Consider the following 111,862-nt stretch of genomic DNA (forward strand, 5'->3'; position numbering starts at 1 on the left):
CCGACCGTCGTCAGGGGGTCAGTTCGCCGGGGGCACCGGCGGGACGCCGCCGTCCTTCCTCTCCTCCGGCGCCGGCGGGACCGCGGGCGGCTGCTGCGACGCCGCCGGGTTGCCCTGCGGCTTCAGCGCGTCGCCCCCGGGCGGGGCCGGGGGGACCGGCGGGACGGAGCCGCCGTGGGTGCCGGCACCCGGCGCGGCCGGGTCGGTGTGCCCGAGGGCGCCCTCGACCTTGCCCTTCACCCCGTCGATCTGCTCGGTGTACTTGCCGCCGGTGGCCTGGTCGACCTTCTCCGCGGCCTTCTCTACCAGCGGGCCGGCCTTCTCCTTGGCCTTCTCCAGGTGCGGGCCGGCCTGCTCCTTCGCCTTCTCCAGGTGCGGCCTGGCCTTCTCGAGCGCGTTCTCGGCGGCCTCGCGCGCCTTGTCCAGGAACCCCATGACCGGTCCCCCTCCTGTCGTCGTCGCCCGGGTGGACCGGGTGGATGCGTGGCCCCATGGTGTCACCAGGACGCGCTGCCGTGGGGTGTCACGAGTCCGGCGCGGCACGGTGACGCGGAATCGATACCGCCCCGGCGCGCGGCGGCGCCGGCACGGCACCATGGACCCATGAGCGAGCCCGCGGACCGCACGCGCCGCCGGATCGAGGAGATCTTCGGCGACGACCCGACGACCACCGCCGACGAGCGGGGCGACTCCGGGTCGTCCGACGAGCGCGACGGCGCCGACGGCGACCGCTGGTTCACCGAGAACCGCCCGCCCCACCACGGCGGCTGACCGCGCCGTCAGCGCAGGGTCACCGTCACCTCACCGGCCAGCGTCGCCGCCGCGACGGCGGTCGCCTCGGCCTCGGGCAGCGCGACCAGCACGAGCGGCCCGCCGTCGGCCCGCCCGGCCCCGGGGGCCGGTGGCAGCACGGCGACGACCCCGGCCCGCCCGGCCAGCACCCGCGCCCCGTCCGGCCCGCCGGTCACGACGTCGACCCGTGCGCCGGGGGCCAGCAGCGCCGCCACCGCCGGGTCCGCGGGGCGCAGCGGCACCACCGAGGCGCCGGGCCCGCCGGTGGCCGCGGCCAGGGCCGGGCCGACCAGCCGCAGCTCGGTCAGGGGTTCGCCGGCCCCCACGGCGCCGGCGAGCAGCCGCCCGACGGGCGCCGCGGGATCGGCCGGGACACCGCCGGGCACCAGCGCCGCCGGCCAGTCGGCCACGACGACGTCGGCCGCCGCGAGCGCGGTGCCGGGGGCCAGGTCCCGGGCCGCGACGGGCACCGCGACCCGGTCGCCGGCGGGGGAGGGGAGCAGGGCGACGACGACCGCCGCGGCCGCCAGCGCGGTGGCCAGCACACGGCGCGCGAGCAGCGCCCGTGACCAGGAGGGCCCGTGCAGCAGCCGGTCCCACCGGCCGCGCGCCGCCCGCGTCTCGTCCGCCATCGCCCGCTCCTCCGCCGTCGCCGTCGGTCCGACGCTAGGGCGGGAGCGGGCCCGTGCCGGGTGTCCTCAGCGACCTGTGGACAACTGCGCGGGTTGTGGACGGATCAGGAGGCGGCGGCCTTCGACGCCGGACCCGACGACGAGGAGGACGAGGACGACGACGAGCCCGACGGTGCCGACGCGGTGCCGGCCGACGAGGACGAGGACGACGAGTCGGAGGACGAGCTCGACGAGGCGCCGTCGGACTTCGAGGAGTCCGAGGAGCCGCTGCTCACCGAGCCGGAACGGGAGTCGGTCCGGTAGAACCCGCTGCCCTTGAACACGATGCCGACCGAGGAGAACACCTTGCGCAGCTTCCCGCCGCAGTTCGGGCAGGTCGTGAGGGCGTCGTCGGAGAACGCCTGCACCGCCTCGAAGCGGTGGTCACACGCCGTGCATGCGTACTGGTAGGTCGGCACAACATCCTCCGGACGAACTGGGACGGTGCCCACCCGCGGGCTGGCACTCGGCGAGAACGAGTGCCAGCATACTCCGCCGTCCGCGGCCCTCCGACCCGTCCACACGGTCAGGGCGAGACGTGCACCACCCCGTCGCCGGGCAGGACGGCCGCGTGCACGGCCACGTCGTGCGCCCCGGCCGGGACGGCGTCGAGCAGCTCGCCGTCGTGGAGCGGGACGGCCAGCAGCGCGCCCGGCGCGGCCAGGGGCAGGGTGCGGTCGTAGTAGCCGCCGCCGCGGCCGAGGCGCCGCCCGTGCCGGTCCACGGCCAGCGCGGGCACCACGACGAGCGCGGCGCGACCCAGCGCCGCGGGCCCCAGCCGGGGGCCGGCGGGCTCGACGAGGCCGAGCGGACCGGCCGCGAGGTCGCCCGGACCGCGGTAGCGCGTCCAGTCCAGCGGCCCCGGCGCCCCCGGAACGACCGGGGCGAGCACCTCGTGCCCGGCGGCGAGCAGCGCGTCGGGCAGCGCCGGGGCGCCCCCGCCCGCCCCGCCGGGCTCGGTGCCGATCGGCAGGTAGCAGGCGACCGGCCCGTCCGCGCCCGCGGCGAGTCCGCGCAGGTGGACGGCCAGTGCTGCGGTGGCCGCGGCCCGTGCGGCGGGGGAGAGCGCCCGCCGCGCGGTGATCATCCTGCGCCGCAGGGCGCGTTTCGCCCCGTCGGTCCGTCCGCCCTGATCAGGCGACGATCCACCGGGTCCGTCCGCGCGAGCCGTCACGTCCCCAGGCTAGGGCTGTGGCTAGGCTCGCCGACCATGAGCGTGCAGACGTCCAACGGCACCGGGGCCTTCCGCACCGCCGTCGTCCCGGCGGCGGGTCTGGGCACCCGGTTCCTGCCGACCACGAAGGCCGTGCCGAAGGAGCTGCTCCCGGTCGTCGACACCCCCGGGATCGAGCTCGTCGCGGCCGAGGCCGCGGAGGCGGGCGCGCAGCGCCTGCTGATCGTGACCTCGCCGGGCAAGGAGTCCGTCGCGGCGTACTTCCGCCCCGACGACGAGCTGACCACGACCCTCGAGAGCCGTGGCAAGGGCGCGCTGGCGGAGAAGATCCGCCGCGCCCCCGGCCTGCTCGAGGTCGACTCGGTCTACCAGTACGAGCCGAAGGGGCTCGGCCACGCCGTCGCCCAGGCCGGTCCGGCGCTGGCCGACGACGAGCAGGCCGTCGCCGTCCTGCTGCCCGACGACCTGGTCCTCCCGACCGGCGTCCTGGCCCGGATGGCCGAGGTCCGCGAGCAGCACGGCGGCAGCGTGCTCTGCGCCTTCGACGTGCCCCGCGACCAGATCTCCGCCTACGGCGTCTTCGAGGTCTCCGACACCGGCGACGACGACGTCAAGCAGGTCCACGGCATGGTCGAGAAGCCCGCGCCGGACGAGGCCCCGTCCTCGTTCGCCGCCGCCGGGCGCTACCTGCTCGACCGGGCGGTCTTCGACGCGCTGGACCGCATCACCCCCGGCGCGGGCGGTGAGCTGCAGCTCACCGACGCCGTCGCGCTGCTGATCTCCGAGGGGCACCCGGTGCACGTGGTCGTGCACCGCGGCGGCCGCCACGACCTCGGCAACCCCGCCGGGTACGCGCGGGCCTACGTCGACTTCATGCTGCAGCACCCGGAGTACGGCGACGACCTGCGGACCTGGCTGAACGAGCGACTGAAGGACTGATCGTGCGCACGGTCACCGAGCACCTGTCCCGGATCCTGGACGTGGCGGTGCGCCCCGCCCCCGTGCGCGTCGCGATCACCGACGCCCAGGGGCTGCGCAGCGCCGAGGAGGTCGTCGCGGCCCGCCCGCTGCCGGTCTTCGACCAGGCGGCCATCGACGGCTACGCGGTGCGCAGCGTCGACGTCGCCGGGGCGTCCGCCGCGTCCCCGATCACCGTCCCGGTGGTCGGGGAGATCGCCGCGGGGTCGCGCCAGCCGCTGCGCCTGCAGCCCGGCCAGGCCGTCCGCGTCGCCGCGGGCGCGCCGCTGCCCACCCTCGCCGACGCCGTCGCGCCGCTGGGGTGGACCGACGGCGGCGCCGCGCGCCTGACCGTCCACCGCGGGGTGCCCTCGGCCGGGTTCGTGCGCCGGGTCGGGGAGGACGTCCAGTCCGGCGACGTCGCCGTCCGCGAGGGCGACGTCGTCGGGTCCGCGCAGGTCGCGATGCTCGCCGCCGCCGGGCGGGACAAGTTGCTCGTGCACCCGCGGCCGCGGGTCTCGGTCGTCTCCGTGGGCGACGAGCTGGTCGAGGTGAGCCGCTCGGCGTCCTCCGGGCAGGTCGCCGACGTCTGCTCGCACGCCGTGACCGCCGCCGCCCGCGAGGCCGGCGCGGAGACGAACCGCTCGCGCACCGTCGGCGGCAGCGCCGCGGAGATCCGCGGGGCCGTCGAGGACCTGCTCCCGGCCTCGGAGATCGTCGTGGTGTGCGGCGCCGGCGGCGGGACGACCGGGACCGAGGCCCGCAGCGCGCTGGCCGAGCTGGGCGGCATCGACGACACCCGCGTCGCGATGCACCCCGGCTCGGCGCAGGGCTACGGCCGGCTCGGCCCGGACGCGGTGCCGGTGTTCCTGTTCCCGTCGCACCCGGCGACGGCGCTGGTGCTGTTCGAGGTGTTCGTGCGCCCGCTGGTCCGGCTCGCGCTCGGGCAGGACCCGCTGCGGCGCACCTGGACCGCGCGGCTGACCTCCCCGGTCGTGTCGCCGGCGGGGCGGCGGTCCTACATCCCGGCCCGGCTGCTGCGCTCCGACGACGGCGGCGAGCTTCTCGCCCAGCCGCTCGGCGCGTCGGGCACCCACCTGCTCGCCGTGCTGGCGGAGGTCAACGCGCTCGCGGTCGTCCCGGAGGACGTCACGGAGCTGACCGTCGGCGAGGAGATCGAGCTCGTGCCCCGCGGGCGGAACTGAGCCGCGTGCCGCCGTCCGCCGTCCCCGAGCCGCCCGGCGGTCACCCCGGCTGGCCGGCCCTGCTCGGCCCGCTGCGGGTGCGCGGCCACGAGGTCGCGCTGCGTCCGGTGCGGCTGCGCGACGGGAGCGACTGGGCCCGCATCCGGCTGCGCGACGAGGCCCACCTGCGGCCCTGGGAGCCCACCACCCACGGCGGCTGGGCACGCCGCAACTCGGGCGTCGAGTGGCCGGGGCGCTGGTGGCTGCTGCGCGGCGCCGCGCGGCGCGGGCTGTCGCTGCCGTTCGCGATCACCGTCGACGGCGCGATGGCCGGGCACGTGATGGTGGGCAACGTCGTGCGCGAGCCGCTGCTGTCCGGCTACGTCGGCTACTGGCTCGACGCGACGCTCGGCGGGCGCGGGATCACGACCGCGGCCGTCGCGCTCGTCCTGGACCACTGCTTCGGGCCGGTCCGGCTGCACCGGGTCGAGGCGACCGTCCGGCCGGAGAACGCGGCCAGCATCGCCGTGCTGGCCCGGCTCGGACTGCGCCGGGAGGGCCTGCTGCTGCGCTACCTCGACGTCGACGGCGCCTGGCGCGACCACTACGCCTACGCGGTGACGGCCGAGGAGGTCCCGCCCGGCGGGTTCGCGGCCCGTCTCGTCCGGGAGGGACGCGCGTCCCGCGCCTGAGCCGGTCACCCACCGGAGTCACACGGGCACCCCCCGTCCCTGCTTTCGCACCGTCCGTCCGAGGGACCACGGCGCGTCGCGACCGGGGTCGCGGCGCCACCCCGATTACGGTGACCGGTGGCGGTACGGGTCGGGGCCGTTCCGCCGGGTGGACTGCGCCGGTCGGGGGAGGAGGCAGCCGTGCCCAGCTCTCTGATCTTCGTGGGTCTGGTCGTGCTCTGGCTGCTGATCCTCGTGCCCACCGTCGCCCGGCGCCAGCAGGAGGTGGCCCGGCTGAGCCCGGCGCTGCTGTCCGGACGGGTGCTGGAACGTCCCGCGCGGCACCGACACCCGGAGGTTCTTGTGACACAGCGATCCGGTCCGATGACGGTCGGCGAGGCGGTCGAGGCGCGGGACGACGTCCCGTCGCCGCGCGACCACGAGCTCGACGACGTCGCGGACCTCGACGAGGCCGACGTCGACGACACCGAGATCGACGACGACGGCCGGGTGCGCGAGCGCGACGACGACCGCCGGGACCGGGAGCGCGACCCCCGGTCCGGCGGTCGCGCGGGCCTCGACCACGACGACCTTGACGACCTCGATGCCGCCGACCACGACGATCTCGACGGCGACCTCGACGACGGCGACCACGGCGACCACGACGACCACGGCGACCTCGGTCACGACGACGCCGAGCCCGGCGACGAGGAGGGCTGGCGGCGCCCGCCGGCCCGCTACCGGCCCGGCCGGGGCGGCTTCGACCCGGAGGCCGCCGCCGCGGCCGCGCACGCCAAGTACGCCTTCCGCCAGCGCGTCGTCCTCGCGCTGCTGGTCCTGCTGCTCGCCGCCGGTGCCGCCGCGCTGCTCGTCTCGGTGGTCTTCTGGTGGGTCACCGGCGCGGTCGGCGCCGGGCTGGTCGGCTACCTCACCTACCTGCGCCGCCAGGTCCGCATCGAGGAGGGCATCCGGGCCCGCCGCGCGTCCCGCCTCGCGGGCACCCGGCGCGCCCCGGCCGCCGACGACCCCGAGCTCGACGACTGGGCCCGCCGCGGCCGCGACGCCTCCGGCGACACCGAGGAGCAGGCCGGGGCGGACACCCCGACCGTCGCCGCCGACGAGGACGACGACTGGACCGCCGACGACGGCGAGCCGACCCGGGTCCGCGGCACCGGGGAGCCACTGGGCGTCCTCCCGGCCCGCGGGCGCACCGTCGAGGGACCGGTCGGCACCGAGCACGAGTCGTCGCTCCCGCGGCTCGCCGCGGCCCCGCCCCCGCCCGTCCCGACCGGGACGTCGCTGGTCGACGTGGACGCCGAGGAGGAGCCCGACGAGTTCGAGGCGCACACCCCCCACCGGCGTGCGGTGGGTGAATAGGGGTCTGTTAGTGTTCTTCAGGTCGGCCCGGCCGGGCGGACCTGCAAGACCTGGGGCTGTAGCGCAGTTGGTAGCGCGTCTCGTTCGCATCGAGAAGGTCAGGGGTTCGATTCCCCTCAGCTCCACCACGATCTCCGGAACCCTGGTCTCCTCCGAGGCCGGGGTTCCGTCGTCTCCGGGCCGGATCCGGCCGCACACTATGATCGGGACACCCCGTCGTCAATCGTGACGATGTTCCCGCGACGGGCGCCGCGCCTCCTGGCCCGCGCCCGGCGGAGACGGGATGGTGAACCGGATGAGCGACACCCCCTCCGACGATCCGCAGGACGGGCCGGAACGGTTCTGCCGCGACTTCGCCGCCGTCCTCGACGCCCGCGGCGTGTCGGTGCGGGAGGCCGCCGAGCGGTCCAACTGGTCCAAGAGCGCGATCGGCAACGCCCGCACCGGGCCGCGGCTGCCCACCGCCGACCTGGTGACCGCGGTGCTCGCCGCGCTGGGCCTGCCCGACGACGAGGTCGGTGCCTGGGCGCGCCGGCACGCCACGCTGGTCGCGGCGGCCGCGACGGCCCCGCCGGTACCCGGCCCCGGCGTCCCCCTCGGCCCGCGCCCCACGACGGTGTCCGCCGACGTGGCGCCGCCGTCGGTACCGCCGACAGCGCCGACAGCGCCGACAGCGCCAGTGGCGGCGACCCCGTCGCGCACCGGACGGGCCGTGGTGACCGCCGTGCTGGTCACGGCCGTCGTCGCCGGCGCCGCGGGCTGGTTCGGCGGGCAGCTGACGTCGGCCTCCGCCGCGGCCGAGGCGCCCGGGGCGGTGGTGGTGACCGTGCAGAACAAGGTCGCGCTCGGTGCCGAGGACCTGGTCGAGGACGTCGGGCCCGCCTACCTGTCGTCGCGCGCGATCGCCTTCTGCGGGTCACGCGGCTGCAAGGAGTCCGGCACCGACGTCGTCAGCGGTGCGCTGCTGCCGGCGACCTGCACGGTGGCGGGGGAGCGCATGTGGAACTACGACCTCGACTCGCCCGCCCGGAGCAACCCGCACCGCGCCGAGTCCGCGCTCTGGTACCGCCTCAGCTGGCCCGACGGCCGTACCGGGTACCTCTCCGAGGTCTACCTGGAGCCGGCCTCGCGGGGTGGCCTGGGGCTGCCCGCCTGCGCCTGAGCGGCGCCCGCCCGGCGGTGCGCGCCGCCGGGCTCACGCGGTCCGGGTCAGCGTCCCCGCGACCCCCGTCGCCGCGGCCAGCACCAGCACCTCGACCGCCGCCCAGGCGAGCACCGGCACCCGCCCGGCGCGCAGCCGGGCCCGGGTCGCACCGCCGAGCGCGGCCGCGACGACGAGCAGCACCGCCTTGGCCAGCACGACCCCGCCGTAGGCCGTCGTCACCAGCTCCGCGGGCGACCCCGTCCGCGCGGTCGCGGCGAGCAGCCCCGAGACCGTCAGCGCGAGCACGGCGACGAGCGCGACCCGCGAGAACCGCGGCAGCGCCACCTCCCGCACCACCGGGTCGTGCGCGGTCACCAGCACCGCCCCCAGCCCGCCGACCCACACCACGGCGGCGGCGACGTGCACGACGACCGCCGGCACCGTCAGCGCCGGGGCCGTCCCGGCCGCGGCCACGTGCCCGGTCGCCGCCGGGGCCGCCGCGGCGACCACGGTCACGACCAGCGCGAGCACCGCCGGTCCGGCCCCGCTGCCGGGCCGCGCGGGCCGGGCCCCCGCCACCCCGGCCAGCACGACGACCGCCGCACCGGAGACCAGCAGCCCGGCGCCCGCGCGGGGCCCGGTCAGGAGGGCGAGCACGTCGGCCGTCCCGACCGCGCCGATGTCGCGGCCGGACACCACGGCCGCCCGCACCACGACCTCGACGAGCAGGACCGCGAACCACGCCGGCGCCACCGCCGCCAGCACGCGGTCCGCGCCGGGGACCCGGCCGGGCGCCAGCACCGCGGCCAGCGCGGACCCCGCCGCGAGCAGGGCGAGCCCGTCGGCCGCCGCCCGCACCAGGGTCTGCGCCAGGTCCGGTGCCACCCCGTCCGGGCCGATCCCGCCGCTGAGCCCGGCCGAGACGACGGCGGCACCGACGAGCACCGCGGCCCACCCCGCCGGGGCGGTGGCGGCCCCGCGGGTGGTGTGCCCGCCGTCGTGCGGGCGGGTGGAGGTCAGGCCCTCGACCGGCGCAGCGCGAACGCCACCCCGGCCCCGATCACGACGACGGCCACGACCACCCACGGCCACACCGGTGCTCCGCCGTCGCCCTCGGCGGCGGTCGGCTCGGTCGCGGGAGCGGTCGCCGCCGCGGCCGCGGAGGTGGCCGGGGCCGCGGACGGCGTCGCCGCCGCCGCGCCCGGCCCGGGCGCGGTCAGGGTGAACGGCACCGTCCCCGACACGGGGTGGCCGTCGTCGGACACCACCCGGTAGGTGATCGTGTAGCCGCCGGCGGCACCGAGCGGGCGCAGCGGCACGGTCAGGGTGCCCTCGTCGCCCGTGGCGGGCCCGGCCGCGTAGTCGGTGCCGCCCGGCCCGGTGACGGTCACCCGCGCGGTCGCGGCGGGCACCGCCTCGGAGAAGGTCAGGGTCACCGTGGTCGGCGCCGTCGCGACCCGGGCGTCCGCGGCGGGGCTGCTCGACTCGAGCTCGGTGTGCGCCCACGCCGGGGCGGACCCGGCGACGAGGGCGACCAGGACGGCGGGCAGTACGACCGCGATGCGGCGCAGGACGGTGCTCACGCACCAGGGGTCGTCCGGCGCCGCCCCCGGGTTCCGGGGATCACCCGATCGGAGTAGCGACCTCAACGCCAGGACGGCAGCCACAGTTCGGCCTGCCAGTGCGCCGCGGTGATCGGGTCGCCCACCAGGATCGGCCACAGCCACACGAAGTTGACCCCGATCAGCGCCACCCACCCGGCGACGACGAGCAGCCCGGCCCGCCGCCGTCGCGCGTCCATCCGGGAGTGGCCCAGCAGCTGTCCCATCACCAGAACGACGCCCAGCACCAGGAACGGCACCACCGGCATCATGTAGAAGAAGTACATCTGGCGGTCGAGGTTGAGGAACCACGGCAGGAACCCGGCGCCGTAGCCGACCAGCACCGCCGTCCAGCGCCAGTCCAGCCGGGTCACGGCCCGCCACAGGCCCCAGGCGAGCACCGGGATCGCCGGCCACCACAGCGCCGGGGTCCCGATCAGCATGACCGCCGAGACGCAGTCGGCCTGCCCGCAGCCGGTCGCGTCGTCGGCGTAGCGGTAGAGCATCGGGCGCAGCCCCATCGGCCACGTCCAGGGCTTCGACTCCCACGGGTGCGCACCGGCGGACTGCGTCGTCAGGTTCTCGTGGAAGGCCAGCACCCGGCCGTGGTAGTACCAGAGCGAGCGCAGCGCGTCGGGCACCCACGCGAACGCCCCGCCGGTGCCGATCTCGCGGCCGACCTGGTGGCGGTCGACGCCGGTCTCGCTGCCGAACCACGCCCACCAGGACCCGACGTAGGTCAGCACGGGCACCAGCGCCAGTGCCCACAGCGCCGGGGCCAGGTCGCGCACGGCGGCCCCCGCCCACGGCCGGGCGACGCCGGCCCGGCGGCGCACCGACACGTCCCACAGCACGCAGAGCACGCCGAACGCGGCGACGTAGTAGACGCCGTTCCACTTCACCGCGCAGGCCAGCCCGAGCGACAGGCCCGCGACCAGCCGCCACCACCGCACACCCCACCGCGGCCCGAACGGGGTGTCCCCGACCCCGCCCCGGGCGACCACCCGGGCCATCCTGGCGCGCACGTCGTCGCGGTCGGCGAGCAGCGCCGCGAACGCGGCCACCACGAACAGCGCGGAGAAGACGTCGAGCATCCCCATCCGGGACTGCACGTGGGAGAGGCCGTCGGCGCACAGCAGCAGCCCGCCCAGCGCGCCGAGCGCCGTCGAGCGGGTCAGCCGCCGCCCGGCCCGCACGACCAGCAGCACGGTCAGCACCCCGGCGAGCGCGGCGGACACCCGCCAGCCGACGCCGTCGTAGCCGAAGGTCATCTCGCCGAGCGCGATGAGCTGCTTGGCCAGCGGCGGGTGGACGATCTTCTCGTAGCCGGGGTTGTTCTCGATCCCGCCGTTGCGCACCATCTCCCACGCCTGCGGGACGTAGTGCTTCTCGTCGAAGACCGGGGTACCGCGGTCGGTCGGCTCGCCGAGGTCGTAGAAGCGCAGCAGGGCCGCGACGAGCACCACGCCCGCCGTGGCCAGCCAGCCGCGCAGCCGGTCGGTCGGCGGCGGGGCGCCCAGCCGCGCGGCGGGACCGGGGTCGGCCCGGCGCAGCGGGGGCGGGGTGCCGCGCGGCGTCAGACCCGGTTCCGGGGCGGCTCCGGCGACCCGGCTCCCGGTGTCGGCGGTCGTGGTGGCCATCGCCCCCGATCGTAGGCTGGCGGGCGTGACTCCCGCCCCCGACTCCACGCCCGGCACGGCCGGTGGTCGCCTCGTGCTGGCCGCGACGCCGCTGGGCGACCCGCGCGACGCCTCACCGCGGCTGCGGGAGCTCATCGCCACCGCCGACGTCATCGCCGCCGAGGACACCCGCCGGTTCCGCACGCTGGCCGCGGCGCTGCCGGTCACCTGGACCGGCCGGGTCGTCAGCCACTACGACGCCGTCGAGGCCGAGCGGCTGCCCGGCCTGCTGGCCGCGGTGCGCGACGGCGCGACCGTGCTCGTCGTCTCCGACGCCGGGATGCCCGCGGTGTCCGACCCCGGCTACCGCCTCGTCGCCGCGGCCGCGGCGGAGGACCTGCCCGTGACGTGCGCGCCCGGCCCGTCCGCGGTGACCACGGCGCTGGTGCTGTCCGGGCTGCCGTGCGAGCGGTTCTGTTTCGACGGCTTCCCGCCGCGGCGCCCCGGCGAGCGCAGGCGCTGGCTGGAGACCCTGCGCGACGAGCGGCGCGCGGTGGTGTTCTTCGAGTCGCCGCGCCGGACCGCCGACACCCTCGCCGACGCCGTCGCCGTGCTGGGGGGCGGGCGCCGTGCCGCGGTGTGCCGGGAGCTGACCAAGACCCACGAGCAGGTCGTCCGCGGCACCCTGGCCGAGCTGCACGACTGGGCCACCGGCGGCGACGTGCTGGGCGAGGTCACCGTCGTGCTGGCCGGCGCCGAGCCGCGCGAGGCCCCGCCGGTGGAGTCGCTGGTCGACGCGGTCCGCGAGCGCACCGACGACGGCGAGCGGCTCAAGGACGCCGTCGCCGCCGTCGCCGAGGGGGCCGGGGTGCCCAAGCGCGAGCTGTACAACGCGGCGCTGGCGGCCCGGGACCGGGCGTGATCAGGCCGTCGCGGGGGAGCGGGTCGGGATCGCCCGCATGACCGGCTCGACGTAGCGCGCGGCCACCGGCCCCAGCACGGCCATGATCAGCACGTAGGTCGTGGCCAGCGCGGACAGCTCGGCGGGGACCGCCGCGTAGCCGACGGCCAGCCCGGCGATGACGATCGAGAACTCGCCGCGGGCGACGAGCGCGGCCCCGGCGCGGGCCCGGCCCATCCGCCCGATCCGGGCCTGCCGGGCCGCCCACCAGCCCGTCGCGTACTTCGTCGCCGCCGTCGACACGGCGAGCACGAGCGCCCAGCCGAGCACCGGCGGGATGGCCCTCGGGTCGGTCGAGAGCCCGAACACCACGAAGAACACCGCGGCGAACAGGTCGCGCAGCGGCTCCAGCAGCCTGGTGGCGTTCTCCGCGGTCGAGCCGGAGATCGCGATGCCGAGCAGGAACGCCCCGACCGCCGCGGAGACCTGCATGGCCTGGGCGAAACCGGCGACGAGCAGCGCGGCGCCGAGCACCTTGAGCAGGAACACCTCGCGGTCGTCGGAGTCCACGACGGCGGAGACGTAGCGGCCGTAGCGCAGCGCGACCACCAGCACGACCGAGATCACGGCGAGCGACACCGCGACCGCGCTCACCCCGCCCCACAGCGTCACGCCGAGCAGCAGCGCGGTGAGGATCGGCAGGTAGAGCGCCATCACGAGGTCCTCGAACACCAGCACCGAGAGCACGACCGGGGTCTCCCGGTTGCCGAGCCGGCCGAGGTCGGACAGCACCTTCGCGACGATGCCGGAGGAGGAGATGTAGGTGACCCCGCCGAGCACCATCGCGCCGACCGCGCCCCAGCCCAGGACCAGCGCGACCGCGACGCCCGGCGCGGCGTTGAGCACGATGTCGACGAGCCCGGCGGTCCAGGACCGCCGCAGCCCGGTGACCAGCTCGACCGCGGAGTACTCCAGCCCCAGCAGCAGGAGCAGCAGCACGACGCCGACCTCGCCGGCCAGCGAGGTGAAGTCGCCGATGTCGCCGAGCGGGATGATGCCGCCCGCGCCGAACGCGAGCCCGCCGAGCAGGTAGAGCGGGATCGGGGACAGCCCGATCCGCTGCGCGAGGCGCCCCAGCAGGCCGAGGCCGAAGAAGACGGCGCCGAGCTCGAGCAGCTCCAGTGCGGTGTGGTCCACGGCTACCGGCGCGCGCTCAGCCGCGGGCGAGGATGCCGGCGGCCTGTTCCAGCTTGTCGGTGGTGCCGACGGCGATCACGATGTCGCCCGCGGCGAGCACGTGGTCCGGCGTCGGCGACGGGATCACCTGGCCCGCCCGCATGATCGCCACGACCGACACCTGGGTGCGGGTGCGCAGCGCGGTGTCGCCGAGCGGGCGGCCGTCGAAGGGGCTGTTGTGCTTGATCGGGAACTTGCGGGTGGTGATGCCCGGCAGGTCGGCGTGCTCGTCGATGAGCCGGCTGACCAGCTGCGGGGCGCCGAGCAGGTTCGCGAGGGCGCCCGCCTCCTCGGTGGTCAGCGGCAGCTCGGCGACGCAGGCGTCCGGGTCGTCGGCCCGGGACAGGATCAGGTCGATCTTGCCGTCGCGGTGCGCGATGACCCCGACCCGGCGGCCGCTGCGGAGCTCGATCTCCTTGCGCACCCCGATCCCGGGCAGCGGGGTCACCTCGACGTTCACCCCCGCAACGGTACGCCCGTGGCGCGCGTCCCGGTTCACCCGCGGGAGCGCGGGGTAGCCGGGGATCATGCCTTCGGACCTGCCCCCGCACGTGATCGTGCTGTTCGGCGCCACCGGCGACCTGGCGAGGCGCAAGCTCTTCCCGGGCCTGCTCCACCTGCGCGAGGAGGGGCTGCTCCCCGAGGACTTCCGGGTGATCGGGTCCGGGCGGCACTCGCCCGGCACCGACGACGAGTTCCGCGACCGCATCCGCGACGCCCTGCCCGACGACACCGGCTGGGACGAGTTCGCCCCGCGGCTGAGCTTCGTCGTCTCCGACGCCGACGACGGCACCGGCCTCGCCGACGCCGTCCGCGCCGCGGAGAAGGAGCTCGGCGGCGACGACACCGGGGTGCGCCGGCTCGTCTACCTCTCCGTCCCGCCTGCCGCCATGACCCCGATGGTCGCGATGCTGGGGCAGACCGGCATCGCCGAGCGTTCCCGGCTGGTGCTGGAGAAGCCGTTCGGCACCGACCTGGAGTCGGCCCGCGAGCTCAACGCGGGCCTGAAGGAGGTCTACGACGAGCGCGACATCTTCCGCATCGACCACTTCCTCGGCAAGGAGTCGGTGCAGAACATCCTCGCGCTGCGGTTCGCCAACGGGCTGTTCGAGCCGGTCTGGAACCGGCAGAACATCCGCTATGTGCAGATCGACGTCCCCGAGGAGATCGGGATCGAGGGCCGCGCGTCGTTCATGGAGTCCACCGGCACGTTCCGGGACATGATCTCCACCCACCTGTTCCAGATCCTCGGGTTCGTCGCGCTGGAGCCGCCCTACGAGCTCGCGCCCGACCCGCTGCACGCGGAGAAGGCGAAGGTCTTCCACTCGATCCGCCCGCTCGACCCGTCGCGGGTGGTGTTCGGCCAGTACGCCTCCTACCGCGACGAGGACGGCGTCGCCGACGACTCGACCGCCGAGACGTTCGTCGCGCTGGAGACCTACGTCGACAACTGGCGCTGGTTCGGCGTCCCGTTCCTCCTGCGCACCGGCAAGCGGATGGGCGCGACCCGGCGCACCGTCACCATCGGCTTCGACGAGCCGGCGCTGACCATGTTCCCGGGCGGCTCGTTCACCGGCGCGGCCTCGGGCGACGCCCCGACCGAGCTGGTCGTCGAGCTGGCCGACCAGGTCACCGCCGAGCTCGACGTGCGGGCGAAGGTCCCCGGACCGGAGCTGAAGGTCGGCCGCGGGCGGATGCGCCTGGACCTCGACGGCATCGGCGACCCCGACGACGCGCTGGAGGCCTACGAGCGGCTGCTCCTGGACGTCATGAAGGGCGACCGCACGCTGTTCACCTCCACCGAGGAGGTCGAGCGGCTCTGGGAGCTGTGCGACCCGGTGCTCGCCGACCCGCCGCGGACCCAGGTCTACGACGACGGCTCCTGGGGCCCGCAGGACGCGCTGGACCTGCCCGGCCCGCGCGGCTGGCGGGTGCCCGAGTGAGCGCCGGCCGCGAGGGCCGCTACCTGCCGATCGCCGAGCACGGCATCGTCGGGGACCTGCGCTCGGCGGCCCTGGTCGGCACCGACGGCACCGTCGACTGGTTCTGCCCCGGCCGCTTCGACGCGCCCAGCGTGTTCGCCTCCCTGCTCGACGCCGACGGCGGCGGGCACTGGCGGCTCGCACCCTGCGCGCAGGACACCGAGCTCGCCAGCCGCCAGCAGTTCTACTACCCCGACTCGAACATCCTGATCACCCGTTTCCTGACCTCCGACGGCATCGTCGAGGTGCAGGACTTCATGGCCCTGCTGCGCCCGCACGACCCGGACCACCGCCAGCGCCTGGTCCGCCGGGTCACCGGGGTGCGCGGCGCGGTGCCGATGACCGTCGAGGTCGTGCCCCGGCCCGGCTACGCCCGCGAGACCCCGCAGGTCGAGGGCACGGATGCCGGCGTGCGGTTCACCGGCAGCGGCGTCGTGCTGGACCTGACGTCGTCGGTCGACCTGGCGGTCACCGACCACGCCGCGGGCGCGCGGTTCCGCACCGAGGAGGGCCGCACCGAGGTCTTCGTGCTGGAGGTCGACGCCGGGGCGGAGCCCGGCGGGGACTGCGACGACGCCGCCGAGGGCCTGTTCGCCGGGACCGTCGCGTTCTGGAAGGAGTGGCTGGCCCACTCGTCGTACACGGGGCGGTGGCGCGAGCGGGTGCACCGCTCCGCGCTGACCCTGAAGCTGCTGACCCACGAGCCGACCGGCGCGGTGATCGCCTCGCCGACGATGGGCCTGCCCGAGCAGCTCGGCGGCGAGCGCAACTGGGACTACCGCTACGTGTGGATGCGCGACGCCGCGTTCACCCTCTACGCGCTGCTGCGGCTCGGTTTCACCGAGGAGGCCGCCGCCTTCATCGGGTGGCTCTCGGGCCGGTTCGGCGCGGCCGGCGACGGGGACCAGGGCCCGCTGCGCGTCATGTACACCATCGACGGCGACGAGACCCCCGACGAGGTCGAGCTCGGCCACCTGGAGGGCTACCGCGGCTCGCGCCCGGTGCTGGCCGGCAACGGCGCGGCCGGGCAGCTGCAGCTCGACATCTACGGCGAGATCATCGACTCGGTCTACCTCTACGACAAGTACGGCGAGGGCGTCGGCCACGAGGACTGGACCAACCTCTGCACGATCCTGGACTGGCTGCGCGAGCACTGGGACACCCCCGACGAGGGGATCTGGGAGACCCGCGCCGGCCGCCAGGACCACGTGTTCTCCCGGCTCATGTGCTGGGTCGCGGTCGAGCGGATGATCCGGATGGCGCGCCGGCGCGGCCTGCCCGGCGACGTCGGCGCGTGGACCACCACCCGCGACGAGATCTACCACCAGATCATGGACCGCGGCTGGGACCCCGGCGTGGGGCCGCGCGGGTCGTTCGTGCAGCGCTACGGCGCGACCACGCTCGACGCGTCGGTGCTGCTCATGCCCATGGTCAAGTTCTGCGCGCCGACCGAGCCGCGCTTCCTGGCCACCCTCGACGCCGTCAACGACGACCTCGTCGTCGACACCCTGGTGTTCCGCTACGACGTCGAGGACTCCCCGGACGGCCTCGACGGCGAGGAGGGCACGTTCTCCATGTGCTCGTTCTGGAACGTGGAGGCGATGACCCGCGCCGGGCGGCTGGAGCAGGCCCGGATCGCGCTGGAGAAGATGTTCTCCTACGGCAACCACCTCGGCCTCTACGCCGAGGAGATCGGACTGACCGGGGAGCAGCTGGGCAACTTCCCGCAGGCGTTCACGCACCTGTCGCTGATCAGCTCGGCGATCAACCTGGACCGTGCGCTGGGGTGAGGGTCAGCGGCGCGTGAACAGGCAGGACTCGTAGAGCCGGATCCCGTGCTCGAGCGCCTGCTCGCGGGTCACCGGGCTCTCCGGGTCCATCCACGCGAGCACGATCTCGCCCATGCCGCCGAGGCAGAAGTGCCCGGCGACGCGCAGGTCGTCGGGCTCGATCCGGGTGTCCACGTTGCCGCTGACCATGAGCTCGGCGAAGCCCCGGTTGGCGCTGCGCCGGCGGGCCACCAGCGCGGGGCAGCCGATCGCGTCGACCAGCGCGACGACGCGGCGGTGGTCGGCGGCCACGTCGTCGAACCAGGCCGTCAGCGCCGCCCGGATCCGGGCGGCCGGGTTGGCGGGGGCGGCGTGCACCGCGTCCATCGTCGCCGCGGCGCGCTCGTCGACGATGTGGTCGAACACCGCGCACCCCAGTTCCACCCCGGTGGGGAACTCCTCGGTGCAGGAGGCGGGGAGCCCGGCCCGCTCGGCGGCCGCGGCCGGGTCGATGGCGGTCCAGCCACCGGTCACCCACTGCTGCAGCGCAGCGTCGAGCAGCGCCTCGCGCTGCTGCTCACCCCGGTCCATGTGCGCCACTATGGCACCGGGACGACGGCCGTCCCCCGAATCCCCATGCTTTCCACAGCATTGGTGATGTGCCGCCGCCGAACCCGTTCGCGGCGGTGAATACGCTGGAGCGCATGAGCAAAGCCGTGCTGACCGCCGTGGCGTGGCCCTACGCCAACGGCCCCCGGCACATCGGCCACGTGTCCGGCTTCGGTGTGCCCTCCGACGTCTTCGCCCGCTACCGGCGGATGGCGGGGGACCGGGTGCTGATGGTGTCCGGCACCGACGAGCACGGCACCCCGATCCAGGTGCAGGCCGACGCCGAGGGGCTGACCCCGCGCCAGCTGGCCGACAAGTACAACGGCGTGATCACCGACGACCTGCAGGGTCTCGGGCTGAGCTACGACCTGTTCACGCGGACGACGACGTCGAACCACTACCGCGTCGTGCAGGACATGTTCACCGCGCTGTACAAGAACGGCTACGTCGTCCCGAAGACGCAGCTGGGCGCGATCAGCCCGTCCACCGGGCGCACCCTGCCCGACCGCTACATCGAGGGCACCTGCCCGATCTGCGGCTACGACGGCGCCCGCGGCGACCAGTGCGACAACTGCGGCAACCAGCTCGACCCGGCCGACCTGCGCAACCCACGCTCGCGGATCAACGGGGAGACGCCGAAGTTCGTCGAGACCGAGCACTTCTTCCTCGACCTGCCCGCCTTCTCCGAGGCGCTCGGGTCCTGGCTGTCGACCCGCACCGACTGGCGCCCCAACGTGCTCAAGTTCTCCGCCAACCTGGTGGAGAACCTCAAGCCGCGCGCCATCACCCGGGACCTGGAGTGGGGCGTGCCCGTCCCGCTCGACGTCTGGTCGGACAACCCGCTCAAGAAGATCTACGTCTGGTTCGACGCGGTCATCGGCTACCTGTCCGCGTCGGTCGAGTGGGCCCGGCGCGGCCCCGACCCCGACGCGTGGAAGCAGTGGTGGACCGACCCGGCCGCCGAGGCCTTCTACTTCATGGGCAAGGACAACATCACCTTCCACTCTGTGATGTGGCCGGCGATCCTGCTCGGGCAGAACGGCGCGGGCGACCGCGGCGGCGAGCCCGGCCCGTACGGGACGCTCGACCTGCCCAGCGAGGTCGTCTCCTCGGAGTACCTGACGATGAGCGGGTCGAAGTTCTCGACCAGCCGCGGCACCGTCATCTACGTCGGGGACTTCCTGCGCGAGTTCGGGCCGGACGCGCTGCGCTACCACATCGCCGTCGCCGGGCCGGAGAACCAGGACGTCGACTTCACCTGGGACGAGTTCGTCCGCCGGGTCAACTTCGAGCTGGCGAACGAGTGGGGCAACCTGGTCAACCGGTCCGTGTCGATGGCCCACAAGAACGTGGGCGCGATCCCGGCGCCGACCGCGCCGCAGCAGGCCGACGCCGAGCTGCTCGCGTACTCCCGCGCCGGGTTCGACACCGTCGGCGGGCTGCTCGGCCGCAACCGGTTCAAGCAGGCCGCCGGTGAGGCGATGCGGGTGGTGACCGCGGCGAACCGGTACCTGTCGGACCAGGAGCCCTGGAAGCGCAAGGACGACCCGGAGCGCCGCGACACGATCCTGCACACCGCCCTGCAGGTCGTGCAGGACGCGAACACCCTGCTCACCCCGTTCCTGCCGCACGCCGCGCAGAAGGTGCACGAGGCGCTCGGCGGCGACGGCGTGTGGGCCGCGCAGCCGGAGAAGCGGACCGTCGACGACCTCGGCGACGGCCCCGCCTACCCGGTCCTGACCGGCGACTACGCCGCCGAGCGGGCGCACTGGGGCTCCACCCCGATCGAGGTCGGGCGCCCGCTGGCCAAGCCGTCGCCGATCTTCACCAAGCTCGCGCCGGAGCTGGGGGAGACGGGCCCGGAGTGGGCCCCGGTCCAGCGGTGAGCGGGCACGGCCGCCGGCCGCGCCCCGAGCCGCCCGAGCCGCTGGCGGCGCCGACGATCGACAGCCACACCCACCTCGACGCGTGCGGCTGCGAGACCGACGCCGACGTCGCCGCCGCGATGGACCGGGCGGCGGCGGTCGGCGTCGTCGGGGCGGTGACGATCGCCGACGACCTGGCGGCGGCGCGGTTCGCCGTCCGCGCGGCGCACGCCGACGGGCGGGTGTGGGCGGCCGTCGCGCTGCACCCCACCCGCACCGCCGCGGTGACCGGCGACGACCTGGCGGAGATCGAGCGCCTCGCCGCCGACGAGCGCGTCGTGGCGGTCGGGGAGACCGGGCTGGACTACCACTGGGACCACAGCCCGCCCGCCGCGCAGCAGGACGCGTTCCGCTGGCACATCGGGCTCGCCAAGCGGCTCGGCAAGCCGCTGATGATCCACGACCGGGACGCCCACGACGACGTGCTGCGGATCCTGCGCGAGGAGGGCGCCCCGGACACGGTGGTGTTCCACTGCTTCTCCGGCGACGCCGCGATGGCCCGCGAGTGCGCCGACGCCGGCTACGTCCTGTCCTTCGCCGGCCCGGTGACGTTCAAGGCCAACGACGAGCTGCGCGCGGCCGCGGCGCTGGTCCCCGCCGAGCAGTACCTCGTGGAGACCGACGCGCCGTTCCTGACCCCGCACCCGCACCGCGGCCGGGCCAACGAGCCGTACGTCCTGCCGTGGACCGTGCGCGGGATCGCCGCGACCCGCGGGGAGCCCGAGGCACGGGTCGCCGAGACGGCACGGCGCAACGCCGAACGGATCTTCCGGCTGCGCACAACCGATTGACGCCGCCCGTCGAGCCGGTCGGAGGGGTTGCCGTCGCTCACCGTGGATCACCGGCCGCTCGCCGCTGCAAGCGCGTCGGAGACGCACGGTCGGGTCACGGTCCGCTAACGTCCCTCGCCGTACCCGCCGGGACGGGGTCGCTCCCCCGACCCGCGGGACGACGACCGGTCCGCTCCCCGCGACGGTTCCGCTCCCCGGCACCGCGCCGGTCGTCGTCTCCGCAGGTCATGGCCTTGTCCCGGTCAGCCGAGCCCCCGGGAAGTCATGTCTGCGCGCCACGCCGCTCCGTTCTCCGACGACGAGCTCACGCGTCCGCTCCCCGTGTCGGCGCCCGCCGGTCTGACCGGCGCCGAGGCCGGGTACGTCAGCCAGGAGGGGCGCCACCGCGGCGCCGCCCGCTCCCGTGCCGGGGTCCGCACCGTCGCCGCGGCCGCGCTGTTCTCGGTCCCGACCGGCGGCCTGGCCGCCGCGGTGCTCACCACCGCCGGTGAGCAGCCGACCCAGGAGCTGCAGGCGGGCCTCGCGGCCAGCGCCTCGGACCTCTCCACCGCCTCGATGAACCTCGACCGGACCGGCTCGGCGGCGGCGTTCGCCCCGGTCACGGCGCCCACCAGCGGCGCGGACATCGTGAACGCCCAGCTCGTCGAGTCGCAGAAGCTCCCGGTCCCGGAGCAGGAGGTGCAGGACCCGTCGATGGACGAGGGCACCCGCACCGTCGTCGACCCGGGCCGCGAGGGCGCGCGCAGCGTCATCTGGCGGGTCACCTACGACCAGGGCCGCGAGGTCGCCCGCGAGCGCATCGGCGCCGGGCAGGACACCCCGGCCACCCCGCGCATCGTCAAGGTCGGGACGAAGAAGAAGGCCGCCGAGATCGTGCAGGAGGCGAAGGCCTCCGCACCCGCGGTGTCCAACGGCGCCACCTGGGACAAGCTCGCGAAGTGCGAGTCCGGCGGCAACTGGGCCATCAACACCGGCAACGGCTACCAGGGCGGCCTGCAGTTCAACAAGCAGACCTGGCAGGCCTACGGCGGCGGCCAGTACGCCCCGACCGCCGACCAGGCCTCGCGCGAGGAGCAGATCGCGGTCGCGGAGAAGGTGAAGGACGACCGCGGCGGCTACAGCGCCTGGCCGTCCTGCTCGTCCAAGCTCGGCCTGAGCTGATCCCGCCCGCCGTCCCGGCGCGGCGTCCGGCGAGAATGGGCACGTGAGCGACCACGTGACCGACGGCGACCGGAGCACCGGCGGCGCCCGCCTGCTGGGGCCCGCCGACGTCCGGGTGCTGGCCGACCGGCTCGGTCTGCGGCCCACCAAGAAGCTCGGCCAGAACTTCGTCCACGACGCCAACACCGTGCGGCGGATCGTGCGGACCGCCGGCGTCGACGGCGACGACGTCGTCCTCGAGGTCGGCCCCGGTCTCGGTTCGCTCACCCTGGCGCTGCTGCCGGTCGCGGCCCGGGTGCACGTCGTCGAGATCGATCCGGTGCTGGCCGGGCTGCTCCCCGACACCGTCGCCGAGCGCGCCCCCGAGCTGGCCGGTCGCCTCACCGTGACCGGGGCCGACGCCATGCGGGTCGGCGCGGACCGGCTCGCGGCCGACGCCGGGCCCGGTGCGGCGCCGCCCACCGCGATCGTCGCGAACCTGCCCTACAACGTCGCGGTGCCGGTGATCCTGCACCTGCTCGCGGAGCTGCCGTCGCTGCGGACCGGGCTGGTCATGGTGCAGGCCGAGGTCGCCGACCGGCTCGCCGCGCGACCGGGGTCGCGGGAGTACGGGGCCCCCAGCGCCAAGCTCGCCTGGTACGCCGACGCCCGCCGCGCCGGCCCGGTGCCGCGCGCGGTGTTCTGGCCGGTCCCCGGCGTCGACTCCGGGCTGCTCGGCTTCACCCGGCACGACCCGCCGCCCGGCGCCGACCGGGCCGCGACCTTCGCCGTCGTCGACGCGGCGTTCGCCCAGCGCCGCAAGGTGCTGCGCGGCGCCCTGTCCGGCTGGGCCGGTTCGCCCGCGGCCGCCGAGCAGGCCCTGCGCGCCGCCGGTGTCGACCCCACCGCCCGCGCCGAGACGCTGACGGTCGCCGACTTCGCCCGGATCGCCCGGAACCGCTGAGCACCGCCGCCGCCCGCGTGCCGGAACCGTCGGACCGGGAGCGCATGATGGCGTGGTGACACGGTCGAGCGAGCGGGTCCTCTCCGAGGACGGCACGAGTCCCTGGCCCGCGCTGTGGGCGCTGGTCATCGGCTTCTTCATGATCCTGGTCGACGCCACGATCGTCACCGTCGCGACCCCGGCGCTGCTGGCCGCGTTCGGCGCGGACGTCAACTCCGTGGTGTGGGTGACCAGCGCCTACCTGCTCGCGTACGCGGTCCCGCTGCTCATCACCGGGCGGCTGGGGGACCGGTTCGGGCCCAAGCGGGTCTACCTGTGCGGGCTGGCCGTGTTCACGCTCGCGTCGCTGTGGTGCGGGCTGACCACGACGGTCGGCGGCCTGATCGTCGCGCGGATCGCGCAGGGGCTCGGCGCGGCGATGATGACGCCGCAGACGATGGCCGTCATCACCCGCACCTTCCCCGCGGCCCAGCGCGGGCGGGCGATGAGCCTGTGGGGCGCGGTCGCCGGTGTCGCGACGCTGGCCGGGCCGATCCTGGGCGGGCTGCTCGTCGGCGGGCTCGGCTGGGAGTGGATCTTCTTCGTCAACGTGCCGTTCGGCGTGGTCGCGTTCGTGGCGGCCTGGCGGCTGGTGCCGTCGCTGCCGACGTCGCGGCGCCGCGTCGACCTGGTCGGCGTCGTGCTGTCCGCGGCCGGGATGTTCCTGCTGGTCTTCGGCATCCAGGAGGGCCAGAAGTACGACTGGAGCCCCGCCGTCCAGGCGATGATCGGCAGCGGCGTCCTCGTGCTCGTGGGGTTCGTGTGGTGGCAGCGGGTCACCACGAGCGAGCCGCTGGTCGCGCTGCGGCTGTTCCGCGACCGCAACTTCTCCCTGGCCAACATCGCGATCTGCACCGTCGGCTTCGCGATCACCGCGCAGGGCTTCCCGCTGATGATCTACGCGCAGAGCGTGCGCGGCTTCACCCCCACCCAGGCGGCGCTGCTGCTGGCCCCGCTGGCGGTCTTCTCGGGGGCGCTGGCGCCCTGGACAGGTCGGCTCACCGACCGGGTGCACCCGCGGCTGATCGGCGGCTTCGGCATGTCGACGTTCGTGATCGCGCTGGTCTGGCTCGCGGCGGAGATGGGCCCGGACACCCCGGTGTGGCGGCTGCTGCTGCCGCTGACCCTGCTCGGCGTCTCGAACTCGTGCGTGTGGGCGCCGATCTCGACGAGCGCGACCCGCAACCTGCCGATGGACCAGGCCGGGTCCGGGTCGGGCGTCTACAACACGACCCGCCAGGTCGGCGCCGTGCTCGGCAGCGCGGGCATCGCGGTGCTCATGGAGTCGCGGATCGCGGCGCTCGTCCCGGGCGCGACGGCGACCGGCGGCTCCCCGGAGACCGCCGCGGCCGGCGGTGCGCTGCCCGACGCGCTGCGCGAGCCCTTCGCGACGGCGATGGCCCAGTCGATGCTGCTGCCCGCGGCGGTGCTCGTGGCGGGCGTCGTGGCCGTCGCCTGCTTCGCGACACCCCGGCACCTCACCGAGCGCCGCGCCGCCGCACTCGCGCGCTGAGGCCACCGCGGTGAACCCGGCCACCCGCAGCGCCGGGCGGCGACGAACCGTCACACGCTGCCCGTAGGGTTGAGCGGTGCTGTCCGCCGTGCCGCGACCGGTCACCGTCCGGGTGCCCGCGAAGATCAACCTGCACCTCGCCGTGGGCGGGGTGCGGCCGGACGGCTTCCACGACCTCGTCACCGTCTTCCACGCCGTCAGCCTGTTCGACGAGGTGTCGGTCGAGCCGGCCGACGCCCCCGCGCTGGAGGTCCACGGCGACGGCGTCGCCGAGGTCCCGCTGGACGCGACCAACCTGGCCTGGCGGGCCGTCGAGCTGCTCGCGCAGAAGGCGGGCCGCGCCCCGGACGTGCGCGTCGTGCTGCGCAAGGGCATCCCGGTCGCCGGCGGCATGGCCGGCGGGTCCGCCGACGCGGCGGGCGCGCTGGTCGCGCTGTCGTCGCTGTGGCGGATGGAGCTGGGCCGCGACGAGCTGTCCGACCTCGCCGCCGAGCTGGGCTCCGACGTCACCTTCGGCCTGTACGGCGGCACCGCGCTCGGCACCGGCCGGGGCGAGCGGATCGTCCCGGTGCTGGCCCGGCACCGGCTGCACTGGGTGATCGCGCTGGCCCGCGGCGGCCTGTCCACCCCGGCCGTGTTCGGCGAGCTGGACCGGCTGCGCGGCGACGGCGAGGTCGCCGGCCGCCCGGTCGAACCCGTCCTGGAGGCGCTCGCCTCGGGCGACCCGCGGCGGCTCGCGCTCGCCCTGGGCAACGACCTGCAGGCGGCCGCGGTGTCGATGGCGCCGGACCTGCGCCGCACGCTGCGGGCCGGGGTGAACTCCGGTGCGCTGGCCGGGCTGGTGTCCGGGTCCGGCCCGACCTGCGCGTTCCTGTGCGCCGACGCCGACTCCGCCGTCGAGGTCGCGACCGAGCTCGCCGGCATGGGGGTGTGCCGCACCGTGCGGGTCGCGCACGGCCCGGTGGCCGGGGCCCGCGTCGTCGAGGACGGCGAGCCCCCGCCCGAGCGGGGCGGACCGTCCTCGTCGGGCTCCTGGCCCCCCGTCCGTGCCTGACCCCCGCTCCCTGATGGTGGAGAAGTAGTGCCCGAGAACCTGCTCAACCTGGAGAACGTCACCGCGCACGTGCCCGGTGACGCCTCCCGCGTGCTGCTCGACGCCGTGTCGCTCGGCGTCGAGCGCGGCGACCGGATCGGCGTCGTGGGCCTCAACGGCGGCGGCAAGTCGACCCTGCTCGACGTCATCACCGGGGAGCGCCCCGTGGAGGGCGGCCGGGTCTCCCGGCTCGGCGGCCTGCGGATGGCGCACCTGGTGCAGCACGACCGCTTCCCGGCCGGCTCGACGGTGCGCGACATCGTCCTCGCCGGCTACGACGCCGACCACGAGTGGGCCGCCGACCCGCGCGTCCGCGACGTCCTCGACGGGCTGGGCATCGACGACATCGAGCGCCCCACCGACGGCCTGTCCGGCGGGGAGAAGCGCCGGGTCGCGCTGGCCGCGGCGCTGATCGGCGAGCTGGACCTCGTCGTCCTGGACGAGCCGACCAACCACCTCGACGTCGAGGGCATCGGCTGGCTCGCCACGCACCTGACCGCGCGGCGGATCGCGCTCGTCGTCGTCACGCACGACCGCTGGTTCCTCGACACCGTCTGCACCCGCACCTGGGAGGTCGCGAACGGGCGCGTCGAGTCCTACACCGGCGGCTACGCCGACTGGGTCTACGCCCGCGCCGAGCGCGGCCGCCAGGCCGACGCCGCCGAGCAGCGCCGCCGCAACCTCGCCCGCAAGGAGCTGGCCTGGCTGCGCCGCGGCCCGCCCGCGCGCACGTCGAAGCCGCGGTACCGGATCGAGGCCGCCGAGGCGCTGATCGCCGACGTCCCCGCCCCGCGCAACACCGTCGAGCTGATGGCGTTCGCGACCAACCGGCTCGGGCGCACCGTGCTGGAGCTGGAGGACGCGACCGTCACCGTCGCCGGGCGCACCCTGCTCGACGACGTGACCTGGCGGCTGGGCCCGGGCGACCGGATCGGCATCGTCGGGATCAACGGCTCCGGCAAGACGACGCTGCTGCGCGCCCTGTCCGGGGAGCGCGAGCTCGACTCCGGGCGACGGGTGCAGGGCAGCACCGTGCGGATGGCGCAGCTGTCGCAGGAGCTCGTCGACCTGCCCGCCGAGATGCGCGTGCTGGAGGCGACCGAGGCCGTCGCCAAGTACGTGCGGTTCGGCAAGCAGGAGATGACGGCCTCGCAGGTCCTGGAGCGGCTCGGCTTCCCCGCGGCGCGCCAGTGGACCCCGGTCGGACGCCTGTCCGGCGGCGAGCGCCGCCGCCTGCAGCTGACCCGGCTGCTGATGGACGAGCCGAACGTCCTGCTGCTCGACGAGCCGACCAACGACCTCGACGTCGACACCCTCGCCGGGCTGGAGGACCTGCTCGACGGCTGGCCGGGCACCCTCGTCGTCGTCAGCCACGACCGGTACCTGACCGAGCGGGTCTGCGACCGGGTCGTCGCGCTGTTCGGCGACGGGCGGCTCACCGACCTGCCCGGCGGCATCGGCGAGTACCTCACCCGGCGGGCCGCGGCCGGCTCGTCGTCCGCCGGCGCCCCCGCGCCCGCGCGGACCGCCGGTGGCGGCGCGGGCACGACGGGCGCCGCCCCGAAGGTGGACGCCGCCGCGCAGCGCGCCGCCCGCAAGGACGCCCAGCGCCTGGAGCGCCGGATGGAGCAGCTCACCTCGCGCGAGGAGAAGCTGCACGCGCAGCTGGCGGAGGCCGCGACCGACCCCGGACGGCTGATGGAGCTCGACCGGGAGCTGAAGGCCGTCGTCGCCGAACGCGAGGGCGTCGAGCTGGAGTGGCTCGAGGCCGCCGAACGCGCCGAGGGATGACCCGTCTCCTACTCCGGTAGGAGGCGGCCCGCGAAAGAGATCGGTAGTTCGACCGATCCGCACGGGCCGGGTGCGCGGATACCGTCGTCACCGCGTCGGGCCGGGCTGGGGAGCGCCGGCCGGACGCGGGGGGAGAACGGACCGGTTCCGTCGCCGCCGTCGGGGGGTGGCGACGGACCCGGGCCGTGTCCGGGGCGCCGCACCGGCGCCGGCCCGGTCCCCGTGTCAGCGCCGCGCCAGGGCCGTGTCAGCGCCCGGGCGCACGCTCGGTGCCATGAACACTCCCGCGATCGAGGTCGACGGCCTGGTCCGCACCTTCGGTGACGTCCGCGCCGTGGACGGGATCTCCTTCTCCGCCCACCGCGGCCAGGTCCTCGGCCTGCTCGGCCCCAACGGTTCCGGCAAGACCACGACCGTCCGCGTGCTCGCCACCCTGCTCCCGCCGTCCGGCGGCCGCGCCGCCGTGCTCGGCCACGACGTCGTCGCGGACGCGGCCGCCGTCCGCTCCCGGATCGGGCTCACCGGCCAGTACGCCGCCGTCGACGAGGCCCTGACCGGCCGCGACAACCTCTACCTGATCGGCAGGCTGCTCGACCTGCCCCGCGCCGCCGCCCGGGCCCGCGCCACCGAGCTGATCGACCGGTTCGGGCTCACCGAGGCCGCGGGCCGGCGCGCCGGCACCTACTCCGGCGGCATGCGCCGCCGCCTCGACCTGGCCGCGAGCCTCGTCGGGCGCCCCGAGGTGCTGTTCCTCGACGAGCCCACGACCGGCCTGGACCCGCTGCACCGCAACGAGGTGTGGGACTCGGTGCGCCGCCTCGCCGAGGACGGCGTCGCGGTGCTGCTCACCACCCAGTACCTGGAGGAGGCCGACCAGCTCGCGCACGACCTCGTCGTCCTGGACCGGGGCCGGGTCATCGCGTCCGGCACCGCGGCGCAGCTGAAGTCGCGCACCGGCGGGCGACGCCTGCACGTGCGGCCCGAGCTGCCGCGCGAGGCCGCGCTCGTCGCCGCCGTCGTCGCGCAGGAGACCGGCGCCGACCCCGTCGTCGAGCCCTCCGGCGAGGTGACCGCCCCGGCGCACGACCACGGCGCGCTGCGCCGCACCGAGGACCGGCTCGTCGCCGAGGGCGTCGCCGTCGCCGAGATCGGCCTGCGGCTGCCCAGTCTCGACGACGTCTTCCTCTCCCTGACCGGCCACGCGGCCGCGACCCCCTCCGGAGGCCCCCGATGACCACCACGCTCGACACCCCGCCCACGCCGCCCGCCGTGGCCCCGTCCGCCCCGGCGCGGCTGCTGCCCTCCACCGTGCGCCACGGCCTGTCCCTGGCCCGGCGCGGCGTCGTCACGACGATCCACTCCCCGGAGGCGCTGCTCGACGTCACGCTGCAGCCGGTGATCTTCCTGCTGCTGTTCGTCTACGTCTTCGGCGGCGCGATCGCCGGCAACAGCGCCGACTACCTGCACTACGCGCTGCCCGGGGTGCTCCTGCAGACCGTCGTGTTCGCCTCCGCCGGCACCGGCGTCGGACTGGCCGAGGACCTGAAGACCGGCATCTTCGACCGCTTCCGCAGCCTGCCGATCTCCCGGGCGGCCCCGCTGGTCGGCGCGATCGGCGCCGACCTCGTGCGCTACGTGTCCTCCGGCGTGATCATGCTGGTGTTCGGGTTCGCGCTGGGCTACCGCACCCCGGCCGGCCCGCTCGGCGTGCTCGCCGCGTTCGCACTGGTCGTCGCGTTCGCCTTCGGCCTGTGCTGGGTGTTCACCGCGCTGGCCATGGTCGTGCGCCGACCGCGCTCGGTGCAGGGGCTGTCCGCGCTGGTCATGCTGCCGCTGACGTTCGCCAGCTCGGTGTTCGTCCCGACCGGGACCATGCCCGGCTGGCTGCAGGGCTTCGCCGCGGTGAACCCGGTGTCGCGGACCGCGGACGCGGTCCGTGCCCTGCTCGACGGCGCACCGGCCGGCGGCGCCGTGACGGTGTCGCTGCTGACCTCCGCGGCCCTGGTCGTGATCTTCGCGCCGCTGGCCGTCGCGCTCTACCGCCGCCGCACCTGAGCGTTCAGGGCGCCGGCGGGACGTCCCGCCCGGTGGCCCGGCCCCGGTCGAACGCCGCGCCCGCCGCGGCCGGACCGAGCCGGGCCACCACGGCGTCGCGGGTGGCGACGACGTCCGGGTCGCCCAGGTTCAGCGTCCCGCGGCGGGCCTCGGCCGTCCCGAGCAGCTCGGCCGCGCGCCCGGGGTCACCGGTGGTCAGCGCCCACCGGGCGGCGAGCTCGGCGACCTGCCCGAGCACCGGCCCGTCGTCGGAGGCGGTCGCGGCGGACGCGGCCACCACCAGGCGTTCCCGGGCCTCGTCGTGGCGGCCGAGCGCGAGCAGCGCCGCGGCGCCCAGGCAGTGCACGACGGCCTCGCGCTGCCGGCGTCCCGGCCCCGGCCCGGTGAGCGCGGCGGTGTCGCCGACGAGCGCCAGCGCGACCTCGGGCCGTCCGAGACGCAGCTCGACGTCGGCCTCGGCCCACAGCGACCACAGTCGGGTCTCGGGCTCGGCGGGCTGCTCCTCGACGGCCCGGCGCAGGTGCTCGCGGGCCGCGGGCCCGTCGCCGTCGCGGGCGGCGAGCCCGGCCAGGCGCATCCGGTACTGCGGGACGTCGTCGGCGTTGCCGAGCGAGGCCGACAGCTCCACCGCCTCGATGTAGGTGCGGCGGGCGGCGTCGCGGTCCCCGGCGAGCTCCTCGAGCTCGCCGAGCGCGAACGTGGTCATGCCGAGCCCGAACCGGTCGCCGACCCGGGCGAACAACGCGTGCGCCTGCCGCAGCCGGTCGCGCTGCACGGCGAGGTCACCGGCGTTCTCGGCGTGCGCGGCGATCATCTGGGCGGCGAACGCGCGCGGCCACGGCGGGCCGTCGCCGTCGGCGACGGCCTCCAGCGGGCCGCGGTCGCCCGCGTCGTAGACACGGGCGGCCGGGCCGATCAGGTCGACGACCGGGTGCCGCGGCGACGGCAGCGCCGGCCGCATGCGCTCGACGGCGGCGATCTCCCGGCGGGCCCCCTCGGCGTCGTCGGCGAACCCGGCCAGCACCAGCGACCGCAGCGCCCGGGTGAACGCGACCCCGGGGCCCGGGGCCGCCGCGGGCGGGACCGTCGAGACCCGGTCCGACCAGTGCCGCAGCGAGCCGTGGTCCCCGCGGATCAGCCAGCTCCAGCCGAGCGCCGCGTGGAGCCGGTACGCCCGGTCGGCCTCGCCGTGGGCGACCGCCCGTTCCAGGGCCCGCACGGCCTCCCCCTCCACGGCCCGGATCACGGCCAGCTGGTCGAGCTGCTCGGCGGTCCGCAGCCTCGGCTCGCCCGGTTCCAGCAGCGCGAGGACGTGCTCCGCGTGCGCGGCGACGACGCCGTCGCGCTCGCCCGAGCCGGCCAGGCGGGCCGCCGCGTACTCGCGGACGGTCTCCAGCATCCGGTAGCGGGTGGCGCCGCCGTCCGGGTCGGGGACGGCGACGACCAGCGACTTCTCCACCAGCGCGGGCAGCAGGTCGAACGCCTCGTCGCCGCACACGGCCTCCGCGGTGCCCGCCGTCACCGGCCCGGCGAACACACCGAACCGGGTCGCGAGCGCCCGCTCGGCGGGGGAGAGCAGGTCCCAGCTCCAGTCGACGACCGCCCGCAGCGTCTGGTGGCGGGGCAGCGCGGTGCGGGCGCCGGTGACCAGCAGCCGGAACCGGTCGGCCAGCCGGTCGGCGAGCTCGGCCGGGGTCATGCTGCGGACCCGGGCCGCGGCCAGCTCGATGGGCAGCGGCTGGCCGTCGAGACGGCGGCAGATGTCGTCGACCACGTCCTCGTCCCCGGCGAGGACGAACCCGGGCGCGACGGCGGCGGCCCGCTCGGCGAACAGCTGCGCGGCCTGGCGCGGCTCCAGCGACCCGAGCGGGTGCAGGACCTCGCCGGGCACACCGAGCGGCTCCCGGCTCGTCGCGAGGACCCGCAGCCCGGGCTGGGTGCCGAGCAGGTCGTGGACGAGACCGGCGACCTCGTCGACCAGGTGCTCGCAGTTGTCGAGCACGAGCAGCAGGTCCCGCCCGGCGAGCACGGCGCCGAGCCGGACGCGCGCGTCCGGGCCACCGCGCTCGCCGACGGCCAGCTCCGGCCCGCCGACGGCGTGCAGCACCGCGGGCGCCACCTGGTCGCCGCCGGTGAGCGCGGCCAGCTCGGCGACGGCCACGGCCGCCGGGGCACCGGTCCCGGGGCCGGTGTCACGCAGGACCTCCTGCGACAGCCGGGTCTTGCCCGCGCCGCCCGGCCCGACCACCGTGACCAGCCGCGCCGACCCCAGCAGCGACCGGACCCTGGCCAGGTCGGTCCCGCGCCCGACGAAGGAGGTCAGCGGCACCGTGCGCGGTGCGGGCGGGTGGCCGTTGCGGGCGGGCGCGGGCGGCCGGGGCGCCGCGGGCGGGTCGTCGCGCAGCAGCGCGGTGCGGACCCGCAGCAGCTCCGGGCCGGGGTCGACGCCGAGCTCCTCGGCCAGCGCGGCCCGGGTCCGGTCGAGCACGGCGAGTGCGTCGGCGCGCCGCCCGCCCGCGTGCAGCCCGCGGGCCAGCGCGACGGCGGTCGTCTCGCGCAGCGGCTGTGCGGCGAGCACCTCGGTGAGCACGTCCAGGCCGGCCGGGGGGCCGCCGCCGGCCAGCCCCCGGTCCGCGCGCTCCTCGGCGGCGCCCGCCCGCGCCTCGGCGAGCCGGTCCGCGGCGGGCCCGGCGAACGCGATCCCGTCGAGGCCGTCCAGGGCGGGCCCGTGCCACAGCGCCAGCGCCTCGTCGAGCAGGGCGCCGGCGCGGGTGTCGTCGGGGTCGGCGGCGGCCGCGCGGCGCAGGGCGGCGAACCGCAGCGCGTCGACCTCACCGGGGTCGACGGCCAGCAGGTAGCCGCCCGCCGCGGACCGCACCCGCTCCGCGCCGACGGCCCGGCGCAGCCGGGTGGCCAGGGACTGCAGGGCGTTCGCCGTCGCCGGCGGCTCCTCGCCCCACAGCGCGTCGATGAGCGTCGCGGTGCCGACCGGGTGCCCGGCGTCGAACGCGAGCCGGGCGAGCAGGCCCCGCACCCGCGGACCCGCGGGCAGCAGCTCGCGCCCGTCGGCGTCGGTGACGGAGACGGGGCCGAGCAGCCGGATCGAGAGCCGGGGCGACATCGCCGTTCATTGTGCCCCGGAACGTTGTCGGGGGTCCGTGGCACGGTGGCCGGGTGGAGCTGGATCGGGAGTTCACCGTGGACGGTCACCGCGTGCGCTGGGCGGAGCGGGGGTCCGGGCCGCCGGTCGTGTTCTGCCACGGCACGCCGTGGTCGTCGTGGTTGTGGGCGCGGATCGCCGCGGTCGTGGCCGCGACGCACCGGGTGCTGCTGTGGGACATGCCGGGCTACGGCGTCTCCGGGCGCAGCGAGGAGGTCTCGCTCGGCGTGCAGGGGCGGGTGCTGGCCGGGCTGCTCGACCGCTGGGACCTGCCCGAGCCGCCGCACGTCGTCGCGCACGACTACGGCGGCGCCGTCGCCCTGCGCGCGCACCTGCTGCACGGCGCGGCGTACCGGTCGCTGGTGCTGGCCGACGTCGTGGCGCTCGCGCCGTGGGGCTCGCCGTTCTTCCGGCTGGTGCGGGAGAACGCGGCGGTGTTCGGCGCGCTGCCCGGGCCGCTGCACGAGGCGCTGGTGCGGGAGTACGTGCGCGGTGCCGCGCACCGTCCGCTCCGGCCGGAGGACGAGGACGCGCTGGTCGGGCCGTGGCTGGGGGCCGACGGCGCGGCCGCGTTCTACCGGCAGATCGCCCAGGCCGACCAGCGTTTCACCGACGAGGTCGAGCCCCGCTACGGCGAGCTGGACCTGCCCGTGCGGGTCGTCTGGGGGACCGAGGACACCTGGATCCCGGTGGACCGCGCGCACCGGCTCGCGGCGGCGATCCCGGGGGCCGAGCTGCACCTGGTGCCCGGGGCCGGGCACCTGATCCAGCTCGACGCCCCGGAGGCGCTCACCGCGCTGGTGCTGGGTGCGGTCAGCTCGACCGCGCCACCACCTGCGCCAGCTCGTCCAGCTTCGTGAGGGTCTCGGACTCGGGCAGCGTCGGGAGCATGAACGTGACCCGCTCGACGCCGACCTCGGCGTAGCCGGCGACGACGTCGGGGTCCGGCCTGCCGCCGAACACCGTCGTCGGCACGTCCGGCTTGCCGCGCCCGGCGAGGTCGTCGCGCACGCGGCGGATCTCGTCGAAGGAGGTGTGGCTGCGCGGGAGCCAGCCGTCGCCGACCTCGGCGAGCCGGTTCAGCGCGGCCTCGCTCTCGCCGCCCAGGTAGATCGGCGGGACGCGGACGGGCTTCGGCCAGGCGAACGAGCGCTCGATGTCCACGTGCTCGCCGTGGAACTCGGCCTCGTCCTGGGTCCACAGTGCCTTCAGGGCGTGCAGCTGCTCGGTCATCAGCGGGCCGCGCCGGGACGGGTCGACGCCGTGGTTGCGCATCTCCTCGCGGTTCCACCCGGCGCCGACGCCGAACAGCAGCCGACCGCCGGACAGCAGGTCCAGGCTCGCGGTCTGCTTGGCGGTGTGGATGACGTCGCGCTGCGGCAGCAGCACGATGCCGGTGCCCAGCAGCAGCCCCGTCGTCGTCTCCGCCATCGCGGCGAGCGCGACGAACGGGTCGAGCGTGCGGTAGTAGACGCGCGGGAGGTCCCCGCCGCCCGGGTACGGGGACTCCCTGCTGGTGGGGATGTGGGAGTGCTCGGCCAGGAACACCGAGTCGAACCCGCGCTCCTCCAGCGCCCGGCCCAGCGGCCCGGGGCGGATGCCCTCGTCGGTCACGAACGTCGCGATGCCGAACTTCATGATCGGTGGATACCCGCCCGGCCCCGGGCCCACGCGCGGGTCAGGCGCGGCCCGACAGGCGCGCCAGCAGCAGCGCCTCGGCGAGCACGCCGCGCCCGAACATGCCCAGGTGCAGGCTCTCGTCGATGCCGTGCCAGCGGCTGGCCGGGTCACCGACGCCGGTGACCAGCACCGCGGCCCCCGGGAACGTGCGGGCGAACTCGGCGATGAACGGGATGGATCCTCCGATGCCGGTCTCGACGGCGTCGTTGCCGTAGGCGGCGGAGAACGCGGCGCGGGCGTGGTCGTAGACCTCCCCGGTGGAGGACAGGCTGAACGGCTCGGCGACCCCGCCGCCCGGGGTGACGTCCACGTGCGCCCCCCACGGGACGTGGCGCTCCAGGTGCTCGGCCAGCGCGCGCTGCGCCTCCCTGGCGTCCTGGCCGGGGGCCAGGCGCATGCTGACCATGGCCCGGGCGCGGGGCAGGAGCACGTTGGACGCCTCGGCCACCTTCGGCGCGTCGATGCCCAGCACGGCGACGGCGGGCCGGTGGTTGACCCGGTCGGGGATCGAGCCGGTGCCGAGCAGCTCGACCCCGTCGAGCAGGCCGGCGTCGGAGCGGTAGGTCGCCTCGTCCGGGTCGGGTGCGTCGGAACTGCCCTGGACCAGGCCGGGGACGGCGACCTCGCCCTTGTCGTCGTGCAGCGAGGCCAGGGTCCGGCAGAGCGCGGTGAGCGCGTCGCCGATCGGCCCGCCGTAGACCCCGGAGTGCACCGGGCGCTCCAGCACGGACACCTCGACGACGACGTCGACCAGCCCGCGCAGGCTCGTGGTCAGCGCCGGGACGTCGACGGCGGGGTTGGCCGCGTCGGCGATCACGATGACGTCGGCGGCGAGGGCGTCGCGGTGCTCGGCGAGCAGTGCGGTCAGGGTGGGGGAGCCGGACTCCTCCTCGCCCTCGATGAACAGCACGACCCCGACCGGCGGGCGGCCCTCGTAGGCGCGCAGCACCGCCAGGTGGGTCATGACGCCGGCCTTGTCGTCGGCGGCGCCGCGGCCGTAGAGCCGGCCGTCGCGCTCGGTGGGCTCGAACGGCGGGCTGGTCCACTCGTCGTCCCCGCCGGTGGGCTGCACGTCGTGGTGGGCGTAGAGCATCACCGTCGGCATGCCCTCCGGCGCGGGCCAGTGCGCGACGACGGCCGGTGCCCCGCCCTCGGCGGACAGGACCTGCACCGAGGCGGCGCCCGCGTCCCGGGCCAGGGCCGCGACGGCGTCCGCGCTGCGCCGGGTGTCCTCCGCGTGCGCCGGGTCGGCCCAGATGCTGGGGATGCGGACCAGCGCCTCGAGATCCGTGCGCGCGCCCGGCAGGACCGCGTCGACGGCGGCGGACAGGGTGGCGGGATCGGTCTGCGGGTCGGCCATGGGGCCGGATGCTACGCCCGCGGCGTGTCGGGCCCCGCCGGTCGGCGATCGTCCCGCCGCGTCCGGGCGATTCGTCGCTACATTCGGGCCCATGTCCCGATTCCTGGCGATGATGCTGGAGTCCGCGACCGGACCCGACGGGCACGCCCGCGGGATGACGACCGGGGAGCCGCACGAGCCGGTGCGACGGTCCTGGGCGGAGGTCCACACCGTGGCCCGCGGCGTCGCCGACGCCCTGCGCCGCCCCGCCGGTGACGGCGGCCCGGCCCTGCCCTTCGGCGGTGCGGTCGGTGTCCTGGCCGGGGAGCCCGCGGCGATCGCCCCGGCCGCGCAGGCGGTCTGGCTGTGCGGGGGAAGCGTGACGATGCTGCACCAGCCGACCCCCCGCACCGACCTCGCGGTGTGGGCCGCGGACACCGTCACCACGCTGCAGATGATCGGCGCGGAGATGGTGCTGCTCGGCCCGCCCTTCGACGCACTGGCCCCGGTCCTGACCGAGCGGGGCATCGCGTTCCGGATGCTCGCCGACCTGACCGGCGACCCGGCCGCGTTCGTCGCGGACGCCGGCGTCGCCGACGAGGGCGACACCGCGCTGCTGCAGCTCACGAGCGGGTCGACGGCCGCGCCGAAGGCCGTCCGGATCACCCACGCCAACCTGCACGCGAACATCACCGCGATGGTCGTCGCGTCCGAGCTGGACGTCGAGCGCGACCGGATGGTCTCGTGGCTGCCGCTGTTCCACGACATGGGGATGGTCGGCTTCCTGACCGTCCCGATGACGGTCGGGCTGGACCTGGTCACCGTCACCCCGGCCGACTTCCTGGGGCGCCCGCGGCTGTGGGCCGAGCTGATCTCGCGCCACGGCGGCACCGTCACGGCGGCGCCGAACTTCGCCTACGCCGTGCTGGCCCGCCAGCTCGCCCGGGTCGACGACGGCGCCCTGGACCTGTCCACCCTGCGCATCGCGCTCAACGGCGCCGAGCCCGTCGACCCGGCGGCCGTCGCGGCGTTCACGCGGGCCGGCGCCCGCTTCGGGCTGCGGCCGGAGTCGGTGCTGTGCGCCTACGGCATGGCCGAGACCGCGCTCGGAGTGTCCTTCGCGCCGGTGGACACCGGGATCACGGTGGACCGGGTCGACGCCGAGTCCCTCGAGGCGCACCGGCGTGCCGCGCCCGCGGGCGACGCCCCGCACCGGGAGTTCCCCGAGCTGGGCCCGCCGCTGCCCGGGATCGAGGTGCGCGTCGTCGACGGCTCCGGCCGCGTGCTCGGGCCGCGCGACGTGGGGGTGCTGCAGCTGCGCGGCGAGGCGGTCACGCCCGGCTACCTCACCGTCGACGGTCCGGTGTCCACACAGGACCGCGACGGCTGGTTCGACACCGGCGACGAGGGCTACCTGACCGAGGGCGGGGCGGTCGTCGTCTGCGGCCGCACCAAGGACGTGATCATCATGGGCGGCCGCAACATCTACCCGACCGACATCGAGCGGGCCGCCGGCGCCGCCGACGGCGTCCGGGCGGGCAACGTCGTCGCCGTCCGGATGGCCGCCGGTGACGGGCGGCACCGCGAGTCCTTCGCCGTCGCGGTGGAGGCGAGGGCCGCCGACGGCGACGACGCCGTGCGCGCGATCCGCGACGACGTCATCCGCCGGGTGGTCTCCGCCGTCGGGGTGCGCCCCGCCGAGGTGGCCGTGCTGGCTCCGGGCAGCCTCCCGAAGACGCCGTCCGGCAAGCTCCGCCGCGCCGCGACCGCCGACCTGCTGACGACCCGCCGCTGACCCCCGGCGGGCCGGGGGAGCCGGACGCACGGGAGCCCCGGTCCCATCGCGGGGACCGGGGCTCCGGTGGCGGACGGGGCTCAGCCCGACAGCGGGTGGAACCGGTTCTGCGCCGGTTCCAGCCCCTCGGCGAGCAGCGCCTCGGCGGCGTCCGCCGCCAGGTCCAGGCCGAGGTCGAGCTCCTTGTTCTCCACCGAGGAGAACCGCTTGAGCACGTAGTCCGCCGGGTCCTGCCTGCCGGGCGGGCGCCCGATGCCGAACCGCACGCGCAGGTAGTCCTTCGTGCCCAGCGCCTTGCTGATCGAGCGCAGGCCGTTGTGCCCGCCCTCGCCGCCGCCGCGCTTGAGCCGGACCACGCCGAAGTCGAGGTCGAGCTCGTCGTGGACGACGATCACCTCGGTCGGCGGGATCGAGAAGTACTGCACGAGGCCCGCGACCGGACCGCCCGAGAGGTTCATGTATGTCCGGGGGACGGCCACGGTCACCGGGCGGCCGGCGAGCCGGCCCTGCGCGATGTCGGAGTTCGACCTCTTGTGCGCCGAGAACCGGCCGGCGCCGGCCCGCGCCGCCAGCAGGGCGGCGACGCGGGTGCCGACGTTGTGCCGGGTGCCCTCGTACTCCGGGCCCGGGTTCCCGAGCCCGACGACGAGGGCCGGCCCCGGCACGGGGCTCACTTGTCGGAGGACTCGGAGTCGCCCTCGGAGTCCGCGGAACCCTCGGCGGACTCGCCCTCGGCCTCGGCGGCCTGCTCCTCGTCCGAGGGCTCCTCGACCACACCGGCGCCCTCGGCGTCGACCTCGGCCTCGAGGTCCTCCTCGGTCGGGGCCGGGACGACCTGCACGACGAGGTACTCCTCGTCGGTGCGCAGCTCGACGCCGCCCGGCAGGACCAGGTCCTTGGCGAAGTACTGGGTGCCGATCTCGGCGTCCTCGACGGAGATCTCGATGTTCTCCGGGATGTTGAGGACGTCGGCCTCGACGGTGACGGTGTTGAGGTCCTGGGTGACCAGCGAGCCGGGGACGGCCTCGCCGGTGACGACGACGTCGAGCTCGACCTCGACCTTCTCGCCCCGCTTGATGACGAGCAGGTCGACGTGCTCGATGTAGGGGCGCAGCGGGTGCACGACCACGGTCTTGGTCAGCGCGAGCTGCGGCGCCGAGCCGTCGACGTCGAGCTCCAGGACGGCGTTGCGGCCCTGCTCGCGGACGACCGCGGCGAACTGCAGCGACGGCAGCGAGAGGTGGACGGGGTCGGTCCCGTGGCCGTAGAGGACGGCGGGGATCTTGCCGGCGCGGCGGGTGCGGCGGGCGGCGCCCTTGCCGAACTCGGTCCGGTTCTCGGCGGGGATGCGGGTCTGGGCCACGGGAACTGCTCCTCGAACTGTCTGCGGTGGAAGGCGCGCGCGGCGAGGAGCCGACCGGGATCGGCCCACGTCGATCACGGCGGGTCAGCGTGCACCCGCCCTCGCCGCGGAGATGACGAGCAGTCTACGCCAGCCGTCGCCCTACACCCTGCGGGCCCCCACCGCAACGACGAACGGCGCCCCACCGGGTGGTGGGACGCCGTCGGCGGAGCGGGTGGGCTCAGGCGTTGCCGTCGAACAGGCTGGTCACCGAGCCGTCCTCGAAGACCTGCTTGATCGCCTCGGCGAGCAGCGGGGCGATCGGCAGCACCGTCATGCCGTCGAAGCGCTTCTCGGCCGGGATCGGCAGCGAGTCGGTGAAGATGACCTCGTCGGCGCCGCAGTTCGCGAGACGCTCGGTGGCCGGGCCGGACAGCACCCCGTGGGTGGCGGCGACGATCACCTTCGCCGCGCCCTCCTTCAGCAGCACCTCGACGGCCTTCGCGACCGTGCCACCGGTGTCGATCATGTCGTCGATGACCACGCAGCAGCGGCCCTCGATGTCACCGACCACCCGGTTCGCGACGGCCTCGTTCGGCTTGAGCGGGTCGCGGGTCTTGTGGATGAACGCCAGCGGGGTGCCGCCGAGGGTCTCGGCCCAGCGCTCGGCCAGGCGCACCCGGCCGGAGTCGGGGGAGACGACGGCGAAGTTCTCGGTGGGCCGGGTGCTCTTGATGTGCTGGGCGAGCACCGGCAGCGCGAACAGGTGGTCCACCGGGCCGTCGAAGAAGCCCTGGATCTGCGAGGTGTGCAGGTCCACGGTCAGGATCCGGTCGGCGCCCGCGGTCTTGAACATGTCCGCGACCAGGCGGGCCGAGATGGGCTCGCGGCCGCGGTGCTTCTTGTCCTGGCGGGCGTAGCCCCAGAACGGCATGACCGCGGTGATCCGCTTGGCCGAGCCGCGCTTGAGCGCGTCGACCATGATCAGCTGCTCCATGATCGCGTCGTTGATCGGGGCGGAGTGCGCCTGGATCACGAACGCGTCCGACCCGCGGACCGACTCCTCGAAACGGCAGAAGATCTCGCCGTTCGCGAAGGAGTAGGCCGACTGCGGGGTGACCGTGACGTCGAGCTCCTTCGCCACGTGCTCGGCGAGCTCCGGGTGCGCCCTCCCCGAGAAGAGCATCATGTTCTTCGTGGGAGTGCCTGCGATCGCGCTCACCGTGCGGTGCCTCCTCGGCTGAGGTCTCTGCTGTCGTTGCTCTCGTTGCTGGTGCCGCCGCCGGCCTCCGCGGGCGGGACGGCGCCCGCACGCTCGGCCGCCTCGGCGGCGGGGGTGCCGGGCCGCTTGCGCGGCACCCACCCCTCGATGGTGCGCTGCGCACCGCCGGACACCGCGAGCGCCCCCGGCGGGACGTCGTCGCGGAGCACCGTCCCGGCACCGGTGTAGGCGCCGTCGCCGACCGTGACCGGGGCGATGAACATGGTGTCCGAGCCGGTCTTCACGTACGACCCGACGACGGTCCGCTGCTTGCGGACGCCGTCGTAGTTCACGAAGACCGACGACGCGCCGATGTTGCTCATCTCGCCGATCGACGCGTCACCGACGTAGGTCAGGTGCGGCACCTTGGTGCCCGCCCCGATGTCGGAGTTCTTGACCTCGACGAAGGTTCCGATCTTGCCCCGCTCGCCGAGCACGGCGCCGGGACGCAGGTAGGCGAAGGGCCCGACCGAGGCGCCCGGGCCGATCCGCGAGTCCGAGCCGTGCGTGCGCACGACGCTCGCGCCGGCGCCGACCGTCACGCCGGTCAGCGTGGTGTCCGGGCCGATCTCGGCGCCGTCGCCGATCTCGCACGCACCGTGCAGCTGGGTGCCCGGGTGCAGCACGACGTCGGTGCCCAGGCGCACCTGCACGTCCACCCAGGTCGTACCCGGGTCGACGACGGTGACGCCGGCGAGCATCCGCTCCCGCAGCACGCGGCGGTTCAGCTCGGCGCGCAGCTCAGCCAGCTGCACGCGGTCGTTGACGCCGCGGACGAGCCACTCGTCGTCGCAGCGGACGGCGTGCACGGGGCTGCCCGCCGCGACGGCCGCGGCGACGAGGTCGGTGAGGTAGAGCTCCTGCTGCGCGTTGTGCGCGGCCAGACCGCGGATGCCCGCGCGCAGGAAGGCCGCGTCGAAGGCGTAGACGCCGGAGTTGACCTCGCCGATCGCGCGCTGCGCGTCGGTGGCGTCGGCGTGCTCGACGATCGCGGCGACCGCGCCGCCGTCGCGCACGATCCGGCCGTAGCCGGCCGGGTCGGCCGGCTCGCAGGTCAGCAGCGTGACGGCCGCGCCGTGCGCCTCGTGCTCGGCGACCAGCGCGGACAGCGTGGCCGTGTCGAGCAGGGGTACGTCGCCGTAGGTCACCAGGACGGTGCCCTCGAGGTCGGCGGGCAGCGGCCCGAGGCCGCAGCGGACCGCGTCGCCGGTGCCCAGACGCTGCTCCTGCACGGCGGTGACGGCGTCGCGGCCGAGCTCCGCGGCGATCTCGCCGACGGCGCCGGACACCCGCTCCCGCTCGTGCCCGACGACGACCACCAGGTGCTCCGGGGACGTCCCGGCGAGCGCGTGCAGCGCGTGGCCCAGCATGCTGCGGCCGCCGAGCGGGTGCAGGACCTTGGGTGTCGCCGACCGCATCCGCGAGCCCGCGCCAGCCGCGAGCACGATGCCGGCCGCGACGGCGGTCGCGCCGGGTGCCGCTCCGTCACCGGTGTCGTCCCGGTGGGGATCGGGCATGTTCGGTTCCTCCTGCCGGACTCTCCGCCCGTGACGGGCGTGTGGGCGCGCCGGGCGCGCCGTGCCGGTACGGCATCGTACGGGGCTCGCCGCACGACCCGGCGGGCCCGTCGTCCCGCTCCGTGGCGGCTCGGGAGCGAAGATCAATCCTTCGGGTGGTAACCGGTCGTGCCGCGCTCTCGTTTCCCCGCCAGGAGCGACGGACGACGACGAGGTCGGCCGTCGGCAGCAGCGATGAGCGGGAGTGCGATGACGCGCGAGGTCGAGGGACGCCGCCGGCGGCCCCGGATGATGATGGTCCTGGCCACGGTGGTGGCCCTGGTGCTGGCCGGGCTGACCGCCGGGATGATCGGGACCGCGTCGGCGGAGCCCGCGACGTCCGACAGCGGTCCGGGGCGCGCGGAGGGCACGCCGTGCTCGGCGGCCGCGCGCGCCTGCGTCGACCTCGCGAACTCCACGGCGTGGCTGATCCGCGACGGCAGGATCGAGGCCGGGCCGGTCCCGGCGTCGTTCGGCAAGAAGGGGCAGCGCACCCCGGCCGGGGTCTTCCAGGTCCAGTGGAAGAACAAGGACCACCGCAGCGCGGAGTTCGACAACGCGCCGATGCCGTTCGCGGTCTTCTTCGCCCCCGGGGGCATCGCCTTCCACGAGGGCAACACCGAGACCGAGTCCGCGGGCTGCGTCCGGCTGTCCCGGGCCAACGCCGAGCGCTGGTTCAACTCGCTGCAGGTCGGCGACCGGGTCGAGGTCACCAACATCCCGCAGTGACCCTGCGCGGCGTTTCGCGGCCAGGGGTGGCGGGAACCGTCGGGGCGGAGAACACTTCCGACTGATCGGTTGTGCAAAACCGGTTCCGACGACACGGAGGTCACGATGCCCACGCGCAGCGCCCGCACCGCCTGGAACGGCACCCTGGAGCAGGGCTCCGGCCAGGTCGAGCTGTCCAGCTCGAAGGCCGGCACCTACGAGGTCAGCTTCCCGAAGCGCGCCGCCGACGAGGCCGGCGGCACCACCAGCCCGGAGGAGCTCATCGCGGCGGCGCACTCCGCCTGCTTCGCGATGCAGCTCTCGGCGAACGTCGCCGAGGCCGGCGGCACCCCGGAGTCGCTCGAGGTGTCGGCCGACGTCTCGCTCGGCCCGGACAAGGACAACGGTGGCTTCAGGCTCACCGGGATCGCACTGAAGGTCCGCGGCGAGGTCACCGGCCTCGACGCCGACGGCTTCGCGAAGGCCGCCGAGGCCGCCAAGGCCGGCTGCCCGGTGTCGAAGGCGCTGACCGGCGTCGAGATCACCCTGGACGCCGCGCTCGAGAGCTGACCGCGGCGCCACCGCACGCAGCACCGCAGCGCTGCCGCGGCACCACCGCACGCCGCCCCGCCCGGTCCGCCGGAGCGGGGCGGTGGCGTGTCAGCCGTCGATGCCGTCGAGCACCGGCCGGGCCGGTACGAAGAACGTGCCGCCCGTGCGCGGGTGGAGAAGTCGAGGATCCGGTCGTGCAACGGCGGCGGGTCGCCCACGTACATGCGTTCCAGCATCGCCTCGATCACCCGCAGGCGTCGGCTGTAGCCGATGAAGTAGGTGCCGTACTCGCCGCGGCCGGGCGCGGCGAAGGGCATGTTGTCGCGCAGGATGTCGTGCTCGGTGCCGTCGTCGTCGGTGATCGTGCAGAGCGTCTTGTGGGACTTCTGTCCCTCCTCGGCGTCGGGGAGCTCGACGTTGTCGAACTTGGTGCGGCCGACGATGCGCTCCTGGTCCTCGACGCTCAGCGCCCGCCAGGCCGCCATGTCGTGCAGGTACTTCTGCACGACGACGTAGCTGCCGCCGGCGTGGGCGGGGTCCTCGTCGCCGACGAGCGTCGCGGCCGGGAGGTCCGCGCCGTCGGGGTTGGCGGTGCCGTCGAGGAACTCCAGCAGGTCGCGGCCGTGGAAGTAGCGGAAGCCCGCGGTCTCGTCGACGGTGGCGACGGCGTCGCCGAACGCCTCCAGCAGGAGCTTCTCGAACTCCACGATCAGGTCGGTGGAGTCCGCGCGCAGGTGGTAGAGCAGGTCGCCGTCGGTGGCGACGGCGGTGTGCGTCGCGCCCGCGATCTCGCGGAACGGGGCCAGCTCGCGGGGCTTCGCGCCGCCCACCAGCCGCTCCCAGACCCGGTCGGCGATGCCGACGTTGCAGCTGAAGGGCGTGCCGTCGGAACGGATGCGCACGTTCTCGACCAGGTCGGACGTGGCGGCCAGGACCGAGCGGGCGGTGGCCGTCGCGGCGTCGCCGCCCCCGACGCGCAGCACGAGGAACGCGGCGGCGGCGGTCAGCGGGGCCGTGACGTCCTGGGGCTCGGGCGCGGGACCGTGGTGGGAAGCCGTGGCGGAGGACACGGTCGTGCACGGTATCGGCGACGGGGCCGCGGGGCACCGCTCCGCCGCCAGGATTCGAACCTGGACCATCGGAACCAAAATCCGAGGTGCTGCCGTTACACCACGGCGGATCGTGGGGCACGGTCATCGTGGCACGCCGCGTGCGGCGTCCCCGCAGCGCACCCGGCCCGCGGGTTGCCTCGCGATGACGCAGGTCACGGACAAACACCCACGAAAAGGTGACGCGCACCCCGGGCGCGGCGCGCGCGCGTCGAGTTGACACACTCCCGTGCGTGCTGAACACGGATGCTTCCGGGGCGACGTCGTCCGTCGTCGCCGGAACCGCTCTGACGTGCCGTCTCTGTGGGACCACGGACCTGCGGAGCTTCTGCGACCTCGGTGCCACGCCGCCGTGCGAGCTGTTCCTCACCGAGCAGACGGCGCAGCAGCCCGAGCAGACCTTCCCCCTGCACGTCCGCGTCTGCAACTCGTGCCTGCTGGCCCAGCTCCCGCCGGAGATCAGCCCGGAGGAGACCTTCGAGGAGTACGCCTACTTCTCCTCCTTCAGCTCCTCGTGGGTGGAGCACGCGCGCCGCTTCGTCGACTCCGCGCAGCAGCGGGCCGGGCTGGACGAGGGGTCGTTCGTCGTCGAGGTCGCCTCGAACGACGGCTACCTGCTCCAGCACGTCGTCGGCAAGGGCATCCGCTGCCTGGGCGTCGAGCCGAGCGTGAACGTCGGCGAGGCCGCCCGGGAGAAGGGTGTCCCGACGCTGACGGCCTTCCTCACCCCGGAGACCGGTGCCCGCGTGCGGGCCGAGCACGGCCCGGCCGACCTGGTCTGCGGCAACAACGTGTTCGCCCACATCCCCGACGTCGTCGGCTTCGCCCGCGGCCTGCGCGCCATGGTCGCCGACGACGGCTGGGTCTCGATCGAGGTCCAGCACCTGCTCACGCTCGTCGAGCGCAAGCAGTTCGACACGATCTACCACGAGCACTTCCAGTACTACACGCTGCTCACCGGCCAGCGGGCCCTCGCCGCGGGCGGTCTGTCCCTGGTCGACGTCGAGCTGCTCGACACCCACGGCGGCTCGATCCGCATGTGGGCGCGCCCGGCCGAGGTCGCGGGGGCGCCGTCGGAGAAGGTCCGCGAGGTCCTCGCCGCCGAGGCGGCCGCCGGCCTGCACACCCCGGAGGGGCACGACGGGTTCGCCGAGGCCGTCTCCACCATCCGCGACGACCTCGTGTCCTTCCTCATCGACGCCCGCCGGCAGGGCAAGCGCGTCGTCGGCTACGGCGCGCCGGGCAAGGGCAACACGCTGCTCAACTACTGCGGCATCCGGCCCGACCTGCTCGAGTACACGGTGGACCGCAACCCGTACAAGCACGGCCGGCTGACGCCGGGCACCCGGATCCCGATCTTCGCACCGGAGCGGATCGCGCAGGACCGCCCCGACCACGTGCTGATCCTCCCCTGGAACCTGCGCACCGAGCTGACCGAGCAGCTGTCCTACGTCCGCGAGTGGGGCGGCACGCTGGTCTTCCCGATCCCGTCGCTCGAGGTGGTCTGACGTGAAGGTCGTCCTGTTCTGCGGTGGTTACGGCATGCGGATGCGCGACGGCGCCTCCGACCTGCCCAAGCCGATGCACCCGGTGGGCCCGCGCCCGCTGATCTGGCACGTGATGCGCTACTACGCCCACTTCGGCCACAAGGACTTCGTCCTGTGCCTGGGCTACGGCGCGCACCACATCAAGAACTACTTCCTGAACTACGACGAGACCGAGTCCAACGACTTCGTGCTGCACCAGGGCGAGGTCGAGCTCATGGGCAGCGACATCTCGGACTGGAACATCACCTTCGTCCACACCGGCCTGGACTCCCCGATCGGGGAGCGGCTGCGCCGGGTCCGGTCGCTGGTGCAGGACGAGGAGATGTTCCACGCGAACTACGCCGACGTCCTGACCGACGCCCCGCTGGACGCGATGGTGGAGCAGTTCGCCGGGACCGACGCCGTCGGGCAGCTGATGGCGGTGCCGCCGCAGTCGGCGTTCCACTGCGTCGACGTCGACGAGAACGGCAAGCTCGACTCGATCACCACGCTGCAGGAGATGCCGATCTGGGAGAACGGCGGCTATCTCATGTTCCGGCCGGAGATCTTCGACTTCCTCGAGAAGGACTGCGACCTCATCGCCGACGCCGCCGCCCCGCTCGCCCGCAAGGGCCGCATGTCGGCCTACCGGCACCGCGGGTTCTGGCAGCCGGCCGACACGGTCAAGGAGCGCAACGCGCTGGAGGCGGCGTACCAGAGCGGGGCCCGGCCCTGGATGCTGTGGGAGTCCCACGGCACCGACCGCGACCCGCTGCAGGCCGCCATCGCCGAGATGCAGCGCGCCAGCCACCAGCGCGACTGATCGACCGGATCCGGGGGGAGTGAGGGGACCGTGCTGAACCTGTTGCCGGAGCGGCTCGACCGCGTCCTGCTGCTCGGCGCGCACTGCGACGACATCCCGATCGGGGCGGGCGGGACGCTGCTGGAGCTGTGCCGGGCCCATCCGGGCCTGGACGTCACCGCGCTGGTCCTGACCGGTGCGGGCTCGCTGCGCGAGGAGGAGGAGCGGGCCGCGCTGGCCGCGTTCACCCCCGGGGCGAACCTCGACGTGATCGTCATGGACCTGCCCGACGGCCGCGTCCCGCTGCACTGGGAGCGGGCCAAGACGGCGCTGGAGGACCTGCGGACCCGGGGCGAGCCGGACCTGGTGATCGGGCCGTCGCCGCACGACGCCCACCAGGACCACCGCACCCTGTCGCAGATGATCCCGACCGCGTACCGGGACCACCTGACGCTGGGCTACGAGATCCTCAAGTGGGAGGGCGACCTGGCCCAGCCCACGGTCTACCTGCCGCTGTCCGAGCCGGTGCTCACCGAGAAGATCGCCAAGCTCAACGAGCACTACGGCAGCCAGCGCGACCGCACCTGGTTCGACGACGAGACCTTCCGCGGCCTGGCCCGGGTGCGCGGCGTGCAGTGCCACGCCCGCTACGCCGAGGCCTTCCACGTCCAGAAGATGACGCTGTCCGCCGCGCCGATGGTCGGCTCCGAGCCGTCCGGCTTCTGACCCGCACGCACACCGCACACACCCACACGAGAGGGACACCATGCGCGTACTGCTCACCGGCCACCAGGGCTACCTCGGCACGGTGATGGCGCCGCTGCTCGCCGCCGCCGGGCACCAGGTCTCCGGCCTGGACTCCGGCCTGTTCGCGGAGTGCGTGCTGGGCTCGCTGGACACCCCCGACGTCGACGGCGTGTCGACCGACCTGCGGGACGTGACGGTCGAGCAGCTGGGCGGGTTCGACGCCGTCGTGCACATGGCGGCGCTGTCGAACGACCCGCTGGGCTCGCTCGCCCCGGAGATCACCTACGACATCAACCACCACGCCTCCACCCGGCTGGCGCGGCTGTCGAAGGAGGCCGGTGTCGGCCGCTTCGTCTACGCCTCCACCTGCTCGGTCTACGGCGCCCAGTCCGGCGACGACCTCGTCGACGAGGACGCCCCGCTCAAGCCGGTCACCCCGTACGCGATCTCCAAGGTCCGCGTCGAGGACGACCTGGCCGAGCTGGCCGACGCCGACTTCGTGCCGGTCTCGATGCGCAACGCGACCGCGTTCGGCTTCTCGCCGCGGCTGCGCGCCGACATCGTGCTCAACAACCTGGTCGGCCGCGCGATCCTGACGGGCGAGGTCACCGTGCTCTCCGACGGCACCCCGTGGCGTCCGCTCGCGCACGCCGAGGACATCGCCGGCGCGGTCGTCGCCGCGCTGGACGCGCCGGCGGACGTCGTGCGGGCCCGCGCGTACAACGTCGGCACCGAGAAGAACAACCGGACCGTCGCCGAGATCGCGCAGGCCGTGATCGACGCCGTCCCGGGCTCGACGCTGAACATCACCGGCGAGGCCGGCAACGACCCGCGCAGCTACCGGGTCGACTTCTCCCGGGCCCGCAAGGAGCTCGGGTTCGAGGCCGGCTGGACGATCCCGGCCGGCGCCGGGCAGCTCGCGACCGAGTACCGGAACCGCGGCCTGACCCAGGACGCGTTCGACAACTCCTTCACCCGTCTCGCCGTCCTCAACCGCCGTCAGGCGGCGGGGGAGCTCGACGGGTCGATGCACGTCATCGGCTAGGACCCTCGGCCGACGGCCCGTCCCGCGCTACGGTCGCGGGGCGGGCCGTCGTCGTTCTCGGGGGGTACCCATGTGCCGCAACATCCGGACGCTGCACAACTTCGAGCCGCCGGCGACCACCGACGAGGTGGACGCCGCGGCGCTGCAGTACGTCCGCAAGATCTCCGGCGCGGCGCGGCCGTCGCAGGCCAACGCCGAGGCGTTCGAGCGGGCGGTCGCCGCCGTCGCCGCGGCGACCCGGGAGCTGCTCGACGGGCTCACCACCACCGCCCCGCCGAAGGACCGCGAGGTGGAGGCGGCGAAGGCCCGGGCGCGCGCGGAGCTGCGCTACGCCCGCTGACCCCGCGGGCCGCCTCGCCCGCCGAAAGTCGCGACATCGCACCGCGCGGTACCGGATCGCGACGCCCGGTGCGTGCGGGTCAGGCGGCGGGGGCGGCCAGGGCGTCGATCTCCACCAGCATCTCGGCGTGCGGCAGGCCCACGAAGACGGTGGTGCGGGCCGGGAGCGCCGACCCCTCGGGCACGTGGCGGGCGACGAACTCGCCGTAGGCCTCGTTCATCGCGGTGAAGTGCGACCGCTCGGTCAGGTAGACGCGGAACATCAGCACGTCGGCGACCGACGCGCCGCCGGCCTCCAGGATCGCGCGGACGTTCTCCAGGGTCCGCAGCGTCTGGGCGTGCACGTCGCCCGGGGCGATGTAGGACGCGGTCGCCGGGTCCATCGGGCCCTGCCCGGAGACCTGCAGCAGGCCGCCCCGGCGCACGCCCTGGCTGAAGGTGTGCGCGGGGGCGGGCGCGTCGGGGGTGGCCACGGTGCCGTCGGCGGCGGTGCTCATGCGGGGGGTTCCTCTCGGGACGGGCGCCAGCCGAGATCGCGGGAGATCGTCCCGGTCACGGCCAGCAGGGACGGGACCAGCTCGATGAGCTGGTCGTAACCGGCGACGATGGTCGGTACCGAGACCGACACCGTCGCCACGGCGGAGCCGGACGGGCCGCGGACCGGGGCCCCGATGCAGTTGATCGAGGCCTCGTTCTCCTCGCGGTCCTGCGCCCAGCCCTGCTCGCGCACCCGCGCGAGCTCGGCCAGGTAGGCGGCCCGGTCGGTGATCGTCCGGGGGGTGCGCGCGACGAACCCGACGTCGTCGAGCACCCGGTCGCGCTCGGCGGCGGGCAGGTCGGCGAGCAGGACCTTGCCGGCGGCCGTGGAGTGCACCGGCCCGCGCAGCCCGACCCGCGACGCCATGCGGACGTGGTCGAGCGACTCCAGCTTGTCGATGTAGACGATCTCGGCGCCGTCGCGTTCGGACAGGTGCACGGTGTGGCCGTGCGCGCGGTTGAACGCGTGCAGGTGCGGCGCGGCGACCGTGCGGACCTCGCGCTGGTCCAGCCCGCGCGAGGACAGCTCGAACAGCCGCGAGCCCAGCCGGTAGCGGTGCTGGTCGTCGCGGTGGACGAAGTGCTCCTCGGCCAGCGTGCGCAGCAGCCGCAGCACCGTCGTCTTGTGCACGTCGAGCCGGGTCGCCAGCTCGTCGAGGGAGGCCGGGCCCTCCCCGAGCACGACCAGGATGCGCAGCGCCTTGCCCAGGCTGGTGCTCACGCCACGCGCTCCGCACTGACGCGCAGGGCCGACCAGGCGTCGTCGTCGAGGTCGAGCAGGTGCCCGGGCAGCGGGGCCGCGGAGTCACCGGGCACGACGAGCACCGCCGCCGCGCCGAGGTGCCCGCGGCGCAGGCACCGGCCGACGTCCTCACCGCGGACCAGACCGGTGAGCAGGCCGGCGGCGAACGCGTCGCCCGCGCCGACCGGCTCCACGACGTCCACGGAGAGCGCCGCGCGCGCGGTCACCGAGCCGTCGCGGTGCACGGCCAGCGCGCGGGCCGCGCCGTCCTTGACGACGACGAGCTCCGGCCCGGGCAGCTGCGCGCGCAGGGCGGCGGGGTCGTCGGTGCCGAACACCCGGCGCGCCTCGTCCGCGCCGACGAGCACCACGTCGGCCCGCGCGGCCAGCGCCGCCACCGCGGCCGGGTCGCCGTCGGGCCACATCTGCTCGCGCCAGTTGACGTCGAAGGCGACGCGGTAGCCGCGCGGGCGGTCGAGCAGCGCGGCGAGCACGGCCGCGCACGACGGCGAGACCGCCGCGGTGATCCCGCCGACGTGCACCCAGGACGCGGTCGCGAGCCGGTCGCGGACGGCCGGTGCGGCCAGCAGCTCCGGGCCGGTCGCCGAGGCCGCGGACCCGGCGCGGCGGTAGGTCATCACGGTGCCGCCGGGTGCGGGGGACTTGGCGTAGCGGCCGGTGGGCCGGACCGGGTCGGCCTCGATGCCCGCGGTGTCGACGCCCGCGCCGGCGAGGGTGCGGCGGACCAGGTCGCCGTGCGGGTCGTCGCCGAGGCGCCCGACCCAGGCGACCCCGGTGCCGGCCGCGGCCAGGTCGAGCGCGACGTTCACCTCGGCGCCGGCGGCGCTCGCGGGGGCCGCCGGGTCGTCGACGTCGGCGACGCGCGCCATCAGGGCCAGGGCCTCGCCGAAGCACACCACGGCGCTCCGACCTGCGGTTTCCACTGCTCGCTGCTCCTCGCCGTCGTTGACCTGCGGGCGGCGTCGATGCTAGAACAGGCCAACCAGAATACGCAACCAGCGATGCAAAATACGCAACGCTGCTGGTGAGGGGGACGAGGATGCTCCGTTGGGATCGGCTCGGGGACGAGCGCCCGGGCCCGTACGCGAAGTCGCTGCCGCCGCTGCCGGGCTCGGTCGCCGACTGGCTCGCCACGGGCCCGCGCCTGTCGGACCTCGCGACCCCGGTGCTGACGCTCGACCGGTCCGCGCTGGCGGCGAACGCCGGGCGGATGGCCGGCTGGTGCGCCGAGCGCGGCGTCGACCTCGCCCCGCACGGCAAGACGACGATGGCCCCGGCCCTGTGGGACCTGCAGCTGCGCCACGGCGCGTGGGGGATCACCGTCGCCACGCCGTGGCAGGCGCGCGTCGCGATCGACGCGGGCGTGCGCCGGGTGCTGCTGGCCAACGCCCTGGTCGACCCGCACGGGCTGCGCGCGGTCGTCGCGGCCCGCGACGCCGACCCCGGCCTGGACGTCCTGAGCTGGGCGGACTCGACCGACACCGTCGCCGCGATGGAGGCCGGTGCCGGGAACCCGGACCGGCCGCTGGCCGTCGCCGTCGAGCTGGGGGCGCCCGGCGGGCGGACCGGGGCCCGCTCACCCGCCGAGGCCGAACGGGTCGCGGCGGCGGTCGCGGCCAGCCCGGTGCTCGCGCTGGCCGGCGTCGGCGGCTACGAGGGGGCGCTCGCCCACGACCCGTCGCCGGAGTCGCTGGCCACCGTCCGCGGCTACCTCGACGACCTCGCCGCCCTGCACCGCCGCCTGCTGCCCGCCTACGAGACCGGCGAGGTCGTCGTCACCGCCGGCGGCAGCGCCTACTTCGACCAGGTCGTCGACGCCCTGGCCGGGCTCGCCGACGACCGCACCCGGGTGGTGCTGCGCTCGGGGGCCTACCTCGTGCACGACGACGGCTTCTACCGCGGCATCTCCCCGCTCGCCCGCGACGGCGCGGACCGCCCGTTCCGCTCGGCGATGCACGCCTGGGCCCGCGTGGTGTCCACCCCCGAGCCCGGGCTCGCGCTGCTCGACGCGGGCAAGCGCGACGTCCCGTTCGACGAGGGGCTGCCCGAGCCGCAGCGCCTCGCCGACGACCTCGGGGCGCTGTCGCGGCCGCTGACGGGTGAGGTCACCGCCGTCAACGACCAGCACGCGTTCCTGCGCACGGGGGAGCCGGTGCGGGTCGGGCAGGTGGTGCGCCTCGGCCTGTCGCACCCGTGCACCGCGTTCGACAAGTGGACCTGGATCCCGGCCCTCGACGGCGTCGAGGACTCCGACCCGCGGGTCGCCGAGCTGGTCAGGACGTTCTTCTGATGCGCACCCTGCTGCGCGGCGGCACCGTCGTCGACGGCACCGGCGGGCCCCGCCGCCCGGCCGACGTGCTCGTCGACGGCGACCGGATCGCCGCCGTCGGCCCGGACGCGGGCGGGGGCGCCGACCGCGTCGTCGACGTGACCGGGCTGGTCGTCGCGCCCGGGTTCGTCGACATGCACGCCCACTCCGACCTGCGGCTGCTCACCGAGCCCGCGCACCTCGCGAAGGTCTCGCAGGGCGTGACGACCGAGGTGCTCGGGCAGGACGGCCTGTCCTACGCCCCGGTCGACGACGACGTCCTCGCCGTGCTCCGCCGCAAGATCGCCGGCTGGAACGGCGACCCCGGCGCGGAGTTCTTCACCTGGCGCACCGTCGCCCAGTACCTGGACCGGCTCGACGCGGGCATCGCCGGCAACGCCGCCTACCTCGTCCCGCACGGCACCGTGCGCGCGCTGGTCTGCGGCTGGGACGACCGGGCCGCCGACGCCGACGAGGTCGCGGCCATGCAGGCGCTGGTCCGGGCCGGGATGGAGCAGGGCGCCGTCGGGCTCTCGGCCGGGCTGACCTACACCCCCGGCATGTACGCCGACGGCGCCGAGCTCGCGGCGCTGTGCCGCACGGTGGGCGAGCTGGGCGGCTTCTTCGCCCCGCACCACCGCAGCTACGGCGCCGGCGCGATGGAGGCCTACGCCGAGATGCTGGAGGTCACCGGGCGCGCGGGCTGCGCGCTGCACCTGGCGCACGCGACGCTCAACTTCGGCCCGAACAGGGGCCGGGCGGGGGAGCTGGTCGCGCTGCTCGACGACGCGATCGCCCGCGGCGCCGACGTCACCCTCGACACCTACCCGTACCTGCCCGGCGCGACGACGCTCTCGGCGATCCTGCCGAGCTGGTCGCAGTCCGGCGGGCACGAGGCGACCCTGGAGCGGCTGCGCGACCCCGCCGCGCTGGCCCGGATCCGTGCCGACCTGGAGGTCCACGGCTCGGACGGCTGCCACGGCGTCGTCGCCGAGTGGGAGACGATCGAGATCAGCGGCGTCGGGAACCCGGAGCTGGCGGGGCTGGTCGGGCGCACGATCGCCGACGTCGCGGGGGACGGCGACCCGTTCGACACCTGCGTGGACGTCCTGCTGCGCGACGACCTCGGCACCGGGATCCTGCAGCACGTCGGGCACGAGGAGAACGTCCGCACGATCATGCGCCACCCGCGCCACACCGGCGGCAGCGACGGCCTGCTCGTCGGGGCCAAGCCGCACCCGCGGGCCTGGGGCACCTTCCCGCGCTACCTCGGCCACTACTGCCGCGACCTCGGGCTGTTCTCCCTGGAGGAGTGCGTCCACCACCTCACCGGCCGCGCCGCGGACCGGCTCCGCCTCGCCGACCGCGGCCGCGTCCGGCCCGGGCTCGCCGCCGACCTCGTCGTCCTCGACCCGGACGCGGTCGCCGACACCGCCACCTTCGCCGAACCCGCCCAGCAGGCGGCCGGCATCCCGTACGTCCTGGTCAACGGGGCCTTCGCGATCGACGGCGGGGAGCGCACCGACGCGCTCGCCGGCCGCGCGCTGCGCCGCCGTGACGACGGCCGGACCACGGGGCCCGTCACCACCGGAGGACACCGATGACCTTCCTGACCTGGCTGCAGAACGACACGGCCGGCCTGCTCACCCTGGCCGCCGTCAGCGTCGTGCTGCTGCTCGTGCTCATCATGCGGCTGCGCCTGGAGCCGTTCATCGCGCTGATCGTCACCGGCGTGCTGGTCGCGCTGGTCGCGGGCGTGTCGGTGACCGACCTCGTCGGCACCCCGATCAAGGCATCGCAGTCGCTGTTCGAGACCGGGTTCGCCGGGATCCTCGGCCACATCGCGCCGATCATCGGGCTCGGCACCGTGCTCGGCGCGATCATGGAACGCTCCGGCGGCGCGGACGCGCTCACCGAGCGCCTGCTGCGCCTGTTCGGCCCGAAGGGCGCACCGCTGGCGATGGGCGTCACCGGCCTCGTGCTCGGCATCCCGGTGTTCTTCGACATCGGCATCTTCGTGCTCGCGCCGCTGGTCTACGTGGCCGCCCGGCGCGGCGGCCGCTCGCTGGTCCTCTACGCGATGCCGATGCTCGCCGGGCTGTCGATGACCCACGCGTTCCTGCCGCCGCACCCCGGCCCGGTCACCGCGGGCGGGCTGCTCGGCGTCGGAATGGGCTGGGTGATCGCGATGGGCCTGCTCTGCGGCATCCCGGCGTGGCTGGTCAGCGGCGTCTGGTGGGGGTCGTTCATCGGGCGGCGGATCCACGTCGACGTCCCGGAGGACCTGCCCGGCGGGCACGGCCCGGGCTCCGGCGGCACCGGCGCCGCCCCGGCCACCGACACCGACACCGACACCGACACCGACACCGGTGGCGGCACGGGCACCGTCACCCGCACCGCGGTCGCCGCGCCCCCGTCGGTCGCGCTCATCTCCTCGATCATCGCGGTGCCGCTGGTGCTGATCCTCGCCGCGACCGTCGCCTCGGTGGCGCTGCCCGAGGGCACCGTCCTGCGCGACGTGCTCGTGCTCCTCGGCACCCCGGCGATCGCGCTGACGCTGTCGGTGCTGCTCGCGCTGTACCTGCTCGGCATCCGCCGCGGCACCTCGATGGCCGAGCTCGGCCGCATCTCCGGCGAGTCGCTGCGCCCGGTCGGCATGATCCTGCTGGTCGTCGGGGCGGGCGCGTTCTTCGGCAAGGTCCTGCAGACCACCGGGGTCGGCGACGCGCTGGCCGGCTCGATGACGGCGATCGGCCTGCCGGTGATCGCCTCGGCGTACCTGATCAGTGCGGCGCTGCGGATCGCGCAGGGCTCGGCGACCGTCGCGATCGTGACGACCGCGGGCATCATCGGCCCGACCGTCGCCGCCGGCGGCTACAGCCAGGCGCAGCTCGCGCTGATCGTCGTCGCGGTCTCGGCCGGGTCGATCATCGCCAGCCACGTCAACGACGGCGGCTTCTGGATCGTCGCGAGGTACTTCAACATGTCGGTCACGCAGACGCTGATGACGTGGACGGTGCTGGAGACGATCCTGTCCGTCGTCGGGTTCGCCGCGGCCGCGCTGGTCTGGGCGTTCGTCTAGCCCGGCCGGCGCAGCGGGTCGGCGTCGAGCGTGACCGGCGCACCGTGCGGGGTCGCGACGGCGGCCCGCAGCCAGGCGTCGGTCCGCTCGGCCACCGAGCCGTGGTCGGCGAGACCGAGCCCGTCGAGGAGCCCCTCGCAGGCCGCCAGCCAGGCGTCCCAGTAGTCGCGCCCGTCCTCCAGCTCGGCGCCGAGGGCCTCGGCGAACTCCTGGCGGTCCAGCGTGCCGGTGTCCTGCAGGGCCACGACCAGCGCGAACACCTGTGCCTGCCACGGCTCGTCGAACACCGGGCCGTCAGGCGGGCTCAAGGTAGGACTCCCAGGCGTCGACGGAGACGGTCGTCGTGGGGTCGGCGTCCGGGCCCCAGAGCTCGGCGCCGGTGAACACGACGGTGTAGAGCTGCTCGGGGCACTCGCCGTGGCCGTGCGCGCGGGCGTCGGGCAGCACGTGCGCGCCCCGGCGGGTCTCGACGGTGCCGCAGCGGCCGCGGACGTAGCGGGGCAGGCGGGTGTGCCCGCGCGGGTGCATCACCCGGGCCCGGACGCGGTCGCCGGGGGCGAAGCGCGGCGCCACCGGACCGGGACGGTCGGTGGGGGCGCCGGTGGCGAGCACCCGTGCGGTCGTGGCGGCGTCCAGCGGGCCCGGCGCCTCCGGCGCGGGGCGCAGCGACCGGCCGGCGGCCAGCTCGTCGTCGCCGACGAGACCGTGCGCGACCAGCAGCTTCTCCGTCGCGGCGAGCCAGATCTCGTAGTAGGTGAGGGTCAGGTAGACCGGCGGCGGCAGCGACTCGCGGGCGTGCCGGGACTCGTCGATCGACCAGCCGCCGGGACGCGCCGCGGCCAGGGTCAGGGCCAGCACCAGCGGCTCCCAGTCCGCGTGGAACCGGACGGTCTCGTCCTCCGGCTCGACCGGCCCGAACCCCATCGCGCCGCCGAGGTCGTGCGCCCCGTTCACGCGCTCACCAGCCGGGTGCCGACCATCGCGTCCCGCGAGACGATCGCGGCGAGGTCGTCGGCGGACCAGCCGTCGGTGCCGGCCGGGCGCTGCGGCACGACCAGGTAGCGCAGCTCGGAGGTCGAGTCGTGGACCCGGATCGCGACGTCGTCGCCCAGCTCGGTGCCGAAGTCGGCGAGCACACCGCGCGGGTCGAGCACCGCGCGCGAGCGGTAGGCCGGCGACTTGTACCAGACCGGCGGCAGCCCGAGGACCGGCCACGGGTAGCAGGAGCACAGCGTGCAGACCACGAGGTGGTGCTCGGTCGCGGAGTTGAACACCGCCGCGAGGTGCTCGCCGCCGCGCCCGCCGTAGCCGAGCTCCGCGACGGCGGCGGTCGCGTCGTCGGCGAGCCGGGCCGCGTACGCCGGGTCGGTCCAGGCCCGGGCGACGACGTGCGCGCCGTTCCGCGGGCCGACCCGGTGCTGGTAGGTCTCGACGATCTCGTCGAGCGCGGCCGGGTCGACGAGGCCCTTCTCGACCAGGATCGACTCCAGGGCCCGCACGCGGGCGTCCACCGGGCGCAGCTCACCGCTCATCGGGCCGACGGTAGCCAGGGCGGGGCCGGGCGTCGAGGGCACGGCGGCCCGGCACCGCGCGGGTACCGGGCCGTCGTGACCGGTGTGCGGCTCAGGCGTCCGCGAGCGCGCTCTCGAACTCCTCGGCCTTCAGCGGCGCCAGGTCGGAGACCCGCAGGAAGTCGCCCAGCGTCGTGCCGGTGGCGCCGGAGTCGACGTTGCGCGGCCCGCGACCGGCCCGGACGTCGTCCAGGTTGATCGTGCGCAGGTCGTAGGAGAACCGGGTGACGTCGGAGGTGTTCGGGGCCGACGCGTGCAGGTGGTTCGAGGAGAACATGAAGACGTCCCCGGACTGCCCGGCGATCCGGATCTCGCCGCGGGACTCGAAGTCCTCCAGCGGGAGCGGGTGCGGACGGGTGTCGGTGGTCTTCTCGCCGGCGGCCGCGGTGCGGTGCTTGGCGACCCACTCGTCGTAGTCGTACTGGTTGGAGCCGTTCTTCACCGGACGGTCGAAGTAGTCGGTGTACATGCTCATGACGTTGTCGCCGACGACGTCGAACACCGGGGTCCAGTAGTTCACGAGCTGCTGCGGGTGGCCGTACCACATGTCGCGGTGCGCCTTGTAGTTGTAGGACACACCGGCGGTCAGGAACTGGTCGGCCGGGATGACGCGCAGCCGCGGGATGTCGAAGTAGGTGCGCTCGGGGTCGACGCCGAAGTCGACGGCGAACTGCTGGCACAGGGCCTTGGTCTTCTCGCCGTTGGTGAACTCGCTCTTCAGCGGCTCGACGCGGCGGATGAACTCGTCGACGTCCATCTCGTACTGGGCGCGCTCGGGGTCGAGGCCACCGAAGGCCTGCCCGATCAGGTCCTTGGCGTGGTCGGCGAGGGCGTTCGCGCCGCCGATCCCGCTGTAGAGGTGGAAGTCGCCCCGGAACAGCGACTGGCGGCGCTCGTCGTCGCCGATCCGGCGGTTCAGGTAGACCGTGATCACCGCTTGCTCCTCCGTGCTGGCTCCGGGGGGACCCCGGCTGACGCCGCCGGACGCTATCGCACCCGATCGGGTGGTCGACTACGAAGAAACCTAGTAGTGGGCGCTGTGCGACACGGTGTCCGCGGCGTCCGTTCCCGGACGTCCTTGACGGCTGTGCTTAGCTGAGCCTCACCTATCCTGGAGGGGCGATGACGCTGATCGACGAACGGCCCGCGGTCCGCGTCGTGGGCCTGCACCGGTTGTCCGACACCTTCGTCCGCGCCGAGATCGAGGGTGCCGCGCTCGCCGCGCTGGGCCTGCCCGGCGCGCCCGACGAGGCGTGCGTCTTCCACTTCCCGCTGCCCGGCGGCGGCCGCGACGACCACGGCCGCTGGTACACCCTGCGCGAGGTCAGCCCGTGCCGCACCCGGGCCTGCATCGACGTGGTCTGCCACCCGGGCGGGGTGGGCGCGGGCTGGGCGCGGCGGGCCTGCGTCGGCGACGAGATCGGCGTCTCGCGCACCCACAGCTGGTTCCGGCGCCCCGCCGGCGCACGCTGGCAGATCCTGGTCGGCGACGCCGCGGTCGTCCCCGCGCTGGCCCGGATCGTGGCCGAGACGCCCGACGACGTCGACACCGAGGTCGTGCTCGAGCTCGACCGGGTGCCCGGCGACTTCCCGGCCGGGGCCCGGGTCCGGCACGTGCCCGCCGACGAGTCCGCGAGCAGGCTGCCCGCGATCGTCGCCGGGCTGACGCTGCCCGAGGGCCCCGGCTACGTCTACGTCGGCGGTGAGGCGTCCGCGACCCGGGCCGCCCGCCGGCACCTGCGCCACGAGCGCGGCCTGCCCGCCGGGAGCTACGGCGTGCTCGGCTACTGGCGCCGCGACGCCGACACCTTCCGCCGCACCTGGGAGGCCAACCAGGAGCGCTTCGAGCGGGCCTACGCCGACGCCGTCGCCGCCGGGGCGGGCGACGAGGAGCGGACCCTGGACCTGTACGAGGCGACGCTGGAGCGCGACGGGCTGCTCTGAGACCGCCGGTGCCGGACGGGTGCCGCGCCGCCCCGGGGCCGGGCGTATCGTCGGTGACCGGCACCCCGACCGGGTCGGGAGTCCCTACCGCGGCCCGGGCAGGGGTCTGTCCTGCGCGCGGTGCGGCCCCGTCGCCGCGCGCGCCGCCAGCCCACCTCGATCGAGGAGCCAGCGCCGTCGTGGCCATCCTGTCCGGTCTGCTCACCTCCGCCCTGTCCGACCCCGGCCTGCGCGCCGCCGTCGACGCCGCCCGGGCCGCCGACACCCGCACCGGGGAGACCCCGGCCGTGCAGGTCGAGGGCCCCGCCGCGCTGCGCCCGCTGCTCGTCTCGGGCCTGGCCGGAGCGGGCACCGTGCTCGCGGTGACCGCCACCGACCGGGAGGCCGAGGACCTCGCCGCCGCGGTGTCGGACCTGCTCGGCCACGGGGAGGCCCCGGGCGCGGCCGCCGACACCGTGCACGACTGCGCGGGCGCCCCGGTCGTCGTGCTCCCCAGCTGGGAGACGCTGCCGCACGAGAAGCTGTCGCCGCGCCCGGACACCGTCGCGCGCCGGCTCACGATCCTGCACCGCCTCGCCGCCCCGGGGACCGCGCCGCGGGTGGTGGTCACCGCCGCCCGCAGCCTCATCCAGCCGGTCGCCCCCGGACTCGGCGCGCTGGAGCCGGTCGTGCTCGCGCCCGGCGAGGAGCACGACTTCGAGCAGCTGCTGGAGCGGCTGGTGGAGCTGGCCTACACCCGCGCCGAGATGGTCACCACCCGCGGCGAGTTCGCGGTGCGCGGCGGGATCCTCGACGTCTTCCCGCCCACCGCCGAGCACCCCGTGCGCGTGGAGTTCTGGGGCGACGAGGTGTCCGAGCTGCGCTCGTTCTCCGTCGCCGACCAGCGCTCGGTCGGCGACGTCGAGCGCGTCGCCGTCCCGCCGTGCCGGGAGCTGCTGCTCACCGGGCCGGTCCGCCGCCGCGCCGCCGAGCTGGCCGACGAGCAGCCCGAGACCGCGGGGCTCAACCGCAACCCGCTGCGCGAGCTGCTGGAGAAGCTGTCCGAGGGCATCCCGGGCGAGGGGATGGAGTCGCTCATCCCGGCCCTGGTGGGTGCGGAGATGCAGCTGCTCACCGACCTGCTGCCCGAGGGGACCCGGGTGCTGCTCGCCGACCCCGAGCGGATCCGCACCCGCTGCGCGGACCTGGTCCGCACCGGGCTGGAGTTCCTGGAGGCGTCCTGGCTGGCGTCCGGCTCCGGCGGCGAGGCCCCGATCGACGTCTCCGGCTCGGCCTACCGCGACCTGCGCACCACGCTGGAGCACGCGACGGCGACCGGCCGCCCGGTCGTCTCGCTGACGCCGCTGCTGTCGGGCTCCGCGGACGTGCTCGTCCCGGGGGTGCACGAGATCGAGCCGTACCGCGGCGACACCGACCGGGCGCTCACCGACCTGCGCGCGCACGTCGCCACCGGCGGGGCCGCGGTGCTCGTGCTCGCCGGGCAGGGCACCGCGGACCGCTCGATCGAGCAGCTGCGCGAGGCCGAGGTGCCCGCCACGGCGGTGCCGGTGCTGGCCGAGCCCCCGGAGAAGGGCGTCGTCACCGTCACCTGCGGGCGGGTCCTCAACGGGTTCACCGCCCCGTCGGTCGACGGCGCGCCGCTCGTCGTCGTCTCCGAGGCCGACCTCACCGGCAGCCGGGCCGGGCTCGACACCGCCCCGCGCAAGACCACCCCGCGCCGGCGCAACGCCGTCGACCTCGCCGTGCTGCAGCCCGGCGACTTCGTCGTCCACAACCAGCACGGCATCGGTCGCTTCGTGGAGATGAAGGAGCGCACCGTCTCCGGCGCCACCCGCGAGTACCTGGTGCTGGAGTACGCCAGCTCCAAGCGCGGCCAGCCCGCGGACCGGCTGTTCGTGCCCACCGACGCCCTCGACGAGATCAGCCGCTACGTCGGCGGCGAGCAGCCCGCGGTCAACAAGCTCGGCGGCGGGGACTGGGCGAAGACCAAGAGCCGGGCCCGCAAGGCCGTCAAGGACATCGCCGCCGGGCTGGTGCAGCTCTACGCGGCGCGCCAGGCCTCGCCGGGCCACGCGTTCGGCGCGGACACCCCCTGGCAGCGCGAGCTGGAGGACGCCTTCCCCTACACCGAGACCCCCGACCAGCTCTCCGCGATCGACGAGGTCAAGCGGGACATGGAGCGCCCGGTCCCGATGGACCGCGTGATCTCCGGCGACGTCGGCTTCGGCAAGACCGAGATCGCGGTGCGCGCCGCGTTCAAGGCGGTGCAGGACGGCAAGCAGGTCGCGGTGCTCGTGCCGACCACGCTGCTGGCGACCCAGCACCTCACCACGTTCTCCGAGCGGATGCGCCAGTTCCCGGTGACGGTGCGCGGGCTGTCGCGGTTCACCGACCCGGCCGAGGCGCGGGAGACGATCGAGAAGCTGGCGCAGGGGCAGGTCGACGTCGTCGTCGGCACGCACCGGCTGCTGCAGACGGGCGTGCGGTACAAGGACCTCGGGCTCGTGGTCGTCGACGAGGAGCAGCGCTTCGGCGTCGAGCACAAGGAGCACATCACCGCGCTGCGCGCCGCCGTCGACGTGCTCACCCTGTCCGCGACGCCGATCCCGCGGACCCTGGAGATGAGCCTCGCCGGGATCCGCGAGATGTCGGCCATCACCACCCCGCCCGAGGAGCGCCACCCGACCCTGACCTACGTCGGCGCCTACGACGACAAGCAGGTCGCCGCCGCCGTGCGCCGCGAGCTGCTGCGCGACGGCCAGGTGTTCTACGTGCACAACCGGGTCAGCTCGATCGACCGGGCGGCGAAGACCATCCAGGACCTCGTCCCCGAGGCGCGGGTCGCCGTCGCGCACGGCCAGATGAACGAGGACCTGCTCGAGCGCACGGTCAGCGCGTTCTGGCACCGCGAGTTCGACGTGCTGGTCTGCACCACGATCGTCGAGAACGGCCTGGACATCTCCAACGCCAACACCCTGATCGTCGAGCGGTCGGACACGCTCGGGCTCTCCCAGCTGCACCAGCTGCGCGGGCGGGTCGGGCGTGGCCGCGAGCGCGGCTACGCCTACTTCCTCTACCCGCCCGAGCACCCGCTCACCGAGACCGCGCACGACCGGCTCGCGACCATCGCCCAGCACTCCGAGCTGGGCTCCGGCGCCGCCGTCGCGATGAAGGACCTGGAGATCCGCGGCGCGGGCAACATCCTGGGCGCCGAGCAGTCCGGGCACATCGCCGGCGTCGGCTTCGACCTCTACATCCGGCTGGTCGGGGAGGCCGTCGCGGCGTTCCGCAGGCAGGCGGGCGGGGAGATCGGCGCCGAGCCGGAGGAGCTGCCCGAGGTGCGGGTCGACCTGCCCGTCGACGCGCACGTCCCGCACGACTACGTCGACGGCGAGCGGCTGCGCCTGGAGGTCTACCGCAAGATCGCCGAGGCGCCCGACGACGCCGCGCTCACCGCGATCGTCGAGGAGCTCACCGACCGCTACGGCGAGCCCCCGACCCCGGTGCGCAACCTGCTGGAGGTGGCCCGGTTCCGCCAGCTGTGCCGCCGCCTGGGCATCCGCGAGGTCGCCTCGGCGGGCACCCAGCTGCGGATCGGGCCGATGGTGCTGCCCGACTCCGCCCAGCTGCGGCTGCGCCGGCTCTACCCGAAGGCGCAGTACAAGGCGGCCGCCCAGGTCGTCACCGTGCCCAAGCCGATGCAGGGCAACCGGATCGGCGGGGCCGCGCTGCGCGACGTCGAGCTGCTCGGCTGGTGCGCGGAGCTGCTGCTGCAGATCGTCCCGTCCTCGACCCCGGTGCACAGCTCCGGTCCGTCCTGATCCGTCCGGGGTGTCGGTGCCGGCGGCTACGGTCGGCGGGTGACGTTCCTGCGCCATCCCCACCTGCACGGTGACACCCTCGTCCTGGTCGCGGAGGACGACCTGTGGACCGCCCCGGTGGAGGGCGGCCGCGCCCACCGGCTGACCGCGGACACGGTGCCGGTCACCGCGCCCCGGGTGTCCCCGGACGGCGCGTCGGTCGCCTTCGCGTCGCTGCGCGACGGGGCGCCCGAGGTGTACCGGGTGGACGCCGAGGGTGGCCCGGTCACCCGGCTGACCTGGTGGGGCGGCCTGCTGACCCGGGCCGGGGGCTGGACGCCCGGCGGCGAGGTGGTGGCGCTGTCCGCGCACGGCGACGCGACGTCGCGGCTGTGGGCGTACGCGGTGCCCGCGACCGGCGGCGCACCGCGGCTGCTGCCGCACGGCACGCTCACCGCGCTCGCCCACCAGCCGGGCGGGCCTGCCGTGCTCACCCAGGTCGAGGGCGGGCGCGACGCCGCGCACTGGAAGCGCTACCGCGGCGGGCGGGCCGGGCGGCTGTGGCTCGACGCCGGCGGCACCGGCGAGTTCACCCGGGTGCTGGCCGGGCTCGCCGGGCAGCTCGAGTGCCCGATGATCGTCGACGACGGCTCCGGCCCGCGGCTGGCGTTCGTCTCCGACCACGAGGGCTGGGGCAACGTCTACTCCGTCCCGCTGGACGCGCCGGACACCGGCCTGCGCCGCCACACCGACCACGGCGCGGGGGACCCGGGCGTGCCCGACTTCTGGGCGCGGCACGCGAGCACCGACGGCCGCCGCGTCGTCTACGAGGCCGCCGGGGAGATCTTCCTGCTCGACGACCTGTCCGCGGCGTCGCGCCCGCACCGCCTCGACGTGCGCCTCGGCGGGCCCCGCGGCGCCCGCGAGCCGTTCCGCGCGTCCGTGCCCGCCGACCTCGGACCGGTCCGGCCCGACCGCACCGGGCGGGCCAGCGTGGTGTCGGTCCGCGGCACGGTGCACCGGCTGACCCACCGCGACGGCCCGGCCCGCGCGCTGCTCGCCGAGCCCGGCGTCCGCGCCCGGCTCGCGCACCCGCTCGGCACCCGGCGCGCCGTGTGGGTCGACGACGCCGTGGGGGAGGACGCCGTGGTCGTCGCCCCGCTGGACCCGCACGCCCCGGACGCGGCCGCGGCCACCCGGCACGCCGCGGGCGGGATCGGGCGGGTCCTGGAGCTGGCCCCGGCCCCGGACGGCTCGGCGGTCGCGCTGACCACCCACGACGGGCGGCTGCTGGTGCTGCACACCGGCCCCGACCCCGCCCCGGCCGGCGGCGGGGCCGCCTGGACCGGCGCGGCCGCGGACGGCGTGGTCGACGGCCCGGCCCCGGACCGGCCGGCCGGGGAGCTGCGCGAGCTGCACCGCAACCCCGGCTGGGAGCCGTGCGACGTGTCCTGGTCCCCGGACTCGGCCTGGCTGGCCTGGTGCGACCCGACGGCCGAGGGGCTGTCGCGGGTGATGCTGACCCGCGTCGCCGACGGCGCGCACACCGAGGTCACCCCGGCCCGCTTCCACGACAGCGACCCGGTGTTCACCGCCGACGGGCGGCACCTGGCGTTCCTGTCCCGGCGGGTGTTCGACCCGGCCTACGACCACCACTCCTTCGACCTGTCCTTCGGCACCGGGTGGAAGCCGTTCCTGGTGCCGCTGGCGGCGCGCACGCCGTCGCCGTTCGGGGCGGGGCCGGACGGCAGGCCGGTCGACCCGGCCGACGAGGGTCCCGGCGACCCGCCCGCGGCGCCGCCCGTCCCGCCGGTCCCGCCGGGTCCCGGCGAGGGCGCGGGCGACCCCGGCGCCGCACACACCGCCGCGGCCGCGGCGACCCCGCAGGCGGCCACCGGGGCGGCCACGGGTGTGGGCGCGGGGGCGGACACCGGCGGGCGCGGCGCGGCCCGCGACGACGACACCCCGCCGCAGGTCGTCGTCGACGTCGACGGGCTGGCCGGGCGGGTCGTCGGCGTCCCGGTCGAGGCGGCCCGCTACGCCCGGCTCGCCGCGGTGCAGGGCGGCCTGGTGTGGCTGCGCAGCCCGGGCGGGACCGGGGTGCTGGGCGACAGCCTGCCCGACGACGACGCCGAGCCCGAGCGTGCGGTGCTGGAGCGGTTCGACCTGGCCCGCCGCACCACGACGGTGATCGCCGACCCCGCGTCGTCGTTCGCGGTGAGCGGCGACGGCAGGCGCCTCGTCGTCCGCGACCGGGGGACGGTGCGGCTGCTGCGCGCGGACCGGGGCAGCTCCTCGACCCCCGAGGACGACGCGGGCGGCGACGAGTTCACGATCGACACCCGGCGCCTCGTCGTCACCGTCGACCCGGCCGCGGAGTGGCGGCAGATGTTCGACGAGACCGCCCGCCTGATGCGCGACCACTTCTGGGTCGCCGACATGGCCGGCGTCGACTGGGCCGGTGAGACCGCCCGCTACCGGCCGCTGGTCGACCGCGTCGGCAGCCACGACGACCTGCTCGACGTGCTGTGGGAGCTGCACGGCGAGCTCGGCACCTCGCACGCCTACGTGAAGGGCGTCCGCCCGGCCGGCGACCACGGCGGGCGCCCGGGCCTGCTCGGGGCCGACCTGGAGCCCGACGGCGACGGCCCCGGCCTGCGGGTGCGCCGCGTGCTGCCGCCGGAGACCTCCGCGCCCGCCGCGCGCAGCCCGCTGTCCGGGCCCGGCGTCGACGTCCGCGCCGGGGACGTCCTGCTGGAGGTGGGCGGGCGCCCGCTCGACCCGCACTGGGGTGCCGCCCCGCTGCTCACCGCGACGGCCGGGACCACGGTCGAGCTGACCGTCCGCTCCGGGCCCGGCCGGCCCGACGCGGGCACCGTCCGCCGGGTCGCGGTCCGCCCGCTGCGCAGCGAGGACGAGCTGCGCTACCAGGACCGGGTGGCCCGCCTGCGGGCCGAGGTCGACGAGCGCTCCGGCGGGCGGCTCGGCTACCTGCACGTGCCGGACATGATGGGCTACGGCTGGGCCCAGCTGCACCGCGACCTCGCCCGCGAGACCGCGAAGGACGGCCTGGTGCTCGACGTGCGCGGCAACCGCGGCGGGCACACCTCGCAGCTGGTCGTGGAGAAGCTCGCGCGGCGGGTGATCGGCTGGGACCTGCCCCGTCACGGCGCGGCCGCCACCTACCCCGAGCAGGCCCCGCGCGGCCCGGTCGTCACCCTCGCCGACGAGCGCTCCGGGTCCGACGGCGACATCGTCACCGGCGCGATCAAGCGGCTCGGCGTCGGGCCGGTCGTCGGGACCCGCACCTGGGGCGGGGTGATCGGCATCGACAGCCGCTACCGGCTCGTCGACGGCACCCTGGTCACCCAGCCCCGCTACGCGACGTGGTTCGACGACCTCGGCTGGACGATGGAGAACCACGGCGTCGACCCCGACGTGGAGGTCGTGGTGACCCCGCAGGACCGGGCCGCGGGCCGCGACCCGCAGCTGGACCGGGCGATCGGGATCGCCCTGGAGCGGCTCGCCGAACACCCGCCGGCGCGGCCGCCGGACCTCGCGACCCGGCCGTCGACGGCCCGGTCCGCGCTGCCACCGCGACCGGGCGGGGGAGATGGGCACCACACCTCGTGAGAGGGTGACCGCCGTGCGCACTCGCAGGATCACCGCCGCCCTGCTGATCGTCGGGGCCGTCGCCGCCGCGGGAGCCGGCTGCGGCACCGGGCCGAGCCGGGTCGACGCGGCCGCGATCGTCGGGCAGGAGTCGATCCCGCTGGCCACGGTGCAGCCCGCCATCACCTCGGTGCTCGCCCGGCCCGGGCTCGTCGACGGGCTGAAGTCCCAGGGCGGCTCCGAGGCCGACATCGGGCGCGCCGTGGTGTCCCAGCTGGTGATCCGCGACCTGCTCGACCTCGCCGGCCCCGAGCTCGGGGTGACGGTGACCGACCAGCAGGTCGAGCAGGCGATCGCCCAGCAGGGCGGGGCGGAGGCGGTCGAGGCGTCGTCGCTGTCGGTCGGGGGGCCGCAGGCCGCGACCCGCGACGAGCTCGCCCTGGCCGCGATCGCCCGCAGCGAGCTGCCCCGGCTGTCGGTGACCGCCGACGTCGCGGTCGCGCAGGACCGCGCGCAGGCCGCCACGCTCGCCCGCGAGGTCGCCGCCGGCGGGCAGCGCGCCGAGACCGCGCTGGCCGGCGCGGGGACCACCCAGCGCGGGCTCGCGATCCGGCCGGCGGAGACCCCGCAGGCCGCGCTCACCCCGCTGATCGGCATCCCGGCCGGCTGGGTCGCGGCGTTCCCGCTCGGCAGCGGGCAGGGCTGGGTCGTGGTCCGCGTGACGCAGCGGACCGTCGCCGACGCGGCCCCGGCCGGGCCCGCGTCCGAGGCGATCGCCCGGCTCGACCGCCAGTCGCTGACCGAGGCCGGGATCCGGCTGCTCACCCCGACCGCGCTGCGGACCGGGGTGGAGCTGAACCCCCGCTACGGGGTGTGGGACCCGATCCAGATGCTCGCGGTGCCGGGCGCCGAGCAGGCCTCCGTCGTGTCCCCGGTCGCCGCGGGCACCCCGACCCCGCCCGCGGGCTGATGGCGGCGACGGTCGTCGTCTGCCCGCGCCGCGGGGCCGCCCTGCCCGCCGCGGCGCTGCCCGCGCTGCGGTCGGCGTCCGCGGTGCTCGCCGTCGCCGGGCTGGAGGCCGCCGACGCGGCGGGCGCCGGCCCGTGGGACGGCACCGACCCGGCCGCGCTGCCCGAGGGCACCGTGCTGCTCGTGCCGGCCGGGCACCCGGCCGCCGCGCTGCCCGGCGCCGTCGGGCCGCCCACCGGGCACGGCGTGCTCGACGCCGTCGCGGTGATGGACCGGCTGCGCTCCCCGGGCGGCTGCCCGTGGGACGCCGAGCAGACCCACACCTCGCTGCTGCGCTACCTCGTCGAGGAGTGCTACGAGCTCTACCAGTCCATCGAGGACGGCGACCGCACCGAGCTGCGCGAGGAGCTCGGTGACGTGCTGCTGCAGGTGCTGTTCCACGCCCGCGTCGCCGTCGAGCACCCCGGGGCGCCGTTCGGGATCGACGAGGTCGCGACCGGCCTGGTCGACAAGCTCGTGGGGCGCCACCCGCACGTCTTCGCCGCGGGCGAGGCCGTCGCGACGGCGGCCGACCAGGACCGCCGCTGGGACGAGCTCAAGCGCGCGGAGAAGCAGCGCGAGTCCAGCGTGGACGGCGTCGCCACCTCGCAGCCGGCCGTCGCGCTCGCGGCGAAGCTGACCTCCCGCACCGCGAAGGCCGGTCTGCCCGCCGACCTGCTGCCCGGCGACGAGGGGACCGGCGCGGCGCTGTTCCGGCTGGCCGCGGCCGCGCAGCTCGGCGGCGCCGACCCCGAGGCGGAGCTGCGCACGACCGCCCGCGCGTTCGAGGCCCGGGTGCGGGCCGCGGAGAAGGCCGCGGCCGCCGACGGCCACGACCCGCACGCGTTGTCCGCCGAGGACTGGCGGCGCTACTGGGACATGCCCTGACCCCCTCCCCGAACGGGTGATACCCGCCGGTAACGTGTGAGCGTGCGCACCTCGAGGCTCCTCGCGGCCGTCGGCGGCATCCTCGCCCTGATCGTGCTCGTCGCGCTGACCACCGGTCCCGGGTACGGCCCGTCGCTGCCCCGGACGCCGGTGGACCGCGCCGCGGCCCCGCCCGCGGCGGCCGCGCTGCCCGCGGGCACCGACGTCGTCGCCTGGGCGCGCGAGCGGGCCGCCGAGGCCGACATCCCGGCCCGCACGCTGCAGGCCTACGCCTCGGCCGAGCTGCGCCAGCGCGAGCGCACGCCGCGCTGCGGGCTGAGCTGGACCACGCTCGCCGGGGTCGGGCGGATCGAGTCGCGGCACGCGACGTTCCGCGGGGCCGAGCCCGGGCCCGGCGGCCGCGCCGACCCGCCGATCATCGGGATCGCGCTGGACGGCACGAACGGCACCCGCCGGGTCGCCGACACCGACGGCGGCCGCCTCGACGGCGACCCGGTGCTCGACCGGGCGGTCGGCCCCATGCAGTTCCTGCCCGCGACCTGGGCCCGCTACGGCGCCGACGGCGACGGCGACGGCGTCGCGGACCCGCAGCAGGTCGACGACGCGGCACTGGCCGCCGCCGGCTACCTGTGCGCGAGCGGGCGCGACGTCGCCGACGCCGACGACTGGTGGCGCGGGGTGCTGGCCTACAACGCCTCCGGCGACTACGCCCGCGACGTGTGGTCCGCCGCCGCGGACTACGCGCAGCGCACCGCGGCCCCGGCCGCCCCCTGAGCGACCCCGTCGGCGCCCGGGGGACGGGGGTCAGGCGAGCAGCGCGCGGCCCCAGTGGTCGTCGCCGTCGGCCAGCCCGGGCGGGACGGCGAACAGCGCCGACCCGTTGTGCTCCAGGTACTCGCTGAGCGCGTCGGAGCGGGCGAGCCGGCGCTGCATCGGCACGTACTGGCGCTGCGGGTCCCGCACGAAGGCCACGAAGAACAGGCCCGCGTCGAGGTGCCCGCGGCCGTCGGAGCCGTCGACGAAGTTGTAGCCGCGCCGCAGGATCCGCACCCCGCCGTTCTCCTGCTCGGAGGCGAGCCGGATGTGGCTGTCGTCGGGGATCAGCGGGCCCGACGGCCCGGTCGCGGCGAGGTCGGCGACGTCGAACTCCGCGGTCCCCGACAGCGGTGCGCCCTCGCCCTTGTCGCGGCCGATGATCTGCTGCTGCTCGTCGAGGTTGGAGCGGTCCCAGGTCTCGATGTGCATCCGGATCCGGCGCGCGACCAGGTAGGAGCCGCCGCGCAGCCACTCCGGGCCCTCGTCGCCGACCCAGACGTGGCGCTCCAGCAGGTCCGGTTCCTCGGCCTTGAGGTTGTTGGTGCCGTCCTTGAACCCGAACAGGTTGCGCGGGGTGGCCTGCCCGGTCGAGGTCGACGACGTCCGCCCGAAACCCAGCTGCGACCAGCGCACCTCGGTGACGCCGAAGCCGTCGCGGACCAGGTTGCGCACCGCGTGCACGGCGACCTGCGGGTCGTCGGCGCACGCCTGGATGCACAGGTCCCCGCCGGAGCGCGCCGGGTCCAGCCGGTCGCCCTGGAAGCGCGGCAGCGGCGCGAGACCGGCCGGGCGGCGGTCGGCGAGGCCGAGCTTGTCGAAGAACCCGGGCCCGACCCCGAACGTCAGCGTCAGCGACGACGGCGGCAGCCCGAGGGCCTCGCCGGTGTCGGCCGGGGCGACGTAGCGGTTGGCCGGGAGCGCGCCGCCCTCGGCGGTCTCCCGCCCGGCCGTCATGCGCTCGGCGGCCGCGGTCCACCGGGCCAGCAGGTCCCGCACGGCCGCGCGGTCGGTGCTGGTCAGGTCGAGGGCGACGAAGTGCAGCCGGTCCTGCGCGGGCGTCACGATCCCGCCCTGGTGGGTGCCGCGGAACGGGACGACGCCGTCGGCCGTGGCACCGGCGGTGCCGGACAGTCCGTACCCGGCGACGGCGCCGGCCCCGGCGAGCGCCACCCCGGCGCCCGCGGTGCCGAACAGCCGTCGCCGCGACAGGTGCAGCGGGCTCATGCGGTGACGGCGCCCGCGACCCGGCTGACCGGCTCGGACAGGGCGTCGACGGCGGCGGTCATCTTCTTGGTGTCGGCCGGGGTCAGCTCGGTGTAGAGCCGGTAGCCGTCGCCGTCGCGGTAGCTCTGCAGGAGCTTCTCGACGGCCTCGAAGCGCTCGTCGAGCAGCGGCCCGAGGGTCGGGTCCTTCTCGTCGACGGTCGGCCGGAGCGCGGCCACCGCGGCGCGGGAGCCCTCGACGTTCGCGGCGAAGTCCCACAGGTCGGTGTGGGAGTAGCGGTCCTCCTCGCCGGTGATCTTGCCGGTGGCGACCTCGTCGAGCAGCTCCTTCGCGCCGTTCGCGAGCTGGACCGGGGTGAGCTCCACGGTCTTCGTCCGGTTCGCCAGGTCGGTGATGTCGGCCATCAGGCGGTCGGCGACGGCCGCGGAGTCGGACTGCAGACCGGTGGTCCACAGGTCCTTCTCCAGCCGGTGGTAGCCGGTGAACCCGACGCCGGGGTCGCGCTCGTCGTCCTCCCGGCCGTCGATCCGGGGATCGATGTCGCCGAAGGACTCCGCGACGGGCTCGATGCGCTCCCAGTAGGTGCGCGAGACGGGGTAGAGCTCCTTAGCCTTCGCGACGTCCTCGGCCTTGACCGCGTCGACGAACTGGCGGGTCGTCGGTACGAGCGCGTCGACCTGCGAGGCGACGTAGCGGGTGTAGCCGGCGGTGGCCGCGGCGAGCTGGGCGTCGGTGTCGGTGGCCTTCTGCGCGGACCCGGTGACGGTGAACGGGGCGCGGATGCCATCGCCGGACATGCCCGGCTTGCACGCGGTGGTGTAGGCGCCCCCGTCGGGGACCTCGACGATCAGGTCGCGGGACAGCCCGGGGCCGACGTTCTCGACCTCGCCCATGATCCGGTCGCCCGCGGCGTAGAGGTAGAACTCGGTGACCTTGGTGCCGGCGTTGGTGATCCGGAAGGTCAGGTTGCCGGCCGGGGCCTCGGTCGCGGAGACCTCGCAGGCGGTGTCCGTGGCGTTCACGGTGATCGGGCCGGCGTCGCCCGCGCCCCCGCCCGCCGGTGCGGTGGAGGTGCAGCCGGCGAGCAGGCCGGCGGCGACGGTCAGGGACGCGAGGCCGGCGGCCGTGCGCGTGACGGGGGACATCGTTCTCCTAGGTGCGGCGGCGCGGGTGCGCCGGGTCATGACGTGGCGCCGGCGCCGGCGGGGGTGCGGCGGCGGGCCGGGCGCAGGAACAGGGTGAGGACCACGGCGACGTAGGCGACCCACACGGCCGCCTCGAGCACCGTCGTGACCGGGGAGAAGTTGAAGATCCCCTTGAGCAGGGTGCCGTACCAGGAGTCGGCGGGGACGGCCCCGCTGACGTCGAAGGCGACGGTGGTCAGGCCGGGCAGGATCCCGGCCTCCTGCAGGTCGTGGACGCCGTAGGCGAGGATCCCGGCGGCGACGAAGATCAGCAGGAAGCCGGTGACGGTGAAGAACCGCCCCAGGTCGATCTTCAGCGCGCCGCGGTAGATCGCGTACGCGAGCGCGACGGCGATCGCGATCCCGACGAGGAACCCGACCAGCGGCCCGGCGGTCTCGCCCGCGGCCTGGGCGGCGGCGAAGAAGAACACCGCGGTCTCCAGGCCTTCGCGCCCGACGGCGAGCGCGGCCATGACGACGACGGCCCACGGCCCCATCGCCACGGCGCGGTCCAGCGCGCCCTCCAGCTCGCGCGACAGCGTGCGGCCGTGCGAGCGCATCCAGAAGATCATCCACGTGACGAAGCCGACCGCGATGATCGACAGCGACCCGCCGAGTGCCTCCTGGGCCTCGAAGGTCAGGGCCTGCTGGGTCAGCGTCAGCCCGAGCGTGACCCCGATGCTGACGGCGACGGCGAGCGCGACGCCCGCCCACACCCGCGGAAGCTCCGAGCGTCGTCCGGTGCGGACCAGGAAGGCCACCAGGATGGCCACGACCAGTGCGGCCTCGAGTCCTTCGCGCAGCCCGATGAGCGCGTTCCCCAGCATGCGTCCTCCCACGGCGGCCAGCGCCAGGTGAGGGTGCGCTGCCGGGCGGGAAGGCTAACCTCACCCGGACGGAGGGGGGAAGTGTCGCGCCGGGAACATCCCCGGATGTCCGTTGTGGCAGGTCAGGGACGGTCGGGTGACAGCGCGATCCGCGCCCGTACCTCGCCGAGCGCCTCCTGGTACTCCGGGCGCGGGTCCATCGCCGAGGCCATCTTCAGCTGCGTCTCGGCCTCGCCGAGGCGGCCCTGCCGCTGCAGGGTCTTGCCCAGCGCGAAGCGCGCGTAGTGGTCGGCGGGATCGATCTCGATGACCCGGCCGAACGCGGACTCCGCCTTGCGCAGCTGCGCGGAATCGAGGTAGGCGCGGCCGGCGAGCAGGTGCACCGAGGCGTCGCCGGGGTCGTCCGGGTCGCCGGCGTCGAGCACCGGCCGCAGCGCGTCGAGCGCCTCCAGCGGGCGGTGCCGGGAGAGCAGCCGGTCGGCGCGGCGGAACGCGGCGACCGGGTCCGGGAGGTTCGCGCGAGGACTGCTCATGGTCACACTCACGTTAGGTGTGATCCAGGCGGGAAGCGAGGTCTTGACAGCGGCCGCCGGGCGGGCAGGGTGACGCAAGCGTCGTCCGCGGAGGGCCTCGGGATGACTACGCTGGCCCACCGGACGACACCCTCGATCAGAACAGGAGTCACGGTGGCGGTCATCGAGCAGGTCGGGGCACGCGAGATCCTCGATTCCCGGGGCAACCCCACGGTGGAGGTCGAGGTCGCGCTGGACGACGGCACGCTGGCGCGTGCCGCGGTCCCATCGGGCGCCTCGACCGGCGAGCACGAGGCCGTCGAGCTGCGTGACGGCGACAAGAGCCGCTACGGCGGCAAGGGCGTCGAGAAGGCCGTCGCGGCCGTCCTCGACGAGATCGGCCCGGAGCTCGTCGGTGTCGAGGCGGTGGACCAGCGCCTGGTCGACCAGCGCCTCGTCGACCTCGACGGGACCCCGGACAAGTCGAAGTTCGGCGCGAACGCGCTGCTCGGCGTGTCCCTGGCCGTCGCGAAGGCCGGGGCGGAGTCCTCGGGCCTGGAGCTGTTCCGCTACGTCGGCGGCTCCAACGCGCACGTCCTGCCGGTGCCGATGATGAACATCCTCAACGGTGGTGCGCACGCCGACACCTCCGTCGACGTGCAGGAGTTCATGGTCGCGCCGATCGGTGCGGAGACCTTCCGCGAGGCGCTGCGCTGGGGCGCGGAGGTCTACCACGCGCTGAAGTCGGAGCTGAAGGACAAGGGTCTGTCGACCGGGCTGGGCGACGAGGGCGGCTTCGCCCCCGACGTCAAGGGCGGCACCCGCGGGGCGCTGGACCTCATCGCGGCCGCCGTGCAGCGGGCCGGCTACACGCTGGGCACCGACGTCGTGCTGGCGCTCGACGTCGCGGCCACCGAGTTCCACGAGGCCGGCAAGTACTCCTTCGAGGGCAAGAAGATCACCGCGGACAAGCTGTCCGAGGTGTGGGCCGAGCTCGTCTCCGCCTACCCGCTGGTGTCCATCGAGGACCCGCTGGACGAGAACGACTGGGACGGCTGGGTCGCCCTGACCGAGTCCATCGGCGACAAGGTGCAGCTGGTCGGCGACGACCTGTTCGTCACCAACCCCGAGCGTCTCGAGGACGGCATCGCCCGCGGAGCCGCGAACGCGCTGCTGGTCAAGGTCAACCAGATCGGCACGCTGTCGGAGACACTCGACGCGGTGACGATGGCGCACAACGCGGGCTACCGCTGCATGATGAGCCACCGTTCCGGGGAGACCGAGGACGTCACCATCGCGGACCTGGCCGTCGCGACCGGCTGCGGCCAGATCAAGACCGGCGCCCCGGCCCGGTCCGAGCGGGTGGCGAAGTACAACCAGCTGCTGCGGATCGAGGAGCTGCTCGGCGACGCGGCCCGCTACAACGGCGAGCTGGCGTTCCCGCGCTACCAGGTGCCCGGCCAGAGCTGACGCTCCACGGCCGTTCGCCCGAACGGGGCGGGTGCCGCGCCGAACCGTCTGCGGACGGTCCGGCGCGGCACCCCCGCTCGCGCCCGATCGGGCGGCATGCTGGACGGGTCGCCACGCAGCGGCACCGCGGCAGCGCACGAGACATCGGACGGGAGGGCGCATGGCGGAACGTCGGGGACGGGGGCGTGACACCCGCGCCCGCACGTCCGGCGGCCGTGCCCGGGCCGCGGCCAAGCCGCGCACGCCGACCGCCCGCTCCGCACGGGCCCCCGCGTCGTCGTCGGGGGGCGGGGCCGCGCGCTCGCGCCCGTCCGGGCCGCAGGCCGCCCGGCCGCGGCTGACCCGGGCCCGGTCGCGGGCCGGCGAGGTCGTCGCCCGCACCACCGGCCTGCTGGGGCTGTCCTCGACCAAGCGCGCCGCGATCCTCGCGATCGTGGTGTGCGCGCTCGCGCTGACCGTGGCCGTCCCACTGCACAACTTCGTGGCCCAGCGCCAGGAGCTGGCCGCCGTCTCGGAGGACCAGCAGACGCTGGAGGCCGACGTCGCACGGCTCTCGGCCGACCGCGCCCGGCTCTCCGACCCGGCCGAGGTGGAGGCGCAGGCCCGCACCCGGCTCGGGATGGTGCAGCCGGGGGAGACGCCCTACGTCGTCCAGTTCCCCGCGCCGCCGGCACCCGTGGTCGAGGACGGCCAGGCCGAGCCCGGCGTCCCGTGGTTCCACACCCTGTGGAACGACGTCACGGGCGAACCGCGACGATGAGGGTGTGAGCACGCCGCACCGCCCGCCCGGCCTGGAGGCCGGGCCCGTCGCGCAGACCGACCTCGACGCCGTCGCCGCCCAGCTCGGCCGCGCCCCGCGCGGTGTCCTGGCCGTCGCGCACCGCTGCCCCTGCGGGCACCCGTCGGTCGTGCAGACCGCGCCGAGACTTCCCGACGGCACCCCGTTCCCGACGCTCTACTACCTGACCTGCGCCCGGCTGGCGTCCCGGATCGGGACGCTGGAGGCCGAGGGCCGGATGAAGGAGATGGAGGACCGGCTCGCGACCGACGACGAGCTGGCCGCGTCCTACCGGCGCGCGCACGAGGCCTACCTCGCCGAGCGCGACGCGATCGCGCCGCTGCCGACGCACCCGGACGTCACCGCGGGCGGGATGCCGGACCGCGTGAAGTGCCTGCACGTGCACGTCGCGCACGCGCTCGCCGCCGGCTCCGGGGTGAACCCGTTCGGCGACGAGGCGCTGGCCGAGATCGGCGACTGGTGGGGGACCGGCCCCTGCTGCTGAGCCGCCGTCACCCCTGCGGGGTGGCCCGCTCCAGCAGCACCCCGGCGGAGTCCTTGCCCGGCCGGGTGCCCGCGGTGCGCAGCGGCCCGTCGGTCTCCAGCCGGGTCGCGAGGAACACGTCCGCGACGGCGGCCGGGGCGTACCGCACGACCAGCGAGCCCTGCAGCGCGAGCGCGGCCAGCTCCGCGAGGCGGCGGGCGCGGCGCTCCTCGGGTGCGGTGAGCTCGGCGCGCAGCGCGGTGACGGCGGCGTCGAGCCGCGGGTCGGCGCCGGCGGCGAGGTCGACCTCGGCCAGCAGCGCGTCGACGGCGTGCGGCTCGCGGGCGATGGCCCGCAGCGCGTCGAGCGCGGTGACGTTGCCCGAGCCCTCCCAGATCGAGTTCAGCGGGGCCTCGCGGTAGAGCCGCGGCAGGTCGGACTCCTCGACGTAGCCGTTGCCGCCCAGGCACTCCAGCGCCTCGGCGACGACGGTCGAGGTCCGCTTGCACACCAGGTACTTCGACACCGGCAGGGCCAGGCGCAGCAGCGCCGTCTCGCCCCGGTCGACGGCACCGGCCAGGCGCAGCGCGAGGATCGTGGCCGCCTCGGTCTCCGCGGCGAGCTCGGCCAGTACCTCGCGCATCAGCGGCGCGTCGGCCAGCCGGGTGCCGAAGGCCGAGCGGTGCGCGACGTGGTGGGCGGCCTCGGTCACCGCGGCCCGCGCGGTCGCGGCCGAGCCGAGCACGCAGTCCAGCCGGGTCATCGACACCATCTCGATGATCGTGCGGACGCCGCGCCCCTCCTCGCCGACGCGCCGGCCGACGGCGCCCGCGTACTCGATCTCCGACGAGGCGTTGGACCGGTTGCCGAGCTTGTCCTTGAGCCGCTGCAGCCGGATCGCGTTGCGCGTGCCGTCGGGCAGCACCCGGGGCAGGACCAGGCAGGTCAGCCCGCCCGGGGCCTGGGCGAGGGTGAGGAACAGGTCGTTCATCGGGGCGCTGGTGAACCACTTGTGCCCGGTGAGCCGGTAGCTGCCGTCGGGCTGCGGGGTGGCGACGGTGGTGCCCGCGCGGACGTCGGATCCGCCCTGCTTCTCGGTCATCGACATGCCCGCGAGGAGCCCGGGCTTGCCGGCCGGGACGCCCAGCCCGGGCGCGTAGGTGCGGGCGGTGAGGCCGGGCTCGTACGCCGCGGCCAGCTCGGGGGCGTGCCGCAGCGCGGGCACGGACGCGTAGGTCATCGAGATCGGGCACAGGTGACCCTGCTCGACCTGCGAGGTCAGGTAGAAGCCCGCGGCGCGGGTGACGTGCGCCCCGGTCCCGGGTGCCGCCGCCCACGGCGCGGCCGCGAGCCCGTGCTCGACGCTGGTGCGCATCAGCGCGTGCCAGGACGGGTGGAACGCGACCTCGTCGACGCGGTGCCCGGTGCGGTCGTGGGTGCGCAGCTCCGGCTCGCAGGCGTTCGCGGCCCGGGCGTGCTCGCGGTGCTCCGCGGTCCCGACGGCGGCGGCGACGGCCTCCAGCGCCCGCCGGTCCCCGCCCTCCCGCACCACCGCCTCGACGACGGCCGGGTCCGCCCCCAGCAGGTCGCCGTCGGCGCGGGGCGGGACCTGGTTGGTCACCTGGTGCGTCCCGAGGTCGGACACCGGTGCGGGCGGGTGCGTCGTCGTCACTACCCGAGGGTAACTTGGCGCGGCGCCCGCGATCCACGGTTCCGCGTACGGTGATCTCCGACGCCCGTCCCCCTGGAGGTGCCGATGTCGCGGGTCGCCGCCATCGACTGTGGAACCAACTCGATCCGGCTGCTCGTCGCCGACGTCACCGAGTCCTTCGACGGACACAAGGACCTGCGCGACCTGCACCGCGAGATGCGCATCGTGCGCCTCGGCAAGGGGGTCGACGCGACCGGCCGGCTCGACCCGGAGGCGCTGGAGCGCACCCGGGTGGCGCTGGCCGACTACGCCGTCGCCGCGCGCCGCAAGGGCGCCGAGCGGGTCCGGATGGTCGCGACGTCGGCGACCCGTGACGCGTCGAACCGCGAGGACTTCTTCGCGATGGTCCGCGACACCCTCGGTGTCGACGCGGAGGTCATCACCGGCGACGAGGAGGCCCAGCTGTCGTTCGTCGGCGCGGTCGGCGACCTCGATCCCGACGACGGCCCGTTCGTGGTCACCGATGTCGGCGGCGGGTCCACCGAGGTCGTGGTGGGGGAGCTGCGCGACGGCGTCGCGGAGGTGACCGCGGCGAAGTCGGTCGACATGGGCTCGGTGCGGCTCACCGAGCGGTGCCTGCACTCCGACCCGCCCACCCCGGCCGAGATCGACGCCGCGCGGGCTGTGGCCGCCGAGGTGCTGGCCGAGGCGTTCGCCTCGGTGCCGCTGCAGAGCGCGCGGACCTGGGTCGGCGTCGCCGGCACGATCACGACGCTGTCCGGGATCGCCCAGGAGCTGCCCGCCTACGACCGCGACATGGTGCACAACTCGACGCTGACCCGCGACGAGCTGCACCGCGTCGCGGACCTGCTGATCCACTCCTCGCGCGCGGAGCGGGAGAAGCACGGGTCGCTGCACCCGGGCCGGGTCGACGTCATCGGCGCCGGCTCGCTGGTCGTGCAGGCGCTCGCCGACGAGCTGCACGCCCGCGCCGGCATCGAGAAGGTGGTCGTGTCCGAGCACGACATCCTGGACGGCATCGCGCGCTCGATCGCATGAACCTGGCGGCCCTGGACCAGCGCGTCAGCGAGTGCCGCGCCTGCCCGCGGCTGGTCGAGTGGCGCGAGCGGGTCGCCGTGGAGAAGCGCGCCGCGTTCCGCGACCAGACCTACTGGGGACGACCGGTGCCCGGCTTCGGCCCCGCCGACGCGGCGATGCTGATCGTCGGGCTGGCCCCGGCCGCGCACGGCGCGAACCGCACCGGGCGGATGTTCACCGGCGACCGCAGCGGCGACGTGCTCTACGCCGCGCTGCACGCCGTCGGCCTCGCGTCGCAGCCGACGGCGTCGCACGTCGGCGACGGCCTCGAGCTGTACGGGGTCCGCATCACCGCGCCGGTCCACTGCGCGCCGCCCGCGAACAAGCCGACCCCCGCCGAGCGCGACACCTGCCGCGGCTGGCTGGAGCAGGAGCTCGACCTGCTCGCGCCGACGGTGCGGTCGGTCATGGTGCTGGGCGGGTTCGGGTGGCAGGCGCTGCTGCCGGTGCTCGCCGGGGCGGGCTGGACGGTGCCGCGCCCGGCCCCGAGGTTCGGCCACGGCGCGACGGTGACGCTGGCACCGGCCCGCGCCGGACGGGAGCCGCTGGCGCTGTTCGGCTGCTACCACGTGAGCCAGCAGAACACCTTCACCGGACGTCTCACGCCGGCGATGGTCGAGCAGGTCCTGGCCGACACCGCGCGCGCCGCCGGATTGTCGCCGAATCGACGATAAACGTCGTTCCCGCAGTTCGGAGGGGGTGTCGTGGGGCCCCTTTGCTCTGCTCACCGGGGCGCAGCACCGCACCCCGGTCCCGTCGCCGACCGGACCGGCGCGGGGCCGTCAGCCCGTGGCGAAGCGGTGCAGCCGCAGTGCGTCCTGCATCGCGGGGACGTGCCCGGCCGCGGACAGCAGCGGTCGCAGCCACACCCGCGGCTCGCGCAGCGAGACCTCGTCGTAGACCGAGACGTCGTCGCGCTCGGTCAGCTCCGGGTGCCGGTGCGCGAACCCGGCCGGGTCCCAGGCCCAGCGGAACTCGGTGCCGACGGCGCGGAAGGTCGGCGTCCACCGGGAGACGCGCACGGTCCACGGGGCGGCGGCGTCGAACGCGAGCGTCGCGTCGGGCGTGCCGGACACGACCCGGTCCACGATGCCGTGCACGGTCTCGCCGGGCAGGTACATGAACAGCCCCTCGGCGACGACGAGCGTCGGCCGGTCGGCGTCGAGTGCGGGCCACCCGTCGTCGGCGGTCAGGTCCAGGGGCACCTGCTCGACGGAGTCCGGGAGGTCGTCGCCGTAGACCCGTCGCCGGACGTCGACGACGCCGGGCTGGTCGACGTCGAGCCAGCGGCACGTCGGCGGCACCCCGACCCGCAGCGGCCGGCTGTCCAGGCCGCAGCCGAGGTGCAGGACCTGCCCGTCCGGCGTCGCGGACAGGAACTCGCGGGTCCACCGGTCGAGGATCGCGGCCCGGCAGGCGATCGCGGAGACGTCGCCGGTGAACTGCCAGAGCCCGTGGACGTCGTGGGTGATGCGGTCCCACAGCGGCTCGGCCCAGGGGTCGCCGAGGATCGGACGGCGGGAGCGGGCGTCGACGCGTCGCATGTAGAGCGTCATCAGCAGGGTCGCCGCGGCGCCGCGGAGGTCGACCTTCTCGGTGTTCGGCACGGCACTCCTCACGCGTGGATAGGGTGGCCTGGCGCCCCCGTAGCCCAACGGCAGAGGCAGGCCCCTTAAAAGGGTCCCAGTGTCGGTTCGAGTCCGACCGGGGGCACCCGTTCCGACCGCGACCCTGGTGACGCCCACCGCGGGACACTCGGCTCCGACCGGCCCGGCACCGCTCCGGAGAGCGTGGGCCCTCGGCGTCGCGTCGAGATCCCGAAGACGAGCCGGTCGACCGCGTCGGGGGACGGACCGCCGGACGATCGACCACGACGACCTCGTGACCCGGGCCGCGGCCGACGTACGCCACCGATGAGTCGGCCCGACCTGCCGGCAGCCCGACCGACGAGGAGCCCGTCATGAGCGCACCCGACACCACCCACGCCCGCGACCACACGGTCACCGGCACGCTGGAGAGCAGCAGCGATGCACCGGGCGGCCGGGTGTACGTGCGCACCGACTGGTCGGCGGAGTACGTCGGCACGCGGGCCTCGTCCGGATCCGGGGCACCATCGACGGCCACGCGTTCCGGAGCTCGTTCATGGCGCTCGGCGACGGGACGCACACGCTGCCCGTGACCGCAGAGTTGCGGAAGGCGATCGGCAGAGAGGCAGGCGATACCGTCACCGTCCACCTCGTCGAGCGGGTGGCCCGCAGCCCGCTCGCCCGGCCGCAGCCCTAGGGTCGGGCGATGGGCAGGTCACCGGTGCAGCGCGTCGTCCGGTCGCTCGCCCGCGCCCCGATCCCCGTCTTCACCGCCGGCTACGGCGTCGTGTTCGGCCACCGCGTCCTCATGGTCGAGCACGTCGGCCGGCGCACCGGACGTCCCCGCCACGTCGTGCTGGAGGTCGTCCGCCGCCTCCCCGACGGACGCGTGCTCGTCCCCGCCGGCCTGGGGCGGACCGCCGACTGGTTCCGCAACGTCGAGAAGAACCCCCGGGTGCGGTTGTGGCTGTCGCGGCAGCGGGGGGTGCCGGCGACGGCGCGCGTGCTCGGCGAGGCCGAGGCGCTGGACCGCTTCGCCGAGTACCGGACGGAGCACCGCTGGACCTGGTCGCTCGTCCGCCGGCTGCTGACCCGCATGCCGGGGCGCGCCGGGCAGCCGGACGAGGCGCTCTTCCGGTCGATCCCGCTGGTGGAGCTGACCCCCGACGGCTGAGGTCGCCGCCGTCGCGTCCGGTCCGGTCAGTCCGCCGGCGCGGTGCGGCGCAGGGCGTCGTCGAGGTCGCTCATGAGCCGGGCGACCCGGCTGCGGCCCTGCGGGGCCCGCGGGTAGCGCACGAGGACGGCGACGAGGTCCGGTCCCGCCCGCAGCCGCGCCCGCTCCAGGGCCGCGTCGCCGGTCTCCGGACCGCCGCCGTCGGCGAGCTCGACGGCGTACGCGGCGTGCGCGGCGGCGCGCAGGACGTGCCCGACCTGGGTGGCGCGCGCCAGCGGGTGCAGGTACGCCGAGGCGGCCGCGTCCGCCGCGGCCAGCGCCGCGTGCCGGGCGGGTCCCGACGGCGCCGCCCGTCCGGCCCGGGCCGCCCCGACCGCCGTCACCCGCTGGCGCCGGGAGCGCTCGGCGCCGCCGGCGAAGTCCAGCGCGGCGTCCAGGGCGGCGCGGGGGCGGTCGTCGCCGGGCACGTCGAACAGCGGCAGGACCCCGGCGGCGCACCCCGCGGCGAACCGCGTCACCACCCGGATGTCGGCCATGGTCAGCGCGACGTCGCCCGGCCCGATGCATGCCACCGCCCCAGTGTCCCCGGTGGGCTGGGCAGGGCGGCGCCCGTGCGCCACGATGGCCCGGTGCCGGCGAAGGTGGACCTCAAGCGGGAGCTGCCCTGCTACTCCGCGCGCCGCGACACCCCCGAACTCGTCGACGTCCCCGACCTGCGCTATCTCATGATCGACGGCCACGGCGACCCCAACACCGCCGCCTACGCCGACGCGCTCGCCGCGCTCTACCCGGTCGCCTACGCGGCCAAGTTCGCGAGCAGCCGCGAGCTGGGCCGTGACCACGTCGTCATGCCGCTGGAAGGGCTCTGGTGGGCCGAGGACATGGACGCCTTCACCCGCGACCGGGACAAGTCCCGCTGGTCCTGGACCCTGATGATCATGGTGCCGGACTGGGTGCCGGGGGAGATGCTCGACGCCGCCGTCGCGCGGGTCCGGACCACGCGGGCGCCGGCGCGGATCGGCGACGTCCGCCACGAGACGCTCGCCGAGGGCCGCTGCGTGCAGGCCCTGCACGTCGGCCCCTACGACGACGAGGGCCCGCTGCTGGAGCGCATCCACACCGGGTTCGTGCCGTCCCACGGGCTGCGGATGACTGGGCGCCACCACGAGATCTACCTGAGCGACCCGCGCCGCGCCGCCCCGGAGAAGCTGCGGACGATCCTGCGCCAGCCCGTCACCGACGCCTGACCGGGCCGGCGGAGCGGGGGGCCGCGGGCGCGAGACGGTCCAGCATCGCGGTCAGCGTGCGCCGGGCGCGGTCGACGGGGGCCCCGTGCAGGGCGACCTCGTCGCTGAGGCCCGCGGTGAGGGCGAGCAGCGCGTGGGCGTCGGTGTCGGGGTCGGACGACCCGGCGACGGCGACGACCCGCACGGCCAGCGCGCGGATCTCCTCGTCGCCGTCGGTGAGCACGGCGCGTGCCCGCTCGTCGGGGTCGCGGGTGGCGAACGCGGCGTGGATCCGCAGGGCGTCGCGGGTCTCCGGGTGCCCGCCGAGCAGCTCGTCGAGGACGGTCGCGAGCACGTCCCGCTCGTCCCCGCCGGTGGCGCCCACCCGCTGCTCGATGCGGGCCTCCATCCGCTCGTGCGAGCGGGTCAGGGCGTGCAGCAGCAGCGCGTCCTTCGTCGCGAAGTAGTGCTGGACGCGGCCCATCGAGATGCCGGCCTCGGCGGCGACCGCCCGCAGTGAGACGGCCTCGGTGCCGGACCGTGCGACCAGGCGCAGCACCGCGTCCGCGATCTCGCAGCGGCGTGCGTGGTGGTCGACGGAGCGGGGCACGGCCCGACTGTAGCAATGCGATCGCATTGACACGGCCGGCGGGCGTCTGTTGCAATGCGACTGCATCGCAACGAGCGGAGGTGGGGACCGTGAAGGGACTGCAGAGCGTCGTCGGCCTGATCGGCGTGACCCTCGGGGTGATCCCGCTGGTCGTGTACGTCGTGACCGGCGGGGCCGGGTCGTGGGGACACGTCGCGGACGCGCTGCCGGGGCCGGTGTGGCTCTACCCGGCGGCGGTGACCGTCGTCGCCGCGATGGCCCTCGTGGTGATCGACCGGCGGGAGCGGGTGCGCGGCTGACTCAGCCGCGCAGCGGCGAGCCGTAGCGGAGCAGGTTGCCGTCCGGGTCGAGGTGAGCGCCCTCGCGCAGGCCGTAGGGGGTGTCGACCGGCGGCACGTCCCGCCCGCCCGGAACCGGCGACCAGCGCGCGTGCAGGACGTCGGCGTCCTCGACGTGCAGGTAGGCGCATCCCGCCGTCCGTGCCGGGTCGTGCCCGGGCAGCACCGAGACGTGCAGCTCGACGCCGTCGAGCCGGGCGAAGCCGTAGCCGTCGTCGTAGCACTCGACGGTGAACCCGAGCGCCCGGTAGTGGTCGAGCCAGCGGGTCAGGTCGGCGGTGGCGAGGACCGGGGCGACCGAACGCAGCGTCGACATCCGCGAAGTCTGCCCGCACCCCCGGTGCCGTGACCACCGGAGAGCGGGGTCAGCGGCCCGCGGCGCCACCGGCCCCCGCCCCGCGCAGCACCCGCAGCTGCCCGAGCTCGGCGACGTTCTTCGTCAGCTCGACGTGCGCCCAGCCGACCAGGTCGGCGACCGTGCGCCCCTCCGGCCAGGGGAACGCGACCGGACGGTGCGGGTCGGCCCGCTCCAGCTCCGCCCGCCACACCGCCGCCCGCTCCCGCAGCGCCGCGGCGACGGCCGCCGCCGACCCCGGGTACGGGGACGCGGCCGGGTGCGCGCGCCCGGCGAGCTCCGCCGACGCCGTGCCCCACCACCACAGCAGGTGCCAGGCGACCCAGGCCGCCGTCGGGGCCGGGACCGGGTCGGGCTCGACGCCGTCGGCGGGGAAGTCGGGCTCCCAGCCCTCCGCCGTGCGGTGCACGGTCCAGTGCAGCGGTGCGGGCACCCAGCTCAGCTCGTCGTCGGTGAGCCGGTCGAGGTGGTGGTCGCACAGCGCCCGGACGACGTCGAACTGGGCGCACCAGGCGGCGTCGAGGCTCACCGGCGCTCCAGCAGCACGTCGACCATGGTCCGCAGGTGTGCGCCGTGGCCGGGCGCCTCGTCGTAGGTGCCGGGGGCCAGCACGGCCTCGGCGATCAGGTGCAGCGCCTTGAGCCGCGAGCACCGGCGCAGCACGTCGGGGTCGGGACGATGGTGCGCCGCGACGACGTCGGTGCCGCTCCAGCGGTCGAGCCAGTGCAGCGGCACGAGGTCCCACTCCGCGGGGCCGGAGCAGGCGTCGCCGAAACCGGTCCAGAGCAGCCGGCCGGCCGCGGGCACGAGCCGGGCGGGGTGCGGGTCGCCGTGCAGCGGCACCGTCGCGACACCCGGTGCCGCGGCGAACTCCAGCAGCCCGGCGGCCTGCTCGCGCACGGCGTCGGCGTCGCCGTCGCCGAGCAGGTGGGCGACACCGGACAACCCGGCGAGCCCGCGCGGCACGTCGTGCCGGGCCGGGCCGAGCAGCGGCAGGTCCGGGCCCTGGCAGGTCAGGGCGGTCGCCAGCTCGGCGAGCGCCGCGGAGGCGTCGGCGGTGGTCGGCTCCCACGATCCGTCGACCGGGACGTCGGTCCAGAAGGAGACCCAGTGGCCGTCGCGCAGGTGCGGGCCGGGCGGCAGCTCGGGGCTGGGCGGCACGACCGGCGCGCCCGCCCGGTGCAGCGCCCCGACCAGCTCGACCTCCCGGGTCAGCTGGGTGCGCACCGCCGGCGGCGCGGCCGAGAGCCGCTGCGGCACGTGCGCCAGCACGGGCGCCGGGTGCAGGCGCACGACGAGCACCGGGCCGTCGTCGAGGACCTCCGCCGCGGTGACGGTGAGCCCGTGCGCCCGGGCGACGGCGACGGCGGCCGCGACCCCGGGGCGTGTCCGGTCCACCTCAGCCGCCGGGTCGTTCCGCCCGCTCGGCGAGCATCCGCGCGGTCGCCTCGCGGACCTCGTCCGGGGCGACCTCCTCGGCGCCGCGCGCGGTCACCGTGACCAGGTTCGGGTAGATCCCGCGGGTGAGGTCGGGCCCGGCGGTGGCGGTGTCGTCGTCGGCGGCGTCCCAGAGGGCGTTCAGGGCGAGCGCGATCGCGCCGGCCCGGTCGGTGCCGGGGTCGTGGCGCTTCTTCAGCGACGCCTCGGCGAACTGCGAGCCCGACCCGATGCCCACGTAGCCGGAGCGGTTGCGCTTGACGCTGCCGGTCGGGTCGTAGGTGACGATCCGGACCGGGTCGGGGTCGCGCGCGTCGTAGCCGACGTAGAGCGGCAGGGCGACGAAGCCCTGCATCGCCGCGCCCAGGTTCTCCCGCACGATGCTCGACAGCCGGCGCACCTTGCCGTCCTGGCTGATCGGCGCGCCCTCGACCTTCTCGTACTGCTCCACCTCGGCGGCGAACATCTTCAGCATCTGCAGGGCGTGGCCGACCGAGCCGGCGAAGCCCGCGGCGGAGGTCTCGTCGAGCACGACGACCTTCACCAGGTCCTTCTGGGCGATGACGTTGCCGGAGGTGGCGCGCCGGTCCCCGGCGAGCAGGACCCCCTCCGCCCAGGTCAGCGCGACGATCGTGGTGCCGTGCGGGGCCCGCAGGTCGGCAGGCACCCCCTGGGCGGGGTCGCGCGGCAGCCGCGACGGCAGCAGGCCCGGGGCGTGCGCGCGCAGCTGCTCGAGGAACGACGGTCCGGTCATGGGGGGCAGCGTGCTCCTTCGCGGGCGCGGGACGGGGAGGCGGTCCCGATCCTTCCCCGGCCGCGCCCCGCGGTCCACCCGGATCCTGCGGCAGACTCGGCGACCGTGAGCGCACGGAGCCGGGCCGAGTCCTTCTGCACCCGTTACGGGCTGGCGGTGCCCGTCCTGGAGGCCCCGATGGCCGGGGCCTGCCCGCCGGAGCTGGCGGCCGCCGTCGCCGCCGCCGGGGGGATGGGCGCGGCGGGCGTCGTCAACGACACCCCGGAGCGGATCGCGGCCTGGGCGGCCCGCTTCCGCGAGCTGGCCGGCGCCGCGCCGTTCCAGCTCAACCTGTGGGTGCCGGACCCGCCCGCCGACGACGACGTGGTCCTGCAGACCGCGTTCCTGGACTCGTTCGGCGGCCGGGCCGCGCCGGCGCCGGGCCCGGGCCCGGCGTTCGACGACCAGCTCGCCGCGGTCCTGGCGGCCCGGCCGACGGCCGTCTCGACGATCATGGGTCTGCCGGCCCCGGCCCAGGTCGACGCGGTGCACGCGGCGGGCTGTGCCTGGTTCGCCACCGTCACCACCCGGGCCGAGGCGGTCGCGGCGCAGCGGGCGGGCGCCGACGCCGTCGTCGTGCAGGGGATGGAGGCGGGCGGGCACCGCGGCACCGCCGACCCGGCCGACGCCGAGGCCGTCTCGGTCGGGCTGCTCGCACTGGTCCCGTGGGTGGCCGACGCCGTGACCGTCCCGGTCGTCGCCGCCGGGGCGATCGGCGACGGCCGGGCGCTGGCCGCCGCGCTGACCCTCGGGGCGAGCGCGGTGCAGGTCGGCACCGCGCTGCTGCGCACCCCCGAGGCCGGGATCGACGACGGCTGGTCCGCCCGCCTCGACGGCCTCGACCCGACCGGCACGACGACCACCCGCGCCTACACCGGCCGGCTGGCCCGCGGGATCGCCTCGGACTACGTCCGTTCCTGGACCGCGCCCGGTGCCCCCGCCCCCGCGCCCTACCCGCACCAGCGACGCCTGGTGGCCCGCTACCGCGCGGGCGAGCCGGGCGCGGTGGACCGGGTGAACCTGTGGGCCGGGCAGGCCGCCGGCCGCGCGCGCACCGAGCCGGCCGCCGGCGTCGTCGCCCGGCTGTGGGACGAGGCCCGCACGCTGCTGCCCTGAGCGGGGCTCAGCCCGGCCCGACCATGTCGTCGAACTCGCCCTTGCGGGCCCCGTCGACGAAGGCCGAGATCTCCGCCGGGGTGTAGACGAGCACCGGGCCGTCCGGGTCCCGGGCGTTGCGGACGGCGACCTGGCCGTCGTCGAGGACGGCGAACTCCACGCTGTCCCCGCCCTGCGCCCCGGACGGGCGGCGCCAGGTCACCGGGCCGAGGTCGGCCGCGCGGGTTCCGTTCGGGTGGGACATGGGGCCTCCGGAAGGTGTCCGTTGCGTCCGTTCGACTGCGGAGAGTGTCGATCGGGTGTGCATCCGATCTTGCATCCGCACGTGTCTTCCGTGACGATGACAGCACCGACACGTTGAGGGAGTCCGAGAATGCGCCGGTCGACGCACCGAACCGCCTCCGTGTGGTCGGCGTCGTGACGGCCGGGCGGACGAACGACGCCGACCAGCCCGACGTCCTCACGTTGACGTCGGTGATCGACGGTCGTGCACACAAGGTGACCGACTCGGAACTCTGCGCACCGCACTCGGTCCGCACCGGGCGCTACACCGCGCTGTGCGGGCACCTCGTGTCGCCCGCCCCGCTCGTGGAGGCCGACGGCGTGCCGTGCGCGCGGTGCGTGCAGCTGGACCCCACACCCGTCGCGCCGGCGCCGCGGCGCCCCGCGCGGCGGCGCGGCTGGGGTCTGCGGCGGCTGCTGCCGGTCTGACCGGCCGGACGGCCGGCGCCCCGCCACCCGGCCGGCCGGGTGGCGGTCAGCGCGCGAGCTGGTCCGGGTCGGCGGGCTCGCGGTGGCGCAGCGGCCCGCGGGTGCGCCGCTGCAGGAACCGGCGGCCGCGCCGGGAGAGCCTGCTGAACGTGTTCGGTCCGCGACGGCGCTCGACGGCGTCGCCGATCCTCCCCAGCAGCCAGGCCAGCAGCGGGGCGCCGACCGCGAGCAGCAGCCACATGCGCAGGTGCCGGGACAGCAGGACCCACATGACGTGTCCGTCCTCTCGTCGGGCCGGCCCCGGACGGACCCGGAGCCGATCGCGACGACACTAGTGCGGCCGCCGGCCGGCCGCGCCCCGTGACCGCTGCGGGCCGCGATCGTTGTACGACGCGAGGGCGGATCCGGCGGCCCCCGGCCGGACGCCCGCGTCCGAGGAGGTACACCCGTGTTCGCTCCGGGTCACGGCGGCGTGGTCGTCCTCGCCGCCGCGCTGCTGCTCGTCGTCGTCGCCGTCCTGGCCCGCCCCGCGGGTCGCCGCGCGGCCGCCGCGGCGCTCGGGTCGGTCGGGCGCTGGCCCGCGCTGATCCGCGCCGAGATGCGGGGCGACGCGCCGCTGTCCTCGGCCCGCGCGGCCGACCCCGTCGACGACCGGCGCTTCGACACCACCCCGGAGATGCCGGCCGTGCGCGACGAGCCGCTGCCGCCGACCTCGGCGTTCCCGCAGGTGGGACGCCCGCGCGGGTGATCCCGACCCGCCCGGGAGGGCGGGTCTGTCGCCGGATGTCCCGCACGCGGTAAATTTTCTTTTACCAGCGGGAACCCCCGGTGACCCCTCGGCGTTGCACCCTTGTGAGGGCTCGCCACGGGCGGGCCCCGCACACGTCCGTCGAGGAGGATCCAGGTGCGCTCCACGAGCAACCCGGCGTTCCGCAACCTGCCCACACAGCAGCAGGGCGGCTACGCCACGTTCGACCGCTCGGGTGGCGGGATGATGGGCGGGGGCGCCGCCATGGCCGGCTCCCACTCGTCCTACGTCGACCCGAACCAGGCCACGCAGGACACCGGCCGGCCGATCACGGTCGACGACATCGTCCAGAAGACCGCGATCAGCGGCGGCCTCGCGCTCGTCGCCGGGTTCCTGACCGCGATGTCGGGGCTCTACATCCTGGCGCTGCCGGCGTTCGTCGTCGGCCTGGTCGTCTCGCTGATCGTCATCTTCAAGCAGAAGCCCAGCGCCCCGCTGACGCTGACGTACTCGATCGCGATGGGTGTCGCCCTCGGCGGCATCACCGGCCCGATCAACCAGCTCTACCCGGGCATCGCGTTCCAGGCGCTCATCGGCACCGCCGGTGTGTTCTTCGGGATGCTGGTCGTCTACAAGACCGGCGCCGTCCGCGTCACGCCGCGGTTCACCAAGTGGCTGATGGGCGCGATGATCGGTGTCGTCGTCCTGATGCTGGCCAACCTGGTCGCGAGCTTCTTCACCGCGGGCGGCTTCGGCCTCCGCGACGGCGGCCCGCTGGCCATCCTGTTCAGCGTCGTCGTGATCGGGGTGGCGGCCTTCAGCCTGCTGCTCGACTTCGACGCCGCGGACAACGCGGTCAAGGCCGGCGTCCCGGCGAAGTACTCCTGGTACATCGCCTTCGGCCTCATGACCACGCTGGTCTGGCTCTACATCGAGATCCTGCGCCTGCTGAGCTACCTGCGCCAGGACTGACCGGGAACGCACGACCCGGCCCGCGAGGGCCGGGTGCGGCCGGAATCGCCCCCTCCGGTCGCGCGCGCCGCGGACACCGCCGGTGTCCGCGGCGTCGTCGTGCCCGGGGCCGGGACCTCGGTCCCTGGCCGGGCGCGCGCGGGCGCCGTAGCGTCGTCGTCGTGCCCGGGAACGACCCGGTCGTCACCGGGATCGCCATCCTCCTGGGGATCGCCTTCGGGCCCGCGGTGCTGGTGGGGCTGCTGGTACGGCTGCCGCGCCTGGTGCGGTGGGCGGCCGCGCGCCGCCGCCGCCCGCCGCCGCCGCGCCCGGCCGGTCCGCCGCTGGAGCGTCTGGTCGCCGACCTGCGCCGGCTCGACGCGCAGCGGCGCGGGCCGCTGCCGCCCACCCGGGTGCGGCGCCTCGCGCTGCTCGCCGCCTACGACGACGTCCTGCTCGACGTCTGCCGGGCGGTCGGGGTCGAGGACCCGCCGCTGCGCGCACACGTCGAGGCGGGCGGGGTGCAGGGCGCCCTGGACGCCGAGCGGGACCTCGCGCGGCTGCGCACCGAGGCCGAGATCGAGGCGACCGGCGTCCGGATCGAACCGCCCGGCCACGCCGCCTGACCCCGCCGACGCCGACGGGCCGGCCCGCGGTGCGGACCGGCCGGTCGGAGGTGGTGCGGGGTCAGGAGAGGCGCTCGAGCACCATCGCCATGCCCTGCCCGCCGCCGACGCACATCGTCTCCAGCCCGTAGCGGCCGCCGGTGCTGCGCAGGCCGTTGAGCAGGGTCGTCGTGATCCGGGCGCCGGTCATGCCGAACGGGTGGCCCAGCGCGATCGCGCCGCCGTGCACGTTCAGCTTCTCCTCGTCGATGCCCAGGTCGCGGGCACTGGGGAGGACCTGCGCGGCGAACGCCTCGTTGATCTCGACGAGGTCGATGTCGTCGATGGTCAGGCCGGCGCGGTGCAGCGCCTGCTGCGACGCCTCGACCGGGCCGTAGCCCATGATCTCCGGGGACAGGCCGGTCACGCCGGTGGACACGACCCGGGCCAGCGGGGTGATCCCCAGCTGCTCGGCCTTCGTGTCGGACATGACCACCAGGGCGGCTGCGCCGTCGTTGAGCGGGCACGCGTTGCCCGCGGTGATCCGCCCGTCGGGCCGGAACACCGGCTTGAGCTCGGAGATCTTCTCGTAGGTGGTGCCGGCGCGGGGGCCGTCGTCGGTGGAGACGACGGTGCCGTCCGGCAGCGTCACCGGGGTGATCTCGCGGGCGAAGAAGCCGTCGGCGATGGCCTTCTCGGCGCGGTTCTGCGACCGCACCGCGAAGCGGTCCATGTCCTCGCGGGACACGTCCTTGTACCGGGCCAGGTTCTCCGCGGTCTGTCCCATCGAGATGTAGGCGTCGGGGAGCAGGCTCTGGTCGCGCGGGTCGGTCCAGCTGTCGCCGCCCTTCTCCGCGGTCTCGGCCGTGCGGGCCTCCGCGTCGGCGAACAGCGGGTTGTGCGTGTCCGGCCACGAGTCGGAGGTGCCGCGGGAGAACCGGGACACCGTCTCGACGCCGGCCGAGACGAACACGTCGCCCTCACCGGCCCGGATCGCGTGCAGCGCCATCCGCGTGGTCTGCAGCGACGACGAGCAGTAGCGGGTGACGGTGGTGCCGGGCAGCGAGTCGTAGCCCAGCTGGATCGCGACGATCCGGGCCAGGTTGTTGCCCTGCTCGCCGCCGGGCAGGCCGCAGCCGAGCATCAGGTCGTCGATCTCGGCCGGGTCCAGCGCGGGGACCTGGTCCAGCGCGGCGCGCACCATCTGCACGGTCAGGTCGTCGGGGCGCATCCCGGCCAGGGAGCCCTTGTTCGCGCGGCCGATCGGGGACCGGGCCGCGGCGACGATCACGGCTTCGGGCATGGACGTCCTCCTCCATCGCAGGTACCTCTGCCGCCGACCGTACTCACCGGTAACAGGTGATCGGGAGCCGGAGTGAGGAAATCGTCAGTGGCCCGCGGCATGCTGCGGGCATGACGTCCTGGGGAGACTTCCGGCGGGCCGAGCCCGCGTTCGCCGAGCTGGCCGAGCGGATCCTGCGGCGGGGGATCGCGCTCGTCGTCGCGACGCTGCGGGCCGACGGTTCGCCGCGCGTCTCCGGGATCGAGGTGGTGCTCGACGACGCGGGCCCCGACGTCCAGCTCGCGTTCGGGTCCATGCCGGGGGCCCGCAAGGGCGCCGACCTGCGGCGGGACCCGCGCTTCGCGCTGCACGCCGCCCCCGCCGACCAGTCCGGCGGCGACCTGGGGGACGGCGACCTCAAGATCTCCGGCCGCGCGGTGCTGCAGGGGGCGCTGTCCGGTCCCGTGGCCGGCGACGCGTTCCGGGTGGAGCTGACCGAGGTGGTCTGGACGGGGCTGAACGAGGACCGCAACCGGCTCGTCGTGCGGTGGTGGACCCCCGGAGGTGGGATGCAGCGGACCGAACGGGAGTGAGCGGTGCGAGGATGCGCACATGCGCTACGTCGAGCACGTCGTCGACCTGGTCGGGAACACACCCCTCGTCCGTCTGGGGGCGACGGCGGAGGGCATCGCCCCGCCGGTGCTGGCCAAGGTCGAGTACCTCAACCCGGGCGGGTCGGTGAAGGACCGCATCGCGCTGCGCATGGTCGAGGCCGCGGAGGCCTCGGGCGAGCTGCGGCCGGGCGGCACCATCGTCGAGCCGACGTCGGGCAACACCGGCGTCGGGCTGGCCATGGTCGCCCAGCGCAAGGGCTACCAGTGCGTCTTCGTCTGCCCCGACAAGGTCGGTGAGGACAAGCGCAACGTGCTCAAGGCCTACGGCGCCGAGGTCGTCGTCTGCCCGACGGCGGTCGACCCCGAGCACCCCGACTCCTACTACCAGACCTCCGACCGGCTGGTCCGCGAGATCGACGGCGCCTGGAAGCCCAACCAGTACGCCAACCCGGCCAACCCCGAGTCGCACTACCACTCCACCGGGCCCGAGATCTGGGAGCAGACCGAGGGCCGGATCACCCACTTCGTGGCCGGCATCGGCACCGGCGGCACGATCTCCGGGATCGGCCGCTACCTGAAGGAGAAGTCGGGCGGCTCCGTGACGATCATCGGTGCCGACCCGGAGGGCTCGGTCTACTCCGGCGGCACCGGGCGGCCGTACCTGGTCGAGGGCGTCGGCGAGGACTTCTGGCCGACCACCTACGACCGCGACATCTGCGACGAGATCGTCGCGGTCTCCGACGCGGACTCGTTCGAGATGACCCGTCGCCTGGCCCGGGAGGAGGCGCTGCTCGTCGGCGGCTCCTGCGGGATGGCGACGGTCGCCGCACTGCGGGTCGCCGCGTCGCTGCCCGCCGACGCCGTGGTCGTCGTGCTGCTGCCCGACGGCGGGCGCGGCTACCTCGGCAAGGTCTTCAACGACCGCTGGATGGCCAGCTACGGCTTCCTGCCGCCGTCGGAGGGGGCGACCATCGGCGACGTGCTGCGCCGCAAGGACGGCGCCCTGCCCGCGCTGGTGCACGCGCACCCCAACGAGACCGTCGCCGACGCCGCGCTCTACCTGCGGGAGTTCGGCGTCTCGCAGATGCCGGTGGTCAAGGCCGAGCCGCCCGTGATGGCCGCCGAGGTCGCCGGGTCGGTCAGCGAGCGCGACCTGCTCGACGCGCTGTTCACCGGCCGGGCGAAGCTGTCGGACCGGCTGGAGGACCACATGTCCGCGCCGCTGCCGACGCTCGGCGCGGGGGAGTCGGTGCAGGACGCGATGGAGGCCTTCGCCCGGGCCGACGCGGCGCTCGTGCTGGAGGACGGCAAGCCCGCGGGCGTCGTGACCCGGTCCGACGTGATCGCGTTCCTGGGCGGCAAGGCCTGACCGCCGCCCCGGCCCGGCGCCGGAACCGGGCGGGCGGCGGGCGCGAGTAGCCTCGTCGCCCATGCAGGGCTTCTCCACGCGCGCGATCCACGCCGGCCAGGTTCCGGACCCGATCACCGGTGCGGTCACCACCTCGATCCACACCAGCTCGACCTACGCCCAGGACGGCGTCGGCGGCACCCGCGGCGGGTACGAGTACTCGCGCAGCGCCAACCCGACCCGGACCGTGCTGCAGGACCAGCTCGCCGCCCTGGAGGGCGGCCGGCACGCGCACGCGTTCGGGTCGGGCATGGGTGCCACCGACACGCTGCTGCGCGTCCTGCTGAAGCCGGGCGACCACCTCGTCATCCCGCACGACGCCTACGGCGGCACGTTCCGCCTGGTGGACAAGGTGCTGTCCGGGTTCGGGGTCGAGCACACCCCGGTCGACCTGGCCGACACCGACGCGCTGCGCGCCGCGCTGCGGCCGACGACGCGGGTCGTGTGGTGCGAGACCCCGACCAACCCGCTGCTCGGCATCGCCGACATCGCCGCGCTGGCCGGGGTGGCGCACTCCGCGGGCGCGCGGCTCGTCGTCGACAACACCTTCGCCTCGCCGTACCTGCAGACGCCGCTGGCGCTGGGCGCCGACGTCGTCGTGCACTCGACGACCAAGTACGTGGGCGGGCACTCCGACGTCGTCGGCGGCGCCCTGGTCACCGACGACGACGAGCTGGCCGAGCGGATCGCGTTCACCCAGAACTCGACCGGCTCGGTCCCGGGCCCGTTCGACGCCTGGCTGACCCTGCGCGGGGCCAAGACCCTCGCGGTGCGGATGGAGCGCCACTGCGACAACGCCGAGCGGGTCGCGGAGATGCTCGCCGCGCACCCGGCCGTCTCCTCGGTCCTCTACCCGGGCCTGCCCGGCCACCCCGGGCACGAGGTCGCCGCCAAGCAGATGCGCCGCTTCGGCGGGATGGTGTCCTTCCTGGCCGCCGGTGGCCGCGACGCGGCGCTGCGGATCTGCGCGGGCACCCGGCTGTTCACCCTGGCCGAGTCGCTCGGCGGGGTCGAGTCGCTGATCGAGCACCCGGGCCAGATGACCCACGCCTCCACGGCCGGGTCGACGCTGGAGGTGCCGGACTCGCTGGTGCGCCTGTCGGTGGGCATCGAGGACGCCGACGACCTGCTCGACGACCTGCGCGCGGCCCTCGACACGGTGCGCTGAGCGCTCAGCTGCGGGACTGCTCCGGCGACGGCGCGGGCTGCTGGACGACCGGCGGCGGCGGGACGACCAGGTCGTCCGGGTCGACACAGCCGCCGACCAGCGACCACGTGCCGTCGCCGCGGGCCTCGTAGCGGCCCGGGTCGGCGCAGCCGGCGCCGTGCACGGTCGCGACCGCGAGCGCCGCGAGTCCGGCGGCCAGCAGCAGCGGCGCGGTCGTGCGCAGGCGCGTCATTCGCGTGTCCCTCCCGACACCGGGTGCATCGGCGACGTCACGCCCGGTGAGACACGCGCGAGGTTACCCGGGCCGGTGCGAGACTGCCGGGATGGCCGCCCCACCGGACGCCCCCGTCACCCCGCCGGTCACCGCCGGCGACGTCCTCTCCGCCCGTGAGCTGCTGACCGGCGTCGTGCGCACCACGCCCGTCGCCGGCGCCCGCGCGCTCTCCGACCTCACCGGCTCCCGCGTCGTGCTGAAGTGCGAGAACCTGCAGCGCACCGGATCGTTCAAGATCCGCGGCGCGTACACCCGGATCGCCCGGCTGTGCGACGACGAGCGCGCCGGCGGTGTCGTCGCCGCCTCGGCCGGCAACCACGCCCAGGGCGTCGCGCTCGCCGCGCGGCTGCTCGGCGTGCGCGCCACGGTGTACATGCCCGAGCGCGCGGCGCTGCCGAAGATCGACGCGACCCGCGGCTACGGCGCGGAGGTCGTGCTCTCCGGACGCACCGTCGACGAGGCGGTGCAGGCCGCGATCGCGGCCGCCGAGCGGTCGGGGGCGGTGTTCGTGCATCCCTTCGACCACCCCGACATCATCGCCGGGCAGGGCACCGTCGGCTGCGAGATCCTCGAGCAGGTCCCCGATGCCGCGACCGTGCTGATCGCCGCGGGCGGCGGCGGCCTGCTGGGCGGGACGGCCGCCGTCCTGCGCGCCGCCCGCCCGGACATCCGTGTCGTCGGTGTGCAGGCCGCGGGCGCGGCGGCGTGGCCGTCGTCGCTGGCGGCCGGCGAGCCGCTGCCGGTCGGCGCGATGCGCACGATGGCCGACGGCATCGCCGTCGGACGGCCGGGCGACGTCACGTTCGGCCAGGTGGCGACCCTGATCGACGAGATGGTCACGGTGTCGGAGGACTCGCTGTCCGCCGCGCTCGTGCACTGCCTGGAGCGGGCGAAGCTGGTCGTCGAACCGGCCGGTGCGGCGCCGGTGGCTGCACTGCTGGAGCACCCCCACCGCTGGTCGGGGCCGATCGTCTGCGTGCTGTCCGGCGGCAACGTCGACCCGCTGGTGCTGCTGCAGGTCGTCCGGCACGGCCTGGTCGCGTCGTCGCGCTACCTGACGCTGCACGTGCGGATACCGGACCGGCCGGGCGCGCTGGCGGAGCTGCTGGCCCGGGTCGGCGGGCTCGGCGCGAACGTCACCGACGTCGCGCACTCGCGGATCAGCGGCGCGCTGGCGGTGGGGGAGGTCGACGTGGAGCTCAGCCTGGAGACCCGCGGGCCCGAGCACCGCGACGCGATCGTCGCCGACCTGCGCGCGGCCGGGCACGCCGTCGCGACCACCTGACCCGCACCTCCCGACCCCGCGGACGCGAGCGGGCCCGGCCGATCCGGCCGGGCCCGCTCCGCGAGGTGCGCGTCAGCCGGTGAAGGCCTCCACGGACACGAGCGTGACCTTCATGCTGCCGCCGTCGGGCAGCTGGTACTCGCGGGTGTCGCCGGGCTTGGCGCCGAGCAGCGCCGCGCCGAGCGGGGAGTTCGGGGAGATGACCTGCAGGTCGCCGTGGCTGCCCTCCTCGCGGGAGCCGAGCAGGACCTTCTCGGTCTCGTCGTCGTCCTCGTAGCGGATCTCGAGGACGGTGCCGGGGGTGGCCTCGTCGGCGCTGGAGGGCGCGGTGCCGACCTGGGCGGTGCGCAGCAGCTCCTGCAGCTGGCGGATGCGGGCCTCCTGCTGGCCCTGCTCCTCGCGGGCGGCGTGGTAGCCCCCGTTCTCCTTCAGGTCGCCCTCCTCGCGGCGGGCGTTGATCTCCGCGGCGATGACGGGCCGGTTCTCGATCAACCCGTCCAGCTCACCCTTCAGCCGGTCGTAGGCGTCCTGGGTCAGCCAGGTGGCCTGGGTGTCCGTCACCGTCATCAACTCCTCCAGGAAAACAGGGCGCGGCGCCACCGGGCGCCTGGCGCCCGGCGGGCACACGGGGGTGGCGGCTCCGAGCGGCGCGCCCCGAGTAAGGAAAAACACGACCCGCTGGCGGGCCGTGTGGGTTCCACCTTACCACGAGGCGTGCCGCTCATCGCAGCCTTTCGGTGAACGGGCCGGGGTCCCGCGAAGTTCCCGGAGCCGGGATATTCGCAGGTGACGGGCATCGGGGCCGGTCGGCGACCGGGGTGGCCGCGCGGGCGGCGACCGCCCGTCGCACCCGTCGTCGCGACGGGGAACAGACCGTCCCCGCGACGGCGTTGCCGTTCCCGGAGCCCCGTGCTCGGAACGGTCGCTGTCGGTCCCCTCTGCCAGGATCTCCCCGAGCACGACCTCGCCGCCCGCCGCCGGCACCCCCGGCGCGGGACCCGAGTCCGGTGACCGTGGAGGAACCCGCCCCGATGGCTACGCAAGACACCCCGACCGGCCCGCGCCCGGTGCAGCGTCCGGTCCAGCCGCTCGCGCCCGGCGAGCGGCCCCGGCTGATGACGGTGCACGCCCACCCCGACGACGAGTCGTCCAAGGGCGCCGCCACGACCGCGCGGTACGCCGACGAGGGCCACGACGTCGTGGTCGTCACCTGCACCGGCGGCGAGCGCGGCAGCATCCTGAACCCCGCGATGGACCGGCCCGACGTGCTGGAGAACATGACCGAGGTCCGCAACGCGGAGATGGCGCGCGCCGCCGAGATCCTCGGGGTGCAGCACGTCTGGCTGGGCTTCGTCGACTCCGGCCTGCCCGAGGGCGACCCGAAGCCGCCGCTGCCCGAGGGCTGCTTCGCCCTGGGCGACGTGGAGGAGCAGACCGCCCGGCTCGTCGCGGTGATCCGGGAGTTCCGGCCGCACGTGATCGTCACCTACGACGAGAACGGCGGCTACCCGCACCCCGACCACATCCGCACGCACGTCGTGTCGATGGCGGCGTGGGAGGCCGCCGGCGACCCGGCGCGCTTCCCGGAGGCGGGCGCCCCGTGGCAGCCGCTGAAGCTCTACTACGGCCACGGCTTCTCCCGGGCCCGCCTGGAGGCGTTCCACCGGGCGATCCTCGAGTCCGGCCAGGAGTCGCCCTACACCGAGTGGCTGGAGAACTGGACGAGCGACCGGCCCGACCCGGGCACCCGTGTCACGACGAAGGTGCCCTGCTCGGACTGGTTCTCCCGGCGCGACGACGCCCTGCGCGCGCACGCCACCCAGATCGACCCGAACAGCCGGTTCTTCTTCACCCCGCTCGAGGTGCAGGCCCGCGTCTGGCCCACCGAGGACTACGAGCTGGTGCACTCCCTGGTCGAGACCTCGCTGCCGGAGGACGACCTGTTCGCCGGCATCCCGGTCGACCTCGGCGGTCAGGCGCGCCGCGCCGGGTGAACCGGCCCGGAGCGCGCAGGTAGCCTGGTCACCGGCCGGCCGGCCCCGTCGGGGGCGCGGCCGGTGACCCGGATGGCGGAGTACGGAGGCGCACGGCGGTGCTGGTGGACAACGTGACGGTCGCGGTGAACCGGCTCGCGACGGGTCTGCTCGTCCCGGCGCAGGACACGCCCCCGCCCCCCGGCCAGCTCCCGGAGTGGGGGAACGCGGCGCCCGCGGGGCTGGCCATCGTCCTGCTCCTGCTGCTGGCGACGGTGTTCCTCATCCGGAACATGAGCAAGCGCATCACACGGCTGCCGGAGTCGTTCGACGGCTCCGCGGAGGCCACGCCCGGACCGGCCGCGGAGGACGCCCGCCGCGACCGGCCCTGACCGTCGCGGCCCACCCGGCTCAGCGGAGCAGCACCAGCCAGATCGCGACGTGGTGACACGCCCAGGCCAGCACCGTCGCGGCGTGGAAGAACTCGTGGTACCCGAACGTCGTGGGCCACGGGTCCGGACGGCGCAGCGCGTACATCACCGCGCCCACGGTGTAGAGCGCCCCGCCGGCCAGCAGCAGCACCAGCGCCGCCACCCCGCCCCCGGCGAGCAGCCCGGGCAGGACGAACACCGCGACCCAGCCGAGCGCGACGTAGATCGGCACACCCACCCAGGCGGGCGCCGTCGGCCAGGCGAGCTTGAGCGCGACCCCCGCCAGCGCCCCGCCCCAGACGACGGCCAGCACCCACGTCGCGGTCGCCGCGGGCAGGGCCAGCACCGAGACCGGGGTGTAGGTGCCCGCGATGAACAGGAAGATCATCGAGTGGTCGAGGCGCTTCATCAGGCGCCGGTGGCGGGGGTCGCGCCAGGTCCGCCGGTGGTAGAGCGCGCTGATCCCGAACAGGCCGAACGTGGTGACGGTGTAGACGGCCGTCGCGGCCGCCGCGGCGGCGCCGACCAGGGCCCCCGCCACGCTGATCAGCGCGGCGCAGGCGAACACCGATCCCGCGAGACTCCACAGGTGCAGCCAGCCCCGCATGCGGGGCTTGAGCAGGGCGGGCGGCTCGGTGCTGACCGTGGACACGCTCCGACGTTACGCGGCGCGTCGACGGCGGTCCCGTCCGGCGGACGAACGCCACACCGGACGCGCACGGGACTAGGCTCCGTGCACGTGGCCCTCCGAGACCTGCTCTACACGGTGTACGAGCGCCGGATCCTGCGTCAGCTCGCCGGGGCCGAGCGGCCCCGGCACGTGGCGCTGATCCTCGACGGCAACCGCCGCTGGGCGCGCGAGGCCGGCTTGGACGACCCCGCCGAGGGGCACCGCGCGGGCGGGGCGAAGATCGCCGAGATGCTCGGCTGGTGTTCCGAGGCCGGTGTCGAGGTCGTGACGGTGTTCCTGCTGTCGACCGACAACCTCGACACCCGCTCCCCCGAGGAGCTCAAGGACCTCCTGGAGATCATCGCGGGGGTCGTCGACGACCTGTCGGGTCCGGACACGCCGTGGCGGCTGCGCGTGGTCGGGGCGATGGAGCTGCTCCCGGGCGGTCTGGCCGAGCGGCTGACGGCGGCGGTGGCCCGCACCAGCGACCGCGGCGGGATCCAGCTCAACGTCGCCGTGGGCTACGGCGGCCGTCAGGAGATCGCCGACGCCGTCCGCAAGATGCTGCTGACCCAGGCCGAGGCCGGGCGGACGATCGAGGAGCTCGCGGAGTCGCTCGACGTCGACCACATCGCGGAGCACCTCTACACGTCCGGACAGCCGGACCCGGACCTGGTCATCCGGACCAGCGGGGAGCAGCGGCTGTCGGGGTTCCTGCTGTGGCAGTCCGCCCACTCGGAGTTCTGGTTCTGCGAGGCCTACTGGCCCGAGTTCCGCCGGGTCGATTTCCTGCGCGCGCTGCGCGACTTCGGCGCACGGCACCGACGATTCGGCGGCTGATTTCCGATCGACCGTAACCTCCGGCCGACTCGCTCGTTAATATAGGTCGAAAAGGGAGCAGATCTGCCCCCGGAAACGGGAAAGGCCCCGGGAGCGCACTCCCGGGGCCTTCCGTGCGTCGGTGACGCGGGGTCTTACTTGCCACCGCCGTGGTGGTGGCCACCGGTGGTGTCGATGTCGGTCTTGTCGCCGTTGTCGGCGGCGTTGGTGCAGTCGACCGAGTTGTCGGACTCGACGCCCGACTTGTTGTAGGCCTCGTTGTCCATGAGGCCACCCAGGGCACCCTGGATCAGGCTGTTGCCGTTGAACGCGGTGCCGCAGGCCTGCGGGGACACGTTCACGTTGTTGCCCGACAGGTTGACCAGGCCGGCGCTGTTCTCCTGGGCGACGCCCTCGGAGTCCTCGACGGTGCCGGCCTTCGCCTTGTTGCCGCTGAAGTAGTTCTCGTGCGACTTGGTGTTGCCGCTGTCCTTGATGTGGGTGTCGCCGTGCTCACCCGCGAACGCGAGCGGGCTCAGCGCCACGAGCGACGCGGCGCCGGCCGCGACAACGATTCCAGCCTTCTTCAGCACAGTCCGTCTCCTGTTGAGTCGGAGAGCGCGCCCGACCATGGTGCGCGACTCTCAGTACTTGTCGACGCTCGAACCGGGGAGCCCGCATCGACTGCGGATCAATCTAACGGACGCTTTCCCGCTCGACAATCTGACCCTGCGTAATTCTTCGGCGCGGGCGTCGAACCATTCGTGTACCTGCGGATTCGTCGAGCGACGACGACGAGACATCGGCGTGGCGTGCGGGCGTGTCGGACTGCGGCGGTCGGGTGAACGGTGCTGCGGCCGATCGGACGTGGTGGTGCGCGGGCCCCGGCGGGCCACCGGGGCCTCGCGGGCAGGGCGGCGCCCGGAGCCGGGTGGGTGGGCGGCAGACGTGCGGCCGGGAGACGGCGGCCGGGAGACGGCGGCCGACGCCCGCGCGGCGGCCGTCGCCGGGCGGGGCCCGGCACGGGGCCGGGGTCGTGGCCGCGTGCCGGGAGGCGTCGAGCTCCGTGGCCGGGAACGGCCGATACGTCACGTACCGTCACCATGATGCGGCCGCCCGCGGGTGCACACGTCATCGGCCGCACGAACGGGTGGCGGCCCGGGAAAATGCCCGCCGGGAGTCACCGCGGGGCCGGGCGGCACCCCGGGGGAGTGAATGCTGTGCGGACACGAAAATGCCCCGGGGCGAGTGCCCCGGGGCATTTCCGATGAATCTGGAGGAGATCAGCCGATCGCGTCGCCGGCGCCGGACTCCTGGCCGCAGTTGTCGGACTGGTCGGTGACCGAGTCGCCCGACTTGGCCTTGGCGTCGCCCAGGATGCCGAGGGCACCGGTGACACCGTTGAGGGCCGAGGCGTCCTCGACCGGGACCTGCACGCCCAGCACGTTGACCGGGACGTTGTTGTTGCAGGCCTGGATCGGCACGTTGACGTTGTTGCCGTTCAGGCCGGCGATGAGGCCCTTGGCGTCCTTGTCGATGACGTTCTCGGCGCCGTGGTGGTGCCCACCCTTGTGGCCGTGGTCGTCGCCCTTGTCACCGGCGAAGGCGAGCGGGGACACCGCGAGCAGGGACGCGGCCGAGGCCGCAACCACGATTCCAGCCTTCTTCAGCACAGTTTTCTCCCGTTTAGGTCTCGAGTCCGTCCGAAGCCGGCCTCAGGTATGTCGGTGCGTTGACATGGGGGAGCCCGCACCGACTGCGGACAAAGATAGCGCCGCGATTCGCGCCGTCCAAATCGTGTGACCCTATCGTGGGAATACATCACCGACGGTTCCGATACTCCCTGGATCGGTTGTTCCGCGCGCCGTTTCCGCCCGCGTTCCGGGGTCGATCCGGTGACACAGCGTGGCCGACTACGTCCGAACGGACGCGTCACCGGGCGCCGGTGCCGTCGTTCCGTCCCGGCGCCGCCTACGCTCCGGGGATGGACCTGCTGCGCGCGACGGCGGAACTCGCCTCGCGGGTGGACCGGCTGCGGCCGGGCGTCCTGGACGGGCCGCCGCCGTACCCCGACCTCGCGCGCCGGGCCGCCACCGGCGCCGCACCGGTCCCGGCGCGGCTGGTGGCCGACGCGGAACGGCTGCGCGCGGACCTGGACGGGGCGGGACTGCCGGACGGGCGCCGTCGCCACCTCGACGCGCTGCTCGTCGCGCTGCACTGCCACGCCCGCCTGCTGGCCGGGCAGCGGATCGGCTACGTCGAGCAGGTGCGCGCACTGTTCGGGGTCGCGCCGCGCCGCAGCGATCCCGACGCGCTGCACGAGGCGCACCGCAGGCTCGCCGGCGTCCTGCCGGGGCGCGGGACGACGGCGTCACGGATGGCCGCGTACCGCGAGGCCGACGTCGTCCCCGCCGACCGGCTCGCTGCGGCGGTGACCGCGACCGTGGCGGAGCTGCGCCGCCGTACCCGCCGGGTCCTGGGCCTGCCCGACGGGGAGCACGTCGACGTCGAGCCCGTGGGCGACCGCCCCTGGACGGCGTTCACCCGCTACCGCGGCGGCCTGCGCAGCCACGTGGCGGTGTCGGCGTCGTCGCGGGTGCGGGCCGGGTCGCTGCTGCCGCTGCTCGCCCACGAGACCTATCCCGGTCACCACCTGCAGTACTGCCGGGCCGAGACGGCGTCGTCCCGGTACCCGGAGCTGGCCCTGCGCCTGGTCCACAGCCCGCAGGGGCTCGTCGCGGAGGGCGCGGCCGAGGCCGCCGCCGACGTGGTCCCGGGACCGGGCTGGGGCGTGGTCGCCGAGCGGGTCCTGGCCGGTGCGGGCGTGCGGGTCGACGGCCTCGCGGCGGAGCGGATCGAGCGCGAGCTGGACCTGCTCGGCCGGGTGCGCCTGGACGCCGCGCTGATGCGCCACGTCGACGGCGCCGGTCCCGACGAGGTCCTCACCCACCTGACCCGATGGCTGCTCGTGGACGAGCGGCGGGCGCGCCGGATGCTCGACTTCCTCGACCATCCCCAGTGGCGTACCTACCCGGTCACCTACGCCGAGGGCGGACCGCTCGTGCGGGGGTGGCTCGCGGCGTCCCCGCAGGGCCCCGCGGCGGCGTTCGCGACGCTGCTCGACACGCCCGTCCTGCCCGGCGATCTCGTCACCGACGGTGGCGGCACGCCGGTCCCCGGGGCCGCCGAAGGCCCGTCCCCGGCACCCGCGATGCTCCGTCCGGGCCGCTGAGCGTGCGCCGAACGGCGGGCGGCCGTTCGGGTAAGCACCACCCCCTGTGACGTCGGACGGTACCGATCACACGATGAACGGCGGGTTACGACTGTTCCATCGGGGGTCAACGTGGGCTCCGGACGGAGAGTTGCTATTGACCGCACGAGGGTGACCACTAGTAGCGTCCGGGTCGACGGGTCGTACCCGATGCGGCCCGTTCGGGAGGCCCTGGAGTGGTGTCGAACGCACCCGAGAGGGCCGGCACCCGGCCCTTGCGGGCGTGCCGGCCGGAGGACCGCCATGGTCCCTCCGCGTCGTCGCGTCCCGCACCAGGGCCGGCCGGCCCGACGCAGAGCAGGCGTGGTGTCGCGCCTGCGAGGGAGCACCCGTGACCGATCGTCGTCCCGCCCTCACCGACCCGGCCTCCGCGTTGCCGCAGGGGTCCGTCGGGGACGCACCGGCAGGTACCACCCGCTGCTACGTGCTCGACACGTCCGTGCTGCTGTCCGACCCCTGGTCGCTGCTGCGCTTCGACGAGCACCAGGTCGTCCTGCCGCTGGTCGTCATCAGCGAGCTGGAGGCCAAGCGTCACCACCCCGAGCTCGGCTGGTTCGCGCGGACCGCGTTGCGCCAGCTCGACGAGATGCGTCTCAAGCACGGCCGCCTCGACGCCCCCATCCCGATCGGGGACCACGGCGGCACGCTGCACGTCGAGCTGAACCACACCGACCCCACGGTCCTGCCGGCCGGTTTCCGCACCGACTCGAACGACTCGCGGATCCTGGCGTGCGCACTGAACCTCAAGGCGGACCCGAACGCCCCGTCCGACGTGACGCTGGTCACCAAGGACATGCCGTTGCGGGTCAAGGCCGCCGCGGTCGGTCTGGACGCCGACGAGTACCACGGCCAGGACGTCCTGTTCTCCGGCTGGACCGGGATGACCGACCTCGAGGTCACCTCCGAGGACGTGGACGCGCTGTTCCGCGACGGCGTCATCGACCACGACGCGGCCCGCGACCTGCCCTGCAACACCGGGCTGCGGCTGGTCGGGGCGTCGAGCGCGCTGGGCCGGGTGACGGCGGACAAGCGGGTCAGGCTGGTGCGCGGGGACCGTGAGGCGTTCGGGCTGCACGGGCGCTCCGCCGAGCAGCGGATCGCGCTGGACCTGCTGCTGGACAACGAGGTCGGGATCGTCTCCCTCGGCGGCCGCGCCGGCACCGGCAAGTCGGCGCTCGCGCTCTGCGCCGGCCTGGAGGCGGTGCTCGAACGCCGCCAGCACCGCAAGATCGTCGTCTTCCGCCCGCTCTACGCCGTCGGCGGCCAGGACCTCGGCTACCTGCCCGGCAGCGAGGTCGAGAAGATGCAGCCCTGGGCGCAGGCCGTCTTCGACACCCTGGGTGCGATGGTGAGCCAGGACGTCATCGACGAGGTCATCGCCCGCGGGCTGCTGGAGGTCCTGCCGCTGACCCACATCCGCGGCCGGTCGCTGCACGACACCTTCGTGATCGTCGACGAGGCGCAGTCGCTGGAGCGCAACGTGCTGCTGACGGTGCTGTCCCGGCTCGGGACGGCCTCGCGGGTCGTGCTCACCCACGACGTCGCGCAGCGCGACAACCTGCGCGTGGGCCGCCACGACGGCGTCAACGCCGTCATCGAGAAGCTGAAGGGGCACCCCCTGTTCGCGCACGTCACGCTGACCCGCAGCGAGCGGTCGCCGATCGCCGCGCTGGTCACCGAGATGCTGGAGGGACCCAACTCCTAGGGCTCGCCGCTCCCGACCGGCCCCCGCACGTCCGCGTGCGGGGGCCGCCCCTTTGCGGTCAGCAGTCGTGACGATGCCGGTGGCCCCTGGCCGGCGGACCCTCGTGCGCCATGACGACCACGACCGACACCGCCCTGGTCTCCCGGCTCCGCGAGGCGTACGACGCCTTCGCCCGTGGCGACCTGCCCACCGTCCTCGCCACCATGAGCCCCGGCATCCACTGGGCCGAGCCGCCGGGCTCGGTCTACCCCGGGCCGTTCACCGGCACGCAGGAGGTCGTCGACGGTCTCTTCAGCCGCATCCCGGCGGACTGGACGCTGTTCTCCGTGACCCTCGAACGGTTCCTGCCGTCGGGGAACACCGTCGTGACGGTCGTCCGCTACGACGTGACGCACGCGACGACCGGGCGCAGCGCGACCGTGCACGGCGTCCACGTCTGGGACTCCGACGGTGAGCGGTTCACCGCCTTCGAGGGCTTCCACGACACCCACGTGCTCCGCGACGCCGCCGGGGCGTGAGGCGGCGGCCCCGAGGCCGCGGTCAGTCGAACAGGTCGGGGTCGGTGCGGACGACCTCGTCCCACAGCGGCTGGTAGGAGAACCAGCCGGCGTAGGGCGTGCCGGTCTGCTCGGCGGTGAACCGCGCGTTGGCGTGGTCGACCAGCGTCGGCGTCCCCGCGGCCTCGGCCAGCAGCTGCGCCTGGCAGTTGCGCTCGGTCGAGATGTACCACCAGGCGGCCTCGGCGACCGTCTCGCCGACGGTGAAGATGCCGTGGTTCTGGTGGAACACCATGCGCCGCCCGGTCAGCCCGCGGGCCAGGGCCCGGCCGGCCTCCGGGTCGAGCACCACCGCGCCCGCCCCCTCGTGGACGACGCCGTGGTTCTCGTACAGGGCGCAGGCGTCCTGGGTGATCGGGTCCAGCGGGCGCCCGAGCGAGGACCACGCCTTGCCGTGGACGGAGTGGGCGTGCGCCGCCGCGACGACGTGCGGGTGCGCGGCGTGCACCGCGGAGTGGATGACGAACCCGGCCTGGTTCACCGGCCGGTTCCCGTGCCGGACCGTGCCGTGGTGGTCGACCATGATCAGGTCCGAGACCCGGATGTGGCGGAAGCTCATGCCGAACGGGTTGACCCAGAACATCTCCGGGTCCTCGGGGTCGCGCACGGTGATGTGCCCGGCGACGCCCTCGCCGAAGCCGAACCGGCCGAAGATCCGGAACGCGCCGGCCAGCTGCTGCTTGCGGTGCAGCCGCTCCTCGGCGGAGGTGGCGAACGTCGGCGGGGTGGGCAGACCGCCGGTGCCGCCGCCCTCCAGGGCGGCGGTTCCGGAGCTGCTCGGGGTGTCCTGCGTGGGGGCGGCCATCCTCCGACCGTGCGCCGGACCACGCCCCCGGGTCAAGAGCGGGCGCTGCTCAGAGCCCGTGCGGGGTGCCCTCGGTGAACCCGGCGGTGGTCTGGACCCCCAGCACCGACCGCTCGTGCAGCTCGTCGAGCGAGCGGGCGCCGGCGTAGGTGCAGGCCGAGCGGACCCCGGAGCAGATCTCGTCGAGCACGTCCTCGACGCCCGGGCGGTCCGGGTCCAGCCGCTGGCGCGAGGCGGAGATGCCCTCCTCGAACAGCGACTTGCGGGCCCGGTCGAAGGCGTTGTCCCCGCGGGTCCGGGCGCTGACCGCACGCTTGGACGCCATGCCGAACGACTCCTTGTACGCGCGGCCCTGCTCGTCGCGCAGCAGGTCGCCGGGGGACTCGTAGGTCCCGGCCAGCCAGGAGCCGATCATCACCGAGGCGGCGCCCGCGGCCAGCGCCAGCGCGACGTCGCGCGGGTGGCGGACGCCGCCGTCGGCCCAGACCACCGCGCCGCGCTCGCGGGCGGCGGCGGCACACTCGGCGACCGCGGAGAACTGCGGGCGCCCGACGCCGGTCATCATCCGGGTCGTGCACATCGCACCCGGCCCGACGCCGACCTTCACGATGTCCGCCCCGGCCTCGACCAGGTCGGCGACGCCCTCGGCGGTCACCACGTTCCCCGCCGCGACCGGCACCGCGGCACCGGCGTCGTCGACGACCCGGCGGACGGCGCCCAGCGCGTCGGTCATCTTCTCCTGGTGGCCGTGCGCGGTGTCGACGACGAGCACGTCGACACCCGCGTCGAGCAGCGCCTTCGCCTTCACCGCGACGTCGCCGTTGATGCCGATCGCGGCCGCGGTGCGCAGCCGGCCCGCGTCGTCGAGCGCGGGGTCGTAGATGCCGGCCCGGATCGCGCCGAGCCCGGTGAGCAGACCGGCGAGGCGGCCGTCGGCGTCCAGGCCCAGCGCGACGGCCTTGCGGCGGGCGTCGAGCTGCTCGAACACCTCGCGCGGCGCCGCGTCCAGCGGGAACGTCAGCGGGTCGGGGTCGAGCACGTCGGCGAGCCGGGTGAAGCGGTCGACGCCGGTGCAGTGCGCCTCGGAGACGGTGCCGACCGGGCGCCCGCCGTCGTCGACGACCACGACGGCGTCGTGCGCGCGCTTGGGCAGCAGGTTCAGCGCGTCGGCGACCGCGTCCCCGGTGCGCAGCACCAGCGGGGTGTCCCACACGGGGTGGCGCGACTTGAGCCAGGACACGATGCCGGCGACCGCGTCGGTCGCGACGTCCTGCGGCAGGACGGTCAGCGCGCCGCGGCGGGCCAGCGTCTCGGCCATCCGGCGCCCGGCGACGGCGGTCATGTTCGCCGCGACCACCGGGACCGTCGCGCCCGTCCGGTCCGGCGTGGTGAGGTCCACGTCGAAGCGGGACGCGACCGAGGAGCGGCGCGGGACGAGGAAGACGTCGTCGTAGGTCAGGTCGTGCTCGGGCCGGCGGTCGTCGAGGAAGCGCACGGTGACGGGATGCTACGCCCACCGGCGCCGTCACGCGCCCGTCATGTGGGGAACACCGCGGGGCAACCCGGCCTGCCTACCGTCGGGTACATGCCGGTGCCGTCGCCGATCCCGCGGGTGCGGGCGTGCGACGCGCGCCGGGTCCGGGACCTGCTGCGCGTCGCGGTCTCGGCCCGCGCGCGGACCGGTGGGCTGCTGCCCCGCGAGGACGAGCTGATGGTCGGGTACGGCGTGCCGCGCGCCGCCGTGCGGTCGGCGCTGGAGCTGTTGCGCGCGGAGGGCCTGCTGCGCCCCGGACCGGCCGCGTACCGGGTCGTGGCCCGCCCGGAGTACCCGGGCCGGACCGCCGTCACGGGGACCGCGACGCGGCTGCCGCGGTGGCTGGAGCGCACCGGGGTCGCCGCGCCGGACGTGCTCGCCGACTGGCTCGGCGTCCCGGTCGGCAGCCCGTGCCTGCGCACCGAGAGCGTCTCGTCGACCGCCGGCGGCGGCGCGGTGCTGGAGACCCACTACCTGGCCGCCGGGGCCGCGGCACCGCTGCTGGCGCTGCCCGCCGCGGGGCCGTTCGACCGGCAGCTCGCCGAGGCCGGGCTGCACCCGGTGCGGGCGCGGACCCGCTCCGGGCCGGTACCCGCCGACCCGGACTCGGCCCGGCTGCTCGGCGTGGCCACGGGCAGCACGCTGCTCGGGGCCGAACGCACCCTGACCGGCGACGACGGCCGCGTCGTCGCGGTCACCCTGCTGCGGGCCGACCCGCGGGCGCCGGTCCCGGCCGCCCGCGCTCACCCGGAGAGCAGCGCGCGCACCGCCTCCAGCGAGTCGGCCTCGGCCGGGGTCTTGTCCGGCCGGTAGCGCAGCACCCGCGCGAACCGCAGCGCGACGCCGCCGGGGTAGCGGGTGCTGCGCTGCGCGCCGTCCAGCGCGATCTCCACGACCAGCTCCGGGCGCAGGTGCACCACGCCCGGCTCGCGCGAGGTCTCGTACCCCGGGAACGTCGCCGTCTGCCAGGCGAGCAGCTCGTCGGTCATCCCCTTGAACGTCTTGCCGACCATGACCGGCGCGCCGCCGTCGGGGTCGCGCGCGCCGAGGTGGATGTTCGACAACGACCCCGTCCGCCGCCCGTAGCCCCACTCGGCACCGAGCACGACCAGGTCGAGGGTGTGCACCGGCTTCACCTTCTGCCACGCCTTCCCGCGGCGCCCGGCCGCGTAGGGCGCGGCCAGGTCCTTGACGACGACGCCCTCGTGCCCGGCCGCCAGCGCGTCGTCGAGGACCGCGGCGGCCTGCTCCGGCGACGGCCGCCGCACCCCGGGCATCCGCAGCGCCGCGTGGGCGTCGTCGGCGAGCAGCCCGGCCAGCGCGTCGAGGCGGGCGGCGGTCGGCTCGTCGATCAGGTCGCGCCCGTCGAGGTGCAGCAGGTCGAAGAAGAACGGCGACAGCAGCACCGCGTCGTCGCCCTCCTCGCTGCCGAAGCGGCTCATCGTGTCCTGGAAGGGGCGGGGACGGCCGTCGTCGTCGAGGGCGAGGGTCTCGCCGTCGAGCACCGCCGTCTCGCACGGCAGCGCCCGGACCAGCGCCGCGAGCTCGGGCACGCCGTCGGTGATCTCGCGCAGCGTGCGGGTCCACACCCGCACCTCCTCGCCCCGGCGGTGCACCTGGATGCGGGCGCCGTCGAGCTTGTGCTCGACGGTGACCTCCGGCCCGAGCGCGCCCAGCGCCGCGTCCAGCGCGTCGCCGGGGGAGGCGAGCATGGGGCGGACCGGGCGCCCCACCTCCAGCCCGACGGCGGCGAGCCCGTCCACGCCCGCGCCCAGCGCCGTGGCCGCCGTCTCGGGCAGCCGGCCGGACAGCATGAACGCGCGGCGCACCGCGGCGGCCGGGACGTCGGCGGCCGCGGCGACGGCGTCGACCATCAGCCCCTCCAGCGCGCCCTGGCGCAGCTCGCCGGTGAGCAGCCGGTGCAGGAAGCGCTGCTCGTCGGCGGTGGCCGCGCCGTACAGCCCGGTCAGCAGCTCCGTGCGCCGCGCCACCGACCCGGCGCCCGCGGTGCCCGCGAGCGCCTCGAGCAGCCCGTCGACCCGGGCCACGCCCAGCGACGGCTCCGCGGCGGCGGGGACGTCGACCGCGGACAGCGTGCGCCAGCCGGTCCCGATCCGGCCCTGTCGCGGCACCCCGGACAGCCAGGCGACGACCGGCACGACCTCGCCGGGATCCGCGGTGCGCAGCAGGGCCGCGAGCGCGGCGGTCTTCTCCTTCCGCGCCCGGGTCGCCCCGACCGCGGCCGAGGTGGTGACGACGTCGTGGAACAGCACCGGGCCAGTGAAGCAGCGACCCCCGACAGCCGCGCGCCGTCGCCGGGAGCGGCGCCCGGTCAGGCGGTGCGCGCCGGTGCGCCGGCCGTGCGCCACGCACCCGGCGCGCCGCCCCGGCCGCCGTCCGCGGGCCCGGACCCGGGGACGCGGTGCGGCCCCGAGACGGCGGGCGGCCCGGCCGGCGCGGGCGGGCCGGGGACCGGGTGCGGGCCCGGCGCGGGCGCGGTCGGCAGGATCGCCTGCCGCCACAGCTCGGCGACGGTCACCACCCCGCGGCACGTGCCGTCCGGCGCGACGACGACCAGGTCGTCGTAGCCGCGGGCGGTGTCGCCGGACAGGCTCAGCTCCAGCGCCCCGTGCAGCGGGGTGCGCTCGTCGACGGTCCGTGGCGGGTCGGCCAGCGACCCGGCGGGCTTGTCGGCCCACAGCGCGTGCCCGAACTTCCCGGCCAGCGCGAGCAGGAACCGGCTGCGGTCCAGGTAGCCGACCGGGCGGTGGGCGCGGTCCACCAGCACGACCCCGGCCGCGTCCGGGTGGGCGCCCAGCGCCTCGCGGACGGTGTCGCCCAGCGCGTCCGCGGGCAGGGTGACCGCGGCGACGGCCAGGCCCCGCACCGGAGGCCCGGCCGCCGCGGGCGGGGCGGGTGCGGCCGGTGCCACCGGCGCCGCCACCGACGCCGCCGGTGCCGCCGCCGCGGCGGGGCCGGGGGCCGGGACGGTGCGCAGCAGGGCGAGCAGCTCCGCGGGCGTCGCCGGGTCGGGCTCGGGCGCCGCCCGCGTCCCGCCCAGCAGGGGCCCCTGGGCGAAGGCGACGCCGGTCGCGTACAGGCCGGCCAGGCGGCCGCGGTCGCGGACGCCGGTCGCCGCGACGGGCGCCCCGACCGCCCGCGCCACCGCGATCACCGCGCGCACGGCGGCACCCGTACCGGCGTCGAGCACCCCGTCGGCGAGGTCCGGCTCCAGCTTGACCAGGTCGGGCCGGACGGCGGCCACGACCTCGGGGCCGAACGCGCGCCCGCCGCCGTCGAGACCGATCCGGAAGCCCCAGCGGCGCAGCTCGGCCAGCGCGGGGACCAGGTGCTCGGCCGGGGCGGCCGCCGCGATCGGCGGGCCCACCTCCAATAGCGGGGCCACCGGCCCGGACCCGCCGAGCATCCCGCGCAGCCGGGCGCGGGCGTGCAGGACGGTGTCCGCGGCCACGTCGACCTGGACCGGCACGGCGCCGCCGTGCGCGCGGGCCGACGCGACGGCCGACACCGCGGTGCCGGCGTCGAGCTCGGCGATGCGACGGGCGTCCCAGCCGCGGTCGCGGGCCTGCACGGACACCGCGTCCCAGTGCCGGCGCGGCACGACCTCCACCCCGGCGAAACGGCCGTTGCGCAGGTCGTGCACCGGGGCGTACGCGAAGCGCTGGTCCGTCATGACAACAGGTCCGTTCGAGTGGTGACAATCCACGAGCGGACACACGGTGTCACGGCGATGTAGACCGAACGGGAACCGGAAGATGAACAACGGATGGACTGACCCGGTGCGCCCGGTCGGTCACCGGGCGCACCCGGAGATCAGGAGCGCTTCACCCCGCGGGTCATCGCCAGCACGTCGAGCGCGCGGTCCAGCTCCTCCTCGGTGAGCGTCCCGTTCGCGACGTGCCCGCGCTCGATCACGACCTCGCGGATCGTCCGCCGCTCCTTCAGCGCCTGCTTCGCGACGGCCGCCGCCTCCTCGTAGCCGATCGCCGAGTTCAGCGGGGTGACGATGGAGGGGGAGGACTCGGCGTACTCGCGGGTGCGCTCCAGGTCGGCCTCCATGCCGTCGACGACCTTGTCGGCGAGCAGCCGCGACGCGTTCGCGATCAGCCGCGCGGACTCCAGCACGTTGCGCGCCATCACCGGCATCATCACGTTCAGCTCCAGGTTGCCCTGGCTGCCGGAGAACCCGACCGTCGCGTCGTTGCCCATGACCTGGGCGCAGACCATCATCGTGGCCTCGCAGATCACCGGGTTGACCTTGCCCGGCATGATCGAGCTGCCCGGCTGCAGGTCCGGCAGGTGGATCTCGGCGAGCCCGGTGCGCGGCCCCGACGACAGCCACCGCAGGTCGTTGGCGATCTTGTAGAGGCTCACCGCGACCGTGCGCAGCGCGCCGGAGGCCTCGACGAGGCCGTCCCGCGAGCCCTGCGCCTCGATGTGGTCGCTCGCCTCGGTCAGCTGCTCCAGCCCGGTGGCCTCCCGCAGCGCCGCGACGACGGCGCCGCCGAAGCCGTCGGGGGCGTTCAGCCCGGTCCCGACGGCCGTGCCCCCGATCGGGAGGACGGCGAGGCGGGGCAGCGCGTCGCGGACCCGGTCCGCGCCGTAGCCGGCCTGGCTGGCCCAGCCGCCGGCCTCCTGGCCCAGGGTGATGGGGACGGCGTCCATCAGGTGGGTGCGGCCGGCCTTGACGACCTCGGCCCAGTCCTGCGCGCGGCGGCGCAGCGCGGCCTCCAGGTGCTCCAGCGCGGGCACGACCTCGGTGGCCAGCGCCTCGGTGGCGGCGAGGTGGATGGTCGTCGGGAACACGTCGTTGGAGGACTGCGAGGCGTTGACGTGGTCGTTCGGGTGCACGTCGACACCCGCCCGCGACGCCAGCGAG

Annotated in this window: 110 protein-coding genes, 3 tRNA genes and 1 pseudogene (1 of these 114 cut by a window edge); 63 read left to right on the forward strand and 51 right to left on the reverse strand. The window is 75.4% G+C overall.

Features of this window, described 5'->3' with window-relative positions; genetic code table 11:
- Positions 1–18 precede the first annotated feature (18 nt).
- Positions 19–435 carry an antitoxin gene (locus WJX68_RS15450; protein ID WP_340291379.1) on the reverse strand — a complete coding sequence of 139 codons (417 nt, stop codon included), beginning with the start codon at positions 433–435 and terminating at the stop codon, positions 19–21.
- 168 nt (positions 436–603) lie between these two features.
- On the opposite strand from WJX68_RS15450, the gene WJX68_RS15455 reads away from it, so the two are divergent.
- Positions 604–771 carry a hypothetical protein gene (locus WJX68_RS15455; RefSeq protein WP_340291381.1) on the forward strand — a complete coding sequence of 56 codons (168 nt, stop codon included), beginning with the start codon at positions 604–606 and terminating at the stop codon, positions 769–771.
- Positions 772–779: 8 nt separating this feature from the next.
- Here the strand turns inward: WJX68_RS15455 and WJX68_RS15460 are convergent, their stop codons facing one another.
- The 3 genes from WJX68_RS15460 to WJX68_RS15470 form a co-directional block, all read right to left on the reverse strand.
- Entirely contained in the window at positions 780–1,424 is a 645-nt protein-coding gene (locus WJX68_RS15460) for an SAF domain-containing protein (RefSeq protein ID WP_340291383.1), read from the reverse strand.
- Between the two features lie 104 nt (positions 1,425–1,528).
- Positions 1,529–1,882 (reverse strand): FmdB family zinc ribbon protein, encoded by a 354-nt coding sequence (locus tag WJX68_RS15465; protein WP_340291385.1) that lies wholly within the window; start codon positions 1,880–1,882, stop codon positions 1,529–1,531.
- Positions 1,883–1,989: 107 nt separating this feature from the next.
- Positions 1,990–2,637, reverse strand: coding sequence for a 5-formyltetrahydrofolate cyclo-ligase (locus WJX68_RS15470; RefSeq protein ID WP_340291387.1), 648 nt, complete (start codon positions 2,635–2,637; stop codon positions 1,990–1,992).
- A 36-nt stretch (positions 2,638–2,673) separates the two neighbouring features.
- Between WJX68_RS15470 and WJX68_RS15475 the strand changes: the two genes are divergently transcribed.
- From WJX68_RS15475 to WJX68_RS15500, 6 genes are all read left to right on the forward strand, one after another.
- A complete protein-coding gene (locus tag WJX68_RS15475) occupies positions 2,674–3,576 on the forward strand; it encodes a UTP--glucose-1-phosphate uridylyltransferase (protein ID WP_340291389.1) in 903 nt (300 codons plus the stop codon).
- Between the two features lie 2 nt (positions 3,577–3,578).
- Entirely contained in the window at positions 3,579–4,799 is a 1,221-nt protein-coding gene (gene glp, locus WJX68_RS15480) for a molybdotransferase-like divisome protein Glp (RefSeq protein ID WP_340291391.1), read from the forward strand.
- Between the two features lie 5 nt (positions 4,800–4,804).
- Complete coding sequence (locus WJX68_RS15485; protein WP_340291393.1) at positions 4,805–5,470, forward strand: GNAT family N-acetyltransferase; 666 nt, start codon at positions 4,805–4,807, stop codon at positions 5,468–5,470.
- 180 nt (positions 5,471–5,650) lie between these two features.
- Complete coding sequence (gene sepX, locus WJX68_RS15490; protein ID WP_340291395.1) at positions 5,651–6,826, forward strand: divisome protein SepX/GlpR; 1,176 nt, start codon at positions 5,651–5,653, stop codon at positions 6,824–6,826.
- 52 nt (positions 6,827–6,878) lie between these two features.
- Positions 6,879–6,954, forward strand: a tRNA-Ala gene (locus WJX68_RS15495).
- Positions 6,955–7,121: 167 nt separating this feature from the next.
- Complete coding sequence (locus tag WJX68_RS15500) at positions 7,122–7,988, forward strand: helix-turn-helix domain-containing protein (RefSeq protein ID WP_340291397.1); 867 nt, start codon at positions 7,122–7,124, stop codon at positions 7,986–7,988.
- Between the two features lie 33 nt (positions 7,989–8,021).
- On the opposite strand, the gene WJX68_RS15505 is transcribed toward WJX68_RS15500, so the two are convergent.
- The 3 genes from WJX68_RS15505 to WJX68_RS15515 all read right to left on the reverse strand — a co-directional run bounded on the left by WJX68_RS15505 (position 8,022) and on the right by WJX68_RS15515 (position 11,211).
- Positions 8,022–8,915 carry a CopD family protein gene (locus tag WJX68_RS15505; protein WP_340291399.1) on the reverse strand — a complete coding sequence of 298 codons (894 nt, stop codon included), beginning with the start codon at positions 8,913–8,915 and terminating at the stop codon, positions 8,022–8,024.
- Between the two features lie 71 nt (positions 8,916–8,986).
- Positions 8,987–9,553, reverse strand: a complete 567-nt coding sequence (locus WJX68_RS15510) for a copper resistance CopC family protein (RefSeq protein ID WP_340291401.1) — start codon at positions 9,551–9,553, stop codon at positions 8,987–8,989.
- Between the two features lie 62 nt (positions 9,554–9,615).
- Positions 9,616–11,211 carry a dolichyl-phosphate-mannose--protein mannosyltransferase gene (locus WJX68_RS15515; RefSeq protein WP_340291403.1) on the reverse strand — a complete coding sequence of 532 codons (1,596 nt, stop codon included), beginning with the start codon at positions 11,209–11,211 and terminating at the stop codon, positions 9,616–9,618.
- A 25-nt stretch (positions 11,212–11,236) separates the two neighbouring features.
- Here WJX68_RS15515 and rsmI point away from each other — a divergent pair, with 25 nt between their 5' ends.
- Complete coding sequence (gene rsmI / locus WJX68_RS15520) at positions 11,237–12,112, forward strand: 16S rRNA (cytidine(1402)-2'-O)-methyltransferase (protein WP_340291406.1); 876 nt, start codon at positions 11,237–11,239, stop codon at positions 12,110–12,112.
- Here the strand turns inward: rsmI and WJX68_RS15525 are convergent, their stop codons facing one another.
- On the reverse strand, positions 12,113–13,288 hold the full coding sequence (locus WJX68_RS15525; protein WP_340291408.1) for a cation:proton antiporter: 1,176 nt from the start codon (positions 13,286–13,288) through the stop codon (positions 12,113–12,115).
- A 16-nt stretch (positions 13,289–13,304) separates the two neighbouring features.
- A complete protein-coding gene (locus tag WJX68_RS15530; RefSeq protein ID WP_340291410.1) occupies positions 13,305–13,787 on the reverse strand; it encodes a cation:proton antiporter regulatory subunit in 483 nt (160 codons plus the stop codon).
- 67 nt (positions 13,788–13,854) lie between these two features.
- Between WJX68_RS15530 and zwf the strand changes: the two genes are divergently transcribed.
- Positions 13,855–15,270 carry a glucose-6-phosphate dehydrogenase gene (zwf, locus tag WJX68_RS15535; RefSeq protein WP_340291411.1) on the forward strand — a complete coding sequence of 472 codons (1,416 nt, stop codon included), beginning with the start codon at positions 13,855–13,857 and terminating at the stop codon, positions 15,268–15,270.
- Positions 15,267–17,099: a glycoside hydrolase family 15 protein gene (locus tag WJX68_RS15540; protein ID WP_340291413.1), complete on the forward strand. Its 1,833-nt coding sequence runs from the start codon at positions 15,267–15,269 to the stop codon at positions 17,097–17,099. Before zwf ends, WJX68_RS15540 begins: the two co-directional genes overlap by 4 nt.
- A gap of 3 nt (positions 17,100–17,102) precedes the next feature.
- On the opposite strand, the gene WJX68_RS15545 is transcribed toward WJX68_RS15540, so the two are convergent.
- Positions 17,103–17,669 carry a TetR/AcrR family transcriptional regulator gene (locus WJX68_RS15545; protein ID WP_340291415.1) on the reverse strand — a complete coding sequence of 189 codons (567 nt, stop codon included), beginning with the start codon at positions 17,667–17,669 and terminating at the stop codon, positions 17,103–17,105.
- Positions 17,670–17,782: 113 nt separating this feature from the next.
- Here WJX68_RS15545 and metG point away from each other — a divergent pair, with 113 nt between their 5' ends.
- The 9 genes from metG (at position 17,783) to WJX68_RS15590 (ending at position 28,998) form a co-directional block, all read left to right on the forward strand.
- A complete protein-coding gene (gene metG / locus WJX68_RS15550) occupies positions 17,783–19,573 on the forward strand; it encodes a methionine--tRNA ligase (protein ID WP_340291417.1) in 1,791 nt (596 codons plus the stop codon).
- Complete coding sequence (locus tag WJX68_RS15555) at positions 19,570–20,403, forward strand: TatD family hydrolase (protein WP_340291419.1); 834 nt, start codon at positions 19,570–19,572, stop codon at positions 20,401–20,403. Before metG ends, WJX68_RS15555 begins: the two co-directional genes overlap by 4 nt.
- A 264-nt stretch (positions 20,404–20,667) precedes the next feature.
- Positions 20,668–21,564: a resuscitation-promoting factor gene (locus tag WJX68_RS15560; protein ID WP_340291421.1), complete on the forward strand. Its 897-nt coding sequence runs from the start codon at positions 20,668–20,670 to the stop codon at positions 21,562–21,564.
- Between the two features lie 43 nt (positions 21,565–21,607).
- A complete protein-coding gene (gene rsmA, locus WJX68_RS15565) occupies positions 21,608–22,507 on the forward strand; it encodes a 16S rRNA (adenine(1518)-N(6)/adenine(1519)-N(6))-dimethyltransferase RsmA (protein WP_340291423.1) in 900 nt (299 codons plus the stop codon).
- A gap of 55 nt (positions 22,508–22,562) precedes the next feature.
- A complete protein-coding gene (locus WJX68_RS15570) occupies positions 22,563–24,059 on the forward strand; it encodes a DHA2 family efflux MFS transporter permease subunit (RefSeq protein WP_340291425.1) in 1,497 nt (498 codons plus the stop codon).
- A gap of 76 nt (positions 24,060–24,135) precedes the next feature.
- Positions 24,136–25,113: a 4-(cytidine 5'-diphospho)-2-C-methyl-D-erythritol kinase gene (locus WJX68_RS15575; RefSeq protein WP_340291427.1), complete on the forward strand. Its 978-nt coding sequence runs from the start codon at positions 24,136–24,138 to the stop codon at positions 25,111–25,113.
- Positions 25,114–25,140: 27 nt separating this feature from the next.
- Complete coding sequence (locus tag WJX68_RS15580) at positions 25,141–26,943, forward strand: ABC-F family ATP-binding cassette domain-containing protein (RefSeq protein ID WP_340291429.1); 1,803 nt, start codon at positions 25,141–25,143, stop codon at positions 26,941–26,943.
- 274 nt (positions 26,944–27,217) lie between these two features.
- Positions 27,218–28,177: an ATP-binding cassette domain-containing protein gene (locus WJX68_RS15585; RefSeq protein ID WP_340291431.1), complete on the forward strand. Its 960-nt coding sequence runs from the start codon at positions 27,218–27,220 to the stop codon at positions 28,175–28,177.
- Entirely contained in the window at positions 28,174–28,998 is an 825-nt protein-coding gene (locus WJX68_RS15590; RefSeq protein ID WP_340291433.1) for an ABC transporter permease, read from the forward strand. The genes WJX68_RS15585 and WJX68_RS15590 overlap by 4 nt, the downstream gene beginning before the upstream one ends.
- A gap of 4 nt (positions 28,999–29,002) precedes the next feature.
- Here the strand turns inward: WJX68_RS15590 and WJX68_RS15595 are convergent, their stop codons facing one another.
- Positions 29,003–32,119, reverse strand: coding sequence for an AfsR/SARP family transcriptional regulator (locus tag WJX68_RS15595; RefSeq protein WP_340291435.1), 3,117 nt, complete (start codon positions 32,117–32,119; stop codon positions 29,003–29,005).
- A gap of 53 nt (positions 32,120–32,172) precedes the next feature.
- On the opposite strand from WJX68_RS15595, the gene WJX68_RS15600 reads away from it, so the two are divergent.
- Positions 32,173–33,018, forward strand: coding sequence for an alpha/beta fold hydrolase (locus tag WJX68_RS15600; protein ID WP_340291437.1), 846 nt, complete (start codon positions 32,173–32,175; stop codon positions 33,016–33,018).
- Here the strand turns inward: WJX68_RS15600 and WJX68_RS15605 are convergent.
- Together WJX68_RS15605 and WJX68_RS15610 are read right to left on the reverse strand one after the other, a co-directional pair.
- Positions 32,972–33,796: an LLM class F420-dependent oxidoreductase gene (locus tag WJX68_RS15605; protein ID WP_340291439.1), complete on the reverse strand. Its 825-nt coding sequence runs from the start codon at positions 33,794–33,796 to the stop codon at positions 32,972–32,974. The two genes, WJX68_RS15600 and WJX68_RS15605, sit on opposite strands and share 47 nt — an antisense overlap.
- A 40-nt stretch (positions 33,797–33,836) precedes the next feature.
- Positions 33,837–35,198 carry a dipeptidase gene (locus WJX68_RS15610; RefSeq protein ID WP_340291441.1) on the reverse strand — a complete coding sequence of 454 codons (1,362 nt, stop codon included), beginning with the start codon at positions 35,196–35,198 and terminating at the stop codon, positions 33,837–33,839.
- A 91-nt stretch (positions 35,199–35,289) separates the two neighbouring features.
- Between WJX68_RS15610 and WJX68_RS15615 the strand changes: the two genes are divergently transcribed.
- Positions 35,290–36,972, forward strand: a complete 1,683-nt coding sequence (locus WJX68_RS15615; protein ID WP_340291442.1) for a fatty acyl-AMP ligase — start codon at positions 35,290–35,292, stop codon at positions 36,970–36,972.
- An 80-nt stretch (positions 36,973–37,052) separates the two neighbouring features.
- On the opposite strand, the gene pth is transcribed toward WJX68_RS15615, so the two are convergent.
- The 4 genes from pth to glmU all read right to left on the reverse strand — a co-directional run bounded on the left by pth (position 37,053) and on the right by glmU (position 41,092).
- Entirely contained in the window at positions 37,053–37,646 is a 594-nt protein-coding gene (gene pth / locus WJX68_RS15620; protein ID WP_340291444.1) for an aminoacyl-tRNA hydrolase, read from the reverse strand.
- Positions 37,643–38,335 (reverse strand): 50S ribosomal protein L25/general stress protein Ctc, encoded by a 693-nt coding sequence (locus WJX68_RS15625; protein WP_340291446.1) that lies wholly within the window; start codon positions 38,333–38,335, stop codon positions 37,643–37,645. The genes pth and WJX68_RS15625 overlap by 4 nt, the downstream gene beginning before the upstream one ends.
- A gap of 220 nt (positions 38,336–38,555) precedes the next feature.
- Positions 38,556–39,536, reverse strand: coding sequence for a ribose-phosphate diphosphokinase (locus WJX68_RS15630; protein WP_340291448.1), 981 nt, complete (start codon positions 39,534–39,536; stop codon positions 38,556–38,558).
- Positions 39,533–41,092: a bifunctional UDP-N-acetylglucosamine diphosphorylase/glucosamine-1-phosphate N-acetyltransferase GlmU gene (gene glmU / locus WJX68_RS15635; RefSeq protein WP_340291450.1), complete on the reverse strand. Its 1,560-nt coding sequence runs from the start codon at positions 41,090–41,092 to the stop codon at positions 39,533–39,535. Before glmU ends, WJX68_RS15630 begins: the two co-directional genes overlap by 4 nt.
- Positions 41,093–41,326: 234 nt before the next feature.
- On the opposite strand from glmU, the gene WJX68_RS15640 reads away from it, so the two are divergent.
- A complete protein-coding gene (locus WJX68_RS15640) occupies positions 41,327–41,860 on the forward strand; it encodes a L,D-transpeptidase (protein WP_340291452.1) in 534 nt (177 codons plus the stop codon).
- Between the two features lie 105 nt (positions 41,861–41,965).
- A complete protein-coding gene (locus WJX68_RS15645; protein WP_340291454.1) occupies positions 41,966–42,409 on the forward strand; it encodes an OsmC family peroxiredoxin in 444 nt (147 codons plus the stop codon).
- Between the two features lie 158 nt (positions 42,410–42,567).
- Here the strand turns inward: WJX68_RS15645 and WJX68_RS15650 are convergent.
- Together WJX68_RS15650 and WJX68_RS15655 are read right to left on the reverse strand one after the other, a co-directional pair.
- A pseudogene (locus WJX68_RS15650) lies at positions 42,568–43,530 on the reverse strand (Dyp-type peroxidase); the annotation flags it as partial.
- Positions 43,501–43,571 (reverse strand) — tRNA-Gln (locus WJX68_RS15655). The pseudogene WJX68_RS15650 and the gene WJX68_RS15655, both read right to left, overlap by 30 nt.
- A 162-nt stretch (positions 43,572–43,733) precedes the next feature.
- On the opposite strand from WJX68_RS15655, the gene WJX68_RS15660 reads away from it, so the two are divergent.
- The 5 genes from WJX68_RS15660 to WJX68_RS15680 all read left to right on the forward strand — a co-directional run bounded on the left by WJX68_RS15660 (position 43,734) and on the right by WJX68_RS15680 (position 47,960).
- On the forward strand, positions 43,734–45,008 hold the full coding sequence (locus WJX68_RS15660; RefSeq protein WP_340291456.1) for a methyltransferase domain-containing protein: 1,275 nt from the start codon (positions 43,734–43,736) through the stop codon (positions 45,006–45,008).
- A 1-nt stretch (position 45,009) separates the two neighbouring features.
- On the forward strand, positions 45,010–45,849 hold the full coding sequence (locus tag WJX68_RS15665) for a sugar phosphate nucleotidyltransferase (protein ID WP_340291458.1): 840 nt from the start codon (positions 45,010–45,012) through the stop codon (positions 45,847–45,849).
- 30 nt (positions 45,850–45,879) lie between these two features.
- Positions 45,880–46,554: a PIG-L deacetylase family protein gene (locus WJX68_RS15670; RefSeq protein ID WP_340291460.1), complete on the forward strand. Its 675-nt coding sequence runs from the start codon at positions 45,880–45,882 to the stop codon at positions 46,552–46,554.
- A 40-nt stretch (positions 46,555–46,594) separates the two neighbouring features.
- A complete protein-coding gene (locus WJX68_RS15675) occupies positions 46,595–47,620 on the forward strand; it encodes an NAD-dependent epimerase/dehydratase family protein (protein ID WP_340291462.1) in 1,026 nt (341 codons plus the stop codon).
- Between the two features lie 70 nt (positions 47,621–47,690).
- Positions 47,691–47,960: a DUF2277 domain-containing protein gene (locus WJX68_RS15680; protein ID WP_340291464.1), complete on the forward strand. Its 270-nt coding sequence runs from the start codon at positions 47,691–47,693 to the stop codon at positions 47,958–47,960.
- Positions 47,961–48,039: 79 nt separating this feature from the next.
- Here WJX68_RS15680 and WJX68_RS15685 read toward each other — a convergent pair whose 3' ends face one another.
- From WJX68_RS15685 to WJX68_RS15695, 3 genes are read right to left on the reverse strand one after another with little or no spacing between them, the layout of a single operon-like run.
- Positions 48,040–48,456: a RidA family protein gene (locus tag WJX68_RS15685; protein WP_340291466.1), complete on the reverse strand. Its 417-nt coding sequence runs from the start codon at positions 48,454–48,456 to the stop codon at positions 48,040–48,042.
- Positions 48,453–49,217 carry an IclR family transcriptional regulator gene (locus WJX68_RS15690; protein ID WP_340291468.1) on the reverse strand — a complete coding sequence of 255 codons (765 nt, stop codon included), beginning with the start codon at positions 49,215–49,217 and terminating at the stop codon, positions 48,453–48,455. The genes WJX68_RS15685 and WJX68_RS15690 overlap by 4 nt, the downstream gene beginning before the upstream one ends.
- Entirely contained in the window at positions 49,214–50,182 is a 969-nt protein-coding gene (locus WJX68_RS15695) for a sugar kinase (protein ID WP_340291470.1), read from the reverse strand. The genes WJX68_RS15690 and WJX68_RS15695 overlap by 4 nt, the downstream gene beginning before the upstream one ends.
- 116 nt (positions 50,183–50,298) lie before the next feature.
- On the opposite strand from WJX68_RS15695, the gene WJX68_RS15700 reads away from it, so the two are divergent.
- The 3 genes from WJX68_RS15700 to WJX68_RS15710 are packed head-to-tail and all read left to right on the forward strand — an operon-like array spanning position 50,299 to position 54,649.
- Complete coding sequence (locus WJX68_RS15700) at positions 50,299–51,549, forward strand: alanine racemase (protein WP_340291472.1); 1,251 nt, start codon at positions 50,299–50,301, stop codon at positions 51,547–51,549.
- On the forward strand, positions 51,549–53,171 hold the full coding sequence (locus WJX68_RS15705; RefSeq protein WP_340291474.1) for an N-acyl-D-amino-acid deacylase family protein: 1,623 nt from the start codon (positions 51,549–51,551) through the stop codon (positions 53,169–53,171). Before WJX68_RS15700 ends, WJX68_RS15705 begins: the two co-directional genes overlap by 1 nt.
- The gene (locus WJX68_RS15710) at positions 53,168–54,649 is read left to right on the forward strand and encodes a GntP family permease (RefSeq protein ID WP_340291476.1); all 1,482 of its coding nucleotides are present in this window, start codon (positions 53,168–53,170) and stop codon (positions 54,647–54,649) included. The genes WJX68_RS15705 and WJX68_RS15710 overlap by 4 nt, the downstream gene beginning before the upstream one ends.
- Here the strand turns inward: WJX68_RS15710 and WJX68_RS15715 are convergent.
- The 4 genes from WJX68_RS15715 to WJX68_RS15730 all read right to left on the reverse strand — a co-directional run bounded on the left by WJX68_RS15715 (position 54,646) and on the right by WJX68_RS15730 (position 57,154).
- Entirely contained in the window at positions 54,646–54,957 is a 312-nt protein-coding gene (locus WJX68_RS15715) for a nitrile hydratase accessory protein (protein WP_340291478.1), read from the reverse strand. The two genes, WJX68_RS15710 and WJX68_RS15715, sit on opposite strands and share 4 nt — an antisense overlap.
- On the reverse strand, positions 54,944–55,603 hold the full coding sequence (gene nthB, locus WJX68_RS15720) for a nitrile hydratase subunit beta (RefSeq protein WP_340291480.1): 660 nt from the start codon (positions 55,601–55,603) through the stop codon (positions 54,944–54,946). Before nthB ends, WJX68_RS15715 begins: the two co-directional genes overlap by 14 nt.
- Positions 55,600–56,181, reverse strand: a complete 582-nt coding sequence (gene nthA, locus WJX68_RS15725; RefSeq protein ID WP_340291481.1) for a nitrile hydratase subunit alpha — start codon at positions 56,179–56,181, stop codon at positions 55,600–55,602. The genes nthB and nthA overlap by 4 nt, the downstream gene beginning before the upstream one ends.
- A 91-nt stretch (positions 56,182–56,272) precedes the next feature.
- A complete protein-coding gene (locus tag WJX68_RS15730) occupies positions 56,273–57,154 on the reverse strand; it encodes a phytanoyl-CoA dioxygenase family protein (RefSeq protein WP_340291483.1) in 882 nt (293 codons plus the stop codon).
- A gap of 188 nt (positions 57,155–57,342) precedes the next feature.
- Between WJX68_RS15730 and WJX68_RS15735 the strand changes: the two genes are divergently transcribed.
- From WJX68_RS15735 to WJX68_RS15760, 6 genes are all read left to right on the forward strand, one after another.
- Positions 57,343–58,164 carry a siderophore-interacting protein gene (locus tag WJX68_RS15735; RefSeq protein WP_340291485.1) on the forward strand — a complete coding sequence of 274 codons (822 nt, stop codon included), beginning with the start codon at positions 57,343–57,345 and terminating at the stop codon, positions 58,162–58,164.
- 188 nt (positions 58,165–58,352) lie between these two features.
- Entirely contained in the window at positions 58,353–61,985 is a 3,633-nt protein-coding gene (mfd, locus tag WJX68_RS15740) for a transcription-repair coupling factor (protein WP_340291732.1), read from the forward strand.
- A gap of 39 nt (positions 61,986–62,024) precedes the next feature.
- A complete protein-coding gene (locus tag WJX68_RS15745) occupies positions 62,025–65,597 on the forward strand; it encodes a S41 family peptidase (RefSeq protein WP_340291487.1) in 3,573 nt (1,190 codons plus the stop codon).
- A gap of 13 nt (positions 65,598–65,610) precedes the next feature.
- On the forward strand, positions 65,611–66,546 hold the full coding sequence (locus tag WJX68_RS15750) for a SurA N-terminal domain-containing protein (RefSeq protein WP_340291489.1): 936 nt from the start codon (positions 65,611–65,613) through the stop codon (positions 66,544–66,546).
- The gene (locus tag WJX68_RS15755; RefSeq protein WP_340291491.1) at positions 66,546–67,472 is read left to right on the forward strand and encodes a nucleoside triphosphate pyrophosphohydrolase; all 927 of its coding nucleotides are present in this window, start codon (positions 66,546–66,548) and stop codon (positions 67,470–67,472) included. Before WJX68_RS15750 ends, WJX68_RS15755 begins: the two co-directional genes overlap by 1 nt.
- Before the next feature lie 42 nt (positions 67,473–67,514).
- Complete coding sequence (locus tag WJX68_RS15760) at positions 67,515–68,246, forward strand: lytic transglycosylase domain-containing protein (protein WP_340291493.1); 732 nt, start codon at positions 67,515–67,517, stop codon at positions 68,244–68,246.
- A gap of 30 nt (positions 68,247–68,276) precedes the next feature.
- Here the strand turns inward: WJX68_RS15760 and efeB are convergent, their stop codons facing one another.
- The 4 genes from efeB to WJX68_RS15780 all read right to left on the reverse strand — a co-directional run bounded on the left by efeB (position 68,277) and on the right by WJX68_RS15780 (position 72,056).
- The gene (gene efeB / locus WJX68_RS15765; protein WP_340291496.1) at positions 68,277–69,512 is read right to left on the reverse strand and encodes an iron uptake transporter deferrochelatase/peroxidase subunit; all 1,236 of its coding nucleotides are present in this window, start codon (positions 69,510–69,512) and stop codon (positions 68,277–68,279) included.
- Positions 69,509–70,657 (reverse strand): iron uptake system protein EfeO, encoded by a 1,149-nt coding sequence (gene efeO / locus WJX68_RS15770; RefSeq protein ID WP_340291498.1) that lies wholly within the window; start codon positions 70,655–70,657, stop codon positions 69,509–69,511. The genes efeB and efeO overlap by 4 nt, the downstream gene beginning before the upstream one ends.
- A gap of 35 nt (positions 70,658–70,692) precedes the next feature.
- On the reverse strand, positions 70,693–71,523 hold the full coding sequence (efeU, locus tag WJX68_RS15775; protein WP_340291500.1) for an iron uptake transporter permease EfeU: 831 nt from the start codon (positions 71,521–71,523) through the stop codon (positions 70,693–70,695).
- Positions 71,524–71,645: 122 nt separating this feature from the next.
- A complete protein-coding gene (locus WJX68_RS15780; protein ID WP_340291503.1) occupies positions 71,646–72,056 on the reverse strand; it encodes a tetratricopeptide repeat protein in 411 nt (136 codons plus the stop codon).
- A gap of 153 nt (positions 72,057–72,209) precedes the next feature.
- Between WJX68_RS15780 and eno the strand changes: the two genes are divergently transcribed.
- The 3 genes from eno (at position 72,210) to WJX68_RS15795 (ending at position 74,788) form a co-directional block, all read left to right on the forward strand.
- A complete protein-coding gene (gene eno, locus WJX68_RS15785; protein ID WP_340291505.1) occupies positions 72,210–73,505 on the forward strand; it encodes a phosphopyruvate hydratase in 1,296 nt (431 codons plus the stop codon).
- A gap of 160 nt (positions 73,506–73,665) precedes the next feature.
- Positions 73,666–74,265 carry an FtsB family cell division protein gene (locus WJX68_RS15790; RefSeq protein WP_340291507.1) on the forward strand — a complete coding sequence of 200 codons (600 nt, stop codon included), beginning with the start codon at positions 73,666–73,668 and terminating at the stop codon, positions 74,263–74,265.
- Between the two features lie 4 nt (positions 74,266–74,269).
- Positions 74,270–74,788: a DUF501 domain-containing protein gene (locus WJX68_RS15795; RefSeq protein ID WP_422785713.1), complete on the forward strand. Its 519-nt coding sequence runs from the start codon at positions 74,270–74,272 to the stop codon at positions 74,786–74,788.
- 7 nt (positions 74,789–74,795) lie between these two features.
- On the opposite strand, the gene WJX68_RS15800 is transcribed toward WJX68_RS15795, so the two are convergent.
- Entirely contained in the window at positions 74,796–76,439 is a 1,644-nt protein-coding gene (locus tag WJX68_RS15800; RefSeq protein WP_340291509.1) for an acyl-CoA dehydrogenase family protein, read from the reverse strand.
- Between the two features lie 84 nt (positions 76,440–76,523).
- On the opposite strand from WJX68_RS15800, the gene WJX68_RS15805 reads away from it, so the two are divergent.
- Together WJX68_RS15805 and WJX68_RS15810 are read left to right on the forward strand one after the other, a co-directional pair.
- Positions 76,524–77,477 (forward strand): Ppx/GppA phosphatase family protein, encoded by a 954-nt coding sequence (locus tag WJX68_RS15805; RefSeq protein WP_340291511.1) that lies wholly within the window; start codon positions 76,524–76,526, stop codon positions 77,475–77,477.
- On the forward strand, positions 77,474–78,190 hold the full coding sequence (locus tag WJX68_RS15810) for a uracil-DNA glycosylase (protein ID WP_340291514.1): 717 nt from the start codon (positions 77,474–77,476) through the stop codon (positions 78,188–78,190). Before WJX68_RS15805 ends, WJX68_RS15810 begins: the two co-directional genes overlap by 4 nt.
- 108 nt (positions 78,191–78,298) lie before the next feature.
- Here the strand turns inward: WJX68_RS15810 and WJX68_RS15815 are convergent, their stop codons facing one another.
- Positions 78,299–79,123, reverse strand: a complete 825-nt coding sequence (locus WJX68_RS15815; RefSeq protein ID WP_340291516.1) for a class I SAM-dependent methyltransferase — start codon at positions 79,121–79,123, stop codon at positions 78,299–78,301.
- Between the two features lie 33 nt (positions 79,124–79,156).
- Here WJX68_RS15815 and WJX68_RS15820 point away from each other — a divergent pair.
- The 3 genes from WJX68_RS15820 (at position 79,157) to WJX68_RS15830 (ending at position 80,276) form a co-directional block, all read left to right on the forward strand.
- Positions 79,157–79,229 (forward strand) — tRNA-Leu (locus WJX68_RS15820).
- A 399-nt stretch (positions 79,230–79,628) separates the two neighbouring features.
- Positions 79,629–79,799 carry a DUF1905 domain-containing protein gene (locus tag WJX68_RS25240; protein WP_422785715.1) on the forward strand — a complete coding sequence of 57 codons (171 nt, stop codon included), beginning with the start codon at positions 79,629–79,631 and terminating at the stop codon, positions 79,797–79,799.
- Between the two features lie 9 nt (positions 79,800–79,808).
- Positions 79,809–80,276 carry a nitroreductase family deazaflavin-dependent oxidoreductase gene (locus tag WJX68_RS15830; RefSeq protein WP_340291518.1) on the forward strand — a complete coding sequence of 156 codons (468 nt, stop codon included), beginning with the start codon at positions 79,809–79,811 and terminating at the stop codon, positions 80,274–80,276.
- 26 nt (positions 80,277–80,302) lie between these two features.
- Here WJX68_RS15830 and WJX68_RS15835 read toward each other — a convergent pair whose 3' ends face one another.
- Positions 80,303–80,848 (reverse strand): putative immunity protein, encoded by a 546-nt coding sequence (locus WJX68_RS15835; protein WP_340291520.1) that lies wholly within the window; start codon positions 80,846–80,848, stop codon positions 80,303–80,305.
- 57 nt (positions 80,849–80,905) lie between these two features.
- Here WJX68_RS15835 and WJX68_RS15840 point away from each other — a divergent pair, with 57 nt between their 5' ends.
- Positions 80,906–81,523 (forward strand): GyrI-like domain-containing protein, encoded by a 618-nt coding sequence (locus tag WJX68_RS15840; protein WP_340291523.1) that lies wholly within the window; start codon positions 80,906–80,908, stop codon positions 81,521–81,523.
- On the opposite strand, the gene WJX68_RS15845 is transcribed toward WJX68_RS15840, so the two are convergent.
- Positions 81,510–82,112, reverse strand: coding sequence for a TetR/AcrR family transcriptional regulator (locus WJX68_RS15845; protein WP_340291525.1), 603 nt, complete (start codon positions 82,110–82,112; stop codon positions 81,510–81,512). The two genes, WJX68_RS15840 and WJX68_RS15845, sit on opposite strands and share 14 nt — an antisense overlap.
- 89 nt (positions 82,113–82,201) lie before the next feature.
- On the opposite strand from WJX68_RS15845, the gene WJX68_RS15850 reads away from it, so the two are divergent.
- Positions 82,202–82,411: a hypothetical protein gene (locus tag WJX68_RS15850; protein ID WP_340291528.1), complete on the forward strand. Its 210-nt coding sequence runs from the start codon at positions 82,202–82,204 to the stop codon at positions 82,409–82,411.
- Position 82,412: 1 nt separating this feature from the next.
- On the opposite strand, the gene WJX68_RS15855 is transcribed toward WJX68_RS15850, so the two are convergent.
- The 4 genes from WJX68_RS15855 to prcB are packed head-to-tail and all read right to left on the reverse strand — an operon-like array spanning position 82,413 to position 84,996.
- The gene (locus tag WJX68_RS15855; protein ID WP_340291530.1) at positions 82,413–82,766 is read right to left on the reverse strand and encodes a bleomycin resistance protein; all 354 of its coding nucleotides are present in this window, start codon (positions 82,764–82,766) and stop codon (positions 82,413–82,415) included.
- Positions 82,767–82,815: 49 nt separating this feature from the next.
- Positions 82,816–83,334, reverse strand: a complete 519-nt coding sequence (locus WJX68_RS15860; RefSeq protein WP_340291532.1) for a DinB family protein — start codon at positions 83,332–83,334, stop codon at positions 82,816–82,818.
- Complete coding sequence (locus WJX68_RS15865) at positions 83,331–84,203, reverse strand: phosphotransferase family protein (protein ID WP_340291534.1); 873 nt, start codon at positions 84,201–84,203, stop codon at positions 83,331–83,333. Before WJX68_RS15865 ends, WJX68_RS15860 begins: the two co-directional genes overlap by 4 nt.
- Position 84,204: 1 nt before the next feature.
- Positions 84,205–84,996: a proteasome subunit beta gene (prcB, locus tag WJX68_RS15870; protein WP_340291536.1), complete on the reverse strand. Its 792-nt coding sequence runs from the start codon at positions 84,994–84,996 to the stop codon at positions 84,205–84,207.
- Positions 84,997–85,101: 105 nt separating this feature from the next.
- Between prcB and WJX68_RS15875 the strand changes: the two genes are divergently transcribed.
- Positions 85,102–86,151, forward strand: coding sequence for an NAD(P)H-dependent flavin oxidoreductase (locus WJX68_RS15875; protein WP_340291538.1), 1,050 nt, complete (start codon positions 85,102–85,104; stop codon positions 86,149–86,151).
- A gap of 7 nt (positions 86,152–86,158) precedes the next feature.
- Here WJX68_RS15875 and WJX68_RS15880 read toward each other — a convergent pair whose 3' ends face one another.
- The gene (locus WJX68_RS15880) at positions 86,159–86,395 is read right to left on the reverse strand and encodes a DUF397 domain-containing protein (protein WP_340291540.1); all 237 of its coding nucleotides are present in this window, start codon (positions 86,393–86,395) and stop codon (positions 86,159–86,161) included.
- Positions 86,396–86,649: 254 nt separating this feature from the next.
- Here WJX68_RS15880 and WJX68_RS15885 point away from each other — a divergent pair, with 254 nt between their 5' ends.
- Entirely contained in the window at positions 86,650–86,862 is a 213-nt protein-coding gene (locus WJX68_RS15885; protein ID WP_340291543.1) for a hypothetical protein, read from the forward strand.
- 46 nt (positions 86,863–86,908) lie between these two features.
- Here WJX68_RS15885 and WJX68_RS15890 read toward each other — a convergent pair whose 3' ends face one another.
- Positions 86,909–87,133: a hypothetical protein gene (locus tag WJX68_RS15890; protein WP_340291545.1), complete on the reverse strand. Its 225-nt coding sequence runs from the start codon at positions 87,131–87,133 to the stop codon at positions 86,909–86,911.
- Between the two features lie 177 nt (positions 87,134–87,310).
- On the opposite strand from WJX68_RS15890, the gene WJX68_RS15895 reads away from it, so the two are divergent.
- From WJX68_RS15895 to WJX68_RS15905, 3 genes are all read left to right on the forward strand, one after another.
- Positions 87,311–87,610: a hypothetical protein gene (locus tag WJX68_RS15895; protein ID WP_340291546.1), complete on the forward strand. Its 300-nt coding sequence runs from the start codon at positions 87,311–87,313 to the stop codon at positions 87,608–87,610.
- Positions 87,611–87,766: 156 nt separating this feature from the next.
- Positions 87,767–88,582 (forward strand): Bax inhibitor-1/YccA family protein, encoded by an 816-nt coding sequence (locus tag WJX68_RS15900; RefSeq protein WP_340291548.1) that lies wholly within the window; start codon positions 87,767–87,769, stop codon positions 88,580–88,582.
- Positions 88,583–88,743: 161 nt separating this feature from the next.
- Complete coding sequence (locus WJX68_RS15905; protein WP_340291551.1) at positions 88,744–89,187, forward strand: hypothetical protein; 444 nt, start codon at positions 88,744–88,746, stop codon at positions 89,185–89,187.
- Positions 89,188–89,248: 61 nt separating this feature from the next.
- Here WJX68_RS15905 and WJX68_RS15910 read toward each other — a convergent pair whose 3' ends face one another.
- Positions 89,249–90,469, reverse strand: a complete 1,221-nt coding sequence (locus tag WJX68_RS15910; protein WP_340291554.1) for an acetyl-CoA C-acetyltransferase — start codon at positions 90,467–90,469, stop codon at positions 89,249–89,251.
- Between the two features lie 110 nt (positions 90,470–90,579).
- Here WJX68_RS15910 and WJX68_RS15915 point away from each other — a divergent pair, with 110 nt between their 5' ends.
- From WJX68_RS15915 to WJX68_RS15925, 3 genes are all read left to right on the forward strand, one after another.
- Positions 90,580–91,041 carry a pyridoxamine 5'-phosphate oxidase family protein gene (locus tag WJX68_RS15915; protein WP_340291556.1) on the forward strand — a complete coding sequence of 154 codons (462 nt, stop codon included), beginning with the start codon at positions 90,580–90,582 and terminating at the stop codon, positions 91,039–91,041.
- A gap of 19 nt (positions 91,042–91,060) precedes the next feature.
- On the forward strand, positions 91,061–92,431 hold the full coding sequence (locus WJX68_RS15920; protein ID WP_340291558.1) for a cystathionine beta-synthase: 1,371 nt from the start codon (positions 91,061–91,063) through the stop codon (positions 92,429–92,431).
- Positions 92,432–92,492: 61 nt separating this feature from the next.
- The gene (locus WJX68_RS15925) at positions 92,493–93,638 is read left to right on the forward strand and encodes a cystathionine gamma-synthase (RefSeq protein ID WP_340291560.1); all 1,146 of its coding nucleotides are present in this window, start codon (positions 92,493–92,495) and stop codon (positions 93,636–93,638) included.
- 4 nt (positions 93,639–93,642) lie between these two features.
- On the opposite strand, the gene WJX68_RS15930 is transcribed toward WJX68_RS15925, so the two are convergent.
- Positions 93,643–93,870, reverse strand: coding sequence for a hypothetical protein (locus WJX68_RS15930; protein ID WP_340291562.1), 228 nt, complete (start codon positions 93,868–93,870; stop codon positions 93,643–93,645).
- Positions 93,871–93,961: 91 nt separating this feature from the next.
- On the opposite strand from WJX68_RS15930, the gene ilvA reads away from it, so the two are divergent.
- Positions 93,962–95,197, forward strand: coding sequence for a threonine ammonia-lyase (gene ilvA, locus WJX68_RS15935; protein WP_340291565.1), 1,236 nt, complete (start codon positions 93,962–93,964; stop codon positions 95,195–95,197).
- A gap of 72 nt (positions 95,198–95,269) precedes the next feature.
- Here the strand turns inward: ilvA and greA are convergent, their stop codons facing one another.
- The gene (gene greA, locus WJX68_RS15940; RefSeq protein WP_340291736.1) at positions 95,270–95,758 is read right to left on the reverse strand and encodes a transcription elongation factor GreA; all 489 of its coding nucleotides are present in this window, start codon (positions 95,756–95,758) and stop codon (positions 95,270–95,272) included.
- 554 nt (positions 95,759–96,312) lie between these two features.
- Here greA and mca point away from each other — a divergent pair.
- Complete coding sequence (gene mca, locus WJX68_RS15945) at positions 96,313–97,191, forward strand: mycothiol conjugate amidase Mca (RefSeq protein WP_340291738.1); 879 nt, start codon at positions 96,313–96,315, stop codon at positions 97,189–97,191.
- Between the two features lie 98 nt (positions 97,192–97,289).
- Positions 97,290–97,562, forward strand: coding sequence for a hypothetical protein (locus WJX68_RS15950; RefSeq protein WP_340291567.1), 273 nt, complete (start codon positions 97,290–97,292; stop codon positions 97,560–97,562).
- Between the two features lie 19 nt (positions 97,563–97,581).
- On the opposite strand, the gene trhA is transcribed toward WJX68_RS15950, so the two are convergent.
- Positions 97,582–98,208, reverse strand: coding sequence for a PAQR family membrane homeostasis protein TrhA (gene trhA / locus WJX68_RS15955; protein WP_340291740.1), 627 nt, complete (start codon positions 98,206–98,208; stop codon positions 97,582–97,584).
- 132 nt (positions 98,209–98,340) lie between these two features.
- Here trhA and WJX68_RS15960 point away from each other — a divergent pair, with 132 nt between their 5' ends.
- Positions 98,341–99,111 (forward strand): isoprenyl transferase, encoded by a 771-nt coding sequence (locus tag WJX68_RS15960; protein WP_340291569.1) that lies wholly within the window; start codon positions 98,341–98,343, stop codon positions 99,109–99,111.
- A 134-nt stretch (positions 99,112–99,245) separates the two neighbouring features.
- Here the strand turns inward: WJX68_RS15960 and WJX68_RS15965 are convergent, their stop codons facing one another.
- Positions 99,246–99,683, reverse strand: coding sequence for a hypothetical protein (locus WJX68_RS15965; protein ID WP_340291571.1), 438 nt, complete (start codon positions 99,681–99,683; stop codon positions 99,246–99,248).
- Positions 99,684–100,373: 690 nt separating this feature from the next.
- Positions 100,374–100,763: a hypothetical protein gene (locus WJX68_RS15970; RefSeq protein ID WP_340291573.1), complete on the reverse strand. Its 390-nt coding sequence runs from the start codon at positions 100,761–100,763 to the stop codon at positions 100,374–100,376.
- Between the two features lie 311 nt (positions 100,764–101,074).
- Between WJX68_RS15970 and WJX68_RS15975 the strand changes: the two genes are divergently transcribed.
- The 3 genes from WJX68_RS15975 to WJX68_RS15985 all read left to right on the forward strand — a co-directional run bounded on the left by WJX68_RS15975 (position 101,075) and on the right by WJX68_RS15985 (position 104,584).
- A complete protein-coding gene (locus tag WJX68_RS15975) occupies positions 101,075–102,322 on the forward strand; it encodes a DUF885 domain-containing protein (protein WP_340291575.1) in 1,248 nt (415 codons plus the stop codon).
- Between the two features lie 412 nt (positions 102,323–102,734).
- A complete protein-coding gene (locus WJX68_RS15980; protein ID WP_340291742.1) occupies positions 102,735–104,066 on the forward strand; it encodes an RNA 5'-3' helicase PhoH2 in 1,332 nt (443 codons plus the stop codon).
- 110 nt (positions 104,067–104,176) lie between these two features.
- Positions 104,177–104,584 (forward strand): nuclear transport factor 2 family protein, encoded by a 408-nt coding sequence (locus WJX68_RS15985; RefSeq protein ID WP_340291577.1) that lies wholly within the window; start codon positions 104,177–104,179, stop codon positions 104,582–104,584.
- 22 nt (positions 104,585–104,606) lie between these two features.
- Here WJX68_RS15985 and WJX68_RS15990 read toward each other — a convergent pair whose 3' ends face one another.
- Positions 104,607–105,428 carry a class II aldolase/adducin family protein gene (locus WJX68_RS15990; protein WP_340291578.1) on the reverse strand — a complete coding sequence of 274 codons (822 nt, stop codon included), beginning with the start codon at positions 105,426–105,428 and terminating at the stop codon, positions 104,607–104,609.
- 49 nt (positions 105,429–105,477) lie between these two features.
- Positions 105,478–106,923, reverse strand: coding sequence for a GuaB1 family IMP dehydrogenase-related protein (locus WJX68_RS15995; RefSeq protein WP_340291580.1), 1,446 nt, complete (start codon positions 106,921–106,923; stop codon positions 105,478–105,480).
- Positions 106,924–107,013: 90 nt separating this feature from the next.
- Here WJX68_RS15995 and WJX68_RS16000 point away from each other — a divergent pair, with 90 nt between their 5' ends.
- On the forward strand, positions 107,014–107,775 hold the full coding sequence (locus WJX68_RS16000; protein ID WP_340291582.1) for a UTRA domain-containing protein: 762 nt from the start codon (positions 107,014–107,016) through the stop codon (positions 107,773–107,775).
- On the opposite strand, the gene WJX68_RS16005 is transcribed toward WJX68_RS16000, so the two are convergent.
- From WJX68_RS16005 to WJX68_RS16015, 3 genes are all read right to left on the reverse strand, one after another.
- Entirely contained in the window at positions 107,706–109,235 is a 1,530-nt protein-coding gene (locus tag WJX68_RS16005) for an ATP-dependent DNA ligase (protein ID WP_340291585.1), read from the reverse strand. The two genes, WJX68_RS16000 and WJX68_RS16005, sit on opposite strands and share 70 nt — an antisense overlap.
- 59 nt (positions 109,236–109,294) lie before the next feature.
- On the reverse strand, positions 109,295–110,656 hold the full coding sequence (locus WJX68_RS16010; RefSeq protein WP_340291587.1) for an EAL domain-containing protein: 1,362 nt from the start codon (positions 110,654–110,656) through the stop codon (positions 109,295–109,297).
- Between the two features lie 140 nt (positions 110,657–110,796).
- Positions 110,797–111,862, reverse strand: the 3' portion of a protein-coding gene (locus WJX68_RS16015) for a class II fumarate hydratase (protein ID WP_340291589.1). Its footprint extends 335 nt past the window's final position; only the last 1,066 of its 1,401 coding nucleotides appear in the window; its start codon lies beyond the right edge, outside the window; its stop codon occupies positions 110,797–110,799.

This window comes from Pseudonocardia spirodelae (assembly GCF_037727765.1).
Classification (GTDB): Bacteria; Actinomycetota; Actinomycetes; order Mycobacteriales; family Pseudonocardiaceae; genus Pseudonocardia; species Pseudonocardia spirodelae.

What these genes read in the sequence shown, in the direction of transcription:
- WJX68_RS15450 (WP_340291379.1), bottom strand. Translation starts at nt 435, where the DNA reads ATGGGGTTCCTGGACAAGGCGCGCGAGGCCGCCGAGAACGCGCTCGAG.
- WJX68_RS15455 (WP_340291381.1), top strand. Translation starts at nt 604, where the DNA reads ATGAGCGAGCCCGCGGACCGCACGCGCCGCCGGATCGAGGAGATCTTC.
- WJX68_RS15460 (WP_340291383.1), bottom strand. Translation starts at nt 1,424, where the DNA reads ATGGCGGACGAGACGCGGGCGGCGCGCGGCCGGTGGGACCGGCTGCTG.
- WJX68_RS15475 (WP_340291389.1), top strand. Translation starts at nt 2,674, where the DNA reads ATGAGCGTGCAGACGTCCAACGGCACCGGGGCCTTCCGCACCGCCGTC.
- WJX68_RS15500 (WP_340291397.1), top strand. Translation starts at nt 7,122, where the DNA reads ATGAGCGACACCCCCTCCGACGATCCGCAGGACGGGCCGGAACGGTTC.
- WJX68_RS15515 (WP_340291403.1), bottom strand. Translation starts at nt 11,211, where the DNA reads ATGGCCACCACGACCGCCGACACCGGGAGCCGGGTCGCCGGAGCCGCC.
- zwf (WP_340291411.1), top strand. Translation starts at nt 13,855, where the DNA reads ATGCCTTCGGACCTGCCCCCGCACGTGATCGTGCTGTTCGGCGCCACC.
- WJX68_RS15545 (WP_340291415.1), bottom strand. Translation starts at nt 17,669, where the DNA reads ATGGACCGGGGTGAGCAGCAGCGCGAGGCGCTGCTCGACGCTGCGCTG.
- metG (WP_340291417.1), top strand. Translation starts at nt 17,783, where the DNA reads ATGAGCAAAGCCGTGCTGACCGCCGTGGCGTGGCCCTACGCCAACGGC.
- WJX68_RS15560 (WP_340291421.1), top strand. Translation starts at nt 20,668, where the DNA reads ATGTCTGCGCGCCACGCCGCTCCGTTCTCCGACGACGAGCTCACGCGT.
- WJX68_RS15585 (WP_340291431.1), top strand. Translation starts at nt 27,218, where the DNA reads ATGAACACTCCCGCGATCGAGGTCGACGGCCTGGTCCGCACCTTCGGT.
- WJX68_RS15590 (WP_340291433.1), top strand. Translation starts at nt 28,174, where the DNA reads ATGACCACCACGCTCGACACCCCGCCCACGCCGCCCGCCGTGGCCCCG.
- WJX68_RS15595 (WP_340291435.1), bottom strand. Translation starts at nt 32,119, where the DNA reads ATGTCGCCCCGGCTCTCGATCCGGCTGCTCGGCCCCGTCTCCGTCACC.
- WJX68_RS15605 (WP_340291439.1), bottom strand. Translation starts at nt 33,796, where the DNA reads ATGAAGTTCGGCATCGCGACGTTCGTGACCGACGAGGGCATCCGCCCC.
- WJX68_RS15610 (WP_340291441.1), bottom strand. Translation starts at nt 35,198, where the DNA reads ATGGCCGACCCGCAGACCGATCCCGCCACCCTGTCCGCCGCCGTCGAC.
- WJX68_RS15615 (WP_340291442.1), top strand. Translation starts at nt 35,290, where the DNA reads ATGTCCCGATTCCTGGCGATGATGCTGGAGTCCGCGACCGGACCCGAC.
- glmU (WP_340291450.1), bottom strand. Translation starts at nt 41,092, where the DNA reads ATGCCCGATCCCCACCGGGACGACACCGGTGACGGAGCGGCACCCGGC.
- WJX68_RS15640 (WP_340291452.1), top strand. Translation starts at nt 41,327, where the DNA reads ATGAGCGGGAGTGCGATGACGCGCGAGGTCGAGGGACGCCGCCGGCGG.
- WJX68_RS15645 (WP_340291454.1), top strand. Translation starts at nt 41,966, where the DNA reads ATGCCCACGCGCAGCGCCCGCACCGCCTGGAACGGCACCCTGGAGCAG.
- WJX68_RS15675 (WP_340291462.1), top strand. Translation starts at nt 46,595, where the DNA reads ATGCGCGTACTGCTCACCGGCCACCAGGGCTACCTCGGCACGGTGATG.
- WJX68_RS15680 (WP_340291464.1), top strand. Translation starts at nt 47,691, where the DNA reads ATGTGCCGCAACATCCGGACGCTGCACAACTTCGAGCCGCCGGCGACC.
- WJX68_RS15685 (WP_340291466.1), bottom strand. Translation starts at nt 48,456, where the DNA reads ATGAGCACCGCCGCCGACGGCACCGTGGCCACCCCCGACGCGCCCGCC.
- WJX68_RS15700 (WP_340291472.1), top strand. Translation starts at nt 50,299, where the DNA reads ATGCTCCGTTGGGATCGGCTCGGGGACGAGCGCCCGGGCCCGTACGCG.
- WJX68_RS15705 (WP_340291474.1), top strand. Translation starts at nt 51,549, where the DNA reads ATGCGCACCCTGCTGCGCGGCGGCACCGTCGTCGACGGCACCGGCGGG.
- WJX68_RS15710 (WP_340291476.1), top strand. Translation starts at nt 53,168, where the DNA reads ATGACCTTCCTGACCTGGCTGCAGAACGACACGGCCGGCCTGCTCACC.
- nthA (WP_340291481.1), bottom strand. Translation starts at nt 56,181, where the DNA reads ATGAGCGGTGAGCTGCGCCCGGTGGACGCCCGCGTGCGGGCCCTGGAG.
- WJX68_RS15735 (WP_340291485.1), top strand. Translation starts at nt 57,343, where the DNA reads ATGACGCTGATCGACGAACGGCCCGCGGTCCGCGTCGTGGGCCTGCAC.
- WJX68_RS15755 (WP_340291491.1), top strand. Translation starts at nt 66,546, where the DNA reads ATGGCGGCGACGGTCGTCGTCTGCCCGCGCCGCGGGGCCGCCCTGCCC.
- efeB (WP_340291496.1), bottom strand. Translation starts at nt 69,512, where the DNA reads ATGAGCCCGCTGCACCTGTCGCGGCGACGGCTGTTCGGCACCGCGGGC.
- efeO (WP_340291498.1), bottom strand. Translation starts at nt 70,657, where the DNA reads ATGTCCCCCGTCACGCGCACGGCCGCCGGCCTCGCGTCCCTGACCGTC.
- efeU (WP_340291500.1), bottom strand. Translation starts at nt 71,523, where the DNA reads ATGCTGGGGAACGCGCTCATCGGGCTGCGCGAAGGACTCGAGGCCGCA.
- WJX68_RS15780 (WP_340291503.1), bottom strand. Translation starts at nt 72,056, where the DNA reads ATGAGCAGTCCTCGCGCGAACCTCCCGGACCCGGTCGCCGCGTTCCGC.
- WJX68_RS15790 (WP_340291507.1), top strand. Translation starts at nt 73,666, where the DNA reads ATGGCGGAACGTCGGGGACGGGGGCGTGACACCCGCGCCCGCACGTCC.
- WJX68_RS15805 (WP_340291511.1), top strand. Translation starts at nt 76,524, where the DNA reads ATGTCGCGGGTCGCCGCCATCGACTGTGGAACCAACTCGATCCGGCTG.
- WJX68_RS15810 (WP_340291514.1), top strand. Translation starts at nt 77,474, where the DNA reads ATGAACCTGGCGGCCCTGGACCAGCGCGTCAGCGAGTGCCGCGCCTGC.
- WJX68_RS15830 (WP_340291518.1), top strand. Translation starts at nt 79,809, where the DNA reads ATGGGCAGGTCACCGGTGCAGCGCGTCGTCCGGTCGCTCGCCCGCGCC.
- WJX68_RS15855 (WP_340291530.1), bottom strand. Translation starts at nt 82,766, where the DNA reads ATGTCGACGCTGCGTTCGGTCGCCCCGGTCCTCGCCACCGCCGACCTG.
- prcB (WP_340291536.1), bottom strand. Translation starts at nt 84,996, where the DNA reads ATGACCGGACCGTCGTTCCTCGAGCAGCTGCGCGCGCACGCCCCGGGC.
- WJX68_RS15880 (WP_340291540.1), bottom strand. Translation starts at nt 86,395, where the DNA reads ATGTCCCACCCGAACGGAACCCGCGCGGCCGACCTCGGCCCGGTGACC.
- WJX68_RS15890 (WP_340291545.1), bottom strand. Translation starts at nt 87,133, where the DNA reads ATGTGGGTCCTGCTGTCCCGGCACCTGCGCATGTGGCTGCTGCTCGCG.
- WJX68_RS15910 (WP_340291554.1), bottom strand. Translation starts at nt 90,469, where the DNA reads ATGCCCGAAGCCGTGATCGTCGCCGCGGCCCGGTCCCCGATCGGCCGC.
- WJX68_RS15915 (WP_340291556.1), top strand. Translation starts at nt 90,580, where the DNA reads ATGACGTCCTGGGGAGACTTCCGGCGGGCCGAGCCCGCGTTCGCCGAG.
- WJX68_RS15920 (WP_340291558.1), top strand. Translation starts at nt 91,061, where the DNA reads ATGCGCTACGTCGAGCACGTCGTCGACCTGGTCGGGAACACACCCCTC.
- WJX68_RS15925 (WP_340291560.1), top strand. Translation starts at nt 92,493, where the DNA reads ATGCAGGGCTTCTCCACGCGCGCGATCCACGCCGGCCAGGTTCCGGAC.
- WJX68_RS15930 (WP_340291562.1), bottom strand. Translation starts at nt 93,870, where the DNA reads ATGACGCGCCTGCGCACGACCGCGCCGCTGCTGCTGGCCGCCGGACTC.
- ilvA (WP_340291565.1), top strand. Translation starts at nt 93,962, where the DNA reads ATGGCCGCCCCACCGGACGCCCCCGTCACCCCGCCGGTCACCGCCGGC.
- mca (WP_340291738.1), top strand. Translation starts at nt 96,313, where the DNA reads ATGACGGTGCACGCCCACCCCGACGACGAGTCGTCCAAGGGCGCCGCC.
- trhA (WP_340291740.1), bottom strand. Translation starts at nt 98,208, where the DNA reads ATGCGGGGCTGGCTGCACCTGTGGAGTCTCGCGGGATCGGTGTTCGCC.
- WJX68_RS15975 (WP_340291575.1), top strand. Translation starts at nt 101,075, where the DNA reads ATGGACCTGCTGCGCGCGACGGCGGAACTCGCCTCGCGGGTGGACCGG.
- WJX68_RS15985 (WP_340291577.1), top strand. Translation starts at nt 104,177, where the DNA reads ATGACGACCACGACCGACACCGCCCTGGTCTCCCGGCTCCGCGAGGCG.
- WJX68_RS15990 (WP_340291578.1), bottom strand. Translation starts at nt 105,428, where the DNA reads ATGGCCGCCCCCACGCAGGACACCCCGAGCAGCTCCGGAACCGCCGCC.
- WJX68_RS16000 (WP_340291582.1), top strand. Translation starts at nt 107,014, where the DNA reads ATGCCGGTGCCGTCGCCGATCCCGCGGGTGCGGGCGTGCGACGCGCGC.
- WJX68_RS16010 (WP_340291587.1), bottom strand. Translation starts at nt 110,656, where the DNA reads ATGACGGACCAGCGCTTCGCGTACGCCCCGGTGCACGACCTGCGCAAC.